This window comes from Pseudomonas sp. NFPP02, assembly GCF_900119355.1.
GTDB classification, from domain to species: Bacteria; Pseudomonadota; Gammaproteobacteria; order Pseudomonadales; family Pseudomonadaceae; genus Aquipseudomonas; species Aquipseudomonas paracarnis.
Window position 1 is genome coordinate 57246 of the sequence record NZ_FPJI01000015.1, and the last position, 82995, is coordinate 140240.

Below are 82995 nucleotides of genomic sequence, written 5' to 3' on the forward strand. Positions count from 1 at the left end.
ACACAAAACCCTGCATGCCGGTGGGGTTGCCGTTGGGAATTTCTTCCTTGATCAATCGGCCTTCTTTCACCGCTGGAATGTTGTAGGCATTGGCCCAGTTCTTGGCGCTGAATTCCAGCCAGTAGTCGAACTGCCCGGCCTTCAAGGCTTCCAGGGAGACAGTGCTGTCGCGGTAGTAATCGGTGATGCGGGTATCGAAGTTGTAGAAGCCCTTATTGACCGGCAGGTCCTTGGCCCAATAATCCTTGACCCGCTCGTAGCGAATCATGCGGCCCGGCTTGACCTCGGCCACTTGGTAAGGCCCGCTGCCCAGGGGGATTTCCAGGTTGCCCTTGGAAAAATCCCGGCTGGCCCACCAGTGTTTGGGCAGTACTGGCAACTGCCCAAGGATCAACGGCAACTCGCGGTTGTTGGTGCGCTTGAACTTGAACAGCACGCGCAACGGGTCTTCGGCCACGACTTCATCGACGTCGGCGTAGTAGTTGCGGTACAGCGGGTTGCCTTCCTTGATCAGGGTCTGGAAGGTAAACACTACGTCTTCGGCGCGTATCGGGTGGCCGTCATGGAAGCGCGCTTCGGGGCGCAGATAGAAGCGCACCCAGCTGTTGTCCGGGGCTTTTTCGATCTTGCCGGCCACCAGGCCGTATTCGGTGATGGGTTCGTCCAGGCTTTGCATGGCCAGGGTGTCGTAGATCAGTGGCAGGTTGTCTGCCGGTACGCCCTTGCTGATATAGGGGTTGAGGCTGTCGAAGCCGCCCATGGCTGATTCACGGAAGGTTCCGCCCTTGGGGGCGTCGGGGTTTACATAGTCAAAATGCTTGAAGTCGGCGGGGTACTTGGGGGGCTCGTTGTAGAGAGTCAGCGCATGCTGAGGCGCGGCGTGCGCCGCGGTGCACAGCAACAGGCTGGCGAGCAGGGTAGTACGCAAGGACATCATTGGGCTTTCTCCGAAGCTTTCAGCCACCATGCGCTCAGGCCCAGGCTGTAGGGCGGCGTGGTGACGAAGGCGAACCGGTTGCGGTACGCCAGGCGATGATAGTTGAGGTACCAGTTGGGGATGCTGTAGTGCTGCCACAGCAGCACCCGGTCCAGGGCGCGGCCGGCAGCCAGTTGTTCTTCGCGGGTCTGCGCCGCCAGCAGTTGGTCCAGCAGGTGGTCGACCACCGGGTTGGCGATACCGGCGTAATTCTTGCTGCCTTTGATTGCGGCCTGGCTGGAGTGGAAGTACTGCCACTGCTCAAGGCCGGGGCTCAAGGTCTGGTTGAGAGTCATCAGAATCATGTCGAAATCGAATTGATCGAGGCGCTGTTTGTACTGTGCGCGGTCAACGGTACGCAAGCGGGCGTCGATGCCGATGCGGGTCAGATTTTCGACATAGGGTTGCAGGATGCGCTCGAGGTTCGGGTTGACCAGCAGGATTTCCAGGCGCAGCGGTTGCCCGTCCTTATCCAGCAGGCGCTGCCCCGACAGTTTCCAGCCGGCCTCGCTGAGCAGGGCCAGGGCCTGGCGCAGGGTTTCGCGAGGGATGCCGCGACCATCGGTGTGCGGCAGGCTGAACGGTTGGGTAAACAGCGTGGCCGGCAGTTGGTCGCGGTAGGGCGAGAGCATTAACCACTCATGGCCCACGGGCAGGCCGGTGGCCGAGAATTCACTGTTGGGGTAATAGCTCACCGAACGCTTGTAGGCGCTGCTGAACAGCGTGCGGTTGGTCCATTCAAAATCGAACATCAACCCCAGGGCTTCACGCACTTTGGCCTGGCTGAACGCCGGTCGCCGGGTATTCATGAACAGGCCCTGGCTCTGGGTGGGGATCTGATGGGCGATCTGCGCCTTGATCACATCGCCGCGGTTGACCGCCGGGAAGTTGTAGCCGGTGGCCCAGTTCTTGGCCTGATGCTCGATATAAATGTCGAATTCACCGGCCTTGAAGGCTTCAAAGGCCACGTCGCTGTCGCGATAGAACTCCACTTCGACCTTGTCGTAGTTATAGAAACCCTGGTTGACCGGCAGGTCTTTGCCCCAGTAATCCTTGACCCGTTCAAACACCAGTTGCCGCCCAGGCGCAACCTTGGTGATGCGGTAGGGCCCACTGCCCAGGGGCGGCTCGAAGGTGGTGGCCTTGAAGTCACGGTTTTTCCAATAGTGCTGGGGCAGCACCGGCAACTCGCCCAGGCGCAGGATCAGCAAGGGGTTGCCGGCGCGCTTGAACACAAAGCGGATACGGTGAGGGTTGAGGATATCGACCCGGGCCACTTCCTGCAGGTTGGTGCGGTACTGCGGGTGGCCTTCGGTCAGCAGGGTGCGATAGGAGAACGCCACGTCATCGGCGGTGATCGGCTTGCCGTCGTGAAAGTGCGCTTCGGGGCGCAGGTTGAACACCACCCAACTGCGGTCCTCGCTGTATTCCACCGATTGGGCAATCAGGCCGTAACTGGAGGTGGGTTCATCGCCGGACGGCGCGTATTGCCCAGTGCCCACCATCAAGGGTTCATTGAGCTCGTTGACACCGTACTGCAGGAAATTGGCGGTGGAAACCGGGCTTGAACCTTTGAAGGTGTAGGGGTTGAGCGTATCGAAGGTGCCAAATGCCATCACCCGCAATGTCCCGCCTTTGGGCGCTGCAGGGTTTACCCAATCGTAATGGGTGAATTTGGCCGGGTACTTGAGTGTGCCGAACTGCGCATAACCGTGGCTTTCGGTGATCGTCGCGTTCGCCGCAAAGCTCAAGGCCAGGCTTATTAATAGAAGGAGGGGACGCTTCAAGTCAGAGATCCGATCCAGGCGGCTTGGGCTTTATGATCGGTACAGTAACAGCTTGTTCCGGTTGGAAAAAGGCTGTCGGGAAGGCCATTTTGCGGACTGCAAGCTATTGGACGGTGTGAAGGTCAAATGTGGGAGCTGGCTTGCCTGCGATAGCATCACTGCGGTCTGACTGATAGACCGAGGTGCCTGCATCGCAGGCAAGCCAGCTCCCACACAAGCCAGCTCTCCCCGAGGTATTAGCGCGGCCCGGAAACCACCAGCATCTGCCCAGGCTTCAATGCCTGGCCGGTGCGCGGGTTCCAACGCTTGAGATGTTGCATCTCGACATTGAAACGCTTGGCCACCATGTACAGCGAGTCACCTTTCTTGACCTTGTACTGCACCGGTTTTTTCGCCGCGACTTTACGCGTGTCCTGCATCACCAGGGTCTGGCCGACCTTGAGGGCCTGGCCGTTGAGCTTGTTCCAGCGCTGCAGGTCATGCACATCGACCTTGTTGACCTTGGCGATCAACGTGAGGTTGTCGCCACTGCGTACCTTGTAGCTGCGGGTCCGCCCGGCGACCGCCTTGGTCTCGACTTCGTCGAACACCGGCTTTTTCGGGCGCATACTCAGCAATTCTTCCGGCTTCATCGTCGAAAGGGTGCTGGTCAGCAGTTGGGCCTTGGAGGTTGGTACCAGCAGATGCTGGGGGCCATCCAGAGTGGTGCGTTGTTTCAAGGCTGGGTTGAGCTGGAACAGTTCGTCTTCGTCGATCTCGGCCAGCGCGGCAACCCGTGACAGGTCCATGCTTTGCTTGACTTCAACGACCTCGAAGTACGGCGTGTTAGCAATTGGGTTCAGGTTGACGCCATAGGCCTCGGGCGCCAGTACTACCTGGGACAAGGCCAGGAACTTGGGCACATAGTCCTTGGTTTCCTGAGGCAGGGGCAGGTTCCAGTAGTCAGTGGGCAGGCCGAGCTTTTCGTTGCGCTCGATTGCCCGGCTGACCGTGCCTTCGCCGGCGTTATAGGCCGCCAGGGCCAGCAGCCAGTCGCCGTTGAACATGTCATGCAGACGCGTCAGATAGTCCAGGGCGGCGGTGGTGGAGGCCGTGATGTCGCGGCGGCCATCGTAGGCGCGGGTCTGGCGCAGGTTGAAGTAGCGCCCGGTGGAGGGAATGAACTGCCACAAGCCCACCGCATCGCTGCGCGAATAGGCCATTGGGTTGTAGGCACTTTCAATCACTGGCAGCAGCGCCAGCTCCAGGGGCATGTTGCGTTCTTCAAGGCGCTCGACGATGTAATGAATGTAGAGGCTGCCGCGTTCGCCGGCATTCTCCAGAAAGGAGGGGTTACTGGCGAACCACAGGCGCTGTTGCTCGATGCGCGGGTTGACGCCGACACCGTCCTGCAATTGAAAGCCCCGACGCATGCGTTCCCAGACGTCCTGGGGTACTTCGGGGCTGGGCTTCTCTGATAGCCAAATAGGTTTTTGCTTGATCTTGGCAGCAAGATTCGGTTTGGGTTGCACGGTGGATTGTGCAGCGTAATTGGTCGATTGGCAGCCCGCCAGAGTCGCGGAAACGGCCACCGCCACGGCTTGAGCCAGGCGGGTCAATGCGTCTGAAGAAATGGATTTACGAATAGATGACGACATTGGCTGGAAGTAAGTTCCGGGCAAAAATGTCGGGCGATTCTAGAAAGCGCTTTGGTTCCGGTCAACCATTCAGAAATTACGTATCAGATTGCATCTGGTTAGAACTTATCTTTCCAAGCCCTCAAGCTAGCAAACACCTCGGCCCCAGAGCGGTTGTCGCGGCCGTTCCGTTCGTCCGCTTTTTGTTTAACGGATGTTTCAGCGGTGCGCAGAAAAGGGTTAGTACGTTTTTCCAGGGCCAGGTTGGAGGGCAGCGTCATCTCGCCACGGGCGCGAAGTTGGGCGACATTTTCCACACGTTCGGCGATGTCGGCATTGTGCGGTTCCACGGCTTGGGCAAATTTCAAGTTACTTTGCGTGTATTCATGGGTGCAGTACACCTGCGTATCGCCGGGCAGGGCGGCCAGGCGTTCCAGAGAGTTGTACATCTGTTCGGGTGTACCTTCGAACAGGCGACCGCAACCGGCGGCGAACAAGGTATCGCCACACAGCAATACGCCTTGGTGATAAAAGGCGATGTGGCCGAGGGTGTGGCCTGGCACGGCGTACACGTCGAAGTCCCAGCCCAGCACGCGGATATGGTCGTTATCGTGCAAGGCCACATCCCGCGCCGGGATCTTTTCGTTGGCAGGGCCATAAACCTTGGCGCCGGTGGCATTTTTCAGTTGCTCGACACCGCCTACATGATCATGGTGATGATGGGTAACCAGTATGTCGCTGAGGCGCCACTCGGCATTCTGCTTGAGCCAGGCCAGTACTGGCGCGGCATCGCCGGGGTCGACCACGGCGCAGCGCCGGGTCGTGGGGTCTTGTAACAACCAGATGTAGTTGTCGGTGAAGGCGGGTAGGGCACTGATCTGTATCATTCTTCGATTCGCCAAGCTGAACACATTGGTGCATCTTAGAACGTCTAGGCGAGTTGGAGAATGCAATGACTGATAAAGCGTTCGCCCAGGCCGATCCTGAGTGGCTGGCCCTGATCAGCGCCGCCCGCGAATGGTTGTCCGGGCCGATTGGGCAGTTTTTGCTGGAAGAAGAGCGGCGCATGCTCGAAGACGAGCTGGGCCGGTTCTTTGGTGGCTACCTGGTGCATTACGGGCCGTCGGCCGACACGCCGCCCTCGGCACCGCAGGTGCAACGCAATGTGCGCCTGGGTGCACCGTTGCCGGGCGTGGAGATCGTCTGCGAGGAACAGGCCTGGCCCTTGAGCGAACACGCCGCCGATGTAGTGGTGTTGCAGCACGGCCTGGATTTCTGCCTGTCGCCCCACGGTTTGTTGCGCGAAGCGGCGAGCAGCGTGCGCCCTGGTGGCCATTTGCTGATTGTCGGCATCAACCCCTGGAGCAGTTGGGGCCTGCGCCGTGTGTTCGCCCATGACGGACTGCGTCAGGCGCGTTGCATCGCGCCATCACGGGTGGGCGACTGGCTCAACCTGCTGGGCTTCGCGCTGGAGAAACGCCGCTTCGGGTGCTATCGTCCGCCGCTTGCGACGGCCAAGTGGCAGGGCCGCCTGGCCGGTTGGGAACGCCGCGCAGGGGCCTGGCAGCTGTCGGGTGGCGGCTTCTATTTGCTGGTTGCACGCAAGATCGTGGTCGGGCTGCGACCGGTGCAACAAGTGCGCCGCGAGCCGATCGGCAAGCTCGTGCCAATGCCGTTGGCCAAGGTCAACCGCGAACAACGCGAACCGTAAAACCTCTTTTTGATTTCAGGCCGAATAACCGATGACCGATAGCGTAGAACTCTTCACCGATGGAGCCTGCAAGGGCAACCCCGGCCCGGGCGGCTGGGGCGCCTTGCTGGTGTGCAAGGGCGTGGAGAAGGAACTGTGGGGCGGCGAAGCCAATACCACCAATAACCGCATGGAACTGATGGGCGCGATTCGCGGCCTCGAAGAACTCAAGCGGCGCTGCAACGTACTCCTGGTGACCGACTCGCAGTATGTGATGAAGGGCATCAACGAGTGGATGGTCAACTGGAAAAAACGTGGCTGGAAGACAGCGGCCAAGGAGCCGGTCAAGAACGCCGACCTGTGGCAATTGCTCGATGAACAGTGCAACCGTCACGACATCACCTGGAAATGGGTACGCGGGCACATTGGGCACCCTGGCAACGAGCGCGCCGACCAGTTGGCCAACCGTGGCGTGGATGAAGTGCGCGGCTACAAGCAGAGCTGAGTCAGCGACACCGCAGCGGCCGCTCGAGCCGCTGCTTCACCGCCGCCATCGCGTGTGGCGAATCTACCAGCACGGCATTGAGCTTCAGGCAGGCAGACGTTGGCCTGATCACAAACATCCCGTGATTGTTGTCGCTTACAGAGCCAGGATCGCACGGGCGAGTTGTTCGTCCGTGTATCGCAGATCCACTCTCGTCTGGCGAATATGCCGCAAGGCTGACTCTAGTTGAGCACCGCGTATTGCACCTTCGCTTGCGACGAACGATGCGGCATCGGCCTTGGCCGCCAGCACAATCTTGTCGTCCTTGAAGCTGCTGCTGGTGCCGCCCGTGGCACTCATCGACAGGCTCACCAAGGCGTCAGTGGTCATCACGAAACTGGTGGCTTGCGCACCGGCAGCGCTGAACAGGCAGGGGATGAACAGCCATTTCAGGTTGAACATGAGTCAGTGAATTCCGTATCTGGAGGAGGCGCGCAGGTTAGCGGCGAGGGACGTAGAAAACCGCAGCAAGTTTGCGAAACCTTGTAAATAACTGTTGGGTGTCCACCGGTGATTGGGTGCCATGGGCGCTTCGTTTACAGAGCGTGCTAATATCCCGCCCCTTGAACTGTACCGAACCGTTGAGAGCTGAACCCTGATGGCCATCCGATCTGTTGTACTCGATACCGAAACCACCGGCATGCCGGTGACCGATGGTCACCGGATCATCGAAATCGGCTGTGTCGAACTGATGGGGCGCCGCCTGACCGGCCGCCACTTCCACGTCTACCTGCAACCGGACCGCGACAGTGACGAGGGCGCGATTGGCGTCCACGGCATCACTGACGAATTCCTCAAGGGCAAGCCGCGCTTCGCCGAAGTGGCCGATGAGTTCTTCGAATTCATCAATGGCGCCCAGTTGATCATCCATAACGCGGCGTTCGACATCGGCTTCATCAACAACGAATTTGCCCTGATGGGGCAGGCCGACCGTGCAGACATCTCCCAGCACTGCACGATCCTCGATACCCTGATGATGGCCCGCGAGCGTCACCCGGGCCAGCGCAACAGCCTTGATGCCTTGTGCAAGCGCTATGGCGTCGACAACTCCGGCCGTGAACTCCACGGCGCCTTGCTTGACTCCGAGATCCTGGCCGACGTTTACCTGACCATGACCGGCGGGCAGACCAGCCTGTCCCTGGCCGGTAATGCATCCGATGGCAGCGGTTCGGCTGAAGGTTCGGGCAACCGCCCTTCGGAAATCCGCCGCTTGCCGGCTGATCGCAAGCCGACGCCGATCATCCGCGCCAGCGAGCAGGACCTGGCCGAGCATGCGGCGCGGCTGGAGGCGATTGCCAAGGCGGCCGGTGCGCCGGCGTTGTGGACTCAACTCACCCAGCAATAACCGCTCATGTAGGAGCAGGCTTGCAGCCATGGGTACTTACACAGTTGCATCTGTGGCGAGGGAGCTTGCTCCCGTGACGGCCTGCCAGCCAACACCTATCTACCTGACGCTGCGCGATCAAACTGTGGGAGCTGGCTTGCCTGCGATAGCGGCCTGCCAGCCAACGCCTATCGACCTGACGCCCCGCGATCAAATTGTGGGAGCGGGCTTGCTCGCGAATGCGGCCTGACTGTCAACACGGTTGGATTGAGTACATATCCATTGCTGCGGTAACGGCCATTTAGCGTTCCGCTCTGACAGCGGGTCACTTTGGAAAAGCCGGAATGCCGGCCCAGCCCACCGACATTTGGATTGCGGAGCCTCAGGTAGATAAGTGTCGGCTGGCAGGCCGTCATCGCAGGCAAGCCAGCTCCCACAGTTTGATCGCGGGGTGTCAGGTAGGTATGGCCCAGCTGGCAGGCCGTCACGGGAGCAAGCTCCCTCGCCACAGGTTCAACGCCGTACCGACGGTTATGCAGGTACCTCTCGACCACCTGTGAAATCTTCATTCGCCACTTTTGCTTCCAGCTTCTACCCTTGTGCAAAGCCTCCGGAGTAAGAGTGCTCATGTACAAAGACCTGAAGTTCCCTGTTCTGATCGTGCACCGTGACATCAAGGCCGACACCGTTGCCGGTGACCGGGTTCGAGGCATCGCCAGGGAGTTGGAACAGGAGGGCTTCAGTATTTTTTCTGCGGTGGACTACGCCGAGGGGCGGCTGGTGGCCGCTACCCATCACGGTCTGGCCTGCATGCTGATAGCCGCCGAAGGCGCCGGGGAAAACACCCATCTGTTGCAGAACATGGTGGAGTTGATTCGCTTGGCGCGCCTGCGCGCACCCAACCTGCCGATTTTTGCGCTGGGCGAGCAAGTCACCCTGGAAAACGCGCCCGCCGATGCCATGAGCGAGCTCAACCAGCTGCGCGGCATTCTTTATCTGTTCGAAGACACCGTGCCGTTTCTGGCGCGCCAGGTCGCCCGCGCCGCACGCACGTACCTGGATGGCCTGTTGCCGCCGTTCTTCAAGGCGCTGGTGCAACACACCGCCGATTCCAATTATTCCTGGCACACCCCCGGTCATGGCGGTGGCGTGGCCTATCGCAAAAGCCCGGTGGGGCAGGCGTTTCATCAGTTCTTCGGGGAAAACACCCTGCGCTCTGACTTGTCGGTGTCGGTGCCCGAACTGGGCTCGCTGCTCGATCACACCGGGCCTTTGGCCGAAGCAGAGGCACGCGCCGCGCGCAACTTTGGCGCCGACCATACGTTCTTCGTGATCAACGGCACGTCCACCGCCAACAAGATCGTCTGGCATTCCATGGTGGGGCGCGATGACCTGGTGCTGGTAGACCGCAATTGCCACAAGTCGGTGTTGCATTCGATCATCATGACCGGCGCGATCCCGCTGTACCTGTGCCCGGAGCGCAACGAGCTGGGGATCATCGGCCCGATCCCCCTGAGCGAATTCAGCCCTGAGTCGATCCGCGCCAAGATCGACGCCAGCCCCTTGACCCGTGGGCGACCACCGAAAGTGAAATTGGCGGTGGTGACCAACTCCACCTATGACGGCCTGTGTTACAACGCCGAACTGATCAAGCAGCAACTGGGCAACAGTGTCGAGGTGCTGCATTTTGATGAGGCCTGGTATGCCTACGCCGCCTTTCACGAGTTCTTCGCCGGGCGTTATGGCATGGGTACCTCGCGCACGCCGGACAGCCCCTTGGTGTTCACCACCCACAGTACGCATAAGTTGCTGGCGGCATTCAGCCAGGCGTCGATGATCCACGTACAGGACGGCGGCGCACGGCAACTGGACCGTGACCGCTTCAATGAAGCCTTCATGATGCATATCTCCACCTCGCCGCAATACAGCATCATCGCGTCGCTGGATGTGGCCTCGGCAATGATGGAAGGCCCGGCCGGACGCTCGCTGCTTCAGGAAATGTTCGACGAGGCCTTGAGTTTTCGTCGCGCCCTGGCCAACTTGCGCCAGCATATCGCGGCGGAAGACTGGTGGTTTTCCATCTGGCAGCCACCCTCGGTCGCGGGTATCGACCGGGTCGCCACTGCGGATTGGCTATTGCACCCTGGGGATGAGTGGCATGGCTTTGGCGACGTTGTTGAAGACTACGTGCTGCTGGACCCGATCAAAGTCACACTGGTGATGCCTGGCCTCAACGCCGGTGGGGCATTGAGCGAGTGTGGGATTCCCGCTGCAGTGGTCAGCAAGTTCCTCTGGGAGCGCGGGCTGGTGGTGGAGAAGACTGGGCTGTATTCGTTTCTCGTGCTGTTTTCCATGGGCATTACCAAAGGTAAATGGAGCACCTTGCTCACCGAGCTGCTGGAGTTCAAGCGTAGCTACGATGCCAATGTCAGCCTGGCCACTTGCTTGCCGTCGGTGTATGCCCAAGGCCCGGCACGTTATCAAGGCCTGGGGCTGCGCGACCTTTGCGACCAGTTGCACAGCTGTTACCGTAGCAATGCCACGGCCAGGCACCTCAAGCGTATGTATACGGTATTGCCGCAAATCGCGATGAAACCCGCCGATGCCTACGACCAGTTGGTCAGGGGCGAGGTGGAGGCGGTCTGCATCGATGCCTTGGCAGGACGCATCGCTGCCGTGATGCTGGTGCCTTACCCTCCGGGCATACCACTGATCATGCCCGGCGAACGCTTCACCGAGTCAACCCGTTCAATCATCGATTACCTGGCATTTGCCCGCACGTTCGATAGCAGTTTCCCCGGTTTTGTCGCGGATGTGCATGGGCTGCAACACGAAGATGACGGCAGTGGCCGTCGTTATACCGTCGACTGCATCAAGGGTTAAGGAAGTCTATGCAAGCTGTAATGAACCCGAAGTATCCAGGGCTCAGTGTGCGAGTCGCCGACGAAGGTTTTGATGCCTATGTGTGGGGCAATGATTTCAGCTTTGAAGTCAGTGCCTATGGGGTGCCGCAAATGGGCCAGCGCGTCGAACAATGGCCGGTGGAAAAAGTGCTGCCGTACCGCAAGTGCTATGGCATCGACCCGGAAGAGTTCGCCAGTTTCCGTGATGCCGCCGACAGCTCGATCTTCATGGCGTACCTGGATGACCGCGCAGTGGGGCATATCGTGGTCAGCACCAACTGGAACGGTTTCGCCCATGTTGACGAGTTGGCTGTGGCGTTGCCGGCGCGCCGACATGGCGTGGCCAAGTCGTTGTTGGACGTGGCGCAGTTCTGGGCTCGCAAGAAGAACCTGCCGGGCATGATGCTTGAGACCCAGAACAACAACCTCGGCGCCTGTCGCCTGTATGAGCGTTGTGGCTATGTAATGGGCGGCATCGATCACCTGCGTTATCGCGGGATTGACCCGCAAACCCGCGAGGTCGCGATTTTCTGGTATCGGTTGTTCAAGGCGCAGGTGGAGGCTGTCTGACCCCTGTAGGAACGAGCTTGCTCGCGAAAAACGCCAAGGCGCCGCGTTGCATCAGGATGAGCGTGTGATCGTTCACGTTCTTCGCGAGCAAGCTCGCTCCTACGGGGACTTGGTGTCGTTGCCAAGCAGGCTTTCGGCTTTCTGGATGACGATTTCCAGCAGCGCATTCAATGCCGGGGAGGGCGCAGCGTCTTTCAAGGTCAACGCATACAGGCTGACCACTATCGGTGGTGACACCGGGCACGCATCAAGCCCGGACTCTCGTGCACCCAAGGCAGTGAACGGGTCGACAATCGCCAGGCCTTCTCCGGCCTCCACCAACCCGCGCATCATCGGGTAGGTTTGCACCCGCGTCTGCACCACGGGCAGCGGCCGCAGGGCGTGCAGCTTGGCATCCAGCAAGCGGCTGAGCGGGTCATGGCCTTCAAGGCCGATCAGGGACTGGCCGGCCAACTCCTGCAGCGCAATGTATTTTTGCTTGGGCTTTAGCCAGCCATGGGGGGCCAGCAACTGCAATTTGCCTTGGGCCAGCACCGTGCTCTGGATATGGGGATGTTCTGGGTCATGCAGGCTCAGGCCCACATCGGCTTCATGCAACAGCAGGCTGTTGATGATCTCGCCAACTGGCTGGCTCGACAGGTTGCACGGCATGTCCTGGAAGCGTCGACGCAGTGCAGCAATGCTCTGGGGCAACAGTTGGTTGGCCAACGGCGGCGTGCACAGCGCGCGCAGGGGCGGCGCATGATGGTGTTTCAAGCGGCTGGCAAGGCGTTGCAACGGCTCCAGGGCTTCATACAGAGCAGTGATTTGTGCCTGCAATTCCAGGGTTTCCCGGGTGGCCTGCAAACGCCCGCGCACGCTGGCGAACAGCATGAAGCCCAATTGCTGCTCAGCATCCTTGAGAGTGGCGTCTACTTCGCCCACGGGGAGTTGCAACCACTCGGCGGCGGTGCCGAGGTGGCCGGTCTGCAAGATGGCCTGAATCACTTCGATATGACGTAAACGCATGGCCGGAGTCTATGTGCAGTGCGCAGGGGATTCAATGGCGCAGGCCTTCGTGCGCAAAAAAGACTGCCGGGGTCGTCCCGGCCTATGGCGCTCAGCCAGGACCCATTAGAATGGCGGGTCCGATCAGCAACGACCCCTGCCGGTTTCCCGGTACTTAAAATAAAAAACAGGTCTGGTCTCATATGCCTCTACCCTCGACGTTCTTCGGGGTAACGGCCAAGCAACTCGTGGTCCTGGTGACCGTGGGAGGCCTGGCGGCTTACTTCTTCAATCATCAGGATGAACCGACGCCGGACAATCTCGCACTGGAGGCCTTTATTCGCTCGCAGCAACAGGTGGGCGAGCAGGTGGGCGCAGTCGTGGGGATCACACTGGTCAGGGAAGTGGAGGCGTACCCCGCGTACAATGCGGCAGGTTACAAGCGCTCGATGTTTACCGTGCAAGGGGAGCACGGCCAGGTGCTGGTGACGCTCAAGCAAGACGAGCAGGGCATAGAGGTGACGCAGATCCGCCGCCCATGAACGTCCCCAGCCCAGCCGCCAGGACTGAGCAGGTGAACAAGGCAAGCGCTTACGATGCCAGAGTGGTTTCGGACTCGCGCACGAGAATGGTGCCCGACTGGATCAGTTTGAATTCATCACCTTCCAGCTTTTCTACACGGTCGCCAATGGCCAGCTTGTAGGTCGTGGTGGGCGTCGATCCGGCCAGGTCGCCTTGCGCCGGGTTGGATTCTTGAAACTCATGCACCGAATAAACGCGGCCTTCCGCGTCTCTGGCATGAAACTGTCCAACAAGTACTGCAGCCATCTGTTTAGAACCTCTGGAGATAAACACTCGATTTGCGGTTCTGTAGACCGTCAGGGAGCGGGGTAGTTTACCTATAAGAAAAAAATACTATTCGCTGATATTTTCAGACGCTTCCTACGCAAGTGCTTGCACGGAAAACGGCGAGGGAATCCGCACAACCCTCTGGTGAACGCGTCGCGAAGCCTCTATAACTACAAGCTCCTTTATTCAGAAGTCGGGAAACCTCAATGAGCAAGGTCTACACGATTGCCGTCCTGGTGGGCAGCTTGAGAAAAGAGTCGATCAACCGCAAGGTCGCCCTGGCCCTGGCCGAACTGGCCCCTGCCAATCTCAAGTTGAACATTGTTGAAATCGGCGACTTGCCGCTCTACAACGAGGACATCGACGGTGCAACACCGCCCGCAGCCTACAGTACTTTCCGCAAACAAGTGAGTTCATCCGACGCGGTGCTGTTCGTCACCCCCGAATACAACCGCTCCGTGCCGGCGGCCTTGAAAAATGCCATTGACGTGGGCTCGCGCCCATACGGGCAGAGCGCCTGGAGTGGCAAGCCGGGGGCGATCATCAGCGTGTCGCCGGGTGCCATTGGCGGCTTTGGCGCCAACCACCATTTGCGCCAGTCCCTGGTGTTCCTGGATGTGTGGTGCATGCAACAGCCGGAAGCCTATCTGGGCGGGGCAGGCAGTGTGTTCGATGAGGCGGGGAAGGTGTCGGACAAGACCAAGCCGTTCCTGCAGGCATTCATCGATGCCTACGGCAAGTGGGTAGAAAAGCAGAAAGGCTGAAATTAGCCCGGCACCTGTAGGAGCGAGCTTGCTCGCGAAAAACTCGACGACAACGCGTTCATTCAGGATGTCAGCGTTACCGTTAGCGATCTTCGCGAGCAAGCTCGCTCCTACAGTAGGGGGTTATCGCAACCAGTTGGTGCGTGCCAGTTCGATAACCTCATCGCCACGCCCGCTCATCACCGCCTTGAGCATGTACAGGCTGAACCCCTTGGCCTGTTCCAGCTTGATGCTCGGCGGCATCACCAGTTCCTGAGTGGCGGTCACCACATCCACCAACACCGGGCCATCGTGGGCCAGGGCTCGGCGCAGTGCCGGTTCCAGGTCTTCGGATTGCTCCACACGTATGCCCAAAATGCCCATGGCATTGGACATGGCCGCGAAGTCCGGGTTTTTCAGCTCGGTGCCGGTGTCCAGGTAACCCGCAGCCTTCATCTCCATGGCGACAAAGCCCAGGGACGAATTGTTGAACACCACGAGTTTGACCGGCAATTGCAGTTGCGCCAGGGAAATGAAATCCCCCATCAACATGGTGAAACCACCGTCCCCGGACATCGAGATCACCTGCCGTCCAGGGAACGCCGCCTGGGCGCCGATAGCCTGAGGCATGGCGTTGGCCATCGAGCCATGGTTGAACGAGCCGATCAGCCGGCGCTTGCCGTTCATCTTCAGATAACGCGCCGCCCACACGGTGGGTGAGCCGACATCGGCGGTAAAGATCGCATCATCATCGGCCAGTTCGCTGAGCAAGCGCGCCACATACTGGGGATGGATTGGCCGGCCGGCCTTGGACGGTTGCGCCAGGTCATCCAGGCCTTGGCGGGCTTTTTCGTAGTGCTTGAGGGAGGTTTCGAGGAAGCTGCGATCGGTCTTGCGGGTCAGGCGCGGCAACAGCGCGTCGATGGTTTCACTGACGTCGGCGGCGATGCCCAGGTCCAGGGTCGCACGGCGCCCCAGGGCTTGGGGGTTGCGGTCCACCTGGATGATCCTGGCGTCGGTCGGGTAGAACTGGCGATAAGGGAAGTCGGTGCCGAGCATGACCAAGGTGTCGCAATCGAGCATGGCGTGGTAGCCGGAGCTGAAACCGATCAGGCCGGTCATGCCGACGTCGAACGGGTTATCCCACTCCACGTGCTCCTTGCCCCGCAGTGCGTGCACCACCGGCGCGCCGAGGGCGTCGGCCAGCGCCACCACTTGATCGTGGGCACCGGCACAGCCGCTGCCACACAGCAGGGTGACTTTCTCGCTGCTCTGGAGCATGTCGGTGAGGCGCTGCAAGTCCTGCTCAATCGGCACGGTGCGCGGTGCGTGCAAGGCCGGCCACGGCTTGAGCTTATCTTCCACCTCCAACAGCGACACATCCCCCGGAATCACCACCACCGCCACGCCTCGGTTGAGGATCGCCGAACGCATGGCACGGTGCAGCACCTGAGGCATCTGCTCGGGGTTGCTCACCAGCTCGATAAAGTGGCTGCATTCCTTGAACAGCTCCTGGGGATGGGTTTCCTGAAAGTAATTCAGGCCAACCTCCGAGGACGGAATTTGCGCGGCAATCGCCAGCACCGGCACATGGTTGCGATGGCAATCGAACAAACCATTGATCAAATGCAGGTTACCCGGCCCGCAACTGCCGGCGCACACCGTCAACTCGCCGGTGGCCGCCGCTTCGGCACCGGCAGCGAAGGCGGCGACCTCCTCGTGGCGCACATGCATCCACTCGATGCTGTCCATGCTGCGCAGGGCGTCGGTCAGGCCATTGAGGCTGTCGCCGGTGAGCCCCCAGATACGCTTGATACCCGCTTGTTCCAGGGTGGTCGCCAACTGCTGGGCCAGGTTGATTTTCGCCATGAGGAACTCCAATCGTGAGTGAGGTTGAAAAACTGCTGATCAGTAGGGGACAGTTCAATCACGGCGAATGCTCCGCCATTAATGTGAAGATTGCGTCATGCTCGCGCGATACTGCCGCGTACGCCGCGCGATAAACCACTGGTCACAGGCCAATGCCAGCCAGGGCGCAACGTTGGGGTTGGGCAGACGGCCGCGGCTCAGGCGACGCATCTGGTCGCGCACCACGGCGAGGGTGGCGAGGGCGGCCAGCGGTTTGCGCTTCCATTCCATGGGCCGCAGTTGTGGGTTGAGGTCGCGACCTTCACGCCACTGTTTGATCAGTTGCGGCTCCAGGGTCAGGGCGGTGGCGATGCCGGCCATGGCGATGCCGCTGTCCAATACTTGCTGGACCACCGGCAAGCGGCGAATACCTCCGGTCACCATCAGTGGCATGGTGGCGATGCTCGCCATTTGCGTGGCGAAATCCAAAAAGTAGGCTTCACGGGCCAAGGTGCGGCCGTCCCGCGCTTCACCTTGCATGGCCGGCGCTTCATAGCTGCCGCCGGACAACTCAAGCAAATCGATCGGCAGTGTATTGAGCATTTCCACTACAGCGCGTGCATCGGTCTCATCGAAGCCGCCGCGCTGGAAGTCTGCGGAATTGAGCTTCACCGACACACAAAATGAAGGGCTGACGCTGGCACGTACGGCACGGACGACCTCCAGCAGCAGGCGTGCGCGGTTTTCCAAGGGGCCGCCCCAGCGGTCGGTGCGGTGGTTGCTCAAGGGCGAGAGGAACTGACTCAACAAATAGCCATGGGCGCCGTGGATCTGCACCCCGGTGAACCCGGCTTGCTCGGCCAGGCGGGCGCTGGTGGCGAAGCGCTTGATGACGTCCTGGATGTCGTCTTCGGTCATGGCCTTGGGTTTGGCGAACATCTTGGAAAAACTGCCCACATCCAGCGCAATAGCCGAGGGTGCCAACGCTTGTTGACCGAGGTTGGCCATGGTCTGGCGTCCCGGATGGCTGAGCTGTACCCAGAAGTGCACACCTTTGGCCCGGGCTACGTCGGCCCATTCACGAAAACTGGCCAGGTGTTGCTCGTTTTCCAGCGCGACACCGCCAGGGCCGGTCATGGCGCGGCGGTCGATCATCACGTTACCGGTCAACAGTAAGCCGGGCTCGCCGTCGGCCCAGGTCTTGTATAGCTGCTTCAATGCTTTGGACGGTGCCTGATGCAGGTCCGCCATATTCTCTTCCATCGCGGCCTTGGCGATGCGGTTGGCGATGACTTGGCCGTTGGGCAGTTGCAGCGATTCGAACGGTGACATGGGTTAACTCCTGAGCAGGGGAGGTCTCAGGCTAAGCTTAAAGTTAACTTTAATGTCAAGCGGGAGTCGATCACGAAGGATTAACGGGCGACGGAACTGTAGGAACGAGGGGGACGCCCAGTTCTTGCTCGCGAAGAACGGGAGGGCGCCGCTACAGCCAGGCGACCTGCGTTATCGTTCAGGTTTTTCGCGAGCAAGCTCGCTCCTACAGGGACAAGGTGTCAGCGGCGGCGGAACAGCGGCAGTGGTTCATCGGTGGCCGCTTGATAGGTCACCGAGAAATCCTTGAGACTTTCCAGCGCTTCGTACGGGTCTTTGTCCGCGCGCAAGGCGAAGGCATCGAACCCGCAGCGGTGCAGGTAGAACAACTGGTCACGCAGCACGTCGCCAATGGCCCGCAGTTCACCCTTGTAGCCATAACGGTCACGCAGCAGGCGGGCGTTGGAGTAGTTGCGCCCGTCGGTGAAGGCCGGGAAGTTCAGGGCGATGACCTGAAAATGCTGCACGTCATCACCGATTTCTTCGGCTTCTTCATCGGCGTCCAGCCATACACCCAAACCGCCGTCGCGGGCCTTGAGGGCGTGGCCGTGCTCGCGCCACAGGGCCAGCGGCACGATCAGGTCGTCGCAGTTGGAGATGCCGTCGAAGCTCGCGTCCTTGGGCAGCAGGTGCCAGGTTTCGTCGACGACTGCGTTGTTCTTAATGATTCGCTGCATAGACACGCTCCTTGAACAGGTCGATGCCGATGCGCTGGTAGGTGTCGATGAAGCGCTCATCTTCGGTACGCTGTTCGATATACACGTCGATCAGCTTGCCGATCACCTCCGGCATGGCTTCCTGGGCGAAGGATGGGCCGAGGATCTTGCCCAGGCTCGCATCGCGGCTGGCGCTGCCACCCAGGGACACTTGGTAGAATTCTTCGCCTTTCTTGTCCACGCCCAGGATGCCGATGTGGCCGACGTGGTGGTGACCACAAGCGTTCATGCAACCGGAGATGTTCAGGTCCAGCTCGCCGATATCGAACAGGTAATCCAGGTCGTCGAAACGGCGTTGGATCGACTCCGCAATCGGGATCGACTTGGCGTTGGCCAGGGAGCAGAAGTCGCCGCCCGGGCAGCAGATGATATCGGTCAGCAGGCCGATGTTCGGCGTAGCAAAGCCGCCTTCGCGCAGTTCGCCCCACAGGGTGAACAGTTGGCTCTGTTCAACGTCCGCAAGAATGATGTTCTGCTCGTGGGAGGTGCGCAGTTGGCCGAAGCTGTAGCGCTCGGCCAGGTCGGCGACCGCGTCCAGTTGCTTGTCGGTGATGTCGCCAGGTGCAACGCCGGTGGGCTTGAGCGACAGGGTCACTGCCACGTAGCCCGGCTTCTTGTGCGCCAGCGTATTGCGCGTGCGCCAGCGGGCGAAGCCTGGGTGTTGCTGGTCGAGTGCGGCCAACTCGGCGTCCTGATTGCTCAGGGCCTTGTACTCAGGGTCGACGAAGTGCTTGGCGACGCGGTGCACTTCGGCTTCGGTCAGGGTGGTCTGGCCGCCGCGCAGATGTTCCATTTCGGCATCGACTTTCTGGGCAAACACCTCAGGGGTCAGCGCCTTGACCAGGATCTTGATCCGGGCCTTGTACTTGTTGTCGCGACGGCCATAGCGGTTGTAGACCCGCAGGATGGCGTCGAGGTAGCTCAACAGGTCCTGCCACGGCAGGAACTCGTTGATGAACGCACCGACCACCGGCGTACGACCAAGGCCGCCACCCACCAGCACACGGAAGCCCAGCTCGCCTGCAGCGTTGTACACCGGCTCCAGGCCGATATCGTGGACTTCGATGGCGGCGCGGTCCGAGGTCGAGCCATTGATGGCGATCTTGAACTTGCGTGGCAGGTAGGCGAACTCAGGGTGGAAGGTAGTCCACTGGCGCACGATTTCGCACCACGGCCGTGGGTCGATCAACTCGTCGGCAGCGACGCCGGCAAATTGGTCGGTGGTCACGTTGCGCAGGCAGTTACCGCTGGTCTGAATGGCGTGCATCTGCACGGTAGCCAGTTCAGCCAGGATATCCGGCACATCTTCCAGGGCCGGCCAGTTGAACTGCACGTTCTGGCGGGTGCTGATATGGGCATAGCCTTTGTCGAAGTCGCGGGCGATCTTGGCCATCATTCGCGTCTGGCGCGACGTCAGTTGGCCATAGGGCACGGCCACCCTCAGCATCGGCGCAAAGCGCTGAACGTAAAGGCCATTTTGCAGGCGCAGAGGGCGGAACTCTTCTTCGCTCAGTTCACCTGCTAAGTAGCGTCGGGTCTGATCACGGAACTGCTTGACGCGGTCCTCGATGATGCGCTGATCGTATTCGTCGTATACGTACATATAGGTCCTGTTCTCGGCAAATCTGCGCGCACGGCCGCGCACTCCCAACGGAGCCGGCGCACGATACCAGTTTGCGTATATGCGCAAAAGTGATGTTTGGGTATATGCACATAACCAAACTGACTAATGAGAACAGTTATCGCGATACCCACATTTGTCATGGGGGCAAGACTGGTCTTTACTGTGGACGAGTCTTAGTGCAGTCACCTATAAAATCGACAAGAGGCGATGCGATGAGTAATTCCACCAAAGCCCGTAAACCTGATAGTACCGTTGATGCCTGGGCCATTTTGTTTCTGATTATTCTCGTGGTTGGCACCGCTGTATTTTGGGTCAGCCACCAGTAATAAAACCGTTGATTGAGCAGCGATTGGTTGTCGAGTAGCCAAGATGATGGCGGTCGATATTCAAGGTTCATCTGAGCGCCTGCATTTGTCAGCGCCGCCAGCGCCGGTGGATGCCGTGCGCTGGCGGTCGTTGGCAAACCGGCGTCCTGTTTATGCGTTCAGTCTGCATCGGCGGCGGCGTTAAACACCGGCCAGGTACAGCACCAGCTTGACGATGCCAAACAGCGTCAAGGCAAACACCACCGTGAACGCAACTCCCAGGATCACAAAGTGGCTGGGTTTGCCATGGGTGAAATCGCGGGCGCGATTCTTGCCGCTTTGCACACCGAACGCGGCGGCCGTCACGCTGTGCAGCATCTGCCGGAAGGTCGGTGGTTTGTCATCGATTGGATCGTCCATAAACCCCTCGTCAACAAGGTTCTCATGCAGAGTATAGACAGTCTGTCGAGGCTCATTTGGAAGCCAGTACCTCCAACCCCAGGAATAGCCGCTGATCAAGCGGTGGCTTGATCTCGGCTTTCTCCAGGTTGACCACGGCGCGGTTGTCGGCACGCGCCTGTTCAATCAGTTCCCGGCGCGTATATCGCTGTTCACTCGGGGTTTTAAGGTGACCGAAATCAGGTTGGGAGGGCGCTTGATCGACGGCCGAATAATGAAAATGCGCGTACCACAAAACATTGTCCTTTCCCTTTATACCCGCCCTGATTTTGCTTTTATCGCGTACTGCATACTCGGTGAGAAAGTCACCGGCCTTCAACGGCACGCGGCTCTTCACCAGGTTGATATCGACAAAACCGTGTTTCCACAAGTAATCGACGTGGGAGGCTTTGGGGCGTTGCAACTTGTACCCTTCGCTGCAACGCTCACGTGCCTGTTGCGTTGCCTCGGCCGCCAGGCTGCGGTACTGATCGATCAACGTGCGAGCGCCGGGATCGTTGGCGTGATCGCGCTGGAGTTCTTCGGCAAGGGTTGTGAACTTCGCTGCGTGCTGGGTCAGTATCACATCCCACTCAAGGGGATCGAGGCTTTCCAGTCGGCCCGGGTCGCGTAACTTTCGTTGTTGGAAGGCGATGCTGCTGTCAATGCCGGTGCGCTCGTCCCTGACGGTTTGCGCCTGTGCTTCTATGGTCTTCAGCGAACGCTTGATTGCCGTCGGCGCGGGCGCTGAGGGCCCGACCTCTTCAACCACGTTCCATACACCTTCGCCGGGGTGTTCAAGGTAGGTGGCGAGGGTTTTTCCGGTGAGCGGGTCCTTGATATCGACGAAGTTACCCGGTGTGTCGCGCTGGGTAGGGCGCACTTCACCCACCAGGGTCCTGCGGTCACGGGTCTTGATCACTCTTCGGTTCGGTGCTTTCTGCCGTGTGATGCGCTCGGGCGTTGGCAGTGGCGCGAAGCCTTCTTCCACCAGAATCAAATTGGCCAACTGCGCCTCAAGGCTGGTGCGGGCATAAGCCAGATAGTCCAGAAACGGTTGGCGATGCTCCTCGCGAATGAAGCCGGAATTCATTTCAGCCAGCGACGTGACAGCGTTTTCCAATTGCTCATATCGCTCCAGAACGTCCTTGAGGACGTCTATCTGCTCTCGGGCCGAATAGCCGGTAGTGGTGAGCATTTCCGTATGCGCCATCAAGCTGGTTGCGGTTCTCTTGTCGGTCAGCTCGCGTACGAATGGAAATTCCGTTGGGTTGCGCGAGTCATTCATGCGATTGAACACCAAGTCCATGAACACCAGCAGGGCGTGCTGTTTGATCGCGACCGAGCGGATGTTTTGATCAGAGGGCTTGCCTTGCAAGAGTATCTGGCGCAGGGCCGGGTCTGCCTCTTTGAGTAACGTCTCGATCTTTTCAGCGGGCTCGACCATTTCCGTAAGCGCGGCAAGCTGGCGTTTTTTGGTGATGATGTAGTCGTCGTAGGCGCCGCTGATGTTTTGCGGCAGCTCCCGTGATGCGCGGGCGCTGAGTTCAGCGTCGGTTTCGCCACGATCGGTTTCCAGGGCGTCTGCCATTTTTTGCGACACCGATTCGTAGATGCCTGCCCAGAAGTCAAAATTGCTTTTGCTTGCCCTGTTTCGCTCCCTTACATAAGTGGGGTCAGTCCTGTCGACAGCCATCAGTTCGCTGGTCTTGGCTTCGACTTTTTTCATCAGCGTCATTACCTCGCGGCCGTACTGCTGGAAGTTATCGAGGGCGATATTCCACTGCGTCCTGGCTTGGGCCGCCGCGACGCGCCGTTTCTCATGACGGATAAGAACTTCTGCGTGCAACTTCGGTATGTTCGCGGAACTGGCCAGCAATAACCAATCCTTGCGCAGGCTTTTGCTTTGTTCAACAAGTTGGGCACGGGCTGCGTTCAGAGTGCTTTGTAGCGAAAGCGAAGTGGGTATCAGCGAGAATATTTCGGCATTCAGTGCTTGCAATTCGGCCTTTAATACACCCAGTTTTTCGGCACGTTCCTTCTGCCATTTACTCAAGCGTTCCCGGGGCATTCCGCCCTCCAGCCTGGCGTGAGTGTCCAGGCGCCAGTGCCCCTGGTGGTCGCTTATCAGCTTGAAACCGGGGTGTTGCGGATATTGCGGGTGTACCAGATAGACCTCGTTGAATCCCGGCACCACATTGACCTGGAACAGCAACCCGCCGAGGCTGGCGTGCGAGGTGCCATTTATGCGGTAAAGGCCTTTGAGCGGGCCGCTGCCTTGCGCAGTCGGCAAGGGTTCAGGCCATGGCACATTGATGTCCAGCATCGCCCTCAGTCGTTCGCTTGCGTGTGGGCTTGCCAGCGAGCGAATGAAGTCCAGGGCGGTGTGACCTGATGCCGGGGGTTCTCCCGGCAATGACACTGCGCCAGAACGTATCACTGGCGCATCCTGTGGTGGCGGCAGGCCTGGTGCACGGCGCCAGGTTTCAAGGCGCAACGCGCTGTCGGTTGCACTCGGTGGCGACAACGGTTTGGCAGAAGGCGATGCGCCATGCAGCAACACCATCGCAGTATTGAGCAGCAGATCAATCAGCGCCAACTCGCGGGTGGTGGGATCGTTGCTGTCCAGGCCCGCCAAGTCCTGCTCCAGGCTGGCAACCAGCACCAGGAACCAGCCGGCCAACATGGCTGGGCCCTGTACCAAGGGCAGCAGCAGTGTATTGAACAACAGCCAGGCACCCTCCATCACAATGGCCCATCGGCTTTCGGTGTTGGAGATCGACTCGCGGTCCGCCAGGTCGACCAGTGCCCGTGCGGTGCTGCCAAACAGATGGTTGGGCAGTTGGCCGTTGAGCTGGGACTGGAGCCATTCACCGGCGCCGTCATCGACGGCCAGGGTCGCGGGCGCTGGTTTCTCGGGTCGGTTGAACTCGTCGCCGGGCAAGAAACGGATGAGGTGCGGCTCTTTGATGCCGCCGTGTGCATAGATGGGGCGCGCCTTGTCCGACAGCCAGGTCAGCACGCTGTCCTGCAACGCACCCGGTTCGGCGATGGCCTCCAGCAGCGCCTGGCGCGTGGGGTATTCGTTGAGGGACTCGGCGTACAGCGGTCGGTACAGCAAGTGTGGGCCGACCTGGGAGTCGCGAGGCTCAATGATAAACATATTATTCACTTCGTCCGGCGTGGCCCCGGCTTTACGGCACAACGCCAGGGGGCGCAGGACGATTTCCTGATCGTTGACGAGTCTGAGCGAAGGCGTTTCTCCCATGAGCGCCTTGACATACTGATAACCCGTCACGGTCATGCCATGCTGCTGGCGGACCTTGAATTCCAGCGCCTGCATCGGCAGATGAGCCTTCAGTTCGCGAGTAAACAGCAACTCGCGGCGACGCGCCTCGACGGTATCGGACAGCAACAGATCTTTGAGGGCATTAGGGTAGGTGGTGCCGATATCGACGCGCTGGATCAGGCCGTTGCTGCCCATCAGATAGTCTTCATTCAACCAGCCAGGCAGTGGCGTGGCTGTTGTGGAAGACAGCTTCAACGTACCTTTGGGCTTGCCGGCCAGATTCTTCAGGGCCAGCTCCGTCAGCGACATGCGCACGTGCTCGATGATTCCCGCGCCGCCCGGATAACCTGCCGCTACGGCAAAGTCCAACAGCACCGCATCAGGGTCGAAATCGCCGTGATCGGCTTGCATCTGCTTGCGCAATGCGCTGCGGCTGAATGTGTGGATGTTTTCAATACCCTCGTTGAACGATCGCCCCTGGTTTTTTTGCAGAACATGCGCCATATCCTGCAAGTGGCGGTGATAGGCGAAACGATCCGCGGGCTCGGCTTGCTTGAGCCATTGCGGCAGTTGCTGGCTCACAGTGCCAAGGCGCTCGGTGTCGGGCAACTTGATGTCGGTAAAATACCTGGCCGGGTTGGTGATCATGTCCAGGCGTTGATCAAGTTCTTTTTCGTCTTGCCCCTGGAACGATAGGGCTGCCAGGTCTTCGAGTTGTTGGTTGAGGATCAGCCCGGCCTGTTGTTCAAACACGTTGGCGGCAGTTTCGTTGCGTTGCCAAGTGAGGCTGTCGAACTGAAACTCGCGTTGCATCCTGCTCCCCCAGGCCTGGCTGAACGCCTCCAGCGAATCAAACGCCTGGATTGCGCCGGCTACGCTGTAGAGCAACACCTGTTTATCGCGTACCAATAACAGGTCCGGGGTCAATACCCGCACCGTCTTGCCGAGGCGGGTGAGTGTGCTCTCTATGAAATATACATAGGTGGCGGGTGAGGAACGGGGCAGGCGCTCACGTTGCGCTGGCCAGGCGGCGACTACCGCCAGCATATCGCGCTGCACGTCGCTCAGCGGTGACTGGCTGGCCGCAGTGGCAATCATCTGACCATTGAGAAACTCTGCAAGCCACTGCCAGCGGCTGTTGCCATGATTGTCGACCTGGCTCCAGTAGTCGGCCAGATCGTGTTGCATGTACAAGTAAAGGGACGCGGGAAATTCGTCAAGAATCTGGGCGACCACCTGCATGTCGAGCGGCTGGCCATCCCCGGTCTTGAGCGCGGCGGGGGGCTGTGTCGTGAGGAAGTACGGACGCTCGCGTACGGCGCGCAGGTCAAGTAACTGTGGGTTCAGTACATGGGCGACAGCCACCTCCATGAGTGCGGGGTAGGTGTATTCGCCATTGGGCTGAGGGCTGGCAAGTTTGACCGCAAGCCAGTCGAGGTTCAGCGACGGGTAGTGCTCCAGCATCCGGCTGCGCAATGCCTTGAAGACGACGGAATACAGCGCCGGCCGCGTAGCGAAGCGCTCATGCACTGCCTGGGCGGGCAGTTGGCGAAAGGCTGAGTTTGACGAGGGAGTATTGGGTTCGGTCATGATGACATGCGTTTCCTGTATAAAACCGGTTGTGCTGAGCTGCCGGTTCAGCGGACCGAGAATCGGTCCGACACAGGAAATCGCATTGAGTCATCGTAGGTGCGGTAAACGGTTACCGCAGCCAGTAGCAGCGTTACCTCAGTTGTCGTAGCCCAGATTCGGCGCCAGCCAACGCTCCGTCACGCTCAGGTCCTGGCCTTTGCGTGCCGTGTAGCTGGTGACCTGATCCTTGTCGACCTTGCCCACGGCGAAGTACTGCGCCTGTGGGTGGGCAAAATACCAGCCGCTGACCGCTGCCGCCGGGAACATTGCGTAGTGCTCGGTGAGGAACACGCCGCTGCGACCAGCGTGCATTTCGCGGGCTTCGGGGTCGAGCAGTTGGAACAGCTGGGCTTTTTCGGTGTGATCCGGGCACGCCGGGTAGCCGGGGGCAGGGCGTATGCCGCTGTATTGCTCCTTGATCAGCGCCTCGTTGTCCAGTTGCTCGTCCTTGGCGTAGCCCCAGTGTTCTTTACGCACTTGCTGGTGCAGCCATTCGGCGCAGGCTTCGGCCAGGCGGTCGGCGAGGGCCTTGACCATGATCGAGTTGTAGTCATCGCCCGCGTCCTGGTAAGCCTTGGCCACTTCCTCGGCACCGATGCCGGCGGTGGTGATGAACCCACCGATGTAATCGGTCACGCCGCTGTCCTTGGGGGCGACGAAGTCGGCGAGGGAGAAGTTCGGTTTGCCGTCGGTCTTGATGATCTGCTGGCGCAGGTGGTGCAGCCTGGCAATAGGCTGGCCGTCGTCGCCGTAGACTTCCAGGTCGTCATCCTGCACTTGGTTGGTCGGCCAGAAACCGAACACCGCCCGGGCGCTGATGAGTTTCTCGTCGATCAACTTCTTGAGCATTTCCCGGGCATCGGCATACAGCGCGGTAGCCGCTTCACCTACCACCTCATCGGTGAGGATGCGCGGGAACTTGCCGGCCAGGTCCCAGGAGATGAAGAACGGCGTCCAGTCGATGTACTCGGCCAGGACGTTGAGGTCGATATTGTCCAGTACCCTGGCGCCGGTAAAGGTTGGCACCACCGGGGTGTAGCTGCTCCAGTCGAACTGCGGCTTCTTGGCGATTGCCGCCGGATAGCTCAGGCGCTCGGTGCGCGCACTGCGGTTGGAGGTGCGCTCACGTACGTCGATGTATTCCAGGCGGGTCTTCTCGACGAAACCGGCCTTCAATTCCTTGGACAACAACTGGGTGGCCACGCCCACGGCGCGGGAGGCGTCGGTGACGTAGATCACCGCGTCATTGCTGTACTTGGGCTCGATCTTCACCGCCGTATGCGCCTTGGAGGTGGTGGCGCCACCGATCATCAGCGGCAGGTGGAAATCCTGGCGCTGCATCTCGCGGGCCACATGCACCATTTCATCCAGGGACGGCGTGATCAGGCCGGACAGGCCAATGATGTCGCATTTCTGCTCCTTGGCCACCTGCAGGATCTTCTCCGCCGGCACCATCACGCCCAGGTCGACAATGTCATAGCCGTTGCAACCCAGCACCACGCCGACAATGTTCTTGCCGATGTCATGCACGTCGCCCTTGACCGTGGCCATCAGGATCTTGCCCTTGGCTTCGGGTTTGTCGCCTTTTTCCAGCTCGATGAACGGAATCAAGTGCGCCACCGCCTGCTTCATCACCCGGGCGGATTTCACTACCTGGGGCAGGAACATCTTGCCGGCGCCAAACAGGTCGCCAACGATGTTCATGCCCGACATCAACGGGCCTTCGATCACTTCGATCGGGCGTGCGAACGACAGGCGCGACTCTTCGGTGTCTTCGACGATGTGCGTGGTGATGCCCTTGACCAGCGCATGTTCCAGGCGCTTGTTGACCTCCCAGCCGCGCCATTCCTCGGTCTCGGCTTCCTTGACGCTGCCGTCGCCCTTGTACTTGTCGGCAATCGCCAGCAGGGCGTCGGTGCCCTCGGGTGTGCGGTTGAGTACTACGTCTTCGACGGCGTCACGCAGCTCGGCGGGGATCTGGTCGTAGATCTCCAACTGGCCGGCGTTGACGATACCCATGGTCAGGCCCGCACGGATCGCATGCAGCAGGAACACCGAGTGGATCGCTTCGCGCACCGGGTTGTTGCCGCGGAACGAGAACGACACGTTGGACACGCCACCGGAGGTCAGCGCATACGGCAGTTCGTCGCGGATATAGGCACAGGCGTTGATGAAGTCGACGGCGTAGTTGTTGTGTTCTTCGATGCCGGTGGCGACCGCGAAGATGTTCGGGTCGAAGATGATGTCTTCCGGCGGGAAGCCCACTTCATTGACCAGGATGTCGTAGGAGCGCTTGCAGATTTCTTTTTTGCGCGCTTCGGTGTCGGCCTGGCCGGCTTCGTCGAACGCCATCACCACCACTGCCGCGCCGTAGCGCTTGCACAGCTTGGCGTGGTGAATGAACTGCTCTACGCCTTCCTTCATGCTGATGGAGTTGACGATCCCCTTGCCCTGGATGCACTTGAGGCCCGCTTCGATCACTTCCCACTTGGAGGAGTCGATCATGATCGGTACGCGGGAGATGTCCGGCTCGCCGGCGATCAGATTGAGGAAGGTCACCATGGCCTTCTTCGAATCCAACATGCCTTCGTCCATGTTGATGTCGATCACCTGGGCGCCGGCTTCCACCTGCTGCAGGGCGACTTCCAGGGCTTCGGTGTAGTTGTCTTCGCGGATCAGGCGGGCGAACTTGGCCGAGCCCGTGATGTTGGTACGTTCGCCGACGTTGACGAACAACGAACTGCGGTCGATGGTGAAAGGCTCCAGGCCCGACAGGCGGCAAGCCTTGGGAATATCCGGGATCGAGCGCGGCGCGTAACCGGCCACAGCCTTGGCGATGGCTTCGATATGCCCAGGCGTGGTGCCGCAGCAACCGCCGACGATGTTCAGGAAGCCGCTTTGGGCGAATTCTTCGATGACCTTGGCGGTTTCTGACGGCAGTTCGTCGTACTCGCCGAATTCGTTGGGCAGACCGGCGTTGGGGTGCGCCGAAACGTGGGTGTTGGCCTTGTTCGACAACTCTTCCAGGTAGGGGCGCAGCTCGCTGGCCCCCAGGGCACAGTTCAAACCGACCGAGATCGGCTTGGCGTGCGCCACGGAGTTCCAGAACGCTTCGGTGGTCTGGCCCGACAGGGTACGGCCGGACGCGTCGGTGATGGTGCCGGAGATCATGATCGGCAGTTCCACGCCCAGTTCCTCGAACACCCCTTGCACGGCGAAAATCGCGGCCTTGGCGTTAAGGGTGTCGAAGATGGTTTCGATCAGGATCAGGTCGGCGCCGCCTTCGATCAGGCCCTTGGTGGCTTCGGTGTAGTTTTCCACCAGCTCATCGAAGGTCACGTTGCGGTAGCCGGGGTTGTTCACATCCGGCGACAGCGAGCAGGTACGGCTGGTCGGGCCCAGTACACCGGCGACAAAACGCGGCTTGGCCGGGTTCTCGTGGGTTTTGGCGTCGGCCACCTTGCGCGCCAGGCGTGCGCCTTCCACGTTCAGTTCATAGGCCAGTTCTTCCATGCCGTAGTCGGCCATGGAGATACGCGTGGCGTTGAAGGTGTTGGTTTCAAGAATGTCGGCGCCGGCGTCCAGGTAGGCTTTTTCAATGCCGCCGATCACGTCCGGGCGGGTCAGCACCAGCAGGTCGTTGTTGCCCTTGACGTCGCTTGGCCAATCGGCGAAGCGTTTGCCACGGTAGTCCTGCTCCTCGAGCTTATAGCTCTGGATCATCGTGCCCATGCCACCGTCCAGGATCAGGATACGTTCCTTGAGGGCTTGGTGAAGGGCTTGCAGGCGAGCGCTACGATCGGGCATGGGACTACTCTGGTCAGGCATTACGGAGGGCGTGAATCATAGCAAACCTGTGCCGATTTGGAGCATGTCCGGGTTGTGCATGAATATCGCTCATGTTGCTGGCGGTCATGGCCCGGTAGAATCACCGCCATTTCACAGACCGCACGCCTTGAATCGGGACCCGATACATGTCACTTCGTTTGATCGTCAGCGCCGTCCTGGCCTTGATAGCCAGTACTGCGCAGGCAGAGGGTCCCGCTTCGGCGATTTCCTATACCCGCGATATCCAACCGATCTTCACCGAGAAATGCGTGGCCTGCCACGCCTGCTACGACTCCGCCTGCCAGCTCAACCTCGGGAGCGCCGAGGGCGCCGCACGCGGGGCAAGCAAAATGCCGGTGTATGACGGCGAGCGCAGCCAGGCCACGCCAACTACGCGGTTGTTTTATGACGCATTCGGTAAGCAGGCGTGGCAGCAGAAGGGCTTCTATTCGGTGCTGGACGCCCAGGGCAGCCAGGCTGCGCTGATGGCGCGCATGCTGGAGCTGGGGCACAACGCGCCGCTGGCGCCCAATGCCAAGCTGCCCGACAACATTGTGCTGGGGCTCAACCGCGAAAATATGTGCGCAACGCCCGGCGAGTTCAATGCCTATGCCGGCGCTCACCCCAAGGAAGGCATGCCGCTGGCGGTCACCGGCCTGACCGATCAGCAGTACCAGACTTTGCAACGCTGGCTGGCCTCCGGCGCGCCGATTGACGAGCAGGGCCTGGCGCCGAGCGCCAGGGAAGCGTTGCAAGTGCAACAGTGGGAAAACCTGTTCAACCAGCCGGGCGCCCGGGAAAGCCTGGTGGCGCGCTGGCTGTTCGAGCATTTGTTCCTGGCGCATATCTATTTCGAGAACGGCGAGCCGGGGCATTATTTCCAGTGGGTGCGTTCGCGTACGCCCAGTGGCCAGCCGATTGACCTGATCGCCACCCGTCGCCCCAACGACGACCCCGGCACCCAGGTGTACTACCGCCTGTGGCCGGTGCAGGGCGTGATCGTGCATAAAACCCACATCACTTACCCCTTCAGCGCGGCGAGGATGGCGCGGATCAAGGCGTTGTTCTACGCAGGCGACTGGCAGGTCACGGCCTTGCCAGGCTACGGCCCCGGCAGCCGCGCCAACCCGTTCGCGACATTCGAAGCCATCCCGGCTAAAGCGCGCTACCAATTCATGCTCGATAACGCTGAGTACTTCGTGCGTACTTTCATTCGCGGGCCGGTGTGCCGTGGGCAGATCGCCACGGACGTGATCCGCGATAACTTCTGGACGCTGTTCCAGGACCCCGACCACGATCTGTACGTCACCGATGCGCGTTATCGCGGCCAGGCCACGCCGTTGCTGGCCATGCCCGGGCAGAATGACGACGTGGGCAGTGTGCTGAGCCTGTGGCTGGCCTATCGCGACAAGCGCAACCAGTACGAAGCCTTGCGCCGTGACAACTATGCAGACCTGCCGGCGCCGAGCTGGTCGACATTGTGGGCGGGCAATGACAATGCCTTGTTGAGCATTTTCCGCCATTTCGACAGCGCCTCGGTGACCAAGGGCCTGATTGGCGAGGTTCCGCAGACGATGTGGCTGTTCGACTACCCACTGCTGGAACGCACCTATTACCAGTTGGCGGTGAATTTCGATGTGTTTGGCAACGTCTCGCACCAGGCCCAGACCCGCCTGTATTTCGACCTGATCCGCAACGGTGCCGAGCAGAACTTCCTGCGCCTGATGCCCGCCGACACCCGCGAAGACTTCATGGACGACTGGTACCAGAACAGCGGCAAGCTCAAGCTGTGGCTGGACTACGAAGCGATTGACGATGACAAGGCCAGTGGTTTGCACCTGAGCGAAAAAGACCCCAAGCGTGACTTCGCCAACCAGTTACTGACCCGCTACGGCCATTTGAACGCCAGCCCCGACCCGATCAACCGCTGCAGCGGCGCGTTCTGCTCCCGCGACGGCATCGACCCGGCCTTGCAGGATGCCGAACAAGCGCTGAGCCGCCTGACCTCGCGGCCGGCCGCGGGGCTCAAGGTGATCGAGCAATTGCCCGAAGCCACGATGCTGCGCATCGACACGGCCAGTGGCAAGCGCGAGGTCTACAGCCTGCTGCGCAACCGTGCCCACAGTAACGTGGCGTTCCTGCTGGGAGAGGCGTATCGCTATCAGCCGGGCCTGGACACTGTGACCATTTACCCTGGCGTGCTCAGCAGCTACCCGAACTTCATGTTCAATATCCCGGCTCGGCAAGTGCCTGAGTTTGTCGCGCAGATGGAGCAGGCCAAGGACGCCAAGAGCTTCGAAAAAATCGTCGACCGCTGGGGTGTGCGGCGCAGCCATCCGTTGTTCTGGCAGTATTTCCACGACTTGTCGCAGTACATCCGCGAAACCACGCCGGTGGAAGAGGGTGTATTGGACATGAACCGCTATGAGAACCTATAACGAAGTGCATTGATCCGGTCATTTCTCCATGTGGGGCTGAAGCAGTCGGATATTTACCTACAGATTGGAAAGGGGTAGGCCGATGCTGATTTCAGTGCAGTTGTTGCGCGCGTTGGCTGCATGGGTGGTGGTGGGTCACCATGTCATGCAGCTGTTTTTCAACTTCGAGGCCCACAACGCCTTCGAGGACCTGTTGGTCGAAAAGGGCGGCGCCGGGGTGGACGTATTCTTCGTCATCAGTGGCTTGGTGATTTTCCTCGCGAGCGCCGATAAAGCGCTCACGCCCTGGCGCTTCATGCTGATGCGCGTGGCCAGGATTGCTCCGGCGTACTGGTTCTATACCGTGCTTTTGGCTGTGCTGGTCACGGTCATGCCCTGGATGTTTCCAGACGTTCAGCTAGAACTGGGTCATGCGCTCCTGTCGATGCTCTTTATTCCCGCGCAAAACCCGGCGGGCTACGGCGTGTATCCACTGCTGGATGTGGGCTGGACACTGAATTTCGAGATGCTGTTCTACTGCCTGTTTGCTGTTGCGCTGCTGGTGCGTGAAGCCTATAGGCTCTGGGTGGTGGCGGTACTGCTGTATCTGCTGTGCTACGTCATTGGCCCCGCCTTTGACTTGGCCGATGGGTTTTACCGTAATGACATTGCTCTGGAATTTCTCATGGGCATGGCAATCGGCATACTTTACCGCCGCGGTCTGTGCCGAGCCAGGCCTTGGCTGGCGTTGCTGGGTGTCGTCGCGGCATTGGCAGCGATTTACCACGGCGCGGATGTACCCCGAGTATTGGAATGGGGAGTGCCCAGCGCCGTGTTAGTGATCAGTTGTGTGGCGCTGGAGCCTTACTTCCATGGTTCGCGCTTGATAAAACTGCTGGGGGACTGCTCCTACTCGGTCTATCTGCTTCACGTACTGGTGCTGTGTGCTGGGCGCTGGGCCATCGAACACAGGGCAATAGACCCCTACGCAATGATACCGGTGTGCATCGCCGTCATTGCGCTGGGCGCCTTGGCCAGTTATCAAGTGTTGGAGCAGGCTACGCATCGCAGGCTCAAACATTGGTTTGGCATTGATGATGCGTTACCCATAAGGCAAAAGCATTAGGACTGCTGTTTGGCGGCTCAGGGCCTCACGTACTTCCAGTAGGCTTTCCCATAGTCCATCAGCAACTCGGTCCCGGCAGGGATGTCCCGCCAAGCGACTATAAACACCATGTATTTGCCTACGTACAGGGCGCCGACATTTTCGATGCCAACGTCGGGCAGGTTGGGCACCTTGACCGCATTGATCAGGCTCAGCGTATTGCTGTTACCGTGGCCGCTGATAGTCGCGCCATGAGTGTGGGTTTGGAATAAGTACGTGCCGACGGCCGCTTCACCTTTTTCCAGTATCTCGGTATTGAGCGAGGCTTGATTCAAGTGCACCTTGCCGGTGTACGGCCCAATGACATCAAAACGTTTTATATCGGTTCGGGCCACCACCGACAGGCCACGCTCCGGGCCCTCGGCCAGTTTCCTGACCTCCAGCAGTCGATCGAGTCTGCGATGATGGTTGCCTTCTTTAGAGATCCAGTCGCGGATACTCTTGGTTGCAGCCTCTTTGACTTCGACGTGTTGCAGCCCTGTGAACTCGTCAAAAAACTGGTTGGCGTCGGTGATCTCTATGTTTTGCAACGGACCTTCAAGTTCAAGGGTCAAGCTGCGCCTGACGTCGTTGGGGTCTTGCAGAATTGGCGCATTATTGTTGATTTTATGATCAAAAGACGCGGTGATTGAAGTGGATCGGCGCCGCGTGGTTGCGGTGTCGTCCTCCAGGCGCGGACGTTTTGAGCTGCTTGCGGTGGGCGGCGCAGGCCGCTTCCTGGCCACAGGCTCGTCCAGCGGGCTTCTTTGTCCGAACAGCCACCTTTCTCTACCGGCGCGGGTCATGCTGCCATTGTCATTGACGTAGTTGCTCCAGATAACCGGATTGAGGTTGTTCTGCTCGACAAATGCGTGCATGGACACCCTTGAATTGGGGGCGTTGTAGTGCTTGTTCCACTCTTGCAGGTGTTCGGGTTTCAGGTCGTCGAATTGTTCACCCCTGGCGTATTTGGCCAGTACCTTGCCTGCCGCTCTATAGGTGCCATCAAGGTTTACATGCTCGGCAAGGGCCACCGGGTCCAGGTTATGGTCGGCGGCGAAGCCCTCAAGGGTGAGGTTGTTGCGCTCGCGCTGGGACGCCTTGCTCCAGTGCTCCATATGCTCGTAAGTGACGCTGGTGCGGGCGGTTCCCGCGCGGTCTAGCATCTTTAGCCCCCGAGGTGTCAGGGTGTTGCGGCTGTTGACGAACTGCCGAAAGGCGCTGGGGTCCAGGTTGTAAGTGCTGACGAACTTGTCCATGGTTTTTTTCAGGGCGTCTTCACTGGCTTCGGTCCATTTCAACAGCACTGAGGGCGTTACAACGCTTGGCGCATCCGGCGCGCCGCCCGTGAGCTTGATCGGGCCTGAATACCAATGACCGGGTTCCACCGACGACAGCGTGATCGACAAATCCCGGTTGGTCCTCGGATTGACCAGCACGATAGAAAAGCTGTTGTCGGCGCTCGTGGCGGCCTCCTGAATGAACCCATAGGAGTTGTCGCGGATCTGGTACACCGCGATTTTGCCCTTGTCATCGACATTACAGATGAACTTCTGGTTGTAGTCCGCCCGGGAGAAGATACCGCGCGCGTCGGGCTTGAGGCCTCTGATCAACTCTGGGTCAACCGCGTACTGACGGATCAACGGGCTGCTGTTGCTGATGACCGTGATCGGTTCTCTAAAACGCGGCCCGAAGGCTTGGTTGGACGCGGTATCGATCAAGCGATAATCCGGCGCCTCGAGGCTGCCGACGTTGCGCATTGGGACATTGGCGAAGCCGTCCACGGTAAACAGTTGATCGCCCGCCTGCAGCGGCTTCCAGCTGTCAGGGTCGACCGAGCGCATATGCCTTGCGGCGATCGCCCCATCTCGCAGTTGGGCGATACCCCGTTGTGCATGGCGCATCAGTTTGTGGCCCAGCTTGAGCAAACCAAAGCGCGCGAGCCTGAGCAGGCTTGGTAGGGCGGCCAGGGGGTTGAGTTCCTGGAGTGTGGCGATCACCAGTTTTCCGGTCAGTTTCGCCAGTTTAGGCAATGCCAGGCGTAGCCCGGTTTTACCCGCCTGGATGAGCAAGCGAGTCGAGCCAGCCACATACCGCCCCACCGGCAGCGCGAAAGCCACGATGTCGATGAACAGGCTGGCGACGCCGGATTTGATGCGCTGAGGATCGCCGGAAGCGATGTCGTCGATGCCGCCCCAGAACGGCACAAATATCTTGCCCCAGAACGCCAAGTCTTCGAGTACCTCAGTGGGGATGTCCACTTCCCGCGTGTCTTTACGGGTTTTTTCCAGCAGGGCCTGTTCGTCGCAGAAAAACAGCTCGCGGGCAATCATGCTCGCCAGGGTTTCACTACGCGGCGCATACAGCGTGTTGGGCGCGAACGATTGGATGCGCGGCCCTGCGTCGATGCCAGGCAGTGTCTCGCCGACTTGTTCAACGATCAACTCGGCTTTTTTGCCTGGTCTGGGCGCTTTGTTCTCGCGGTAGGCCTCTTGATCAAACGGTACTTCGGTAGCCAGCCTGTACTTGTCCCAGCTCATGGCGTCGCGTAGCTCTACCACTTTGCCGTTTAGCGGTAGGCTTTGCAGGTCTTTACGTCGACGCAGCAGACCGGCGAAGGGGAATACCTCGATGTAAATGGCATGGAAGGGCGAGCGGGTCTTGACGATGCGTAGGATAAAACCTGTCCGGTAACGAATGGCATCGGTCTTGGCTTTGGTTTCATATTCGATGGGCACCTTTTTCAGGGCCTCTCTTAATGAATACACGGTGATCTCGTCCTGATCCACATTCAGAGTCGCGCTGCCCAGGTGGGCAAGCAGTGATTGGATTAAGGTCTTATAGGCGTTTCTCGGCACCTGGAGGGCTTCGTGAAAGGCTTTGTCGTACTCCGTGTCCGAGGCAAAGCGCCAACGGCTGGGCAGCTTGAGTTTGAGGTTCTGAACCGCGTTGAACATCTCATATTCATGCTGCTCCAGTGCAGTGACGGCCTGGGTGAGCTCGTCGCGGGAGTGGCCCGACGATCGGTTGGCGATCAGGCCGTTGGCCTGTGCCCATTGCACGGTGGGGGCCAATTTGGCCGCTGCGACCAGTGCCTGTTGTTTGATGTCATCGCCACTGGCGCGAAAGTGTTCCGCCGCCAGGTTGAGCAATTGTTCGAAACTCATGTGGCGCGATGAACCAGGTGCAATCGTTTCGGCCAGCAGAAAGCCGCTTCTGAAATTGACCCAGGTACTGGTTGCAGCGTAGGGCAGGTCATCGGGAATATCGGCCACCCACACTTCACTGGCGACATTGGCCTTGATCACGCACACGGCCAATAGCGCTGCGTCAGTGCTGATCGACAAGTCGTGGTGATAGCGGCTGATCAGGTGTTGGCGGATCGTCCTATAAGATGCCCCCGGCGAGATGAATAACTTCAATTCGTTATCCACCGGCGAGTCGGGGTTGGGGATGATCGTCAGCCACAGCGCGCGCCACAGTAATTTCACCCGTACCGGGTCTGGGCAGATTTCGTCCTGTTGGCTGCCATACCAGTCCAAGGCCTTGGCGATCCGTTCGCCCAGCGCCAGGTTATCGGGGCTATTGAGCAATTGCTCAAGCAGCACGGTGGGGGTGGTGGTGAGCATGTCCTGTTGTGAGGCGGTAAATGTTTCGGGCAATACATGACGGAACAGCGATTGACGTGTTTGTGTTTCGATCTGGCGGATAACCTCTTTGATTTTCTGGTCGGCAGGCGCATCCAGCAAGTGCTGCAAATCGCTGAGGTCGCCTTCGTGTCCGAGTTTTCTCAGAGTGTGGTGTTCCTGCAAGCCAGCTAGAACCGCTTTCCACTGTTCGCGGGTTTTGGGCTGTGCCGGGATAATCGAGTAATACTTGAGCGCCAGGTCAAACCGCACCGAGCCATCACTTTTAAGGCCGTTACCCACACGCCGGTTGATATCCAGCAACACGTCGGCGTCGATGTACCAATAGGTGGGTATATGGCGCAGGATCACCGAATGGTCGGCGATGCTGAACGTCTCGGCAGGGTCGGGTATCGGTGCGCGCACGCTGCTGAGCATGGTGGAGAGCAGGTCGTAAAGAAAGTCCCGGCCGAGAATGGAAGCATCTGGTTCGGGCTTTTCCCGCAGGAACTGCTGAAAGTCTTCATCGGCTTCCAGCTTTGCCAAGACACGAAAGGCTTCCTTGCATTCGCGATGCAGTTCGCTGTTGTGCGGCGGGGAGTAGTACACCTCGGCGGCGGATGCCGTCAGCGAGCTTTGTGCCGTCACGAAATCAATCAGATGGTCCAGATGCGCTTGCTGTTCCGGCAAACCCTTGAAATAGAAACTCTGCAACGCGTTATTCATTCAATCCTCACAATCCGTAGTCGAAGAGGATTCACTCTATTGAGCCGGGTTTTGCGGGGGGGGCTATATAGGTAGGCACAGGTTTTTGCTGAAATGGCCAGGTGTCACGATGCGTCAGGTCAACAGAGACAAGTCTTTCCCGACAAAAATACTAGGACTTTGTACCTGCGTAATAATTTGGCGTAAACTGCGGGCAAGCCTGTGAGGAGTTTCCATGACTGCCATAACCATTACCGACGCCGCCCACGATTACCTGGCTGACCTGCTGTCCAAGCAGAACACCCCGGGTATCGGCATCCGCGTCTTTATCACCCAGCCCGGCACCCAGTACGCAGAGACCTGCATCGCGTATTGCAAGCCCGGCGAAGAAAAGCCTGAAGACACCGCGCTGGGGCTCAAAAGCTTCACCGCGTATATCGACGCCTTCAGCGAAGCCTTCCTTGACGACGCAGTGGTCGACTACGCCACCGACCGAATGGGTGGCCAGTTGACCATCAAGGCACCCAACGCCAAGGTCCCGAACGTCAACGCCGACAGCCCGGTCAATGAGCGTATCAACTATTACCTGCAAACCGAGATCAACCCGGGGCTGGCCAGTCATGGCGGCCAGGTAAGCCTGATCGACGTGGTGGATGACGGTATCGCCGTACTGAAGTTCGGCGGCGGCTGCCAAGGCTGCGGCCAGGCGGACGTAACCCTGCGCGAAGGTATCGAGCGCACCCTGCTCGAACGCATTCCGGAGCTCAAGGGTGTACGTGACGTGACCGACCACACGCAGAAAGAAAACGCCTACTACTGAGCAAGGTGTTCACTGCGAACATAAAAAACGGCGCCCCGTGAGCGCCGTTTTTTTATGCGCTCTTTGTAGGAGCGAGCTTGCTCGCGAAAAGCGTCAACGATAATGCATGCTTGCTGAATAAGCGCGGCGCCTATGGGGTTTTCGCGAGCAAGCTCGCTCCTACGGGGATTAGGGCAAGCCACCCCACATAATCAGGGTCTGTAAAGGTGGGCATGCCCGGCCCGATACAGCGACGACTCGCCGAAACTGTCGCTGGCCAGCACCCGGCCCACCACAATCAGCGCCGTGCGCCGGAACCCCTTGGCTGTGACCTTGGCGGCAATATCTGTCAGGGTGCCGACAACCCAATCCTGATCCGGCCAGGTCGCTCGGTGCACCACGGCAATTGGGCAATCAGCGCCATAGTGGGGCAGCAGTTCGGCGACGATCTTTTCCAGGTGATTGACCCCCAAGTGAATCGCCATGGTCGTACCATGGCGGGCCAGGCTGTCGAAGCTCTCACCGGGCGGCATGTTGGTTTTGTCGGCGTAGCGGGTCAGGATCACGCTCTGAGCGATGTCCGGCAGAGTCAGCTCGGTTTCCAGCAACGCGGCGCAGGCCGCTACTGCCGTAACCCCGGGAATGATCTGAAAAGGAATACCCACTTCCCGCAAGTGGCGGATCTGCTCGCCAATCGCGCCATACAGGCTCGGGTCGCCCGAGTGCACCCGCGCCACATCCTGGCCTTTGGCATGGGCCGTCTTGATCAACTCCATGATCTGTTCCAGGTGCAGCTCGGCACTGTTGACCACCTGGAGCGCCTGATGACCTTCCAGTACGGCGGCGGGCACCAGCGAGCCGGCGTAGATGATCACCGGGCAACTGCGGATCAGCCGCTGGCCCTTGACGGTGATCAATTCCGGGTCGCCGGGGCCGGCGCCGATAAAGTAGACGGTCATGGAGAAGTCCTGTTCAGAAACGGGTGAGCATGAACACGGCTCATGCTCAAAAGCGGCAATTATCGGGATTTTAGCCCGCGCAGGCCAACGCAAGGGTGGCCTGTGCGCTTTTCTGGCGGGTGATCAGCAGGAGCGCGGGGCCGTTGGACAGGTGCTCGGCCAGGGCCAGGGCGGCGCTTTCGGCCACCCCATAACAGCCGGTGTGGGCAAAAGCCAGCGCTGAGCGATGGCTCAGCCGATGCTCATAGCCTGCCAGTTGCTCGGCGCTGAAGCACTGCAAGGGCAGGTTCAACCGCTGGGCCAGCGCCAGCAGCCCAGGTTCATCGCGCTTGCGATCAATGCTTGCCAGCGCAGTTATGCGTGAGCGATCAATGCCTGCCGAGGCCAGGGCTCCGTCCAGCAACGCCAGCAGGCTGTGAACCTCACAGCCACGCTGGCAGCCCAAACCGACAACCAGCATCATGCCGAGTATTGGTCGTCGCGGTTGCGGCGGAACAACCAGGCGCTGATCAGGCCCAGGGCCAGCCAGAAGGCGACGTTGGTCAATTGCGCGGCGATCTTGAACTGCGCTTCGAGCGCCTCCGGGGCCAGCATCGAATGTACCTCAGGTTGCGGCGCGCCGATGACGTGGGGTACGGCAAGGATCGCCAGTCCAAGGCCTTTCAACAGCCAGTTGCGGCCGAACACGATCAGCGCCAGGCCTACAGCGGTGGAGGCTGCGGTGCCGATCCACCAGGTCTGGCGTAGCGTCAGGTCAGCCGCCGCAGTGCCCGGCAGTTCCGGCGGCAGGCCCAGGGTGGGTGCCAGTACAAAGGTCGCGTAGCCGGCCAGGCCCCAGAGCAGGCCTTGGGCAGTGCGGGTCGGCGCACGCAGCGTGTAGAGGCCGGCGAGCATCAGTGCAAAGCCTACGGCCACCACCAGGTTGCCTCCAGTGGTGGACAACACACGCTGCCAGCCATCTTCCGGCTCCCAGGCTTGGGCATCGTGGCTGTGGGCAGCAGCGCCAGCGGCGTGCTCGTGCACCACTTCAGCGGCTGGCGGGGCTTTTTCAAAGCTTTCCGCCTGCAGGATCAGCGGTGCCACCCAGAAACTTTGCAGCAGGGTCAGCAGCAAGGCAGCCAAAAGCCCAGTGAACCCTGCGGTTTGCGCAATACGCTTGATCATGTCGGCAGCTCTCAATGGCACGGGAACGCGGCGCTGTGGCGGGTATCGTGGGCGGCGTTGTGCACCGCCTCGATATGCGAGAACCCGGCGAAATACACCAAACACGCGCCGAGTATCGACGCACCGATGGCGGCGGTCAGGCGTTGGCTGAGGGTGGCGGTGCTAGTAGCGGTGTGCGAAGTGCTGCTGATGATCGACATGGCGCGTCCCTTTCAGGTGTCAGGGTGAAACGAGCGCATGAAAACCCCACGCGCCAGGCACGCGGGGTTCTGAACAGCGCCCGCCCACCGCGGGTTTGTTATCTGAATTTTTCGGGCCGGTCTCCGGGCTTGCGAGGGGCGGCTCTTGAAAGAGTCCTCCTGAAAGCATCGCCTTCCCATGCAAAAGCACAGTGGCCGTGACGCTTCGCTCGCTTACCGTTGCGGGGGCAGCACCGGACTGGTCATAGGTCTATGACGCACCGGTTTCCCGTTTCACCCTGTGAAGGGCACCCGAAACAAGGCGTGTAGGAGAGCATGGGCCGGGACGGTAGTCAAATGCTGCAAGCCACTGTAGCCTTGCACCTTCGAGGTTCTTCGGCCCAGGCCGAAGCTAAGAAGGGAACGCGGTTCAAGCCGCGGCTGCCCCCGCAACTGTGAAGGGTTCAGTTGACTGCCACGCCACTGCCGATAGGGCGGGAAGGCGCAGTCAGCATTGGTCGCAAGACCTGCACACCCCAAGCCAGGAGACCTGCCTCGCAACCGATTTTCCAATTCAACCGGGCGGGGTGATCCGGTGACGAATCCGCTGCTGCGCGCTGCCGCAGGGCCTGTCGTCCCGTATGCCCGCCCCAAAGGGCATCCGATGAAAACACTGGCCAAACTCCCCGTCACCATCGTTACCGGCTTCCTTGGCTCGGGCAAAACCACGTTGTTGCGCCATATGCTCGACAACGCCCAGGGCCGTCGCATTGCGGTGATCGTCAACGAGTTCGGCGAGCTGGGCATCGACGGTGAAATCCTCAAGCAGTGTTCTATCGGTTGCACCGAAGAAGAGGCCAATGGCCGCGTCTACGAGCTGGCCAACGGTTGCCTGTGCTGCACCGTGCAGGAAGAGTTCTTTCCGGTGATGCGCGAACTGGTCGCCCGTCGCGGTGACCTGGACCATATCCTCATCGAAACCTCGGGCCTGGCCCTGCCCAAGCCGTTGGTGCAAGCCTTCCAGTGGCCGGAAATCCGCAGCGCCTGTACCGTTGACGCGGTGATCACCGTAGTCGACAGCCCAGCCGTGGCCGCCGGTACCTTTGCCGCCTTCCCGGACCAGGTCGACGCCCAGCGCAAACTCGACCCTAACCTGGACCACGAATCACCCTTGCACGAACTGTTCGCCGACCAACTGGCCAGCGCTGACCTGGTGATCCTCAACAAATCCGACCTGATCAGCGCCGAAGACCTGGCCCGCGTGCGCCTGGAAGTCGCCGAAGAACTGCCGCCCGCGGTGAAGATCATCGAAGCCAGCAGCGGTCGTCTGCCCCTGGACGTGCTGATCGGCCTGGGCGCCGGTTCCGAAGAGCATATCGACGGGCGTCACAGCCATCACGACCATCACCACGAGGGTGAAGACGACCACGATCACGATGCCTTTGACTCCATCTCCATCGACTTGCCCCAAGCCGATGAGGCGCTGCTGCTCGACGCCCTGACCCAATTGGTGGTGCAGCACGGCATCCTGCGGGTGAAAGGTTTCGCCGCGATCCCCAACAAACCGATGCGCCTGCTGATCCAGGGTGTGGGCACGCGCTTTGACAAACACTTCGACCGTGCCTGGGGCGCTGACGAAGCACGCACCACGCGCCTGGTGCTGATCGGCCAGGAACTGGACGCCGCTGGCCTCGAAGCGCAATTGCGCGCTGCCCTCAGCGTTTAACCATGCACCTGCTCAGGACCCAACCCGGTGGTTTCGTCGCGGACGACAATATTGCCGACCTTGGCCAGACCCCCGCTGAACTGGTGATCCTGTGCAGCGGCGATTCCAGCCTGGCGCTGCTCGCCGAAGCCGCCCAGCAATTGCCCGAGGATTACCCCAGCCTGCGCCTGGCCAACCCGATGCAGGTGCAGAACCATGCCTCGGTTGACCTGTACGTCGACGAGGTATTGCGCCACGCCAAGGTCATCCTGCTGTCATTGCACGGCGGTATCGGGTATTGGCGCTACGGCATCGAGCGCCTGGTGGAGTTGGCCGAACGTGGCGTCACCCTGATCCTGGTGCCGGGTGACGACCGTCCGGACCCGGAACTCAGCGGCCTGAGCACTGTTGCTGCCGAACACCGCGAGCGTCTGTGGCACTTCCTGCGCCAAGGTGGCCTGGGCAATGCCCTGGATTTTTATCACTGCCTGGCCAGTGTCCACCTGGGCTGCGACTATGCCTGGGCCGAGCCACAAGCGCTGCCGCGCACGGCGATCTATCACCCGCACAACGCCAATGCCCGCCTCAATGACTGGCAGGCCGATTGGCAGCCCGATTGGCCTGTGGCTGCGGTGCTGTTCTACCGCTCCCATTTACAGGCTGCCAATACCGGTTTTATTGATGTGTTCCGCCAGCGCTTACAGGCGGCGGGCCTCAACCCGTTGCCTGTCGCGGTGGCCAGTTTGAAAGAACCCGGCTGCCTCTCGGTGGTCGAGGACCTGTTGGATGACGTGCAAGCCGCGGTAATTCTGAACACCACCGGCTTTGCCCAATCGAGCCCGGAAGCGCCGCATTTGCGCCCGTTTCGCCGCAATATCCCGGTGATCCAGGCGATCTGCGCCCAGGACAACCAACCCGGCTGGCAGGCCAGCGAACAAGGCCTGGGGCCCCGCGACCTGGCGATGCACATTGCCTTGCCGGAGTTGGACGGGCGCATCATCAGCCGGCCGATCAGCTTCAAGGACCTGGCCTGGCGCAGCGAGCGCAGCCAGTCGGACGTGGTGTGCTACCGCGCAGCGCCCGAACGCATGGATTTTGTCGCTGAGCTGGCACGCCGTTGGGTCGAGTTGGCGCGGGTGCCCAATGCCCAGAAAAGGATTGCGTTGATCCTCGCCAACTACCCGACCCGCGACGGTCGCATCGGTAACGGCGTGGGCCTGGACACCCCGGCGGCAGCGCTGAATATCCTGCGCGCCTTGCAAATCGAGGGCTACCCGGTAGCGGAGCGGCTGCCCGACAGCGGCACCGCGCTGATCCAGGAACTGCTCGGCGGCGTCACCAACGATCTCGACAGCCTCGACCTGCGCCCCTGCCATCAAAGCCTGAGCCTTGTGGAATACCAGGCGATGTTTGATCGTTTGCCAGCCTCCAATCGCCAGGCCGTGCTGGCGCGTTGGGGCGCCCCCCAAAACGATCCGATGTGCCGCGATGGCCGCATGATGATCGCCGGTCTGCGCCTGGGCCTGACCTTCGTCGGCATCCAGCCGGCCCGGGGTTACCAGGTCGATGCCAGCGCGGTGTACCACGACCCGGACCTGGTGCCGCCCCATGGCTACCTGGCGTTCTATTTCTGGCTACGCCATACCTACGGCGCCCACGGCGTGATCCATGTGGGCAAGCACGGCAACCTGGAGTGGCTGCCCGGCAAAGGCGTGGGCCTGTCGGAGCACTGCTGGCCGGATGCATTGCTGGGGCCGCTGCCGAATGTCTACCCGTTTATCGTCAACGACCCGGGTGAGGGCGCCCAGGCCAAGCGGCGCACCCAGGCGGTGATCATCGACCACCTGATGCCACCGCTGACCCGCGCCGAAACCTACGGCCCGCTGCGTGACCTTGAGTTATTGGCCGACGAATATTACGAGGCGCAATTGCTCGACCCGCGCCGTGCGCTGGAGCTGCAAAAAGACATCCTCAAGCTGGTGCGCGAAACCCGTATCGACCAGGAGCTTGAACTGGGCAGTGAGGCGGACGCGGCGGTGTGGCTGCCGCGCCTGGATACCTACCTGTGCGACTTGAAGGAATCGCAGATCCGCGATGGCCTGCATATCTTTGGCGAGTCGCCCGAGGGCCGTTTGCGTATCGACACCTTGCTGGCGCTGTTGCGCATTCCCCGTGGCGATGGCCGGGGCCCGCAGTCGAGTCTGCTGCGTGTGTTGACCAAGGCATTCGACCTGGGGTTTGATCCGCTCGATTGTGCACTGGCCGAGCCCTGGACGGGGCGGCGCCCGTTGGTGTTGCAGAAGATTGACGATCAGCTGTGGCGTACGGCCGGGGATACCCGTGAACGTCTGGAGTTGTACGCGGCGCGCTTGATCGAGCAGGCATTGGAAGGCCCCATCGAACAGTTGGAAGAGCCCGGCTGGCAGGAGGTGAAGTCGGTGATCGAAAGCCTGCGCATTGTCGTCGCGCCACGCCTGGATGCTTGCGGCCCCGCAGAGATGCGCGGCTTGCTCGATGCCTTGAATGGGCGTTTCGTCCCGGCCGGGCCCAGCGGTGCGCCGAGTCGCGGTCGGCTGGATGTGCTGCCTACGGGGCGTAACTTCTTTACCGTGGACGTACGCAACCTGCCAACCACCACGGCGTGGCGTCTCGGATTCCAGTCGGCCAACCTGATTCTTGAGCGGCACCTGCAAGACCATGGCGACCACTTGCGCCAACTCGGCCTGTCGGTATGGGGTACCGCGACCATGCGCACCGGCGGTGACGATATCGCCCAGGCCATGGCACTGATGGGCGTGCGCCCGGTATGGGCCACTGGCAGTCAGCGGGTGGACGATTTCGAGATCCTGCCGATCAGCTTATTGGACCGCCCGCGGGTGGACGTGACCCTGCGCGTATCCGGGTTCTTCCGCGATGCGTTTGCCAACCTGATCCGCCTGTTCGATGCGGCGGTGCAGGCGGTGGCCGCCCTGGATGAACCCGATGACATGAACCCGCTGGCCGCCAAAGTACGCAGTGAACGCCAAGCATTGCTTGAGGCGGGCCTGGATGAAGGTGCCGCGGCCAAGCAGGCCGGCTGGCGCATTTTCGGCGCCAAACCGGGTGCCTATGGCGCGGGCGTGCAGGGCGCGATTGACGGGCGCTTATGGCAGAGCCGCGAGGACTTGGCCGAGGTCTACCTGAACTGGGGTGGCTACGCCTATGGGGGCGCTGACGAAGGCACTGCGGCCCGCGAGCAATTTGCCCAGCGTTTGAGCCAGGTGCAGGCGGTGTTGCAGAACCAGGACAATCGCGAGCACGACTTGCTCGACTCCAACGACTACTACCAATTCCAGGGCGGCATGCTGGCCGCCGTGGAAACCCTGAGCGGCGAAAAGGCCGCCAGCTACCATGGCGACCACAGCCAGCCGGACGTGCCGAAAATCCGCACCTTGAAGGAAGAGCTCAACCGGGTGATCCGTTCCCGTGCGGCCAACCCCAAGTGGATCGAAGGCGTGAAGCGCCATGGCTATAAAGGCGCGTTTGAAATGGCCGCGACTGTGGACAACCTGTTCGCCTTCGACGCTACCACCGCGCTGATTGACGATCACCAATACGCCTTGCTCGCCGATGCCTACCTGCTGGACCCTGACACCCGTGCCTTTGTGCAACAGCACAACCCCGATGCCCTGCGCGACATGACCGAGCGCATGCTCGAAGCCCAGCAACGTGGCTTGTGGCAGGCACCGGGGGCGTACCGCGAAGCCTTGGAAAACCTGTTGCTGGACATAGAAGAAGACAGCTGAGTGATCATTCCCTCGCTCCGCTGATCATTCCCACGCTCCGCTGATCGTTCCCACGCTCCGCGTGGGAATGCAGCCCGTGACGCTCTGCGTCACAAGAACGGACGCCGAGCGTCCAGCGAAGCGTTCCCACGCGGGAGCGTTGGAACGCGTTATTAAGAGTTGACTATGACTGATATTCCCCATTTTCCGCTGGCCGCTGTGGTCGGCGCTGATGACTTGAAGCTCGCGCTGTGCCTGGCCGCCATCGACCCGAAGATCGGCGGCGTGCTGATCGAAGGGCCACGGGGCATGGCCAAGTCGACTCTGGCCCGTGGGCTGGCAGACCTGTTGGCCAGCGGGCAGTTTGTAACCTTGCCCCTGGGGGCGACCGAAGAGCGCCTGGTCGGCACCCTGGACCTGGACGCAGCACTGGGCGAAGGCCGCGCGCAATTCTCCCCCGGTGTGTTGGCCAAGGCTGACGGCGGGGTGTTGTACGTGGATGAAGTCAACCTGCTGGCCGACCACTTGGTGGACCTGCTGCTGGACGTAGCCGCCAGCGGCACCAATTTGATCGAACGCGACGGGATTTCCCATCGCCATGCGGCGCGCTTTGTACTGATCGGCACCATGAACCCTGAGGAGGGCGAGCTGCGCCCGCAGTTGCTCGACCGCTTCGGCTTCAACGTGGCCTTGAGCGGGCAGACTCTGCCCGCCGAGCGCGGGCAGATTATCCGGCGTCGCCTGGATTTCGACACTGACCCGGCTGCGTTCTGCGCGCAGTGGGCGCCAGCGCAAGCTGCCTTGCGCGAACGCTGCACCCTGGCGCGGGCACGGCTAGACAGTATCGCCCTGGATGACCAGGCGTTGTCCCGCATCACCGAGCGCTGCTTTGCCGCAGGGGTCGACGGCCTGCGTGCCGACCTGGTCTGGTTGCGTGGCGCCCGCGCCCATGCGGCGTGGCGTGGCGCCGCTGCTATCGAGCAGGAAGATATCGACGCGGTGGCGGAGTTCGCCTTGCGCCATCGCCGCCAGCAGCAAACCCCGGCAGGCGCGCCGCCCCAGCCGGATGACGGGCCGTCATCGTCACCCTCTGACACCTCACCCGGCCAAGGCCAGTGGGGCGATATGCCCGCACCCGCCTTGCCCACGGGCGCACGCCGCGATGTACCTACCTGGCCAAAAAAGCCCTAGGCATCCGCCCCCGACCTGACGCGGGGGCGGATGCCCGGCCCCAGGCGGGGCGATTGAACACCGGCCGGCAGGGCAAGGCCCGCAGCGCACAGCGCGGGGCGATCAATTGGCCGGGCACGTTGCTGGGTGGGCGGCCGCAATGCCGTGAGGACCTGCTGTTCCACCTGCGTAGCCGGTCGGCTCCTGAACTGTGGCTGGTGATAGTCGATGCCTCGGCATCCACTCGGCGCCACCACGCACTGACCGATGCCAAGGGGCTGCTGGCCCAGCTGTTTGACGATGCTTATCGCCAACGGGCGCGCATGGCGTTATTGACGGCCAGCGGGCAATCGCCGAAGTGGCAGGTGCAAGGTTTGAAGGCGGCGAAAGGCTTGGCCGATTGGTTGGAGCAGTTGGGAGCAGGCGGCGGGACGCCGTTGCTGGCTGCGCTGACCGAGGCGGGGCATTGGTTGGCGGCACGGCGCAAGCGCTATCCCGCCGAGCAACAGAAGTTGCTGGTGGTGACCGACGGGAGGCTCAAGGCGATTGGCGCGCTGCCCCGATTGGAGTGTCCAGGCATGTTGATTGACATCGAGCGTGGGCCGATCAGGTTGGGGCGGGCTGAGGAATTGGCGGTGGGGTTGCAGTTGGAGTATCAGCACATCGATAAGCTGTAGCGCCTGGGCTATCGCCATCGCAGGCAAGCCAGCTCCCACATGGAATCGGCGCTGCGGTCAATTCTGTAGGAGCGAGCTTGCTCGCGAAAAACGTCAACGATAACCCGTGTTTGCTGAATGAACGCGGAGTCAGTGAGTTTTTCGCGAGCAAGCTCGCTCCTACAAAAGGCAAGCCAGCGGCGCGGTCAAACTGTGGGAGCTGGCTTGCCTGCGATGAGGCCCTCAAACACCCCACACCTATCAGCCTGTCCCCGGTACATTCGGCCAAAGATCGGCCACCAGAAACAACCGCTCGGCTTCTTCCCACTCCTCACCGTTCGGCACCATGCGTACCAGCAACTGCGCCGGGGCCATTGGGTCCAGGTCTGCCAGCCAACCTTGCATCTGCACCTCACTCCACACTTCATCGGCCGGGTAATGCGCGGGCGCCAGCCAGGCATGGCGGGGCAGGGGTTGCCAGCGGCCCGCCGGGCGGGTGCTGACAAAGTCTGTCCAGTCGCGCTGATGCAACCAGCGCCCACGCAGATGCTGCGGGTGAGCGCCGAGGGGGGAGTGCGCCGCGCCGGGCCAGGGGTAGAGCAGATAGCCGCCGAGCCACAAATGCGCATCGAACGCTTGGATATCCAACGCCGCCAATGCCTCGCGGCTTTCTGCCCGCGCGGAGATTGGCAATTGATGCTCGGCCAGGTGCGCGAGTTTGCGGTCCAGCCGATCATGGCAGCCAGGCCCCAGCCATTGCGTAGCGTCCTGGCCGTTGCCGTCCTGCGGGCCGAGGTAGAGTTTGATCGCCAGTTCCAGGTGGTGCACCCCATCGCGGTCGCGCAGCAGCATGTCCAGTTCGCCCAGCGTGTGCCCGGCACGGCGGATCGGCAGGTTGGCGGCCAGCAACTCCACACCCGGCGCCTGCTGCACCGCAAATTGCCACAAGCGCTCGTAGTACAGGCCCAGGCGCCGGGTACGTGACAGGCTCAGCCACTGCTGCAACGCGCTGCTGTCCTGGTCCAGCTGGCGCAGCCAGGCTTCGAGTTGGTGAGGGGCTTGCACCCAGTCACTGCCCGCCAGCGGATGGCGCTGCGGCCAAGGCGTCTGCGCCAGCATCGGCGGCGCGAGCATCACCCACGCCAGGTCGCGCACCTCGGGGTGGCGCAGTTGGCGGGGCAGGGTGTGCAAGTCGGGGAATGGGGTCATGGTCCGAGCATAGCCTTTTCAGCGTGCAGAAGGTGCCTGAGAACCATTGTCATCAAGGCTTGGCGGCGACAAAGGATTTTGCCTGAGACGGCCTTTCGCCCATAATCGCTCTTTTTGCCTCACCCCAGATCCCGCAGGAGCCCCATGGAGCAATTTCGCAATATCGGCATTATCGGTCGCCTGGGCAGTACCCAGGTGTTGGACACCGTCCGCCGGCTGAAGAAGTTTCTGCTCGAGCGCCACCTGCATGTGATCCTCGAAGACACCATCGCTGAAATCCTCCCCGGCCACGGCCTGCAAACCTCGTCGCGCAAGATGCTCGGCGAGGTGTGCGACATGGTCATCGTGGTCGGTGGCGATGGCAGCCTGCTCGGCGCTGCCCGGGCACTGGCGCGGCATAACGTGCCGGTGCTGGGCATCAACCGTGGCAGCCTGGGCTTTCTGACCGATATACGCCCCGATGAGCTGGAAGTCGAAGTGGCCAAGGTGCTCGACGGCCATTACCTGGTGGAGAACCGCTTCCTGCTGCAGGCCGAAGTGCGCCGCCATGGCGAGGCGATCGGCCAGGGCGATGCCCTCAACGATGTGGTGCTGCACCCGGGCAAATCCACGCGGATGATTGAGTTCGAACTGTATATCGACGGCCAGTTCGTGTGCAGCCAGAAGGCTGACGGCCTGATCGTCGCCACGCCTACCGGCTCAACCGCGTATGCGCTGTCGGCGGGAGGCCCGATCATGCATCCCAAGCTCGATGCCATTGTGATCGTGCCGATGTACCCCCATATGTTGTCCAGTCGGCCAATTGTGGTCGATGGCAACAGTGAGCTGAAAATCGTGGTGTCCAAAGACATGCAAATCTACCCGCAAGTCTCCTGCGACGGGCAGAACCATTTCACCTGCGCCCCCGGTGACACCATCACCGTGAGCAAGAAGGCACAGAAGTTGCGCTTGATCCACCCGCTGGATCACAACTACTACGAAGTGTGCCGTACCAAGCTGGGCTGGGGCAGCCGCTTGGGAGGTGGAGGCGACTGATGCTCGATCCCGCGCGTAGCTACGACCTGATTGGTGACGTGCACGGTTGCGCTCATACCCTTGAGCACTTGCTCGACCAATTGGGTTACCACAAGCAGGGCGGCACTTGGCGCCATCCGTCACGCATGGCTGTGTTCCTGGGCGATATCATCGACCGTGGCCCACGCATCCGTGAGGCGCTGCATATCGTCCACGATATGACCGAGGCCGGCCAGGCGCTGTGCATCATGGGTAACCACGAGTTCAATGCGTTGGGCTGGACCACGCCGGCCCCGCCGGGCAGTGGCAAGCAGTTCGTGCGTGAGCACAACCCGCGCCACGCCCGCTTGATCCAAGAGACCCTGACGCAGTTCGAACACCACCCGGCCGACTGGCACGACTTCCTCGGCTGGTTCTACGACATGCCGCTGTTTGTCGACGCCGGGCGTTTTCGCGTAGTGCACGCGTGCTGGGACGACAGTTTTATCCAGCCGCTGCGCGCCACCTTCCCGGACGGCTGCATCGACCAACACTTCCTGCAAGCCGCCGCCGTACCGGGCAGTTTTGCCTGCAATGCATTCGATCGCCTGTTGCGCGGCACCGATATGCGCCTGCCCGATGGGCTCACCCTGACCGGTGGCGATGGCCTGACGCGGTCGTTCTTTCGCACCAAGTTCTGGGAAGACGACCCCAAGACCTACGGCGACATCGTGTTCCAGCCCGACGCCTTGCCAGAGCCGGTGGCACGCACGCCATTGTCGTCCACGCAAAAGAATTCCCTGCTGCGCTATGGCGTCGATGAACCGCTGTTGTTCGTCGGCCACTACTGGCGCAGCGGCAAACCGGCGCCGATCCGCCCGAACCTGGCCTGCCTGGACTACAGCGCGGTGCTGTACGGCAAGCTGGTGGCGTATCGGCTGGACCAGGAAACCCAGCTGGATCCGCGTAAATTCGTATGGGTCGACGTTGAGCGACCAGAGGCCATTCCATGAGTACCGTAGCTGTATTGCGCTTGCCCCTGAGCGTTGACCTGGGTGGTTTCGTCAAGTTGCTGCACCGCATGCAGGTGCCGCACCGCGTCAGCGAGGAGGCCGGTGAACAGGTGCTGTGGGTGCCCGAGGCCATCAGCGACGATGTGCGCGTGTTGTATCAACGCTTCCCCGCTGGCGACCCCGACCAGCAACTGGATATTCCCGAGCAGGCGCCGGTTGCGCGGCCAGGCTTTGTCCAGCAGGTGCGCCACAGCCCAGTCACCGCACTGGTGCTGTTGGCCAGCCTGATTGTGGGTGCGGTGACCCTGCTGGGTGAAAACCTGCAAGCCATGGCCTGGCTGACCTTCCTGCCGTTCCGGGTGCTGGGCGAGTACATCCAGTTCACACCGTTGGCCGACACGCTGGCCTCGGGGCAGTGGTGGCGCCTGGTCACGCCGATGCTCATCCACTTCGGCATCCTGCATCTGGCCATGAACGGCATGTGGTACTGGGAGCTGGGTCGGCGCATTGAAGCGCGCCAGGGCAGCATCAACCTGCTGGGCCTGACCCTGTTGTTCAGCCTGGTCTCCAACTACGCGCAATACGCCTACGGTGGCCCCGGCTTGTTTGGCGGTTTGTCCGGCGTGTTGTACGGCCTGCTCGGGCACTGCTGGATCTTTCAGTTATTGTCGCCCAACCCGGCCTATCGCCTGCCCCGTGGGGTGCTGGTGATGATGCTGGTGTGGTTGCTGCTCTGCCTGTCGGGGCTGGTCTCGATGATCGGTTTCGGCGAAATCGCCAACGCGGCCCATGTGGGCGGGTTGGTCATCGGTTGCTTGACGGGTTTGCTCGGTGGTTTGTACAACCGTCGCAAAGCGTCTCTTTGATAAGGAAGAGCCTTATGTCCTCTTTTGCTGAAATGATCGAAAACATCACCCCGGACATCTACGAGAGCCTCAAGCTCGCGGTAGAGATTGGTAAATGGTCCGATGGCCGCAAGCTCACCGCCGAGCAGCGCGAATTGTCGTTGCAAGCGATGATCGCCTGGGAGATCCAGAACCTGCCCGAAGAACAGCGCACCGGTTATATGGGCCCGCAGGAGTGCGCGTCCAAATCCGCGCCAGTACCGAATATCCTGTTCAAGTCGGATGCGATCCATTGATTGAAATTGGTCGCGGTGCAGTCAGCAAAATGTCGGCGCAACTCGGTGAGCCGACCGTTCAATACGCCTTTCGCCTGGGCGACACCGAGGTGCCGGTCAATCCGTTGATCGGCACCCATGTACGCCTGGAATACCTGGGCGCGATTCATTGCAGCCATTGCGGGCGCAAGACCAAGACCAGCTTCAGCCAGGGCTACTGCTACCCCTGCATGACCAAGCTGGCCCAGTGTGACCTGTGCATCATGAGCCCCGAGCGTTGCCATTACGACGCCGGTACCTGCCGCGATCCGGGCTGGGGCGAGACATTCTGCATGACCGACCACGTGGTGTACCTGGCCAACTCGTCGGGCATCAAGGTCGGCATTACGCGTGCTACGCAGTTGCCCACCCGTTGGCTGGACCAGGGCGCCAGCCAGGCGCTGCCGATCATGCGCGTGGCGACACGCCAGCAATCGGGCTTCGTCGAAGACCTGTTCCGCAGCCAGGTGGCCGACAAGACCAACTGGCGCGCCTTGCTCAAGGGCGACGCGCAAGCGGTGGACCTCAAGCAGGTGCGTGATGAGCTGTTCGCCTCTTGCGCCGAGGGCTTGCTGGGTTTGCAGGAACGCTTTGGCCTGCAAGCCATCCAAACCATTGCCGACATCGAGCCGATTGAAATCCGCTACCCGGTCGAGCAGTATCCGACCAAGATCGTCAGCTTCAACCTGGACAAGAACCCGATTGCCGAAGGCACGCTGCTGGGGATCAAGGGCCAATACCTGATCTTCGACACCGGCGTCATCAACATTCGTAAATACACGGCCTATCAGCTCGCCGTGCATCAGTAGAAGGATCCCCAGCATGCGCACCGAACAACCGAAGATGATTTACCTTAAGGACTATCAGGCGCCGGACTACCTGATCGACGAGACGCACCTGACCTTCGAGTTGTTCGAGGACCACAGCCTGGTCCACGCGCAGCTGGTGATGCGCCGCAACCCCGAGCGCGGCGCCGGTTTGCCGCCATTGGTGCTCGATGGCCAGCAACTTGAGCTGTTGAGTGTCAACCTGGCCGACCAGCCGTTGACGGACGCTGACTACCAGCTGACCGACAGCCACCTGACCGTGCAGCCCAAGAGTGAGACCTTCACCCTCGACACCACCGTCAAGATCCACCCGGAAACCAACACCGCCCTGGAAGGTTTGTACAAATCCAGCGGTATGTTCTGCACCCAGTGCGAGGCCGAAGGTTTCCGCAAGATCACCTATTACCTCGACCGCCCGGACGTGATGAGTGTGTTCACCACCACGGTGATCGCCGAGCAACACAGCTACCCGGTGCTGTTGTCCAACGGCAATCCGATTGCCAGCGGCCCTGGCGAAGACGGCCGGCATTGGGCGACCTGGGAAGATCCGTTCAAGAAGCCGGCGTACCTGTTTGCGCTGGTGGCCGGTGACCTGTGGTGCGTCGAAGACAGCTTCACCACCATGACCAACCGCGAAGTCGCGTTGCGCATCTACGTCGAGCCGGAAAATATCGACAAGTGCCAGCACGCCATGACCAGCCTGAAAAAATCCATGCGTTGGGACGAGGAGACCTACGGCCGCGAGTACGACCTCGACATATTCATGATCGTGGCGGTCAACGATTTCAACATGGGCGCCATGGAGAACAAGGGCCTTAACATCTTCAACTCCAGCGCCGTGCTGGCCCGCGCCGAAACCGCTACCGATGCCGCCCACCAGCGCGTCGAAGCCATCGTCGCCCACGAATACTTCCATAACTGGTCGGGCAACCGCGTGACCTGCCGCGACTGGTTCCAACTGTCGCTCAAGGAAGGCTTCACCGTGTTCCGTGACTCGGGCTTCTCTGCCGACATGAACTCGGCCACGGTCAAACGCATCCAGGACGTGGCGTACCTGCGTACCCACCAGTTCGCTGAAGATGCCGGCCCCATGGCCCACGCCGTGCGCCCGGACAGCTTTATCGAGATCTCCAACTTCTACACCCTGACCGTGTATGAAAAGGGCTCGGAAGTGGTCGGCATGATCCACACCTTGCTCGGCGCCGAGGGCTTTCGCAAAGGCAGCGACCTGTATTTCGAACGCCATGACGGCCAGGCCGTGACCTGCGACGACTTCATCAAGGCCATGGAAGACGCCAATGGCGCCGACCTCAGCCAGTTCAAGCGCTGGTACAGCCAGGCAGGTACCCCGCGCCTGGCGGTAAGCGAGGCCTACGATGCGGCGGCCAAGACCTACAGCCTGACCTTCCGCCAGAGCTGCCCGCCGACTCCGGACAAGGTCGAGAAATTGCCCTTCGTGATCCCGGTGGAGCTGGGCTTGCTGGACGGGCAGGGCGCCGGCATTGCCTTGCGCCTGGCCGGTGAAGCGACGGCGGGCGACACTTCGCGGGTAATCTCGGTGACCGAAGCGGAGCAGACGTTTACCTTCGTCGACATCGCTGAAAAACCCTTGCCTTCGTTGCTGCGTGGTTTCTCGGCGCCGGTGAAGCTCAGCTTCCCGTACAGCCGCGATCAACTGATGTTCCTGATGCAGCACGACAGCGACGGTTTCAACCGCTGGGATGCTGGCCAGCAGTTGGCCGTGCAGGTATTGCAGGAACTGATCGGCCAACACCAGGCTGGCCAGCCGCTGAAGCTTGATCAGCGCTTGATCGACGCGCTGCGCACGGTGTTGAGCGATGAAAGCCTGGACCAGGCCATGGTCGCCGAAATGCTCTCGCTGCCGAGCGAAGCCTATCTCACGGAAATCAGCGAAGTGGCGGATGTGGATGCCATCCACGCTGCCCGCGAGTTTGCCCGCAAGCAACTGGCCGACAACCTGTTCGAAGGCTTGTGGCTGCGCTACCAGGCCAACCGCGAGCTGTCCAAGCAAACGCCTTACGTGGCAGAGGCCGAGCACTTCGCCCGCCGTGCGCTGCAGAACATCGCGCTGTCTTACTTGATGCTCAGCGGCAAGCCAGAAGTATTGGCGGCCACCCTGGATCAGTTCGACACCAGCGATAACATGACCGAACGCCTGACGGCGTTGGCGGTGTTGGTGAACTCGCCGTTCGAAGCAGAGAAAGCCCAGGCCTTGGCGGTGTTTGCCGAAAACTTCAAGGACAACCCGCTGGTCATGGACCAATGGTTCAGCGTACAGGCCGGCAGCACCTTGCCGGGCGGGCTGGCGCGGGTCAAGGCGTTGATGGAGCACCCGGCGTTCACCATCAAGAACCCCAACAAGGTGCGCGCACTGGTGGGCGCATTTGCCGGGCAGAACCTGATCAACTTCCATGCGGCGGATGGCTCGGGCTATCGCTTCCTGGCGGACCTGGTGATCCAGCTCAATACCTTGAACCCGCAGATCGCCTCGCGCCAACTGGCGCCGCTGACACGCTGGCGTAAATACGACAGCGCACGGCAGGCGCTGATGAAAGCGGAGCTGGAGCGCATCCTGGGTGCGGGTGAGCTGTCCAGCGATGTGTTTGAGGTGGTCAGCAAGAGCCTGGCGTAAACCTCATTGCTTTATGTAGGAGCGAGCTTGCTCGCGAGGAACTCACAGGCGCCGCGTTCATTCAGGAAGCACGCGTCATCGTTGACGTTTTTCGCGAGCAAGCTCGCTCCTACAGGCGGCAGGATTGATCCCTGGCACTAGGCCGATTCATAGCTGCGGCGCGTGCGCTCTATCTCTTCGACCAACCGGTCAATGCCCGCCAATCGTGCCCGGTTGTCATGATCCCAGGGATGAAAGCCCGGCTTGAAGTAATGCAGCCACGGCCGGAACATCCGTGGAAACACCCCCTTGGGCCCATACAAGAATTTAACCATGCGCCACAGCCCCTTCAGCGTGCCACCTGCAGTGCGGTCGGCAATCAACAGGCGCACGTGAAAATCCAGCACCACCACCCAGAACAGCACGCTGGTGGTCAGCATGGTCCCCGTGCGCAGCAGGTAACGTGCCGGCCCTGGCTTGATCACGGTGTTCCACACATCGAACGCCACGGCTTTATGTTCGGTTTCTTCCAGGGCGTGCCAATACCACATCTGCTGGTAACCCTTGAGTGAGTCGCCAAAGCGCGACGGGTCGCTCAGCAGGATTTCTGCGAGCATGGCGGTGTAGTGTTCCAGGGCGATGGTCACCGCCAGGTTGAACGACGGCGGCAGGTGTTTTTTCTGCAGGTCGAGGAAGAACTTCAGGCGTCGGTCAAGGGTGTGCGCCGGCAGGCCGGCCGCTTGCAGCAAGTCGTTATACGCCACGTGTTCACGGCTGTGCATGGCCTCCTGGCCGATAAACCCCTGGATCTCTTTTTTCAGTTCGGCATCGTCGATCTGCCCACGGTAGTGGCGCACGCTGTCCATGAAGAACAGTTCGCCCTGGGGAAACAGCAACGACAGGGCATTGAAGAAATGGCTGACCACAGGCCCTTGTTCGTGCCAGTTCTTGATGCGCTCGGCAGGCAAGGCAAAACGGATATCGCGACGGATCGGCAGCATGGTGCGTTCTCCTGTTCAGAGTCGAGGCTCGTCGTTGGTTTCAAACACCGGCGTGCGCGGCTTGGGCGCCATGCGCTTGCTGGCGAACACCACCAGGGCCTGATAGGCCGCCGGCAGGCAACGGGCGAGCAGGTCGAGGAAATAGGCATCGCGGCCAATCAGCACGCGACGCTTGTTTTTGCGTACGCCTTGCAGGATCACTTTGGCGGCCTGGTCAGCGTCGGTGATGAAGAGTTTTTCGAAATCGGCGCGGGCTTGTTGCTCGCTGTGGATGAGAAAGCCGGTCATGTTCGCGTCGATGCGGCTGCTGCGGCAGATGTCGGTACGAATGCCACCGGGGTGTACACAGGTGGCCGACACGCCGCAGCGTTGCAGGTCGAGTTCCTGGCGCAAGGCTTCGGTGAAGCCGCGTACCGCGAACTTTGTAGCGTTGTAGCCGCTCATGCCGGGCTGGGCGAACAGGCCGAACACGCTGGACGTATTGATGATATGCCCGTCGCCGCTGGCCTTGAGGTACGGCAGGAATGCCTTGGTGCCATGCACCACTCCCCAGAAGTTGATGCCGACGATCCATTCCAGGTCGGCGTAATCCACGCCTTCGACGGTGCTCGACAGCGCCACCCCGGCATTATTGAAGACCAGGTTGACCTGGCCGTGCTCGGCCGCGCAGCGTGCTGCCCAATCGTGCGTGGCCTGGCGGTCGGACACGTCCAGCACTTGGGTGGTGACAGTGACGGGCGACAAGGTCGAGGTGCGGATCAGCGCCAGGGTCTGTTCCAGGCCCTGGCTGTTTTTGTCTGCCAGCGCCAGATGACACCCTTCCCGCGCCAGGGCCAGGGCCAATGAGCGGCCCATGCCGGAAGCCGCGCCGGTGATCGCCGCAACGCGGCCGTTGAATGACTTCATGACAGGCTGCCTTCTGTGGTGGAGTGGGGCGTTGCAACCGCTCGCGGCAGGGCGGGCGCCGGCGCCTGGCTGACGCTGTAGTCTTTGAGGGCAAAATGCCGGGTGACCTGCTTGAAGCGCCAGGTCGAACCGGGCCACAGCGTGGTGTTCTTGCCGGTGCGCGGGTCGAGGTACCAGCTCTGGCAGCCGCCGGTGTTCCAGATGGTGCGCTTGAGCTTGTCCTGCAACTGCTGGTTGTAGGCGTGCTCCACGGCGGGTTTGACCTCTACCGTGGTAAGGCGCTGGCGCTGCATGTGTTTCAGGGCGTCGAGGATGTACGCGACCTGAGCCTCGATCATCAGGATCATCGAGTTATGCCCCAGGCCGGTGTTGGGGCCCACGATCAGAAACAGGTTCGGGTAGCCCGGCACGGTGGTGCCTTTGTAGGCATGGGCGCCATCGCGCCAGGCATCCATCAGGTCGATGCCGTCACGGCCGATGATGCAGCCACGGGGCAACGGGTCGCTGGCCTGGAAACCCGTGCCGAAGATCAGGCAATCGGCGGGGTGCTTGATACCGTCGGCGGTAATCACGCCGTCGGCTTCGATGCGCAGTACGCTGTCGGTGACCACCTCGACATTGCTGCGCGAGAGTGCCGGGTAGTAATCGTTGGAGATCAACACCCGCTTGCAGCCGATGGTGTAGTCCGGCGTCAGGGTTTTGCGCAGGGAAGGGCGGGCCACTTGTTTGCGCAGATGACGCAGGGCAATTTTCTGCACCATTTTCATCAGACGTGGATGCAGGGCAAAGCCCACCACACGGCCTTCCAGCGCCCAGTAAAGCGTAGCGCGCACCAGCTTCTGGGTGAGCGGTACATGCTTGAACAACCAGCGCTCGGCAGCGGAAATCGGCCGATCAGGTTTGGGCATGATCCACGGCGGTGTGCGCTGGAACAGGTCCAGGTGCGCTACCTGCGGGGCGATCTGTGGCACGAACTGGATGGCGCTGGCACCGGTGCCGATCACCGCCACGCGCTTGCCCTTCAAGGAGTACTCGTGATCCCACTGCTGGGAGTGGAAGCGCTTGCCCTTGAAACTGTCCAGCCCTGGGATATCCGGCATTGCCGGGCGCGACAAGCCCCCCATTCCCGACACCAGCACCCGTGCGCTGACGTGGCGGCCGTTACTGAAGGTCAGCTGCCAGCGCTGCTGCTGTTCATCAAACACCGCACGTTGCAGGCCCATGCCAAAGCGCAGGTAGGGCGCCAGTTCGAAGCGCCTGGCGCAGTCTTCCAGATAGGCGCGGATCTCGGGTTGCGCCGCGAACTGTCGCGTCCAGTTCGGATTGGGCGCAAAGGAAAACGAATACACATGGGACTGCACGTCGCAGGCGCAACCTGGGTAGTGGTTGTCGCGCCATGTACCGCCGAGGGTCTGGGCCTGTTCGGCGATAAAGAAGTCGGTGAGCCCGGCTTCCTTGAGTTTGATCGCCATGCACAGGCCCGCGAACCCGGAGCCAATGATGGCGATGTCGATTGAGTCACTGGGGGCATTCATAGGGCTGCCTCGTCAATAAAGCGCTTGGGCATCGGATGTGCTCCTGTTTTTGTTTTGTCTTTTAGATAGAACACCATTGCAAAGGAAAATTGAATTATTTATTTTAAAAAAGATTTTAAATAATCTACCTGAAAAATTCGCCTACGCTAGGGCCTTGTTGCGCATGAGCGATTTGTCCGACGGACGAACGTGGTATGCATGAAGTCTAGGTCCAGGGTGTGGACGATGGCTGGGGCCAGATCAATTCCGGTCGGGTCGCCAGCAGCAGGGAAGCAGAGGACCGAGCTATGGCTGTCGAATGGGTTGTCGCTGCGGGAGTGCTGGCAGGCGCCAGTGCTGCGTTGTGGGGCTTGAGTGCCTGGATGACGCGGCGCATTGAAGCGACTGTGCCGATCAACGGGCGCTTCGTCGAGGTGGATGGCGAGCGCTTTCATTATGTCGAAGAGGGCAAGGGCCCGCCGCTGGTGATGATTCACGGGCTGATGGGCAGTAGTCGCAACCTGACCTATGCCTTGTCCGGTCAGTTGCGTGAGCATTTTCGGGTCATCAGCCTCGACCGGCCGGGCTCAGGCTATTCCACCCGGCACAGCGGCACGCCGGCAGACTTGCCGGCCCAGGCGCGACAAATCGCGGCCTTCATCAATACGCTGGATCTGGGTAAACCACTGGTACTGGGGCACTCCCTGGGCGGCGCGATTGCCCTGGCGCTGGCCCTCGACCATCCCCATGCCGTATCCGGGCTGGTGCTGGTTGCGCCCTTGACTCACCCCCAACGCATGCTGCCGCTGGTGTTCCTGTCTCTGGCCGTGCGCCCGGCCTGGCTGCGGCGCTGGGTAGCGCACACCTTGACCCTGCCCATCGGCCTGCTGACCAAAAACTCGGTGGTGAAGGGCGTATTTGCCCCCGATCCTGCGCCGCCGGACTTCGCCACCCGTGGCGGCGGTTTGCTGGGCATGCGCCCCGACAACTTCTACGCCGCGTCCACCGAGATCAACCGGGTCAACGACCACCTGCCGGAGATGGTCAAGCGCTACTCACGATTGACCCTGCCCATCGGCCTGATCTACGGGGCGCAGGACAAGGTGCTCGACTTCCAGAAACACGGCCAGGCCCTGGCCAGCAAGGTGCCAGGGCTGAAAATGCAGGTGATTGAAGGCCGTGGGCATATGTTGCCGATCACCGCCACCGAGCGCGTGGCGGCGCTGGTGGAGCAGGTGGCCAAGCGGGCTCGACCCGGCGAGAGCGTCCGGCCGATAAACCCACCTGTCGCCCTGGCGAGCCAGTAACAGCGCCACCTGACTGCGGCGCCTGGCGTTGACGCCTGCCCCTGAGTACCTGACCAAACGGCTGAAAAGAGACTGCTCGGTCACGGAAAAAAGGGCTGGAGAAACTAGTTGACGACCTAACGATTCCGCGCTATTTATTTAAAAAAATTATTTCAATGTGTAATTTGAAATTATTTTTGAAATGCCTAAGAGCGAATAAAATAATGAAAAAAACGCCTTTTATCGCATGGTTGATTTCCAGGAGCAGTCAACGCTCCGTATATCTGTCGTCTGCCTCGTTGCCCACCGAATGCGTTCGGAGGCTGCCATGAACCAGACTCTGGCAGCCCCGCATGTCTGGGCCGACGGCAAACGCCACCTGTGGTGGCTCGGCATCATGCCGCTGGCGACGCCCTTGCTCTCCGGCGCCCTTGCCATCACCACAGGCGTGCAACAACTGTGGTGGGTGGGCGTACTCGTGATCTTCGGCCTGATCCCGCTGATTGACGGCCTGCTCGGCGAAGACGTCAGCAACCCGCCCGAATCTGCGGTCAGCCACCTTGAGTCCCAACGCTACTACCGCTGGATCGTCTACACCGGCGTGCTGTTTGTGATTGCCTCGGTGGTCATCACCGGTTGGCTCGCTGCGGGCGGTATAGACTGGATCATCAACGGCGGCCTGTTGCACGCCACGGCCACCCTGGAACCCTCGAACTGGCTGGCTAGGACCGCCGCGTTCATCACCGCCCGCACTGAACTTCACGGTGCAGTCAGCTGGTTGACTTATGTGGGCATGGCCATGTCCACCGGTGCCGCCACCGGTATTGCTATCAATACCGCCCATGAACTAGGGCACAAACCCAAACCCCTGGAAGTGTTCCTGGCCAAGGTCACCCTGGCGCCGACCTTCTACGGCCACTTCTACACCGAACATAACCGTGGCCATCACGTACGGGTCGCCACTCCGGAAGACCCAGCCAGCTCGCGCCTCGGTGAAAGTTTCTGGGCATTCCTGCCGCGTTCGGTGTGGTTCAGCGCTGTGTCGGCCTGGAACCTGGAGCGCGAACGCCTGCGCAAACTCGGCCTGCCGGCCCTGCACTGGAAGAACGCCGTGCTCAGCGCCTGGATGTACAGCGTGGTGTTGTGGGGCGCGATGATTGCCTGGCTGGGGGCAGCGGTAATTCCGTTCCTGATTATCCAGGGCATCTACGGGTTCTCGTTGCTGGAAGTGGTGAACTACGTCGAGCATTACGGCCTCAAGCGTCAGAAGTTGCCCAATGGCCGTTATGAACGCTGCTCGCCGCGCCACTCGTGGAACAGTAATCGGATTGTCACCAATATCTTTCTGTTCCAGTTGCAGCGGCACTCCGATCACCATGCCAACCCCACGCGCAGTTATCAGTCGCTGCGTCACTTTGATGAATCACCGCAACTTCCGTATGGCTACGCCAGCATGATTGTCTGGGCGTATGTGCCGTACTTGTGGCGGCGGCGCATGGACCATCGCGTACTGAATCACTATGCCGGTGATATCAACTTGACCAATCTTCAACCGTCAAAACGCTTGAAGTACCTGGAGAAGTACAGCGGCAGTGCCAAGCCGTTTTGAGATGAAGTAAGCCTTCAGGGTGTACTCGGGATCTGTGTATCGCGCAGGTTCTGATCGCCTGGAGTATTGAGTGCAAGCACCTGGTTTGACCCTACAACAATAATTTCAAGGGAAGGACGTACACCATGCAAAGTTCTGCCAAGTTCACCGCCCACATCCTGTTGGCGGCCATGGGCCTGATTGCTTACCACCAGGCCCAGGCTGCGCGTATCGAACCCGCCGGCAGTGCCTTCACCGCCCAGGGGCCTATCAGCTTTTCCAAAGGCAAGCTCATCAGTGCCGATTGCACCATCAAGGTAGCCGGCAAGGTTGCAGCCGATGGTTCATCGGTGAATGTCGACAAAGTCGAGTTCGACGGTGGCCTCAAGTGCAGCCGTGTCGAAGCCATCAACTTGCCTTGGGTGTTAATCGCCAAAGATACAAAAAGCGGCTCCATGTCGAAGATCAGCGTGGACGTGCATGCCTTTGGCCTGGGCGGCAAGTGTGGGCCGTCGACGGCCGACGGAACTTGGGATAACGCCACCGGCAAGTTGGAAGCCGCTGATGTTGCGATTGGCGAAGACTGCAAGATCAAGACGGTGTCGATCAAGATGCCGCCCAACTTCAAAGTTGTCGAATAACACGTTCCGACAGTTGTAGCGGTAAATGCATTGAAATTTGGCTGGAAAGGGAAGTTCTGCAGTTTCACCGTGACCTCTCGATCATGGCCATTACCCCCTGGCGAAATGAATCGCCATTACATGTGAGGAAAAACAATGAAAAGCTTGAAAACCCTCGTTTGTGCAACTTCGTTTGCTCTGTGCTTTGGTGCCGCCTCCATGGCGAGCGCGGCTTCCGTTTCTCCAGACGGTCCGTTCTCGACTAATGCCGGTACCATCGTGGTGAAGTCGCCCTCATCCTTTGGTGCGGCAGTGACTTGCGGCATTACCTTTACCGGCAACGTTAGCGGTGGCGTGGCTTCTATCAACGGTGCTTCCTTGACCGGCGGCGGCCTGTGCGCACTGCCCACGCTGACTAACCTGCCTTGGGTTCTTACCGCTGCGACGGGCACCACCGGCACCGTGACCAACGTAGGCTACAAAATCTCCTCGATTCCGGCCACTAACTGCGGCCCTACCACCATTGCCGTGGCTTGGACTCCTGGTACCAAAACACTTTCGGCTACCAATCAGTCGCTGACCGGCAACTGCACTGTCGTATCGCTGAATGTTGTTGCCCCGACGCTGACGGTTAACCCGTAAGCATGTGACTCCAGAGGGCTGATCACCCGTTGAAAGGCCGATGCCTCATGCGAGGCATCGGTTGGGCAGGGTACTTACGGTCTGCCTACGGCCACACGACCCACCGGCAGGGGCCGGGCGAAATAATAATAAGGAGCAGCGCATGAATAATAAGAAACAACACGCTCACACGTTACTGGGGTTGGCGCTGTTGGGAGGCTTGATGACCACAGGAAATGTGCAGGCGGGCGGCTTCTCCACGCCAACCTACGGTGCGCCTGGCTGGGGGCGCGCGTTTGGTGGCGGTTCATTGTTCAAGAACGACCCCAGTGCCGCGTACAACAACCCGGCGGCCATGGCGTTCATCGATTCAACCATCGTGCAGCAGACCGTCGATTACGCCCGGATCAAGATCAAATATTCTGGCCAGGCGTATGACCATAACGGTAACCCGGTGACCAATACGCCGGTGCTGGATGATCAGGGCAACCTGGGCGATCCGACGCTGAATACGAATAATGGCGGCCAGGGTGGTTTCACCGCATGGCTACCTACTGGCTTTATGGTCATGCCCATCGGCGACCGTTTTGCTTTTGGCCTGAGCCAAGTCGTACCGCAAGGCATGAAAAGTACGTGGAACGAAAACTCTAAGCTGCGAGATTTCGCCGTTGACACCAAGATCGAGACCATTGGCCTGACAGGCTCCTTGTCATTCAAGGTCAATGATGAGTTTTCCGTCGGTGCCGGTGCCATCGTTCAACGTAGCCAAGGGAACGTCAGCCAGAACGTTGACCTGTTGGCTGCTGCGGATGTCTCTCCCGGTCTGGGAGGCACCGGTTTTCCGACCGGCGTCGGGCATTCCTTGATACGCGTGAAAGTCGACAATATCTCAGTGGGCTGGTTTGGCGGCGTGGTTTGGAAGCCGACAGCGCAAGACACGCTGGGCGTGAATTATCACGCCAAGATCAAAAACAAGATGACGGGCAAGTACGACGTTTATACAGACGCGATTGGCCGTAACGCGATGACCAACCCGATTGGTCCGAACGGCGAAACGCTGGTTGAAATGGCCTACCCTGGTCTCAAACTGTTCCCGGATGGCGCGCATGCCAGTGCTCAATTGGATATCCCGGCGACGGCGGCGATTGACTGGGTCCACCAGTTCAATGATCGCTGGACGCTGGGCGTGAGTGCCCAGTGGACAGAGTGGTCCTCGTTCAAGGACCTCACGCTCAAGTCACAAGGCTCGACCATCGTTGCCATACCCTACAACTACAAGAACGCGTGGATGACTTCTATCGGCGGCGACTACAAAGCGACCGACGAACTCACCCTCCGTGCCGGCGTGGCTTACGACCAGACACCGACCCGAAACTCCACCCGTGACCCTCGGATCCCCGACGGGGATCGCTACTTCCTTGCGTTCGGTGCAGGTTATGACATCAAGGCGGTGCCAGGCCTGTCGGTGGATGCCGCCTACTCGCACCAGTTTGTCGAAAAGGTCAATCTGAAGACCAAGAACGTTGACCGCCTTGGAGGCGCGCAGCTGGACGGCAAAGCTGAATCCTCAGGTGACGTGGTCAGCCTGTCGGCGACTTATAAGTTCTGAGGCGCGTGCAAGGCAGGGCACTCAGCGCATCTGGAGGCCTTGCCATGGCTGTTGTTTTCGGCGACGTGCGTTGATTCCTTCTTTCGTCAGGCTGACCCGGTCAGCCTATTTTTTCGGCAAGGAATTAAATAAAAATTTCAAAACAAAATTTGAATTAATGATTTGAAGTTTGTAGTGTGGTTTCACGTCCTGAATCAAGTAGAGGTCTCCCCCATGCTTATCTGGTTATTGGTGGGTATCGCAGCAGCGATTGCCCTGGCTTACCGACAAGCCGCCGCCGCCCTGTGGCTAAGCGCCGGCATCCTTTGGCTGGCGGTTGGTTACCTGTTCAACGCGGTGGCCGGCCTGGGCCTTACTGTCGCGGCTTTGCTGGTGGTGCTGCCCGCCTTGGTGCTGGCAATCAAACCCCTGCGCCGCAAGCTGCTGACCACCAAGGCTCTGGGCCTGTTTCGCACGATCATGCCGGCGATGTCCGATACCGAACGTGCGGCGATAGAGTCCGGCACCGTGTGGTGGGATGCCGAGCTGTTCAGCGGCAAGCCCGACTGGCAGCGCCTGCTGCAAGCCGCGCCGGCCAGCCTGAGCGCGGAGGAGCAAGCCTTCCTCGACAACGAAGTCGAAACCCTGTGCGACATCGCCAACGACTGGGAAACCACGCAGGTCTGGCAGGACATGTCCCCAGAGGGCTGGCAGTACACCAAGGATGCCGGGTTCCTCGGCATGATCATTCCCAAGCAGTACGGCGGCAAAGGCTTCTCCCACTACGCCCATTCCCAGGTGGTGATGAAGCTGTCGACACGCTGCTCGGCGGCAGCGATTTCGGTGATGGTCCCCAATTCCCTGGGCCCGGCCGAGCTGCTGCTGCATTACGGCACCGACGCCCAGCGCAACTACTACCTGCCGCGCCTGGCACGCGGTGACGACATTCCGTGTTTCGCCCTGACCAGCCCCTATGCCGGCTCGGATGCAGGCGCGATCCCCGACCTGGGCATTGTCTGCAAAGGCATGCATGAGGGCGAGGAAGTACTGGGTTTCAAAGTGACCTGGGACAAGCGCTACATCACCCTCGGCCCGATTGCCACGGTGCTGGGCCTGGCGTTCCGCGCCGAAGACCCGCAGGGCCTGCTTGGCGCGCCAGGTTCCCTGGGCATTACCTGTGCGTTGATCCCCACCTCCCATCCAGGGGTAAACAGCGGCCGGCGTCACTGGCCGTTGAATGCGGTTTTCCAGAATGGCCCAACCACCGGCAAGGATGTGTTCATTCCCTTGGAATGGGTGATCGGCGGCCGCGAACAAATCGGCAACGGTTGGCGCATGTTGATGGAATGCCTGGCGGCAGGTCGGGCGATTTCCCTACCTTCGGCCAACGTCGGCCTGGGTAAAGTGGCGGTGCGCGGTACCACAGCCTATGCGGCGATGCGCAAGCAATTCGGCCTGCCCATCGGCAAGTTCGAAGGTGTACAGGCGCCGCTGGCGCGCATGGCCGGGCATCTGTATGCCTGTGATGCGGTGCGCAAGGTGTCGGTGGCATCCCTGGACGCCGGCGAGAAACCGTCGGTGATCTCGGCCATTGCCAAGTACCACGTCACAGAGCGGGCGCGCATCATCGTCAACGACGGCATGGACATCGTCGCCGGCAAAGGCATTTGCATGGGCCCCAATAACTTCCTCGCCCGTGCCTACCAGCAAAGTCCCATCGCCATTACGGTGGAGGGCGCGAACATCATGACCCGATGCCTGATCATCTTTGGCCAGGGCTTGATTCGTTGCCATCCCTACGTGTTCCGCGAGATGGAGGCGGCGCACAACCCCGACCGGCGCAAGGCCTTGGAAGACTTCGACAGCGCAATGTTTGGCCATGTGAGTTTTGTCGTGGCCAACACCGTACGCGCAGCGGTGCATGCCCTGACCGGCGGGCGCCTGATCGCGGCGCCGGCCAAGACCGACCCGGCGCTGGCTGCCTACTACCGCCAGGCCAATCGGCTGTCGGTGGTGCTGGCGCTGATCTCGGATATTTCCATGGGCGTGCTGGGCGGTGCCCTCAAGCGCAAGGAAAGTATTACCGGGCGCCTGGGGGATATTTTGTCGCAGCTGTACATCCTGTCTTGCGTGCTCAAGCGCTTCGAGGATGACGGTAGGCCCCAGGCGGACTTGCCGCTGGTGCACTGGGCGGCCCAGGACGCCTTGTTGCGCGCCCACGAAGCCTTGGCCGAAGTGCTCGACAACTACCCTTCAAAACCCGCAGCAGCAGTAGTGCGCACCTTGAGCTTTCCGTTTGGCATCCCGCTGCGCAAACCGTCGGACCGCCTGTTGGCGCAGGTGGCGGAGGTGGTGCAGACCCCTGGCGAGACCCGCGACCGTTTGCTGGCCAACTCCTACATCCCACGTGCGGAAGTCGACAAGCTGGCCTACGGCGAATTGGGTTTCCGTTTGCTGCCCCAAGTGGAGCTGATCGAGGCGCGGCTCAAGCCCGCCATCAAGCAAGGTCTGCTCGGCCCGCTGCCGATTTCTGCCACGGCCTTCACCGATTGGCGCGTGAAGGCGCGGGCGCTGGATTTGATCAGCGACGACGAAGACGCCTTGCTGGCGCGCTATGTGGAATACGCCGACCACGGTATCCAGGTGGACGACTTTCCCCAGGACTTTGGTTTGCTGGAGGCTCTGCAGCAGCGTAAGCAGGCGCTCGAGCCGGTGGCCAAACGGCGCAGCGTCCCGGTCAATTAAGAGAAAACCCGGTCCACAGGTGGGAACTGCTTGCCTTGAATACCAGGCAGAAGGCTTTTTGTAGGAGCGAGCTTGCTCGCGAAGAACTCACAGGCGCCGCGTTGATTCAGGAAGCCAGCGTTATCGTTGACGTTTTTCGCGAGCAAGCTCGCTCCTACAGAGGGCGATCCAGTTCCCCACATTTGACCGGTTTATCAGGCAAGAACTGTGTTGTGAGTGGACTCCTTATGAGTGACAGCTACCTTTCGTTCGTCAATTCTCCCTGGGGCCGGCGTCTGGCCCAGGCGGTCGGCTTGCCGCAACCCTTGCCCCTGCAACGGCATCGCAGCGGCCAGGCCGGCCTGGCTAATCCTGTGATCATCGCCGGGGCAGGGCGCCTGGTGGCCTCGGTGCAGCGCGTGTTCAGCGCCACCGACACCGTCGCCGCGAGCCCGGCGACGCTCAAGGCACCGTCCACGGTCAAGGTGCAAGGCGCGGTGTTCGACGCCAGCGGCGTGACCGACCTGCAACAGTTGGATGAGCTTTACCTGTTCTTTCACAGCAATGCCAAGCGCCTCAGCCAGCATGGCCGAGTAGTGGTGCTCGGCACGGCACCCGAGCATTGCGACGACTTGCCCCAGGCCATCGCCCAACGCGCCCTTGAAGGCTTGGTGCGGTCGCTGGCCAAGGAGCTGCGCCGCGCGATCACCGTGCAACTGCTGTACGTGGCGCCGGGCGCGGAAGACGCGCTGGACAGCAGCCTGGGGTTTTTCCTGTCGCGCCGTTCCGCCTATGTCTCGGGGCAGGTGGTGCGCCTGGAAAAACCGGTCGATGGCCATGCCGCCATCAACTGGGACAAACCCTTTGCCGGCAAACGCGCCCTGGTCACCGGCGCCTCCCGTGGCATCGGCCTGGCGATTGCCCAGGTGCTGGCGCGGGACGGTGCCCATGTGGTGTGTGTGGACGTGCCCCAGGCCCAGGAAGCCTTGCAGCAGGCGGCGACCAGCGTGGGCGGTTCGGCGTTGCCTCTGGATATTACCGCCGCCGACACCGCCTCACTGTTGCAAACCCACGTCAGCCAATACGGCGCCTTTGATGTGGTGGTGCACAACGCCGGGATCACCCGCGACAAGACCATCGCCAAAATGACCGAGGGCGCCTGGCGCAGTGTGCTGGCGGTCAATCTCGAAGCACCGTGGCAGCTCAGTGAGGCCTTGCTCGACAGTCAGGGCTTGAACCCTGGTGGGCGCATTGTGTGCGTGTCGTCGATTTCCGGTATCGCCGGCAACCTGGGGCAGAGCAACTACGCCACGTCCAAGGCCGGTGTGATAGGCCTGGTACAGGGCCTGGCACCGCGTGCGGCAGTCCGGCAGGTCACGGTGAACGCGGTGGCACCCGGCTTTATCGAGACCCAGATGACCGCGAAGATCCCGCTGATGATCCGCGAAGCGGGGCGGCGCATGAATTCGTTGTCCCAGGGCGGGCAACCCATCGACGTGGCCGAGACCATTGCCTGGCTGGCGCATCCGGCGTCGGGCGGCGTCAATGGCCAGGTGGTGCGGGTGTGCGGCCAAAGCCTGTTGGGAGCCTGACCGATGGACTACGTGACGCAGATTATCGACCCACCGCCGTCGCGCACGCAGTTGTTGCTCGACGGCCTGCGCGCCTTGCGCAAACCCAAACTCGACGGTGCGCCGCCATTGCCTGCAGCACGCCTGGTGCGCAGCGCGGTGGAGCTTTCGTCGGCCGGTATCGCCGCTTACGCACGGGCGTGTGGCTTTCGTCGCGAACAGGGCGTGCCATTGTCCTATCCCCATGTGCTGGCGTTCCCTCTGCACCTCATGCTGCTGACCCGGCCGAGCTTCCCGTACCCGGCCAGTGGCATGGTGCACCTGGCCAATCGCATTCATCAGCACCAGCGCCTGCACGAGGGCCAGGCGCTGCGCCTGGAGGTGTATTGCGAGCGCTGGGTGGCCCATCCAAAAGGGCAGGCCTTGAGTATCGCCACCCGTGCCTACAGCCAGGAAACCCTGGTGTGGGAAAGCGACAGTCTGTATTTGCGCCGTGACGTCAGCAATCCGGTGGGTGAACCCTGGAATGACCCTCTGCCGCTACAGGAAGACGGTCTGTTACGCACCCAGCGCTGGGTACTGCCCGCCGACCTGGGGCGACGCTTTGCCAAGGTCTCGGGGGATTTCAATCCCATTCACACGTCGGTCATCGGTGCCAGGCTCTTCGGCTTTCGTCGCGCCATCGCCCATGGCATGTGGACCCTGGGCCGCGCATTGGCAGCGCAACAGCCGCCCGGTGGCCTGGACCAGGCCGAGGCACATTGCGACTTCAAATTGCCGATCTTCCTGCCCGGCCAGGTCGCCCTGTGGGGCCACCCGGCGAGCGGGCCACGGCGCGAGTTCGAAGTGCGCAATTTTGTCGGGGACAAGCCCCATATGCGCGGGCTATTCATTTGGAAAGAGAGCCAGCAATGAGTGATTACAGTTTTACCCCAGCCCCGACCCGCCGCGTGGCGATTATCGGCGGCAACCGTATTCCATTTGCGCGCTCCAACACGGTGTATGCCCACGACAGTAACCAGGACCTGCTGGTCGCCGCCCTGCAAGGATTGGTGGATCGCTACAACCTGCACGGCCAACGCCTGGGTGAGTTTGCTGCCGGAGCGGTGATCAAGCACTCGCGGGATTTCAACCTGGCCCGCGAGGCGCTGTTGTCCACCACGTTGTCTGCGCAAACCCCTGCCTATGATGTGCAACAAGCCTGTGGCACAGGGCTTGAAGCCGCGCTGCTGGTGGCGAATAAAATCGCCCTCGGCCAGATCGAAGTGGGCGTTGCCGGTGGTGCCGACACCACCTCCGACGCGCCCATTGGCATCAACGAATCCTTGCGCCATACCTTGCTCGCGGCCAATCGCGCCAAAAGCCTGGGCGACAAGCTCAAGGCCTTGATGAAAGTGCGCCCATCGATGCTGTTCAAACCATTGCTGCCGCGCAATGGCGAGCCGCGCACCGGGCTGTCCATGGGCGAGCACTGCGAAGAAATGGCCAAGCGCTGGCAGATCAAACGCCTGGCCCAGGACGAGCTGACCCTCACCAGCCACCAGCGCCTGGATGCGGCTTATAAACGTGGCTTCTTCGACGACCTGATCAGCCCCCATCGCGGCTTGGCCCGTGACAACAACCTGCGTGCCGATATCAGCCTGGAAAAGCTCGCCGGCTTGTCGCCGGCCTTCGACCGCCAGAACGGCACGCTCACCGCCGGCAACTCCACGCCCCTGACCGATGGCGCCTCGGTGGTGCTGCTGGCCAGTGAAGAATGGGCCGCCGCCAATGGCTGGCCGGTGTTGGCCTACTTGCGCACCGGCGAAACGGCTGCGGTGAATTTTGTCGACGGCACCGAGGGCCTACTGATGGCGCCGGCTTACGCCGTGCCACGCATGCTTGCGCGGGAAGGCTTGAGGTTTGCCGACTTCGACTTCTTCGAGATCCACGAAGCGTTCGCCGCCCAGGTGTTGTGCACGCTCAAGGCGTGGGAAGACCCGCAGTATTGCCGCGAGCGACTCGGCCTTGACGCCCCCCTGGGCGCCATCGACCGGGCCAAGATGAACGTCAACGGCGGCTCATTGGGCTGCGGCCATCCGTTTGCGGCCACCGGTGGCCGGCAACTGGCGGCGCTGGCCAAGGCCATCCATGAACGCGGTGGCGGTCGCGGCCTGATTTCGATCTGCGCGGCGGGTGGGTTGGGCATCACCGCCATCGTCGAAAAGTAGCGCTATCAAAAACAACAATAAGGACACTGCGATGAACGCTATCAGCCTGGAACACACCGAACGTATTTGGTTGAACACTTACCTGCCCGGCGTGCCAGCGGACATTGACGCCGGGATCGAGGATTACCCGTCGCTGCGCGAAGTGTTCCTGGAGCATCTGGAGAAGTTCCGTGAACGGGTGGCCTACGTCAGCATCGGCACGCAAATGACCTATGCCGATTGGCGCACCCAGGGCATTGCCTTTGCCGCCTGGCTGCAGGACCAGGGCGTGAAGAAGGGCGACCGCGTGGCCCTGATGATGCCCAACTGCTTGCAGTACCCGATCTGCCTGCTGGGCACGATCCTGGCCGGGGCGGTGGTGGTCAACGTCAACCCGTTGTACACCGCCCACGAACTCAAGCACCTGCTCAAGGACAGTGGCGCCGAAACCGTGGTGATCTTCGAAAATTTCGCGCATACCCTGGAAAAAGCCATGGTGGGCAGCAGCGTCAAGCGAGTGGTGGTCGCGGCCATTGGCGACTTGCTGGGCACCTTCAAGGGCGCGGCAATGAACTTCATCCTGCGCAGCGTGCAGAAGCAGGTACCGGCCTTCAGGCTGCCCGGTTCGCTGCGTTTCAACCAGGTGCTCAAACAGGGCAGGGCCATGCACCATTTGCCGGTCAGCCTGCACCGCGATGAACTGGCCTTCCTGCAATACACCGGCGGCACCACCGGCGATGCCAAGGGCGTGATGCTCAGCCATCGCAATATCATTGCCAACCTGCTGCAAGCCAAGGCCTGGGTCGGTGACCAGTTAAACCTGCACAAGCAGGAAACCAACGTGACCTTGCTGCCGCTGTACCACATCTTCTCACTGACGGTGAACTGCCTGATGTTCATGTGCCTGGGCGGGCGCAATATCCTCATCGCCAACCCTCGGGACGTGAAGCGCGTGCAAATGATCCTGCGCAAGGAACGCTTCAATGGCATTGCCGGGGTGAACACGCTGTTCAACGGGTTGCTGGAGAACAAGGAATTTTGTGCACGGGACTTTTCCGACCTGCGCCTGGTGATTGCTGGCGGCATGGCCACCCACACCGCCGTGGCCAAGCGCTGGAAAGAGGTGACCGGGCTGCCGATCATCGAAGGCTACGGGCTGACCGAATGCTCGCCCGTGGTGAGCATCAGCCCTATTGATATTTCCCGCATGCGCGAGATGGAATTCACCGGCAGCATTGGCGTTCCATTGCCCTCTACCTGGGTGCGCTTCGTACGCGAAGACGGCGAACTGGCGGATATCGGCGAGCAGGGCGAGTTGCAAGTACGTGGCCCGCAAGTGATGCAGGGCTACTGGCAACGGCCGAAGGAAACCGCTGAGGTGCTGGATGCCGAGGGCTGGTTGTCCACCGGGGACATCGGCGTGATGGACGCACGCGGGTATATCCGCCTGGTGGACCGCAAGAAGGACATGATCCTGGTCTCGGGCTTCAACGTGTACCCCAATGAAATCGAGGACGTGGTGGCCATGCACCCTGGGGTTGCTGAAGTGGCGGCCATTGGGGTCGAAGACCCAGTGACCGGGGAGAAGGTCAAGATCATCGTCGTGCGCAAGGACCCGACCCTGACCCAGGAGCAGATTCTTGCGCACTGCCGGGAGTACCTGACGGGGTACAAGCTGCCAAAGTATGTGGAGTTTCGCACCACGGAACTGCCCAAGACCACGGTGGGCAAAGTGCTGCGTCGGGCCTTGCGCTGATTGAATGGTTCAGATGACCAAATGTGTGAGCGGGCTTGCTCGCGAATGCGGCGGTTCAGGCACTGAAGGTGCCGACTGACACAGCGTATTCGCGAGCAAGCCCGCTCCCACTTTTTAAACCGTGCCCACTTTTACCCAGCGTTCCTCAAGGGCGGCCACTCGAATCGCCGTCGCCAACCGCTCCACCTCCCACGCCGCTTCAAAGTCCGTCCCCTGATCCCCTTGGCCGGCCAGCGCCATGATCAACTCGTGCACTTCCAACGTCTTCAATTCGTTGTAACCCAACTGATGCCCCGCCGCCGGGCTGAACGCCGCATAGCCGGGCAGGGCGGGGCCAGCCAGCAGGCGCTGGAAGCCGTCCTGGCCGATGCGGTGCAGGCGCAGTTCATTCAAGCGCTCCTGGTCAAACGCCAGCGTGCCTTGGGTGCCGCTGATCTCGAAACTCAGATGGTTCTTGTAACCGTGCTTGAGCCAACTGCTGCTCACCGTGCCGCGTGCACCGTTGGCGAAGCGCAGCAGGGCGTGCACCTGGTCATCCACGGCAATGGCTTTTGAGGTTGGGCTGCCGGCAGTGGCGGGGCGTTGGTTATGCACGGTCTGGGTATCGGCACAGACATGGGTCACGTCGCCCACCAGGTAGCGGGCCATTGACAGCAAATGGCTGCCCAGGTCAGCCAGGGCGCCGCCAGCATGCTCCACTTCGCAGCGCCACGACCAAGGGGAGGCCGGGTCCGCCATGAAGTCTTCGCTGAACTCACCTTGGAAACTGATGATCTGGCCCAGTTCGCCCTGGGCAATCATCTGCCGGGCCAGCACGATCATGGGGTTGTGCTGGTAGTTATAGCCGACACGCGTCACCACCCCGGCGGTATGGGCTGCGCGGCGCATGGCGTCGGCTTGTTCGAGGCTGACGGCCAGGGGTTTCTCGCAATACACGGCTTTGCCGGCCGCAATCGCGGCCATGGCCATGGGGTAATGCAAATGGTTGGGGGTGGTGATGGCCACGACGTCGACCTTTGGGTCGTTGATCAGCGCTTGCCAGTCACCATGGGCCTGGGCAAACCCCCAGGCGCTGGCGCAACGCTGGGCGCGTTCGGTGTCGGCATCGGCCAGGGCGGCCAGCTTGAGCTGCACCGGCAGTTCAAATACCGCCCGGGCGTTGTTGAACGCCAGCGCGTGGGCGCGGCCCATGAAGCCTGTGCCGATCAAGCCGATTCCGAGTTCACGCATCGTCGTGGTCCTTTGGATTATTGTTTTCAGGAAAGCTATTAATGGAATAAAAATTCACTGAATTCAATAGATAGAATAAAAAATTCATTTTTCCTGATCGTTCCCACGCTCCGCGTGGGAATGCCGCCCGGGCGCTCTGCGCCCCGCTGTTTGCGCGGTGAGGACGCAGAGCGTCAGAGGATGCATTCCCACGCGGAGCGTGGGAACGATCACGTCGATCACGTGGGGCCATCATTTCAGCTGATATAGCTATATTCAGCACATGGCCAAACGCCGCCAGTTAACAAAAGATAACGTAGCGCCGATTGTCAGACGATTCCAAAGCCCGATAGGATGGCTCCTGCTTCCTCCAGGCGCTCTAGATTGCAGGTTTCAAGGTCCTGGCAGAGAAGACGACCTAACAATAATAAATGGGAGAAAGGTCTATGAGTGAGCCTGTCATGGGTTGGGTTGTTTGCCGCCCACGCGCCGCACGCAGGGTTGCGTTGCTGGCCACAGCGCTCTCGCTGCTTGCTGGCAGCGCATTGTCGCTGCCGGTTCTGGCCGCCAGCGATACCTCCGCCGCCGCAGTCTTTGCAATTGAATCCCCCAAGGCCGCCAAAGGCTTGATGATCGACGTGGTTCACGCGGGCAAGCGCCTGGTGGCGGTCGGTGATCGGGGGCATATCCTTTATTCCGATGACCAGGGCAACACCTGGGCCCAAGCCAAAGTACCCACCCGGCAACTGCTCACGGCGGTGTTTTTCGTTGATGATCAGCACGGTTGGGCCGTCGGCCACGATGCGCAGATTCTTGCCAGTACCGATGGCGGCGCCACGTGGACCCAGCAATATCAAGACCTCAAACGCGAAGCGCCGTTGCTCGATGTGTGGTTCAACGACGCCAACCACGGCCTGGCCGTGGGTGCCTACGGTGCGTTGATCGAAACCACCGACGCCGGCAAAACCTGGAACGATGTGAGCGAGCGTCTCGACAACGAAGACCAGTACCACCTCAACGCCATCGCCCAGGTCAAGGGCGCCGGCCTTTTTATCGTCGGTGAGCAAGGCAGCATGTTTCGCTCCAGCGACGACGGCCAGACCTGGGAAAAACTCGAAGGCCCCTACGAGGGTTCGCTGTTTGGCGTGATCAGCACCGCACAGCCGCAAACCCTGCTGGCGTATGGGTTGCGCGGCAACCTCTACCGCTCCACTGATTTCGGCAGCACTTGGGAACAGGTCCAATTGAACGCAGCGCGTGGCGCGTTGGAGTTTGGCCTGTCGGGGGCGACCTTGCTGGAGGACGGTTCCCTTGTTGTGGTCGGCAACGGCGGCAGCGTGGTGGTCAGCCACGACGACGGCCAGACCTTCAGTGTGTTCAATCGCCCGGACCGTATTTCACTCTCGGCGGTCACGGCGGCCGGCAATGGCAATTTGATCCTCGCGGGGCAGGGTGGCGTGCGGGTTGCCACATCGGCCGGCGCAGAGCTCTCACAATAATAAGAAGGCGGGGATTCAATGAGCAGTCATCACAACGATAAAGCGACCTTTCTTGAACGTCTGATCTTCAACAATCGCCCGGCGGTGATCGTCATCTGCCTGCTGGTGAGCCTCTTCCTGTTCTGGCAGGCGACCTTGATTCGCCCGTCCACCAGTTTTGAAAAGATGATCCCGCTCAAGCACCCCTTCATCGAAAAAATGATGGAGCACCGTAACGATTTGGCCAACCTGGGCAATACCGTGCGTATTTCGGTGGAAGCCAAGGACGGGGACATTTTCACCAAGGAGTACATGGAGACCCTGCGCCAGATCCACGACGAGGTGTTCTACATCTCCGGTGTGGACCGCTCGGGCCTCAAGTCGCTGTGGAGCCCCAGCGTGCGCTGGACCGAGGTGACCGAAGAAGGTTTTGCCGGCGGGGAGGTGATCCCGCAGAGCTACAACGGTTCGCCGCAGAGCCTCGACCAGTTGCGCAATAACGTGCTCAAGTCCGGCCAGGTCGGGCGGCTGGTCGCCAATGACTTCAAGTCGAGCATCGTTGATATCCCGCTGTTGGAGTCCTACCCGGACCCGCAAGACCAGGGCAAGTTGCTGGCCCTGGACTACCGCAAGTTCTCCCATGAACTCGAAGACAAGATCCGCGACAAGTTCGAAACCCAGAACCCCAACGTCAAGATTCATATTGTCGGCTTTGCCAAAAAGGTCGGCGACCTGATCGATGGCCTGGTGATGGTGGTGCTGTTCTTCGGCGTTGCGTTCGTCATCACCCTGATTCTGCTGCTGTGGTTCACCAACTGCCTGCGCAGCACCATTGCGGTGTTGAGCACGACATTGGTGGCGGTGGTCTGGCAACTGGGGTTGATGCACTTCTTCGGTTTCGGACTGGACCCGTATTCGATGCTGGTGCCGTTCCTGATCTTCGCCATCGGCATTTCCCATGGTGTGCAGAAGATCAACGGCATTGCCCTGCAATCCAGCGAGGCAGACAACGCCCTCACCGCCGCGCGGCGCACCTTCCGGCAACTGTTCCTGCCGGGGATGATCGCCATTCTGGCGGATGCGGTGGGCTTCATCACGCTGCTGATCATCGACATCGGCGTGATCCGCGAACTGGCTATCGGCGCGTCCATCGGCGTGGCGGTGATCGTGTTCACTAACCTGATCCTGCTGCCGGTCGCGATTTCCTACGTGGGCATCAGCAAGCGCGCCATCGCCAAGAGCAAGAAAGACGCGAACCGCGAACATAGCTTCTGGCGCCTGCTGTCCAAATTTGCCAGCCCGAAAGTCGCGCCGGTTTCGGTGTTCCTGGCGTTGATCGCCTTTGGTGGCGGCCTCTGGTACAGCCAGAACCTGAAGATTGGCGACCTGGACCAAGGCGCACCGGAACTGCGCCCGGATTCGCGCTACAACAAGGACAACAACTTCATCATCAGCAATTACTCCACCAGCTCCGACGTGCTGGTGGTGATGGTCAAGACCAAGGCCGAAGGCTGCTCGCGCTATGAAGCCATGGCGCCCATCGACCAGTTGATGTGGAAGATGCAGAACACCGAGGGCGTGCAGTCGGCGATCTCGTTGGTGACCGTGTCCAAGCAAATGATCAAGGGCATGAACGAGGGCAACCTGAAATGGGAAACCCTGTCGCGCAACCCGGATGTGCTGAACAACTCCATCGCCCGTGCCGATGGCTTGTACAACAACAATTGCTCCCTGGCGCCGGTGCTGGTGTTCCTCAACGACCACAAGGCCGAAACCCTCGACCGCGCGGTGCATGCGGTGCAGGACTTCGCCAAGGAAAACAACAAGGACGGCCTGGAGTTCATTCTCGCAGCGGGTAATGCCGGGATCGAAGCGGCCACCAACGAGGTGATCAAGGAGTCGGAACTGATCATCCTGATCCTGGTGTACCTGTGCGTGGCGACCATGTGCATGATCACCTTCCGCTCCTGGGCGGCGACCCTGTGCATCGTGTTGCCGCTGGTGCTGACCTCGGTACTGGGTAACGCACTGATGGCGTTCATGGGCATTGGCGTCAAGGTCGCAACCTTGCCGGTGGTAGCCCTGGGTGTGGGGATTGGCGTGGACTACGGCATCTACATCTACAGCCGTCTGGAAAGCTTCCTGCGCGCTGGCTTGCCGTTGCAAGAGGCGTATTACCAGACGTTGAAGTCCACCGGTAAGGCCGTGCTGTTCACCGGCTTGTGCCTGGCCATCGGCGTGTGCACCTGGATCTTCTCGGCCATCAAGTTCCAGGCCGACATGGGTTTGATGTTGACCTTCATGCTGCTGTGGAACATGTTCGGCGCGCTGTGGCTGTTGCCGGCGCTGGCACGATTCCTGATCAAGCCTGAAAAGCTGGCAGGGCAGAAGGGCAACTCGTTGTTCGCGCATTGATCCTGCTCCCAAAAGGCGGGAGCGGGCTTGCCTGCGATAGGCATAGGTATCTACACAACGTTGGCGCAAAGCTGGACCTGTGGCGAGGGAGCTTGCTCCCGTGACGGCCTGACAGCCGAAGCTGATCCAACTGACGCACCGTGCCAAGTGTGGGAGCTGGCTTGCCTGCGAAGACGGCCTGGCAGCCAACTGGGATGTTGGATCAGAGCGCCTACATGTCTGATACCGCAGGAATGGATATTTACCCGGTATAACTGCGTCGGCCGTCAGGCCGCCATCGCAGGCAAGCCAGTTCCCACAGTTTGATCGTGGGGGTGTCAGGTAGGCGGGCGTTGGCTGTCAGGCCGTCACGGGAGCAAGCTCCCTCGCCACAGGTTTAGCGTCGTACCGAAGTTGTAGATACCTATGCTGCGATAGCATCACCGCAGTGTTCAACCTCTAGGTTACAGCCTGGGCTATCATTGCGGCTTTCCCCAAAATGATTGACTGCCATGACTGCTGACACCCTGACCTGCGTCCTTGCCACCAGCGATATGCTGATCATCAATGGGCTGCACGCCTTTGACTTCGAGCTTGATCAGCAACTGCAGATCCAAAGCATGGATGGCCGGGAACTCAAGCGCTGGACCTTTAGTCCAGAACAGTTAGAGGCGGCTACCTTTGACGAGAGCTCGCAAAGCTGGTTGCTGATCAACGACGACGGTGAACACCGTCTGGTCTGCTTGAGCGCCATCCAGGGCGACAACAATAACGACGAGGACGAAGCAGATGATGCGTAAATTCTGGCCCCTGCTGATGGCAGGCAGTGTCGGTGCGATGTCGGTGCAGGCCGCACCGGCCGATATCCATGAACTGTTTGTCGGCAGCTATACGGCCGGCACCAGTGAAGGGATCTACCGCCTGCAATTCGACAGTAGCACCGGGCAGTTCAGCGGCGAGCCAGTGCTGGCGGCGAAAACCGCCAACCCTTCCTGGCTGACGATCTCCAAAGATCAGAAGCAGTTGTTTGTGGTCAATGAGAACGGCCCCGGCCAGGCAGACCCGGTGGGCCGTGTCAGCAGCTATAGCATCGACCCCCAGAACCACCAGTTGACCCTGATCAACCAGGTGCAGAGCCTGGGCAATGAGCCGACCCATTCCAGTGTGGCCGCCGATGGGCGCTACCTGTTCGTCGCCAACTATTCGGTGGTGGAAGACCCGGGTGGCAGCCTGGCGATCCTGCCGGTGGATGCCAGCGGCAAGCTGTCGGCACCGGTGCAATTGAGCGGGCACCCGGCCAGCCGTGTGAACCCGGAGCGCCAGGCGTCCAACCATGTGCATTCGGTCGTGTCGTCGCCGGACGGCAAGTATGTATTCGTGCAGGACCTGGGCGCGGACAAGGTGTTTGCCTACCGCTACGACCCCAAGGCCAATCACGAGCTGCCACTGACAGCGGCCGACCCGGCGTCGGTGCAGTTGCCACCCGGCAGCGGGCCGCGTCACTTGCTGTTCAGCGCGGACGGCAAACACGCCTGGCTGACCACTGAGATGAGCGCCCAGGTAGCCGTGTTCGATTACAACGACGGCAAGCTGACGCAAACCCAGTTGCTCGACTATGCCGCCGGCCAACCGGTGTCCGACAAGGCCGGTGCGGCGTTGCATGCGTCAAACGACGGCAAATTCCTGTACGTGAGCAACCGTGGCACGGCCAATCAGATGCTGGTGTTCAGCATCGACCCAGCCACTGCGCACCTCAAGGAAATTCAGCGGCGTTCTGTCGAAGGCGACCATCCGCGTGAGTTCAGCCTCGACCCTAGCGGAAAATTCCTGCTGATCGCCAACCAGAAAAGCAATGAAATTGTCGTCGTCGAACGCGACTCCAAGACCGGCCTGCTGGGTAAAACCGTGCAGAAATTGCCGATTGATGCCCCCAGTGACCTCAAGTTCCTGGTGCGTCAATAAGCCACAGGCCCCGCAATGCGGGGCCTGAGCCGTTGTATTAATCGCAGTGATAACGGCTACTGTTTCAAAGCATTTCTAAGGTTCAACCCTCGGGCGTAAGTTGGGTTCCAAGGCCTTCCCAGGCCACCCAACCAAACGAACACAAGGGTTACCGCCATGAATTTCAATCTCTTCTCGATCATCGCTGCTTCTGCTGTTTCCGCCACCGTGGCCTTGCCTGCCGCCGCCAGCGTGGAAGTCACCGGCAAAAAATCCAATGTCACGGCTTATACTCAGAAGTACCTGCAACAGAGTGCCAACTTTTATGCGGCGCTGGATCACAAGATTCAAAACTGATTGTCGAGGGATTCAAACCCCAAGCCACTCGCGAGAGTGCCTTGGGGTTTGACGTATCTAGCTGATGGTCAATATCCGACGCAAGGATTCATTCAGGTCTATTGCGCGCGCGCGGGTGAAGCTGCTTGAGATCACGTAATAGAACTCGAAGCTGTAGCCTTTGAACTGGCGCAATTGTTCCCAGTAAAACACCTGCTTGACCGGCGCACCGACGGGCCAGGATTGGCCGACGACTTGTGTCTCGGTATGGAGGATCACCTCGTTCAACCCTTTTACAAGTCGAAAGATCCACAGAATCTCGTCGGTGGGTTGCCGCCAGGCATAGTAGGGGCAGCGTGCGATGACATGCGCCGGGTCGTTACCGATGTGATCGTCTGGGTAGCCCTCAAGGTCCGGTGGCTCCAGGCGAACCACTGAGCCTCTGACCTCGGCGCTGGTTTTCTTGGAGTACACCTCGTAGGGCGGGCCGGACTTTCTCAATACGAAGCTGGTCTCCACCCGGCCCTCAGCGGCCATCCGTATATCAAGGTAATCGATGAACACTGAATAGACCTGGCCACCTCGCCTGATCTCGACAAATTTGTGAATGATTTTGACGCCACCTTTAGGCGGGTAGATGCGGAACATCACATCATAAATATCACCCACCTGGCCCACGCTTGACGGCGTGCGAACCTGCATCTCCAGGGGGTTTTCCCCCACGACTTCAAGGTCGATATAGCCAGGTGGCCCGCCATTGACGATGACGGGGCCATCCGTCAGTTGCTGGCCCAGGTTCACCGAGACCTCCACGCTGGCCGAGCCGGGCGTCGAGACATTCCCCACCAGGTCCCGCACCTCCAGCCAGACGTACAGGCGATCACTGTCGCCGGCTTCAAGCAAATCCGCATAAGTCACCAGGATCACTGTGGGCTTGAGAGCCCCCGCAATGTTTTGCGTCTTGATCACCGATCCCCAGTGAAGATCGACTTCATCGGTTGGGTTGGTGTTTGGGGGCGGCTGGAGCGTGATAGTGACGCCTTTGCTGGCGTTGCCTGGGACGATGACCGTCTCGGATACGCTGAATTTCAGTCCTGAATGCCCGGGTACTGTAGGGCCATCGTTGTCGTCACCGGCGGGAAGGTCGGTCTTGACCAGCGTCAGCAGCGGGTAAGACCTGTCGTAGTCCGTGCCGCCGGCATAGTGGACCACATACACCAGGGCATACGGGCCGTCGGGCAGGTCCTTCTGTTCGGCGGCGAAAAAGTAGGCGTTGTTCAGCTCCTCGCCAGGTTTGAGCTGCTTGGTGGCGAGTACCGACACGGTGCCGTCGTCGAGTAGTTTACCGACCGTGATGACATCGCCGGGGGCCGCGGCCCAGCCTTTGTCTACCTGAATCGTCATGCCCGACTCAAACAACCACTTCGGGACGCCAGCGTCGTAGCCTTTGACGTTCTCACTCATGCCGGGAATGTAAAGCCGGTCGAGGTACTTGGGCGCCTTCTTTTCCTCCAGCGTCATGATGGTGTGTGATGGGGCCGGAACCTTCTGTTTGGCAGAGGCTTTGGTTTTGGTCTTTCCCTCTGCCGCTGCTGGCTTGGTCGCAGGCGCGGATGTCTGGTTTTTTTTGGCTGGCATGGCTGTTCTCCTGTTCCTGCGAAGTGTGCTGTTGGCGCTATCAAACGCCTGAATCCGGGCATTGGCTACTGTCAGAATTAACAGGTACCGATCCAGGTGCATCCTGCACTACCTGTTAATTCTGACAGTAGGCACGCCGCGATTTCAGGCGTTTGATAGTGGTAAGCCAACAGCGCACGACCGTGAGGATTCTCGCCATGCCCAAGATCAAAACACTTGACCCCCTCTTGCCGCCCATCGTTGTTCCGCTGATGGAACCGGCCATTGATGGTGATATCGAAGGGGCGCATGGCGGTATCGGCCTGCGGCATACCGAGGTGCCGTTGGTGGTCTACCTGATCAACCCCAAAGATGGCGTCACTCCGGGCAGTGTTGCCTCACTGTTCTGGGGCAACCGTAATATTCCCGTGGCCTCTACGCCGATTCGCGAAGGCGAGCAAAACCTTGACCTGTTCCCGATGACTGTTCCCGCGCACCATATCGTCCCGTACTTGGTCGACGGTGTACGTGGCATGCTAAGGCGCAGCAGCGGCAATGAGTCATTCACCGAAGAAATCAAGTTACGGGTCAGCCTGACTCGCCCCGGTGGCGAAGACAAAGACAGTCTGCCCGGCCACCAGGGGCTGGCGTATGAGGTCCCACCGGAGGTTTTGCTGCATGGCGTCAACCAGCAGCAGGCACTGGCGGGTGTCAAGATCATCATTCGCTACTGGCTAAACATGCGCGCTTATGACCTGATCACTCTGGCCTGGGGCTCGCAAGTGGTTCAGCACCGGGTCCAACCCGGCGAAGTGGGCCGTGACATCACCTTGACCGTCGACTACGCCACTATCAGCGCCGCGGGCAATAACCGGCTTACGCGCGTGGCTTACCAGGTGCGGGACGCGGGCGGCAATCTGCCGGAGGAGCGGGCGCGCTGGTCGGCGGTGTCGTTGATTGATGTGCACCTCAATGAGGTGCGCCCCGAAGCGCCGTGGCTGCAGTTTCCAGACACCGGTACGAAAATCGACCTCGCGGAACTGGGCAGTTGGGATGTGGAAGTGGCCCTTTGGGTCCTCTCCCAGGAGGCTAGCGCCTATTCCCACGTGACGCTGATCTGGGCCGGCTTGGACAGTGAAGGCAATTCGATCCCTTATACGCACACCGAAGAACTCAGTAGAGCAGGCCTTTATACCTTTGAGGTTCCCAACGCGCTGGTGAGCGCGATTGCCGAAGGCAGCGCGAGCGTGCATGCCCTGTATCAGAATGGCGCGGTGCAACAGCCTTCCGAAAAACTCTATCTGGACGTCGTGGGGCAAGTCGTCAGGTGGCCGGCGCCGACGATAGACGAGGACCAGGGTGGCCATATCGAGCCGGATGTCGACGCGACCGTACGCTTCCCCCTTCAAGGGAGCTGGCCGAAGGACGGTTATATCGAAGTCATCTTCCGGGTCAGCAGCGCCGATAACACCATCGAACATCGCATCGGCCGCGA

General features: G+C 60.6%; 61 protein-coding genes, 1 pseudogene and 2 riboswitches (1 of these 64 cut by a window edge). Of the genes and pseudogenes, 36 read left to right on the forward strand and 26 right to left on the reverse strand.

Annotation, left to right across the window (positions count from 1 at the left end):
- The 4 genes from BT204_RS23040 to gloB form a co-directional block, all read right to left on the reverse strand.
- On the reverse strand, nt 1-937 hold the 5' portion of the coding sequence (locus BT204_RS23040) for an extracellular solute-binding protein (RefSeq protein WP_072448404.1). The gene continues 896 nt to the left of window position 1, outside the view; the window shows 937 of its 1833 coding nt (coding positions 1-937); the start codon lies at nt 935-937; the stop codon falls past the left edge of the window.
- Nucleotides 934-2763 (reverse strand): extracellular solute-binding protein, encoded by a 1830-nt coding sequence (locus BT204_RS23045; protein ID WP_072448406.1) that lies wholly within the window; start codon nt 2761-2763, stop codon nt 934-936. The genes BT204_RS23040 and BT204_RS23045 overlap by 4 nt, the downstream gene beginning before the upstream one ends.
- Before the next feature lie 236 nt (nt 2764-2999).
- Nucleotides 3000-4400: a transglycosylase SLT domain-containing protein gene (locus BT204_RS23050; protein ID WP_072448408.1), complete on the reverse strand. Its 1401-nt coding sequence runs from the start codon at nt 4398-4400 to the stop codon at nt 3000-3002.
- A gap of 98 nt (nt 4401-4498) precedes the next feature.
- Nucleotides 4499-5266 (reverse strand): hydroxyacylglutathione hydrolase, encoded by a 768-nt coding sequence (gene gloB, locus BT204_RS23055; RefSeq protein ID WP_072448410.1) that lies wholly within the window; start codon nt 5264-5266, stop codon nt 4499-4501.
- 65 nt (nt 5267-5331) lie between these two features.
- On the opposite strand from gloB, the gene BT204_RS23060 reads away from it, so the two are divergent.
- Complete coding sequence (locus BT204_RS23060) at nt 5332-6090, forward strand: class I SAM-dependent methyltransferase (protein ID WP_003190694.1); 759 nt, start codon at nt 5332-5334, stop codon at nt 6088-6090.
- A gap of 31 nt (nt 6091-6121) precedes the next feature.
- Nucleotides 6122-6574, forward strand: a complete 453-nt coding sequence (rnhA, locus tag BT204_RS23065; protein WP_003173571.1) for a ribonuclease HI — start codon at nt 6122-6124, stop codon at nt 6572-6574.
- Between the two features lie 135 nt (nt 6575-6709).
- On the opposite strand, the gene BT204_RS23070 is transcribed toward rnhA, so the two are convergent.
- Nucleotides 6710-7015, reverse strand: a complete 306-nt coding sequence (locus tag BT204_RS23070) for a DUF2388 domain-containing protein (RefSeq protein ID WP_014718258.1) — start codon at nt 7013-7015, stop codon at nt 6710-6712.
- A 202-nt stretch (nt 7016-7217) separates the two neighbouring features.
- Between BT204_RS23070 and dnaQ the strand changes: the two genes are divergently transcribed.
- The 3 genes from dnaQ (at nt 7218) to BT204_RS23095 (ending at nt 11410) form a co-directional block, all read left to right on the forward strand.
- A complete protein-coding gene (gene dnaQ / locus BT204_RS23075; protein WP_164919366.1) occupies nt 7218-7958 on the forward strand; it encodes a DNA polymerase III subunit epsilon in 741 nt (246 codons plus the stop codon).
- A 606-nt stretch (nt 7959-8564) separates the two neighbouring features.
- On the forward strand, nt 8565-10820 hold the full coding sequence (locus BT204_RS23090; protein WP_054897499.1) for an Orn/Lys/Arg family decarboxylase: 2256 nt from the start codon (nt 8565-8567) through the stop codon (nt 10818-10820).
- A 20-nt stretch (nt 10821-10840) separates the two neighbouring features.
- Complete coding sequence (locus BT204_RS23095) at nt 10841-11410, forward strand: GNAT family N-acetyltransferase (protein ID WP_054897500.1); 570 nt, start codon at nt 10841-10843, stop codon at nt 11408-11410.
- A gap of 99 nt (nt 11411-11509) precedes the next feature.
- On the opposite strand, the gene BT204_RS23100 is transcribed toward BT204_RS23095, so the two are convergent.
- Nucleotides 11510-12418 carry a LysR substrate-binding domain-containing protein gene (locus tag BT204_RS23100; protein ID WP_072448413.1) on the reverse strand — a complete coding sequence of 303 codons (909 nt, stop codon included), beginning with the start codon at nt 12416-12418 and terminating at the stop codon, nt 11510-11512.
- Between the two features lie 182 nt (nt 12419-12600).
- On the opposite strand from BT204_RS23100, the gene BT204_RS23105 reads away from it, so the two are divergent.
- Nucleotides 12601-12939, forward strand: a complete 339-nt coding sequence (locus BT204_RS23105; protein ID WP_014718262.1) for a hypothetical protein — start codon at nt 12601-12603, stop codon at nt 12937-12939.
- A 49-nt stretch (nt 12940-12988) separates the two neighbouring features.
- Here BT204_RS23105 and BT204_RS23110 read toward each other — a convergent pair whose 3' ends face one another.
- Nucleotides 12989-13225, reverse strand: coding sequence for a hypothetical protein (locus tag BT204_RS23110; RefSeq protein WP_032874044.1), 237 nt, complete (start codon nt 13223-13225; stop codon nt 12989-12991).
- 227 nt (nt 13226-13452) lie between these two features.
- Here BT204_RS23110 and BT204_RS23115 point away from each other — a divergent pair, with 227 nt between their 5' ends.
- A complete protein-coding gene (locus tag BT204_RS23115) occupies nt 13453-14010 on the forward strand; it encodes an NADPH-dependent FMN reductase (RefSeq protein ID WP_003190705.1) in 558 nt (185 codons plus the stop codon).
- 123 nt (nt 14011-14133) lie between these two features.
- Here the strand turns inward: BT204_RS23115 and poxB are convergent, their stop codons facing one another.
- From poxB to metH, 8 genes are all read right to left on the reverse strand, one after another.
- Nucleotides 14134-15858 carry a ubiquinone-dependent pyruvate dehydrogenase gene (gene poxB, locus BT204_RS23120; protein ID WP_054897504.1) on the reverse strand — a complete coding sequence of 575 codons (1725 nt, stop codon included), beginning with the start codon at nt 15856-15858 and terminating at the stop codon, nt 14134-14136.
- Between the two features lie 78 nt (nt 15859-15936).
- Nucleotides 15937-17169: an NADH:flavin oxidoreductase/NADH oxidase family protein gene (locus BT204_RS23125; protein WP_058410574.1), complete on the reverse strand. Its 1233-nt coding sequence runs from the start codon at nt 17167-17169 to the stop codon at nt 15937-15939.
- Nucleotides 17170-17390: 221 nt separating this feature from the next.
- A complete protein-coding gene (locus BT204_RS23130; RefSeq protein ID WP_003190711.1) occupies nt 17391-17885 on the reverse strand; it encodes a DUF934 domain-containing protein in 495 nt (164 codons plus the stop codon).
- Nucleotides 17869-19527: a nitrite/sulfite reductase gene (locus tag BT204_RS23135; RefSeq protein WP_003190712.1), complete on the reverse strand. Its 1659-nt coding sequence runs from the start codon at nt 19525-19527 to the stop codon at nt 17869-17871. Before BT204_RS23135 ends, BT204_RS23130 begins: the two co-directional genes overlap by 17 nt.
- Nucleotides 19528-19705: 178 nt before the next feature.
- On the reverse strand, nt 19706-20011 hold the full coding sequence (locus BT204_RS27945) for a hypothetical protein (RefSeq protein WP_175550982.1): 306 nt from the start codon (nt 20009-20011) through the stop codon (nt 19706-19708).
- Nucleotides 20012-20054: 43 nt separating this feature from the next.
- On the reverse strand, nt 20055-20273 hold the full coding sequence (locus BT204_RS23140) for a DUF2970 domain-containing protein (RefSeq protein ID WP_034126066.1): 219 nt from the start codon (nt 20271-20273) through the stop codon (nt 20055-20057).
- 52 nt (nt 20274-20325) lie between these two features.
- Entirely contained in the window at nt 20326-25170 is a 4845-nt protein-coding gene (locus tag BT204_RS23145; RefSeq protein WP_072448414.1) for a dermonecrotic toxin domain-containing protein, read from the reverse strand.
- Between the two features lie 138 nt (nt 25171-25308).
- Nucleotides 25309-29019, reverse strand: coding sequence for a methionine synthase (gene metH, locus BT204_RS23150; RefSeq protein WP_072448416.1), 3711 nt, complete (start codon nt 29017-29019; stop codon nt 25309-25311).
- 167 nt (nt 29020-29186) lie between these two features.
- On the opposite strand from metH, the gene BT204_RS23155 reads away from it, so the two are divergent.
- Nucleotides 29187-31478 carry a fatty acid cis/trans isomerase gene (locus tag BT204_RS23155; protein ID WP_072448418.1) on the forward strand — a complete coding sequence of 764 codons (2292 nt, stop codon included), beginning with the start codon at nt 29187-29189 and terminating at the stop codon, nt 31476-31478.
- An 82-nt stretch (nt 31479-31560) separates the two neighbouring features.
- On the forward strand, nt 31561-32583 hold the full coding sequence (locus BT204_RS23160; protein WP_054897511.1) for an acyltransferase family protein: 1023 nt from the start codon (nt 31561-31563) through the stop codon (nt 32581-32583).
- 17 nt (nt 32584-32600) lie between these two features.
- Here the strand turns inward: BT204_RS23160 and BT204_RS23165 are convergent, their stop codons facing one another.
- A complete protein-coding gene (locus BT204_RS23165; RefSeq protein WP_072448420.1) occupies nt 32601-36953 on the reverse strand; it encodes an SET domain-containing protein in 4353 nt (1450 codons plus the stop codon).
- 214 nt (nt 36954-37167) lie between these two features.
- Between BT204_RS23165 and nfuA the strand changes: the two genes are divergently transcribed.
- Entirely contained in the window at nt 37168-37752 is a 585-nt protein-coding gene (nfuA, locus tag BT204_RS23170; protein WP_003190728.1) for a Fe-S biogenesis protein NfuA, read from the forward strand.
- A 191-nt stretch (nt 37753-37943) separates the two neighbouring features.
- Here the strand turns inward: nfuA and cobM are convergent, their stop codons facing one another.
- The 4 genes from cobM to BT204_RS23190 form a co-directional block, all read right to left on the reverse strand.
- On the reverse strand, nt 37944-38690 hold the full coding sequence (gene cobM, locus BT204_RS23175; RefSeq protein WP_054920823.1) for a precorrin-4 C(11)-methyltransferase: 747 nt from the start codon (nt 38688-38690) through the stop codon (nt 37944-37946).
- Nucleotides 38691-38760: 70 nt separating this feature from the next.
- Nucleotides 38761-39153: a cobalamin biosynthesis protein gene (locus tag BT204_RS23180; protein WP_072448421.1), complete on the reverse strand. Its 393-nt coding sequence runs from the start codon at nt 39151-39153 to the stop codon at nt 38761-38763.
- Nucleotides 39150-39854 (reverse strand): CbtA family protein, encoded by a 705-nt coding sequence (locus BT204_RS23185; RefSeq protein ID WP_072448423.1) that lies wholly within the window; start codon nt 39852-39854, stop codon nt 39150-39152. Before BT204_RS23185 ends, BT204_RS23180 begins: the two co-directional genes overlap by 4 nt.
- A gap of 11 nt (nt 39855-39865) precedes the next feature.
- The gene (locus BT204_RS23190; protein WP_003190735.1) at nt 39866-40054 is read right to left on the reverse strand and encodes a CbtB domain-containing protein; all 189 of its coding nucleotides are present in this window, start codon (nt 40052-40054) and stop codon (nt 39866-39868) included.
- 96 nt (nt 40055-40150) lie between these two features.
- A riboswitch (cobalamin riboswitch) is annotated at nt 40151-40364 on the reverse strand.
- A 41-nt stretch (nt 40365-40405) separates the two neighbouring features.
- A riboswitch (cobalamin riboswitch) is annotated at nt 40406-40606 on the forward strand.
- 91 nt (nt 40607-40697) lie between these two features.
- Between BT204_RS23190 and cobW the strand changes: the two genes are divergently transcribed.
- The 4 genes from cobW to BT204_RS23210 all read left to right on the forward strand — a co-directional run bounded on the left by cobW (nt 40698) and on the right by BT204_RS23210 (nt 47349).
- Nucleotides 40698-41759 carry a cobalamin biosynthesis protein CobW gene (cobW, locus tag BT204_RS23195; RefSeq protein ID WP_054920821.1) on the forward strand — a complete coding sequence of 354 codons (1062 nt, stop codon included), beginning with the start codon at nt 40698-40700 and terminating at the stop codon, nt 41757-41759.
- A gap of 2 nt (nt 41760-41761) precedes the next feature.
- Nucleotides 41762-45523, forward strand: a complete 3762-nt coding sequence (gene cobN / locus BT204_RS23200) for a cobaltochelatase subunit CobN (RefSeq protein WP_072448424.1) — start codon at nt 41762-41764, stop codon at nt 45521-45523.
- Between the two features lie 165 nt (nt 45524-45688).
- A complete protein-coding gene (locus BT204_RS23205; protein ID WP_072448425.1) occupies nt 45689-46693 on the forward strand; it encodes a magnesium chelatase ATPase subunit I in 1005 nt (334 codons plus the stop codon).
- A gap of 53 nt (nt 46694-46746) precedes the next feature.
- Nucleotides 46747-47349, forward strand: a complete 603-nt coding sequence (locus BT204_RS23210; protein WP_072448433.1) for a vWA domain-containing protein — start codon at nt 46747-46749, stop codon at nt 47347-47349.
- Between the two features lie 240 nt (nt 47350-47589).
- On the opposite strand, the gene BT204_RS23215 is transcribed toward BT204_RS23210, so the two are convergent.
- Entirely contained in the window at nt 47590-48537 is a 948-nt protein-coding gene (locus BT204_RS23215) for a DUF1853 family protein (RefSeq protein ID WP_072448434.1), read from the reverse strand.
- Nucleotides 48538-48681: 144 nt separating this feature from the next.
- Between BT204_RS23215 and BT204_RS23220 the strand changes: the two genes are divergently transcribed.
- From BT204_RS23220 to pepN, 6 genes are read left to right on the forward strand one after another with little or no spacing between them, the layout of a single operon-like run.
- Complete coding sequence (locus BT204_RS23220) at nt 48682-49572, forward strand: NAD(+) kinase (protein ID WP_003217892.1); 891 nt, start codon at nt 48682-48684, stop codon at nt 49570-49572.
- Nucleotides 49569-50543: a metallophosphoesterase gene (locus BT204_RS23225; protein ID WP_161793215.1), complete on the forward strand. Its 975-nt coding sequence runs from the start codon at nt 49569-49571 to the stop codon at nt 50541-50543. The genes BT204_RS23220 and BT204_RS23225 overlap by 4 nt, the downstream gene beginning before the upstream one ends.
- The gene (locus BT204_RS23230) at nt 50540-51409 is read left to right on the forward strand and encodes a rhomboid family intramembrane serine protease (RefSeq protein ID WP_072448435.1); all 870 of its coding nucleotides are present in this window, start codon (nt 50540-50542) and stop codon (nt 51407-51409) included. Before BT204_RS23225 ends, BT204_RS23230 begins: the two co-directional genes overlap by 4 nt.
- Nucleotides 51410-51423: 14 nt before the next feature.
- Complete coding sequence (locus BT204_RS23235; protein WP_003190750.1) at nt 51424-51684, forward strand: YeaC family protein; 261 nt, start codon at nt 51424-51426, stop codon at nt 51682-51684.
- A complete protein-coding gene (locus tag BT204_RS23240; RefSeq protein WP_054920810.1) occupies nt 51681-52511 on the forward strand; it encodes a DUF2797 domain-containing protein in 831 nt (276 codons plus the stop codon). The genes BT204_RS23235 and BT204_RS23240 overlap by 4 nt, the downstream gene beginning before the upstream one ends.
- Nucleotides 52512-52524: 13 nt before the next feature.
- The gene (gene pepN, locus BT204_RS23245) at nt 52525-55182 is read left to right on the forward strand and encodes an aminopeptidase N (RefSeq protein WP_060764674.1); all 2658 of its coding nucleotides are present in this window, start codon (nt 52525-52527) and stop codon (nt 55180-55182) included.
- 137 nt (nt 55183-55319) lie between these two features.
- On the opposite strand, the gene BT204_RS23250 is transcribed toward pepN, so the two are convergent.
- Genes BT204_RS23250 through BT204_RS23260 form a run of 3 tightly spaced genes read right to left on the reverse strand, consistent with a single transcriptional unit; the run spans nt 55320 to nt 58603 of the window.
- On the reverse strand, nt 55320-56162 hold the full coding sequence (locus BT204_RS23250; RefSeq protein ID WP_072448436.1) for a metal-dependent hydrolase: 843 nt from the start codon (nt 56160-56162) through the stop codon (nt 55320-55322).
- A 15-nt stretch (nt 56163-56177) separates the two neighbouring features.
- Nucleotides 56178-57068 carry an SDR family NAD(P)-dependent oxidoreductase gene (locus tag BT204_RS23255; protein WP_072448437.1) on the reverse strand — a complete coding sequence of 297 codons (891 nt, stop codon included), beginning with the start codon at nt 57066-57068 and terminating at the stop codon, nt 56178-56180.
- Nucleotides 57065-58603: a flavin-containing monooxygenase gene (locus BT204_RS23260; RefSeq protein ID WP_072448438.1), complete on the reverse strand. Its 1539-nt coding sequence runs from the start codon at nt 58601-58603 to the stop codon at nt 57065-57067. Before BT204_RS23260 ends, BT204_RS23255 begins: the two co-directional genes overlap by 4 nt.
- 287 nt (nt 58604-58890) lie before the next feature.
- Between BT204_RS23260 and BT204_RS23265 the strand changes: the two genes are divergently transcribed.
- The 10 genes from BT204_RS23265 (at nt 58891) to BT204_RS23315 (ending at nt 72525) form a co-directional block, all read left to right on the forward strand.
- Nucleotides 58891-59889: an alpha/beta fold hydrolase gene (locus BT204_RS23265; protein WP_072448439.1), complete on the forward strand. Its 999-nt coding sequence runs from the start codon at nt 58891-58893 to the stop codon at nt 59887-59889.
- 307 nt (nt 59890-60196) lie between these two features.
- Nucleotides 60197-61477 carry an alkane 1-monooxygenase gene (locus tag BT204_RS23270; RefSeq protein ID WP_072448440.1) on the forward strand — a complete coding sequence of 427 codons (1281 nt, stop codon included), beginning with the start codon at nt 60197-60199 and terminating at the stop codon, nt 61475-61477.
- 125 nt (nt 61478-61602) lie between these two features.
- Nucleotides 61603-62097 (forward strand): alkane oxidation protein activator PraA, encoded by a 495-nt coding sequence (praA, locus tag BT204_RS23275; RefSeq protein ID WP_014718292.1) that lies wholly within the window; start codon nt 61603-61605, stop codon nt 62095-62097.
- A 135-nt stretch (nt 62098-62232) separates the two neighbouring features.
- Nucleotides 62233-62718: an alkane oxidation protein activator PraB gene (praB, locus tag BT204_RS23280; RefSeq protein WP_014718293.1), complete on the forward strand. Its 486-nt coding sequence runs from the start codon at nt 62233-62235 to the stop codon at nt 62716-62718.
- Between the two features lie 142 nt (nt 62719-62860).
- Nucleotides 62861-64306, forward strand: coding sequence for an outer membrane protein transport protein (locus BT204_RS23285; protein WP_072448441.1), 1446 nt, complete (start codon nt 62861-62863; stop codon nt 64304-64306).
- 213 nt (nt 64307-64519) lie between these two features.
- A complete protein-coding gene (locus tag BT204_RS23290; protein WP_072448443.1) occupies nt 64520-67030 on the forward strand; it encodes an acyl-CoA dehydrogenase in 2511 nt (836 codons plus the stop codon).
- Between the two features lie 227 nt (nt 67031-67257).
- A complete protein-coding gene (locus BT204_RS23300; RefSeq protein ID WP_054920795.1) occupies nt 67258-68601 on the forward strand; it encodes a 3-oxoacyl-ACP reductase in 1344 nt (447 codons plus the stop codon).
- A 3-nt stretch (nt 68602-68604) separates the two neighbouring features.
- Entirely contained in the window at nt 68605-69495 is an 891-nt protein-coding gene (locus tag BT204_RS23305) for a MaoC family dehydratase (RefSeq protein WP_072448447.1), read from the forward strand.
- Nucleotides 69492-70790, forward strand: coding sequence for an acetyl-CoA C-acetyltransferase (locus BT204_RS23310; protein ID WP_072448449.1), 1299 nt, complete (start codon nt 69492-69494; stop codon nt 70788-70790). The genes BT204_RS23305 and BT204_RS23310 overlap by 4 nt, the downstream gene beginning before the upstream one ends.
- 31 nt (nt 70791-70821) lie before the next feature.
- A complete protein-coding gene (locus tag BT204_RS23315) occupies nt 70822-72525 on the forward strand; it encodes an AMP-binding protein (RefSeq protein ID WP_054920791.1) in 1704 nt (567 codons plus the stop codon).
- A 114-nt stretch (nt 72526-72639) separates the two neighbouring features.
- Here BT204_RS23315 and BT204_RS23320 read toward each other — a convergent pair whose 3' ends face one another.
- Nucleotides 72640-73755 carry a Gfo/Idh/MocA family protein gene (locus tag BT204_RS23320; RefSeq protein WP_057974814.1) on the reverse strand — a complete coding sequence of 372 codons (1116 nt, stop codon included), beginning with the start codon at nt 73753-73755 and terminating at the stop codon, nt 72640-72642.
- A 440-nt stretch (nt 73756-74195) separates the two neighbouring features.
- Between BT204_RS23320 and BT204_RS23325 the strand changes: the two genes are divergently transcribed.
- From BT204_RS23325 to BT204_RS23345, 5 genes are all read left to right on the forward strand, one after another.
- Entirely contained in the window at nt 74196-75233 is a 1038-nt protein-coding gene (locus BT204_RS23325; RefSeq protein WP_082430472.1) for a WD40/YVTN/BNR-like repeat-containing protein, read from the forward strand.
- Nucleotides 75234-75251: 18 nt separating this feature from the next.
- Nucleotides 75252-77627: an efflux RND transporter permease subunit gene (locus BT204_RS23330; RefSeq protein ID WP_057974813.1), complete on the forward strand. Its 2376-nt coding sequence runs from the start codon at nt 75252-75254 to the stop codon at nt 77625-77627.
- Nucleotides 77628-78118: 491 nt separating this feature from the next.
- Nucleotides 78119-78406 carry a DUF5629 family protein gene (locus BT204_RS23335; protein ID WP_072448450.1) on the forward strand — a complete coding sequence of 96 codons (288 nt, stop codon included), beginning with the start codon at nt 78119-78121 and terminating at the stop codon, nt 78404-78406.
- Nucleotides 78396-79568, forward strand: coding sequence for a lactonase family protein (locus tag BT204_RS23340; RefSeq protein ID WP_072448451.1), 1173 nt, complete (start codon nt 78396-78398; stop codon nt 79566-79568). The genes BT204_RS23335 and BT204_RS23340 overlap by 11 nt, the downstream gene beginning before the upstream one ends.
- A gap of 156 nt (nt 79569-79724) precedes the next feature.
- Complete coding sequence (locus BT204_RS23345; RefSeq protein ID WP_034126032.1) at nt 79725-79904, forward strand: hypothetical protein; 180 nt, start codon at nt 79725-79727, stop codon at nt 79902-79904.
- Between the two features lie 57 nt (nt 79905-79961).
- On the opposite strand, the gene BT204_RS23350 is transcribed toward BT204_RS23345, so the two are convergent.
- Nucleotides 79962-81521 (reverse strand): hypothetical protein, encoded by a 1560-nt coding sequence (locus BT204_RS23350; protein WP_057974810.1) that lies wholly within the window; start codon nt 81519-81521, stop codon nt 79962-79964.
- A 197-nt stretch (nt 81522-81718) separates the two neighbouring features.
- On the opposite strand from BT204_RS23350, the pseudogene BT204_RS23355 reads away from it, so the two are divergent.
- Nucleotides 81719-82995, forward strand: a pseudogene (locus tag BT204_RS23355) (hypothetical protein); the annotation flags it as partial.

What these genes read in the sequence shown, in the direction of transcription:
- BT204_RS23335 (WP_072448450.1), top strand. Translation starts at nt 78,119, where the DNA reads ATGACTGCTGACACCCTGACCTGCGTCCTTGCCACCAGCGATATGCTG.
- BT204_RS23320 (WP_057974814.1), bottom strand. Translation starts at nt 73,755, where the DNA reads ATGCGTGAACTCGGAATCGGCTTGATCGGCACAGGCTTCATGGGCCGC.
- BT204_RS23305 (WP_072448447.1), top strand. Translation starts at nt 68,605, where the DNA reads ATGGACTACGTGACGCAGATTATCGACCCACCGCCGTCGCGCACGCAG.
- BT204_RS23070 (WP_014718258.1), bottom strand. Translation starts at nt 7,015, where the DNA reads ATGTTCAACCTGAAATGGCTGTTCATCCCCTGCCTGTTCAGCGCTGCC.
- BT204_RS23325 (WP_082430472.1), top strand. Translation starts at nt 74,196, where the DNA reads ATGGGTTGGGTTGTTTGCCGCCCACGCGCCGCACGCAGGGTTGCGTTG.
- BT204_RS23310 (WP_072448449.1), top strand. Translation starts at nt 69,492, where the DNA reads ATGAGTGATTACAGTTTTACCCCAGCCCCGACCCGCCGCGTGGCGATT.
- BT204_RS23130 (WP_003190711.1), bottom strand. Translation starts at nt 17,885, where the DNA reads ATGCAGCGAATCATTAAGAACAACGCAGTCGTCGACGAAACCTGGCAC.
- poxB (WP_054897504.1), bottom strand. Translation starts at nt 15,858, where the DNA reads ATGGCGAAAATCAACCTGGCCCAGCAGTTGGCGACCACCCTGGAACAA.
- BT204_RS23060 (WP_003190694.1), top strand. Translation starts at nt 5,332, where the DNA reads ATGACTGATAAAGCGTTCGCCCAGGCCGATCCTGAGTGGCTGGCCCTG.
- BT204_RS23220 (WP_003217892.1), top strand. Translation starts at nt 48,682, where the DNA reads ATGGAGCAATTTCGCAATATCGGCATTATCGGTCGCCTGGGCAGTACC.
- metH (WP_072448416.1), bottom strand. Translation starts at nt 29,019, where the DNA reads ATGCCCGATCGTAGCGCTCGCCTGCAAGCCCTTCACCAAGCCCTCAAG.
- cobW (WP_054920821.1), top strand. Translation starts at nt 40,698, where the DNA reads ATGAAAACACTGGCCAAACTCCCCGTCACCATCGTTACCGGCTTCCTT.
- cobN (WP_072448424.1), top strand. Translation starts at nt 41,762, where the DNA reads ATGCACCTGCTCAGGACCCAACCCGGTGGTTTCGTCGCGGACGACAAT.
- BT204_RS23205 (WP_072448425.1), top strand. Translation starts at nt 45,689, where the DNA reads ATGACTGATATTCCCCATTTTCCGCTGGCCGCTGTGGTCGGCGCTGAT.
- BT204_RS23145 (WP_072448414.1), bottom strand. Translation starts at nt 25,170, where the DNA reads ATGACCGAACCCAATACTCCCTCGTCAAACTCAGCCTTTCGCCAACTG.
- BT204_RS23340 (WP_072448451.1), top strand. Translation starts at nt 78,396, where the DNA reads ATGATGCGTAAATTCTGGCCCCTGCTGATGGCAGGCAGTGTCGGTGCG.
- gloB (WP_072448410.1), bottom strand. Translation starts at nt 5,266, where the DNA reads ATGATACAGATCAGTGCCCTACCCGCCTTCACCGACAACTACATCTGG.
- praA (WP_014718292.1), top strand. Translation starts at nt 61,603, where the DNA reads ATGCAAAGTTCTGCCAAGTTCACCGCCCACATCCTGTTGGCGGCCATG.
- BT204_RS23155 (WP_072448418.1), top strand. Translation starts at nt 29,187, where the DNA reads ATGTCACTTCGTTTGATCGTCAGCGCCGTCCTGGCCTTGATAGCCAGT.
- BT204_RS23345 (WP_034126032.1), top strand. Translation starts at nt 79,725, where the DNA reads ATGAATTTCAATCTCTTCTCGATCATCGCTGCTTCTGCTGTTTCCGCC.
- nfuA (WP_003190728.1), top strand. Translation starts at nt 37,168, where the DNA reads ATGACTGCCATAACCATTACCGACGCCGCCCACGATTACCTGGCTGAC.
- BT204_RS23230 (WP_072448435.1), top strand. Translation starts at nt 50,540, where the DNA reads ATGAGTACCGTAGCTGTATTGCGCTTGCCCCTGAGCGTTGACCTGGGT.
- BT204_RS23330 (WP_057974813.1), top strand. Translation starts at nt 75,252, where the DNA reads ATGAGCAGTCATCACAACGATAAAGCGACCTTTCTTGAACGTCTGATC.
- BT204_RS23165 (WP_072448420.1), bottom strand. Translation starts at nt 36,953, where the DNA reads ATGAATAACGCGTTGCAGAGTTTCTATTTCAAGGGTTTGCCGGAACAG.
- pepN (WP_060764674.1), top strand. Translation starts at nt 52,525, where the DNA reads ATGCGCACCGAACAACCGAAGATGATTTACCTTAAGGACTATCAGGCG.
- BT204_RS23260 (WP_072448438.1), bottom strand. Translation starts at nt 58,603, where the DNA reads ATGAATGCCCCCAGTGACTCAATCGACATCGCCATCATTGGCTCCGGG.
- BT204_RS23265 (WP_072448439.1), top strand. Translation starts at nt 58,891, where the DNA reads ATGGCTGTCGAATGGGTTGTCGCTGCGGGAGTGCTGGCAGGCGCCAGT.
- cobM (WP_054920823.1), bottom strand. Translation starts at nt 38,690, where the DNA reads ATGACCGTCTACTTTATCGGCGCCGGCCCCGGCGACCCGGAATTGATC.
- BT204_RS23250 (WP_072448436.1), bottom strand. Translation starts at nt 56,162, where the DNA reads ATGCTGCCGATCCGTCGCGATATCCGTTTTGCCTTGCCTGCCGAGCGC.
- BT204_RS23115 (WP_003190705.1), top strand. Translation starts at nt 13,453, where the DNA reads ATGAGCAAGGTCTACACGATTGCCGTCCTGGTGGGCAGCTTGAGAAAA.
- BT204_RS23285 (WP_072448441.1), top strand. Translation starts at nt 62,861, where the DNA reads ATGAATAATAAGAAACAACACGCTCACACGTTACTGGGGTTGGCGCTG.
- BT204_RS23300 (WP_054920795.1), top strand. Translation starts at nt 67,258, where the DNA reads ATGAGTGACAGCTACCTTTCGTTCGTCAATTCTCCCTGGGGCCGGCGT.
- BT204_RS23255 (WP_072448437.1), bottom strand. Translation starts at nt 57,068, where the DNA reads ATGAAGTCATTCAACGGCCGCGTTGCGGCGATCACCGGCGCGGCTTCC.
- BT204_RS23315 (WP_054920791.1), top strand. Translation starts at nt 70,822, where the DNA reads ATGAACGCTATCAGCCTGGAACACACCGAACGTATTTGGTTGAACACT.
- BT204_RS23125 (WP_058410574.1), bottom strand. Translation starts at nt 17,169, where the DNA reads ATGTCACCGTTCGAATCGCTGCAACTGCCCAACGGCCAAGTCATCGCC.
- BT204_RS23235 (WP_003190750.1), top strand. Translation starts at nt 51,424, where the DNA reads ATGTCCTCTTTTGCTGAAATGATCGAAAACATCACCCCGGACATCTAC.
- BT204_RS23180 (WP_072448421.1), bottom strand. Translation starts at nt 39,153, where the DNA reads ATGATGCTGGTTGTCGGTTTGGGCTGCCAGCGTGGCTGTGAGGTTCAC.
- BT204_RS23100 (WP_072448413.1), bottom strand. Translation starts at nt 12,418, where the DNA reads ATGCGTTTACGTCATATCGAAGTGATTCAGGCCATCTTGCAGACCGGC.
- BT204_RS23190 (WP_003190735.1), bottom strand. Translation starts at nt 40,054, where the DNA reads ATGTCGATCATCAGCAGCACTTCGCACACCGCTACTAGCACCGCCACC.
- BT204_RS23105 (WP_014718262.1), top strand. Translation starts at nt 12,601, where the DNA reads ATGCCTCTACCCTCGACGTTCTTCGGGGTAACGGCCAAGCAACTCGTG.
- praB (WP_014718293.1), top strand. Translation starts at nt 62,233, where the DNA reads ATGAAAAGCTTGAAAACCCTCGTTTGTGCAACTTCGTTTGCTCTGTGC.
- BT204_RS23215 (WP_072448434.1), bottom strand. Translation starts at nt 48,537, where the DNA reads ATGACCCCATTCCCCGACTTGCACACCCTGCCCCGCCAACTGCGCCAC.
- rnhA (WP_003173571.1), top strand. Translation starts at nt 6,122, where the DNA reads ATGACCGATAGCGTAGAACTCTTCACCGATGGAGCCTGCAAGGGCAAC.
- BT204_RS23095 (WP_054897500.1), top strand. Translation starts at nt 10,841, where the DNA reads ATGAACCCGAAGTATCCAGGGCTCAGTGTGCGAGTCGCCGACGAAGGT.
- BT204_RS23050 (WP_072448408.1), bottom strand. Translation starts at nt 4,400, where the DNA reads ATGTCGTCATCTATTCGTAAATCCATTTCTTCAGACGCATTGACCCGC.
- BT204_RS23160 (WP_054897511.1), top strand. Translation starts at nt 31,561, where the DNA reads ATGCTGATTTCAGTGCAGTTGTTGCGCGCGTTGGCTGCATGGGTGGTG.
- BT204_RS23135 (WP_003190712.1), bottom strand. Translation starts at nt 19,527, where the DNA reads ATGTACGTATACGACGAATACGATCAGCGCATCATCGAGGACCGCGTC.
- BT204_RS23185 (WP_072448423.1), bottom strand. Translation starts at nt 39,854, where the DNA reads ATGATCAAGCGTATTGCGCAAACCGCAGGGTTCACTGGGCTTTTGGCT.
- BT204_RS23270 (WP_072448440.1), top strand. Translation starts at nt 60,197, where the DNA reads ATGAACCAGACTCTGGCAGCCCCGCATGTCTGGGCCGACGGCAAACGC.
- BT204_RS23140 (WP_034126066.1), bottom strand. Translation starts at nt 20,273, where the DNA reads ATGGACGATCCAATCGATGACAAACCACCGACCTTCCGGCAGATGCTG.
- BT204_RS23110 (WP_032874044.1), bottom strand. Translation starts at nt 13,225, where the DNA reads ATGGCTGCAGTACTTGTTGGACAGTTTCATGCCAGAGACGCGGAAGGC.
- BT204_RS23290 (WP_072448443.1), top strand. Translation starts at nt 64,520, where the DNA reads ATGCTTATCTGGTTATTGGTGGGTATCGCAGCAGCGATTGCCCTGGCT.
- BT204_RS23090 (WP_054897499.1), top strand. Translation starts at nt 8,565, where the DNA reads ATGTACAAAGACCTGAAGTTCCCTGTTCTGATCGTGCACCGTGACATC.
- BT204_RS23350 (WP_057974810.1), bottom strand. Translation starts at nt 81,521, where the DNA reads ATGCCAGCCAAAAAAAACCAGACATCCGCGCCTGCGACCAAGCCAGCA.